Below are 114,699 nucleotides of genomic sequence, written 5' to 3' on the forward strand. Positions count from 1 at the left end.
AACGGTATTGGCGACATCGTGACCACCGGTAGCACCAAATACTTCAAGACCAACACGACAGGTGTAGATGCCAACGCGCAGGGTCAAGATAGTGTCGCGATTGGTTCCGGTTCCATTGCTGCCGCTGATAACAGCGTCGCACTGGGTACAGGCTCTGTGGCAAATGAAGAAAATACGATTTCCGTAGGTTCTTCCACTAATCAACGCCGTATTACTAACGTTGCCGCAGGTAAAAACGCGACTGACGCGGTTAACGTTGCGCAGTTGAAGTCTTCTGAAGCGGGTGGCGTGCGCTACGACACCAAATCTGACGGTTCTGTTGACTACAGCAGCATTACCCTCGGTGGTGGCAGTGGCGGTACGACTCGTATCAGCAACGTTTCCGCTGGCGTGAACAACAACGACGCGGTGAACTACGCGCAGTTGAAGCAAAGCGTGCAGGAAACGAAGCAATACACCGATCAGCGCATGGTTGAGATGGATAACAAACTGTCCAAAACTGAAAGCAAGCTGAGTGGTGGTATCGCTTCTGCAATGGCGATGACCGGTCTGCCGCAGGCTTACACGCCGGGTGCCAGCATGGCCTCTATTGGTGGCGGTACCTACAACGGTGAATCAGCTGTTGCTTTAGGTGTGTCGATGGTGAGCGCCAATGGTCGTTGGGTCTACAAATTACAAGGTAGTACCAATAGCCAGGGTGAATACTCCGCCGCACTCGGTGCCGGTATTCAGTGGTAATCATCCATTAACGAATGGGTAAACGCCAAATTGCCTGATGCGTTACGCGCATCAGGCCTACAGGAGGATGCTGCACATTCCTGTAGGCCGGATAAGGCGTTCACGCCGCATCCGGCAACAGTGCCGACTGCCTGATGCGACGCTTGCGCGTCTTATCAGGCCTACAAATTCTCGCGCCATCCGTAGGCCGGATAAGCGCTCCGGGTCAACAATCTAAGGGCAATTCTCTGATGAGGATTGCCCTTTTCTTTACCAGACATCTCCCCCCACAAAAATTGGCCCTACCAATTCTTCGCTTATCTGACCTCTGGTTCACAGTTCCCCAATTAAAACTCACATTAACATTGCCAATTAATAACATTTAATTAACTATTCATTGTCATTATCCCTACACTACAAAATTGGCAGTGCCACTTTTACACAACGTGTGACAAGGAGATGAGCAACAGACTCATTACACGATGTGCGTGGACTCCAGGAGACCTGCAATGAATCTCTGGCAACAAAACTATGATCCCGCCGGGAATATCTGGCTTTCCAGCCTGATAGCATCACTTCCCATCCTGTTTTTCTTCTTTGCGCTGATTAAGCTCAAACTGAAAGGATACGTCGCCGCCACCTGGACGGTTGCCATCGCCCTGGCCGTGGCTTTGCTGTTCTATAAAATGCCGGTCGCCAACGCGCTGGCCTCGGTGGTTTATGGCTTCTTCTACGGTTTGTGGCCAATCGCGTGGATCATTATTGCGGCGGTGTTCGTCTATAAGATCTCGGTGAAAACCGGACAGTTTGACATTATCCGCTCGTCGATTCTTTCGATAACCCCAGACCAGCGTCTGCAAATGCTGATCGTCGGTTTCTGTTTCGGCGCATTTCTCGAAGGGGCTGCGGGCTTCGGCGCACCGGTGGCAATTACCGCCGCATTGCTGGTCGGCCTGGGCTTTAAACCGCTGTACGCCGCCGGACTGTGCCTGATTGTTAACACCGCGCCAGTGGCATTTGGTGCGATGGGTATTCCAATTCTGGTTGCCGGACAGGTAACGGGCATCGACAGCTTTGAGATCGGCCAGATGGTGGGTCGTCAGCTACCGTTTATGACCATTATCGTCCTGTTCTGGATCATGGCGATTATGGACGGCTGGCGCGGTATTAAAGAGACGTGGCCTGCGGTCGTGGTTGCAGGTGGTTCATTTGCCATCGCACAGTATCTCAGCTCCAACTTCATTGGGCCGGAACTGCCGGACATTATCTCTTCGCTGGTATCGCTGCTCTGCCTGACACTGTTCCTCAAGCGCTGGCAGCCAGTACGCGTTTTCCGCTTCGGCGATCTGGGTGCATCGCAGGTTGATATGACGCTGGCTCACACAGGTTACACGGCGGGTCAGGTGCTGCGAGCCTGGACACCGTTCCTGTTCCTGACCGCCACCGTAACACTTTGGAGTATCCCGCCGTTTAAAGCACTTTTCGCTTCGGGCGGCGCACTTTATGAATGGGTGATCAACATTCCGGTGCCGTATCTCGACAAACTGGTTGCCCGTATGCCGCCAGTGGTCAGCGAGGCTACAGCCTATGCCGCCGTGTTTAAGTTTGACTGGTTCTCAGCCACCGGCACCGCCATTCTGTTTGCTGCGCTGCTCTCGGTTGTCTGGCTGAAGATGAAACCGTCTGACGCTCTCAGCACCTTCGGCAGCACGCTGAAAGAACTGGCGCTGCCCATCTACTCCATCGGTATGGTGCTGGCATTCGCCTTTATTTCGAACTATTCCGGGCTGTCGTCAACACTGGCGCTGGCACTGGCGCACACCGGTCATGCATTCACCTTCTTCTCGCCATTCCTCGGCTGGCTGGGGGTATTCCTGACCGGGTCGGATACGTCATCTAACGCTCTGTTTGCCGCTCTGCAAGCCACGGCCGCACAACAAATTGGCGTCTCTGACCTGTTGCTGGTTGCTGCCAACACCACCGGCGGTGTTACCGGGAAGATGATCTCCCCGCAATCCATCGCCATCGCCTGTGCGGCGGTAGGTCTGGTAGGCAAAGAGTCAGATCTGTTCCGCTTTACTGTCAAACACAGCCTGATATTCACCTGCATGGTCGGCGTGATCACCACGCTTCAGGCTTACGTCTTAACGTGGATGATTCCTTAATGATTGCTACACCCAGACGCCTGTCAGACGAGGTTGCCTCCCGTGTGCGGGCGCTGATTGATGAAAAACAGCTGGAGGCGGGCATGAAGTTGCCCGCTGAACGCCAACTGGCGATGCAACTCGGCGTGTCGCGTAATTCACTGCGCGAAGCGCTGGCAAAACTGGTGAGCGAAGGCGTACTTCTTAGTCGTCGCGGTGGTGGCACATTTGTGCGCTGGCGTCATGACGCGTGGTCGGAGCAAAACATCGTCCAGCCGCTAAAAACGCTGATGGCCGATGATCCGGATTACAGTTTCGATATTCTGGAAGCCCGCTACGCCATTGAAGCCAGCACCGCATGGCATGCAGCGATGCGCGCCACGCCTGGTGACAAAGAGAAAATTCAGCTTTGCTTTGAGGCAACGCTCAGCGAAGACCCGGACCTCGCTTCGCAAGCGGACGTTCGTTTTCATCTGGCGATTGCCGAAGCCTCGCATAACATCGTGCTGCTACAAACCATGCGTGGTTTCTTTGATGTTCTGCAATCCTCGGTGATGCAAAGCCGTCAACGGATGTATCTCGTGCCGCCCGTTTTTTCACAACTGACCGAGCAGCATCAGGCGGTCATTGACGCCATTTTTACCGGGGATGCCGACGGTGCGCGTAAAGCGATGATGGCGCATCTCAGTTTTGTCCACAGCACCATGAAAAGATTCGATGAAGATCAGGCGCGCCGTGCACGTATTACCCGCCTGCCCGGTGAGCATAATGAGCATTCGAGGGAGAAAAACGCATGATTATTTCTGCAGCCAGCGATTATCGCGCCGCAGCACAACGCATTCTGCCGCCGTTCCTGTTCCACTATATGGATGGCGGCGCATATTCTGAATATACCCTGCGTCGTAACATGGAAGATTTATCAGAAGTGGCGCTGCGCCAGCGTATTCTGAAAAACATGTCCGACTTAAGTCTGGAAACGACGCTGTTTAATGAGAAATTGTCGATGCCGGTAGCGCTGGCTCCAGTGGGCTTGTGCGGCATGTATGCGCGACGCGGCGAAGTTCAGGCCGCAAAAGCGGCGGATGCGCATGGCATTCCGTTTACCCTCTCGACGGTTTCCGTTTGCCCGATTGAGGAAGTCGCACCCGCCATCAAGCGCCCAATGTGGTTCCAGCTTTACGTACTGCGCGATCGCGGTTTTATGCGTAACGCACTGGAACGAGCAAAAGCCGCGGGGTGTTCGACGCTGGTTTTCACCGTGGATATGCCAACGCCGGGCGCACGCTACCGTGATGCGCATTCGGGTATGAGCGGCCCGAACGCCGCAATGCGCCGCTACTTGCAGGCGGTGACTCATCCACAATGGGCGTGGGATGTGGGCCTGAATGGTCGTCCGCATGATTTGGGTAATATCTCGGCTTACCTTGGCAAACCGACCGGGCTGGAAGATTACATCGGCTGGCTGGGGAATAACTTCGATCCGTCCATCTCCTGGAAAGACCTTGAGTGGATCCGCGATTTCTGGGATGGCCCGATGGTGATCAAAGGGATCCTCGACCCAGAAGATGCGCGTGATGCGGTACGTTTTGGCGCTGACGGGATTGTGGTTTCTAACCACGGCGGCCGCCAGTTAGATGGCGTGCTCTCTTCTGCCCGCGCGCTGCCTGCCATAGCAGATGCAGTGAAAGGTGATATCGCCATTCTGGCAGATAGCGGCATTCGTAACGGGCTTGATGTCGTGCGTATGATTGCGCTCGGTGCCGATACCGTACTGCTGGGTCGTGCTTTCCTGTATGCGCTGGCAACAGCGGGCCAGGCGGGCGTGGCTAACCTACTGAATCTGATTGAGAAAGAGATGAAAGTGGCAATGACGCTGACGGGCGCGAAATCGATCAGCGAAATTACGCAAGATTCGTTGGTGCAGGGGCTGGGTAAAGAGTTGCCTGCGGCGCTGGCCCCGATGGCGAAAGGGAATGCGGCATAGTCGCTTGAGCCCCCTAACCCTCTGGGGAGAGGACCGGGGGGAGGGGAAAAGGCCGCACGGCTCACCAATTTTCTGCTATTCTGCCCCCGCACTAAGGGGGCAGTATGCTAAACATCGTACTTTACGAACCAGAAATTCCGCCAAATACTGGCAACATCATCCGTCTTTGCGCTAACACCGGCTTTCGTCTGCATATCATCGAACCAATGGGATTTGCCTGGGACGATAAGCGCCTGCGCCGCGCAGGGCTGGACTACCACGAATTTACCGCCGTTACGCGCCATCATGACTACAGCGCGTTCCTCGAAGCAGAAAATCCCCAGCGCCTGTTTGCTCTCACTACAAAAGGTACGCCCGCACATAGCGCCGTAAGCTATCAGGATGGCGACTATCTGATGTTCGGCCCGGAAACACGCGGCCTGCCAGCGAGCATTCTTGATGCCCTGCCCGCTGAACAAAAAATTCGTATTCCAATGGTGCCGGACAGCCGCAGCATGAACCTGTCCAATGCGGTGTCGGTAGTGGTGTATGAAGCCTGGCGGCAGCTGGGGTATCCGGGAGCGGTGTTGAGAGATTAGTTACGCCAGGCCGGATAAAATGCGTTAGCATCGCATCCGGCACGATCACAGAACGTCAGATCCCATCCCCATACTCAAACGTATGGTTAATACCGTTGAAATGCTGGTCCATATCCATCGACGGCTTATCGCTGTCTGGTTTACCGACAATGCGTGCCGGAACGCCAGCGGCGGTAGTATGCGGCGGCACCGGTTGCAACACCACGGAACCTGCGCCAATCTTCGCGCCGCGCCCAACTTCAATATTGCCGAGAATTTTCGCGCCCGCGCCAATCATCACGCCTTCACGAATTTTCGGGTGACGGTCACCGCTGGTTTTCCCAGTACCGCCAAGGGTGACGGATTGCAGAATCGACACGTCGTTTTCAATCACCGCCGTTTCACCAACGACAATGCCCGTCGCATGGTCGAGCATAATGCCACGGCCAATTTTTGCTGCCGGGTGAATATCGACCTGGAACGTCACAGAAACCTGGTTTTGCAGAAAAATAGCCAGTGCGCGACGGCCCTGATTCCACAGCCAGTGACCGATGCGATACGCCTGCAAGGCATGAAAACCTTTCAGGTATAACAACGGCGTTGAGTATTTATCCACCGCCGGGTCGCGGGTACGCACCGCCTGAATATCGCAGGCCGCAGAAGCGATCATTTCCGGGTCGGCGGCATAGGCTTCTTCCACCACTTCACGGATAGCAATGGCAGGCATGATTGGCGATGACAGCTTGTTCGCCAGCATGTAGCTCAGCGCACTGCCAAGGTTTTCGTGCTTGAGTAGTGTCGCGTGGTAAAAACTGGCCAGCATTGGCTCACAGTCCGCCAGCGTTCTGGCTTCAGCTTTAATATTGTTCCAGACAATTTCCAGTTCTTCACACGACATTGCTTACTCCACACGATGAGATAATGACCGGCCCGTTCTGCGCGGGCCGGGTCATAGCGGTAACAAAGGTTCCCTGGGTTTAGTGGCTGCTGCGCTCGTCCTTGCGTGCACGACCTAGTAAAGTCAATGCTGCCTCGCGCGCGTTTTTTCCGCAATATAATACTTGATAAATTTCCTCGGTTATTGGCATTTCAACGCCGAAGCGATGCGCCAACTCGCGGACTTCTTTCGTATTGCGGTAGCCTTCCACCACCTGACCAATCTTCTCCTGCGCGCTTTGTACATCCATGCCCTGACCGAGCATCATGCCAAAACGGCGGTTACGCGACTGGTTGTCGGTACAGGTAAGCACCAGATCGCCCAGCCCCGCCATGCCCATAAAGGTGGCAGGATCGGCACCCAGCGCCGCGCCAAGACGCGACATCTCAGCCAGACCACGGGTAATTAGCGCCGTTCGTGCATTCGCGCCAAAACCGATACCGTCGGACATCCCCGCGCCAATGGCAATGACGTTTTTCACCGCGCCGCCAAGCTGCACGCCAATGAAATCCGGATTGCTGTAAACGCGGAAACTTTTGCCACAGTGCAGCAACTGCTGGAGATCATCGGCGAAGGTCTGGTCGGTAGAGGCCAGCGAAATAGCCGTCGGTAAACCTGCTGCCAGTTCTTTCGCAAATGTTGGGCCAGAGATAACCGCTAGCGGAATTTGATCGCCTAACGCCTCACGCGCCACGTCCTGTAACAGACGCCCGGTTTCCGCTTCCAGACCTTTAGTCGCCCACACCAGACGCGCATCAGAACGCATCAGCGGTTTAATCTGGCGCAGCACTTCACCAAAGACATGGCTGGGTACGACGACAAGAATATTACGGCTGGCTGCCAGCGCGGTGGCGAGATCGCTTTCAAGATGGAGCGTATCGGGAAAAGGCACATCGGGGAGAAACGCGGCGTTACAGCGGTCGCGTTCAAGCGTTGCGATATGTTCAGGGTCATGGCCCCAGAGGACAACCTCGTGGCCATTTCTTGCCAGGGTGATGGCAAGAGCGGTGCCGTACGAGCCGGCACCGATCACAGTCATTGAAGCATTACGTTGGTTCATCAGGCATCCTGATGTTCTTCAGTACCTTCGCCAGCCTGCTGCTGCAAATAGTTCATGAACAGCGCATCGAAGTTAACCGGCGCAAGGTTCAGTTGCGGGAATGTACCGCGGGATACCATGCTGGTGATGCATTCACGAGCATACGGGAACAGAATGTTCGGGCAGTATGCGCCCAGGCAATGTGCCAGCTGGGTGCCTTCGATACCCGCGATGGAGAAAATACCGCCCTGCTGAACTTCACACAGGAACGCAGTTTCTTCGCCCAGGGATGCCGTTACGGTAACACGCAGTACCACTTCGTAAACGTCATCTGCCAGTTGAGAAGATGCCGTATCCAGATCAAGTTTAACTTCTGGCTGCCAATCTTTCTGGAAAACGTGCGGCGCGTTCGGCGCTTCGAAAGAAATATCCTTGGTATAGATACGTTGGATCTGGAAAGTCATTTCGGTGTTGTTTTGTTCTGACATGTGTAGAAAACCCTTAAGTGTTGTCCTTAAATACTGCGCAATGTAATGCCAACGTTCACACGTTATTTCAGCAGGGGATCCAGTCCACCACGTGCATCCAATGCATACAAGTCATCACAGCCGCCAATGTGCTGTGCGTCAATAAAAATCTGGGGAACCGTGGTGCGACCGCTGCGTTTGATCATCTCTTCACGCTTGGCGGCGTTGCCATCGATCGGCAGCTCCTGAAAACTCACGCCCTTGCTGCTCAGCAGTGCTTTTGCACGATGGCAATACGGGCAGGTTTCTTTGGTATAGATTTCAACATTGGCCATAACTTAGCTCCTGTTTTTTACCCTGAAATTTCATGTTGCAGGGCGGCAGCAAAATAGAGTGTCCCCAGAAGCTTATAACAATAAGTCGCTGGGGGCATAATTGCAGCTAACGGCCTGCATCATGAAAGACGACAGGTAAATTATTTGCCGCGCACCAGAGGCAAGTTTTCGCCAGCCCAGCCAGCGACGCCGTCTTTCAGCACGAATACTTGCGCAAAACTAGCTTTCGTCAGCGCGTTTGCAGGCTCCTGGCACTGCATGCCAGAACCGTCTACCACGATAACCGGTTTGTCTTTGTGCTTCTCAAGCTCACCAACATTGTTGGCTTTGATTTCGCTCGGCAACAGATTGATAGAACCTGCGATATGGCCTTTACGGAAGTCATCACGCTGACGTAAATCCACAACCACAGCGTCTTCTTTGTTGATCAGACGCGTAGCTTCACCACGAGTAATCACCTTCACTTTCGAGGTCAGGCTCTTAAACGTAGTGACAAGAACCGCCACCAGTAACGCGATCCAGGCGATACTCAGTATGGGATGACGGCCAACAAATTGCATAATTTCTTGCATGGGGGGTAACAACTCCCGACGTAGTGATTAAAAAAACCAGGAAAGGAGTATACCTGCGCAGTGCGGCAAATACAGCCAGCGCGTTAACTGGAATGCAATTTTGCGGGGCGCTACGAAAAAAAATCGCAATTCTGGCATCGGCTTGCCGCGAGCGGTCGTATATTTTGATCTTCAGAGGCTATTTTATCGATTCAGCTGTAGTAAAATTACGCAAATTTTGACTCTTGAGTATGAGGTTGTCGCAATGTCGGTTTCTAAAAAACCTATGGTACTGGTGATTCTGGATGGCTATGGCTATCGCGAAGAACAGCAGGATAACGCCATTTTTAGTGCTAAAACCCCGGTAATGGATGCACTGTGGGCCAATCGTCCGCATACCCTGATCGACGCTTCCGGTCTGGAAGTCGGTCTGCCTGACCGTCAGATGGGTAACTCCGAAGTAGGCCACGTTAACCTGGGTGCCGGCCGCATCGTGTATCAGGACCTGACTCGTCTGGACGTTGAAATCAAAGATCGCGCTTTCTTCGCTAACCCGGTACTGACTGGTGCGGTAGATAAAGCGAAAAACGCAGGCAAAGCAGTACACATTATGGGTCTGCTCTCCGCAGGCGGCGTACACAGCCACGAAGATCACATCATGGCGATGGTAGAACTGGCAGCTGAACGCGGCGCAGAAAAAATCTATCTGCACGCATTCCTTGACGGTCGCGACACTCCGCCGCGCAGTGCTGAATCTTCGCTGAAAAAATTCGAAGAGAAATTTGCCGCGCTGGGTAAAGGCCGCGTAGCGTCCATCATTGGTCGTTACTACGCCATGGACCGCGACAACCGTTGGGATCGCGTTGAAAAAGCCTATGACCTGCTGACTCTGGCGCAAGGTGAGTTCCAGGCCGATACCGCCGTTGCTGGTTTGCAGGCTGCTTATGCTCGCGACGAAAACGACGAATTCGTGAAAGCGACCGTTATTCGTGCAGAAGGCCAGCCAGATGCAGCAATGGAAGACGGCGACGCGCTGATTTTCATGAACTTCCGTGCTGACCGTGCGCGTGAAATCACTCGTGCATTCGTGAACGCTGATTTCGACGGCTTCGCGCGTAAGAAAGTGGTTAACGTCGATTTCGTGATGCTGACCGAATACGCCGCTGACATCAAAACCGCAGTGGCTTACCCACCGGCTTCCCTGGTTAACACCTTCGGCGAGTGGATGGCGAAAAACGACAAAACTCAGCTGCGTATTTCCGAAACTGAAAAATATGCTCACGTCACTTTCTTCTTTAACGGTGGTGTAGAAGAGTCGTTCAAAGGCGAAGACCGCATTCTGATCAACTCGCCGAAAGTCGCTACCTACGACCTGCAGCCGGAAATGAGCTCCGCAGAGCTGACCGAAAAACTGGTTGCGGCAATCAAGAGCGGCAAATACGACACCATTATCTGTAACTATCCGAACGGCGACATGGTAGGTCACACCGGGGTGATGGAAGCGGCGGTTAAAGCGGTAGAAGCGCTGGATCACTGTGTTGAAGAAGTGACAAAAGCCGTTGAGTCCGTGGGTGGACAACTGCTGATCACCGCTGACCACGGTAACGCTGAACAGATGCGCGATCCGGCAACGGGTCAGGCACACACGGCACACACCAACCTGCCAGTTCCGCTGATTTACGTTGGTGATAAGAACGTGAAAGCGGTTGAAGGCGGTAAGCTTTCTGACATCGCACCGACCATGTTGTCGCTGATGGGGATGGAAATCCCACAAGAGATGACTGGTAAGCCGCTGTTCATCGTGGAATAATCCCTCCCCATGAGGGGAAAGGCGATTAATACCATGACACGGGCCACGAAACCGCGCAGGTTTGCAGTCAGGCCCATCATTTACGCCAGCGTTCTTAGCGCTGGCGTATTGTTGTGCACGTTTTCCGCCCACGCGGATGACCGCGACCAACTCAAGTCTATTCAGGCCGATATCGCCGCGAAAGAGCGCGCGGTACGCCAACAGCAGCAACAACGCTCAAGCCTGCTTGCTCAGCTGAAAAAGCAGGAAGAGGCGATCTCCGAAGCCACCCGCAAGCTGCGCGAAACGCAAAACACGCTCAATCAACTGAATAAACAGATTGATGAGATGAACGCGTCGATTGCCAAACTGGAGCAGCAAAAAGCCGCCCAGGAACGCAGCCTCGCCGCGCAACTGGATGCCGCGTTTCGTCAGGGTGAGCATACCGGTATTCAGCTGATTCTCAGCGGTGAAGAAAGCCAGCGCGGTCAACGATTGCAGGCTTACTTCGGCTATCTCAACCAGGCGCGACAAGAAACCATCGCCCAGTTGAAGCAAACGCGTGAAGAAGTCGCCATGCAGCGTGCTGAACTGGAAGAGAAACAAAGCGAACAACAAACGCTGTTATATGAGCAGCGCGCCCAACAGGCGAAACTGACTCAGGCGCTGAACGAGCGTAAAAAGACGCTGGCGGGGCTGGAATCTTCCATCCAGCAAGGTCAGCAGCAGCTAAGTGAACTGCGTGCCAACGAATCCCGTCTGCGTAACAGCATTGCCCGTGCAGAAGCGGCAGCGAAAGCACGTGCTGAACGTGAAGCGCGCGAAGCCCAGGCGGTTCGCGACCGTCAGAAAGAAGCGACGCGTAAAGGCACCACCTACAAACCGACTGAAAGCGAAAAATCGCTGATGTCCCGTACCGGTGGTCTAGGCGCGCCGCGCGGTCAGGCATTCTGGCCGGTTCGCGGGCCAACGCTGCATCGCTATGGCGAACAGCTACAAGGCGAACTGCGCTGGAAAGGGATGGTTATCGGTGCTTCTGAAGGTACTGAAGTTAAAGCGATTGCCGACGGTCGGGTGATTCTGGCTGACTGGCTGCAAGGCTACGGTCTGGTGGTGGTGGTTGAGCACGGTAAAGGCGACATGAGTCTTTACGGCTATAATCAGAGCGCACTGGTGAGCGTTGGTTCGCAGGTTCGCGCGGGCCAGCCAATTGCACTGGTGGGCAGCAGTGGTGGTCAGGGTCGGCCTTCACTCTATTTCGAAATTCGCCGCCAGGGTCAGGCGGTCAATCCACAGCCGTGGTTGGGAAGATAAGTTTTGTTTCCATTTCGTCGTAACGTTCTTGCATTTGCCGCGCTGTTGGCGCTCTCCTCCCCCGTAATTGCTGGCAAACTAGCCATCGTCATTGACGATTTTGGTTATCGCCCGCACAACGAAAACCAGGTGCTGGCAATGCCCTCCGCGATCTCCGTCGCTGTATTACCCGACTCACCGCACGCCAGAGAGATGGCGATCAAAGCGCATAACAGCGGTCACGAAGTGTTGATCCATCTGCCAATGGCACCGTTGAGTAAACAGCCGCTGGAGAAAAACACGCTGCGCCCGGAGATGAGCAGCGACGAAATTGAGCGCATTATTCGTAGTGCGGTCAATAACGTGCCCTATGCCGTGGGAATCAACAACCACATGGGCAGCAAAATGACCTCTAACCTGTTTGGTATGCAGAAAGTGATGCAGGCGCTGGCGCGTTACAATCTTTACTTCCTCGACAGCGTAACCATCGGTAATACCCAGGCGATGCGCGCCGCACAAGGCACTGGCGTGAAGGTTATTAAACGGAAGGTGTTCCTCGACGATTCGCAAAATGAAGCGGATATTCGTGTACAGTTTAATCGTGCAATTGACCTGGCGCGTCGCAACGGTTCGACCATCGCCATTGGTCATCCACATCCCTCAACGGTACGCGTATTGCAACAAATGGTTTATAACCTGCCGCCAGACATTACGCTGGTGAAAGCCAGCAGCTTGCTGAATGAACCACAGGTCGATACATCTACACCGCCGAAAAATACTGTGCCCGACGCACCGCGTAATCCGTTCCGTGGCGTGAAGCTGTGTAAACCGAAAAAACCGCTGGAGCCAGTTTATGCGAATCGCTTCTTTGAAGTATTAAGCGAAAGCATCAGCCAGAGCACGCTGATCGTTTACTTTCAACATCAGTGGCAAGGCTGGGGCAAACAGCCCGAAGCGGCGAAGTTTAACGCTAGCGCAAATTAAAGGCGCTACGCGTAATGCGATGGTGCGATCGTGTTTTGTCGCGCCATTGCCATAAGCGGAAAGACCACAGTAATGCCTGATAACCCACCTTTACGCTGCGGACATTAGTAATCAGGCGCTTATACATGCCGGAAGTAAATATCTCAGCAATCATCCGTTGGCGGATAATAATATCTGGCTCTTTGCGCACCGCATGGCAAACACGCAATGCTTCGTAAGTTATTTGCTGATGAAATTCCGGATAAATTGTAATTTTGTCGGCATAATTTCGATTTAATTTCTCCAGCAGGCGGGTAATTTTAATATAGTGACGTTGATAATTAAGGTTTTTATTCCCTTGTCTATTCAACCGACTCACTGACGTATTATGCAGATAATATTTATATAACGATTGCTCGGTATATCGCGCACGCAGCGCGTTAAACATAAATTCTGTTGTCCAGACAATATCCTGATGATGTAATCCGGCAATAAATTTAATGTTATTTTTTACAATAACATCGCGGCGATAAACGCCCATCCAGACAACGTGAGTCCAGCGGCGAGAAGAAAGTCCCATCCGCAGCCAGTCCGGGCCGGTTAATACGCCGGTTGAGCGTATGCGATCGGTGGGAATGGATTGCCAGGTTTCCCCCGTTTCACGAAAACACCAGTCAGCGTTGCACTGCGCCACGTCGAGATCGTCCTCTAACGCCATGGTCATCAGCGTTTCATACATGGTGGGATAGACTTCATCATCAGCATCGACAAAAGCAACATATTTGCCCGTCGCTGCCTCGATCCCGCGATTACGCGCCACCGATGCGCCAGCATTCGCCTGATGCAGCAAGCGAACATGTGGATGTTTTTCTGCGTAATGCTTTGCTATTTCAACAGAATTATCCGTTGATCCATCGTTAATAATAATAATTTCCAGAGCAGTCCAGGTTTGCGCAATTAAAGATTCCATGCAAGCGTTGAAATCATCTCCCGCATTATATAACGGGATAATAACACTTAGTTTATTGGTGCTGTTCATCATAAATTACCGACGACCTCTGAAGTTACCCTAACGTTGTACAGGCTTTGTATTAAGAAACCATTAAGCTTGTGAAATATTATTTTTACGGGTGAGAAAGTAACTTCAGGCTAGAGAGATAATGAAAGCAGCAATATAAGATAACAGCGCAATTACGATATCTTTATTACACTGACAGGATTTTACATATTTAACGGATTATCCTCAGGAGAAAGGGCTGGAATACCAGCCCTTGTTCGTGTTAATCCCAGCTCAGAATAACTTTCCCGGACTGGCCAGAACGCATAGCATCAAAGCCTTTCTGGAAATCGTCGATGGAGAAACGATGGGTAATGATTGGCGAGAGATCCAGACCAGACTGAATCAGCGCCGCCATCTTGTACCAGGTTTCAAACATCTCACGACCGTAAATACCTTTAATGAACAGGCCTTTAAAGATCACTTTTGTCCAGTCGATAGACATATCAGACGGCGGGATACCCAGCATCGCAATACGACCACCGTGATTCATGGTGTCCAGCATCGTGCGAAACGCTGACGGTGCACCAGACATCTCCAGACCAACATCAAAGCCTTCAGTCATGCCCAGCTCGGCCATCACGTCATTGAGGTTTTCTTTGGCGACGTTAACCGCACGAGTGATGCCCATTTTGCGCGCCAGCCCCAGACGGTATTCGTTAACATCAGTGATCACCACGTTGCGTGCACCAACGTGTTTCGCTACCGCCGCGGCCATAATACCAATTGGGCCTGCACCAGAAACCAGAACATCTTCGCCGACCAGATCAAACGATAGCGCCGTATGCACCGCATTTCCGAACGGGTCAAAAATTGCGGCTAAGTCATCGGAGATATTGTCGGGGATTTTGAAGGCGTTGAATGCCGGGATCACCAGATATTCGGCGAAGCAGCCCGGGCGATTAACACCAACGCCTATCGTGTTGCGGCACAAATGGGTACGACCACCACGACAGTTGCGGCAATGACCACAGGTGATATGGCCTTCGCCAGAAACGCGATCGCCGATCTTGAAGCCTTTCACTTCCTGACCGATGCCAACCACCTCACCAACATATTCATGGCCTACAACCATCGGTACTGGGATGGTTTTTTGCGACCACTCATCCCAGTTATAGATGTGAACGTCAGTCCCGCAGATGGCTGTTTTACGGATTTTAATCAGCAGATCGTTATGTCCGAGTTCCGGTTCAGGAACGTCGGTCATCCAGATGCCCTCTTCCGCTTTCAGTTTGGATAACGCTTTCATCTCACATCCTCACTCAGGCGATTACGCCCAGTTGTTTACCAATACGCGTGAACGCTTCTACCGCACGCGTAATTTGCTCAGGGGTATGCGCCGCAGACATCTGGGTACGAATACGCGCCTGACCTTTCGGAACGACCGGATAGAAGAAACCGGTGACGTAAATGCCCTCTTTTTGCAGTTCACGGGCAAATTTTTGCGCCACTACAGCATCGCCAAGCATGACCGGAATAATGGCGTGATCGGCTCCCGCCAGGGTAAAGCCCGCCGCCGACATCTGCTCACGGAACTGGCGCGCGTTCGCCCACAGACGGTCACGCAGCTCACTGCCCGCTTCGACCATCTCCAGCACTTTAATGGAAGCAGCCACAATGGCAGGTGCCAGTGAGTTGGAGAACAGGTACGGGCGAGAACGCTGACGCAGCCACTCAACCACCTCTTTACGCGCTGCGGTGTAACCACCAGAAGCCCCGCCCAGTGCTTTACCCAGCGTGCCGGTGATGATATCGACACGGCCCATCACATCGCAGTATTCATGGGAGCCACGTCCGTTTTCGCCGACAAAACCGACCGCATGGGAATCATCCACCATCACCAGCGCATCGTAAATATCTGCCAGATCGCAAATCCCTTTCAGGTTGGCAATTACGCCATCCATAGAGAACACGCCATCGGTGGCGATTAACACATGGCGCGCCCCGGATTCACGCGCTTCTTTCAGGCACGCTTCCAGCTCTTGCATATTGTTGTTGGCATAGCGATAGCGTTTGGCTTTGCACAGTCGCACGCCGTCGATGATCGAGGCATGGTTCAGAGCATCGGAGATAATGGCGTCTTCCGCGCCCAGCAGCGTTTCAAACAGACCGCCGTTGGCATCAAAACAGGAAGAGTAGAGAATCGCATCTTCCATGCCGAGAAATGCTGCCAGTTTCTGCTCAAGCTCTTTATGGCTATCCTGGGTGCCGCAGATAAATCGCACCGAAGCCATGCCGAAACCGTGAGAATCCATTCCCGCTTTTGCCGCCGCAATCAGTTCCGGATGATTCGCCAGTCCGAGATAGTTGTTGGCACAAAAGTTAATGACGTGGCTTCCATCAGCCACAGTGATATCTGCTTGCTGCGCAGACGTAATAATGCGTTCTTCTTTAAACAACCCTTCCGCCCTTGCGGTTTCCAGATCGTTAGTTAACTGCTGATAAAATTCTCCACGCATTGCGATTCTCCAGACAGGGCAATTTCCAGCACATATTACCCAAACTTATAGTTCGCGACGAGATGACGCGTTAACACTTCTGTAAAATTTAGAATAAATAACGTCCATCCCCCTCACTTTCGGCGAATGGCTGAAGCCAACGCCGTGTAGTGATATGATAGAAGTATTCGTGTCTGAGATTGTCTCTGACTCCATAATTCGAAGGTTACAGTTATGATCATCGTTACCGGCGGCGCGGGCTTTATCGGCAGCAACATCGTTAAGGCCCTGAATGATAAAGGCATCACCGATATTCTGGTGGTGGACAACCTGAAAGACGGCACCAAGTTTGTGAACCTGGTGGACCTGAACATCGCGGACTATATGGATAAGGAAGACTTCCTGATCCAGATTATGGCGGGCGAAGAGTTCGGCGATGTCGAAGCGATTTTCCACGAAGGCGCGTGCTCTTCCACTACCGAGTGGGACGGCAAGTATATGATGGATAACAACTATCAATACTCCAAAGAGCTGCTGCACTACTGTCTGGAGCGCGAAATCCCGTTCCTGTACGCCTCTTCCGCAGCCACTTACGGCGGTCGCACTTCCGACTTTATTGAATCCCGCGAATACGAAAAACCACTGAACGTCTATGGTTATTCGAAGTTCCTGTTTGATGAATATGTTCGTCAAATCCTGCCAGAAGCGAACTCGCAGATTGTTGGCTTCCGCTATTTCAACGTTTATGGACCGCGTGAAGGCCATAAAGGTAGCATGGCGAGCGTCGCTTTCCATCTCAACACCCAGCTTAACAACGGTGAATCACCGAAACTGTTCGAAGGTAGCGAGAACTTTAAACGCGACTTCGTCTACGTGGGCGACGTGGCTGATGTGAATCTGTGGTTCCTGGAAAATGGCGTTTCCGGCATCTTCAACCTCGGTACTGGTCGTGCGGAATCCTTCCAGGCAGTAGCAGATGCAACACTGGCTTATCACAAGAAAGGTCAGATCGAATACATTCCGTTCCCGGATAAACTGAAAGGCCGCTACCAAGCGTTTACTCAGGCGGATCTGACTAATCTGCGCGCTGCGGGTTACGACAAACCGTTCAAAACCGTTGCTGAAGGTGTAACGGAATACATGGCCTGGCTGAATCGCGACGCATAAGAGCTCTGCATGAAAATACTGGTGATCGGCCCGTCTTGGGTTGGCGACATGATGATGTCGCAAAGTCTCTATCGCACGCTCCAGGCGCGCTATCCCCAGGCGATAATCGACGTGATGGCACCGGCATGGTGCCGTCCATTATTATCGCGGATGCCGGAAGTTAACGAAGCTATCCCTATGCCTCTCGGTCACGGGGCGCTGGATATCGGTGAACGCCGCAAACTGGGTCATAGTCTGCGTGAAAAGCGCTACGACCGCGCCTACGTCTTACCCAACTCCTTCAAATCCGCATTAGTGCCTTTCTTCGCGGGTATTCCTCATCGCACCGGCTGGCGCGGCGAGATGCGCTACGGTTTACTCAACGATGTACGTGTGCTCGATAAAGAAGCCTGGCCGCTAATGGTGGAACGCTATGTGGCGCTGGCCTATGACAAAGGCGTGATGCGTACCGCACAAGATCTACCAAAACCGTTGTTATGGCCGCAATTGCAAGTGAGCGAAGGTGAAAAATCATATACCTGTAATCAATTTTCGCTTTCATCAGAACGTCCGATGATTGGCTTTTGTCCGGGCGCGGAGTTTGGCCCGGCGAAACGCTGGCCACACTACCACTATGCAGAGCTGGCAAAGCAGCTGATTGATGAAGGTTATCAGGTGGTTCTGTTTGGCTCGGCGAAAGATCATGAGGCGGGCAATGAGATTCTTGCCGCTTTGAATACCGAGCAGCAGGCATGGTGTCGGAACCTGGCGGGGGAAACACAGCTTGAGCAGGCAGTCATTTTGATTGCCGCCAGTAAAGCCATTGTCACTAACGATTCTGGCCTGATGCACGTTGCTGCGGCGCTCAATCGTCCACTGGTTGCTCTGTATGGGCCGAGCAGTCCGGACTTCACACCGCCGCTTTCCCATAAAGCGCGCGTGATCCGCCTGATTACCGGCTATCACAAAGTGCGTAAAGGTGACGCTGCAGAGGGTTATCACCAGAGCTTGATCGACATTACTCCCCAGCGCGTACTGGAAGAACTCAACGCGCTATTGTTACAAGAGGAAGCCTGACGGATGCGGGTTTTGATCGTTAAAACATCGTCGATGGGCGATGTTCTCCATACGCTGCCCGCACTCACCGATGCCCAGCAGGCAATCCCGGGGATTAAGTTTGATTGGGTGGTGGAAGAGGGATTCGCACAGATTCCTTCCTGGCACGCCGCCGTTGAGCGGGTTATTCCGGTGGCGATACGTCGCTGGCGCAAAGCCTGGTTCTCGGCCCCCATAAAAGCGGAACGGAAAGCGTTTCGTGAAGCCCTTCAGGCAGAAAACTATGACGCAATTATCGACGCCCAAGGGCTGGTAAAAAGCGCAGCGCTGGTGACACGTTTAGCACATGGCGTTAAGCATGGAATGGACTGGCAAACCGCTCGCGAGCCTTTAGCCAGCCTGTTTTACAATCGCAAACATCATATTGCGAAACAGCAGCATGCCGTAGAACGTACCCGTGAACTGTTCGCAAAAAGCCTTGGGTATAGCAAACCGCAGGCCCAGGGCGATTATGCTATTGCGCAGCATTTCCTGACAAATCCTCTACCGGATGCTGGGGAGTATGCTGTATTCCTTCATGCGACCACCCGCGATGATAAACACTGGCCGGAAGAGCACTGGCGAGAATTAATTGGTTTACTGGCAGGTTCAGGGATTCGAATTAAACTACCGTGGGGAGCGCCGCATGAAGAAGAGCGGGCAAAAAGGCTGGCGGAAGGCTTTGATTATGTCGACGTACTGCCGAAGATGACTCTGGAAGGCGTTGCCCACGTGCTGGCTGGAGCTAAATTTGTTGTGTCAGTCGATACAGGATTAAGCCATTTAACTGCGGCACTTGATAAACCCAATATCACAGTTTATGGGCCTACAGACCCGGGATTAATTGGCGGTTATGGGAAGAATCAGGTAGTTTGCATGGCACCGGATAAAGATCTTGCTCATCTGGCTGCAGAAGCAGTATTAAAAAAAATCAATTCCTGATTAACACGTTCTATATTATTTAAGATGGTGGAGAAGCAATGTTAACAGCCTCGCTGGCGCTGCGTAATAAAGAGAACTGGAAACCATACTGGAATAGAGTGTTGGTATTCCTCTTTATTGCAACCTTTTTCCTTGATGGTATTACCCGTTATAAACATATCATATCTGTACTAATGATTATTACGGTAATTTATCAAGTTTTCCGTGCTCCAGGGACATTTAAAGAGCTCTACAAAAATAATCTTTTTTATAGTGTCCTGGCTCTGTCACTCATTCTTTTATATGCCACTTTCATATCACCAGATCTGAAAATAAGTTTTAAAGAATTCAGTAACACAGTGCTAAAAGGATTTTTGGCATATAGTTTACTTATACCCGTATTATTAAAAGATGAAGATAATGAAAGCATCGGTAAAGTTGTACTATACTCATTAGTTACCGGGCTTGGGTTACGTTGTCTTGTTGAAATTATTTCTTATATTCAGGATTATAATAAAGGAATAATGCCATTTTCGACCTATGAACATCGTAGTATTTCCGACTCAATGGTGTTTCTATTTCCAGCATTATTAAACCTTTGGCTTATCAAGAAAACCTCTTATAAAATAATATTCATAATTTTTAGCGCAGTTTTCTTGTTTCTGCTATTAGGAACGCTCTCTCGTGGTGCATGGCTGGCAGTATTCATAGTGACTCTACTATGGTTAATCTTAAATCGTCAGTGGAAATTATTGATGCTGACCTCTATTATTATTTCTGTTGCAGCAACTTGCGTATTTACCTTTAAAGGTGATCATACCGATGAAGATAGGCTTATTTATAAACTTCAACAGACCGACAGTTCTTATCGCTATACCAATGGTACACAAGGTACAGCATGGACATTAATTATGGAGAACCCGTTTAAGGGATATGGCTATGGCGATGATATTTACCATGCAATATATAATAAGCGTGTCGTAGATTTTCCATCATGGACGTTCAGGCAATCCATTGGACCACACAACATTATTTTATCAATCTGGTTTGCAGCAGGTTTAGCTGGGCTACTCGCTTTACTTTATCTGTATGGCTCTATTATCAAAGAAACAGCTAACGCAACATTTAAAAAAGTAGTGGTCACTCCTTATAATGGTCAATTGCTGCTATTTTTAACTCTTGTTGGTTTTTATATTATCCGAGGTAATTTCGAGGAAGTTGATCTCAAACCTATTGGCTTGATTGTTGGTTTGCTGTTAGCTATGCGGAATAAATAAAAAAAAGCCTGCCTGACATTGAGTTCAGGCAGGCTCTTCAAATCAAATAATTTTTAACCAAACCAGTCTTGCATTTGTGCCTCAAAACACTGAGTTACATGTTCCCAGCTATATTTTGAAAAAACGAATTTCTGGGCATTTTCAGCAATTTGTGCTTTATTACTGTCTGCTAAGACCCGGTTAATATCAAAGAGAATGCTTTCAGATGTCATAGGCTCTGCAAGGTGATATCCTGTTATTCCTTCCAGAACAAACTCGCTTATCCCACCTTTTTGACTCGCAAGAACAGGTTTACCAGCCGCCATCGCTTCAACAGCTACCATGCAAAAAGCTTCTTCTACCTGAGAAGGAACAATAACTAAATCTGCTAAGCGGTAATATTTATGCATCTGCTCTGGTGGCTGCCCACCCGCCATAATACATTGCGCGCCAATAGCTTTCGCTTCATCCAGAACCTTTTTCTGATATTCAGCTTTTTCACCTTTTTTACTGGCAAAAGGATCGCCAACGATAACCAATTTAAGGTTATCTCGATTCTTACGCAGCTTATTGAAAGCATCCATAAGCATCAGACAGCCTTTATCTGGCGATATCCTTCCTGCAAATAATAACACCGTATCATTCGCATCTATGTTAAATTTCTTCCTTAAATCTTCAGTATTATCATGTAAATACGATTCAGAGCAAAAACCATTAGGCACAATAGCGATATCTGCATCAGGCATCTTTTCCGAATAGAAATCGAACAGAAACTGGCTAGGAACAATTATTTTTGCACTTTTGTCTAACTGCCCTGGTTCAAAAGCATTGTGAAGGTGCATGACTAGCTGCGCTTGAGGACTTCTGCTACGAATCTGTTTATACAGCTTCATACTATTGTGAATAACAATAACTGAGTCTTTCGGATCAGCATTTTTAGGTTGAGTATTTAAAATGCGCTGAGAATACGGCACAGGATCAAGTCGAGTCCACTTTTGGAAAAGTCGTTTATAGACTCGACTAAAACCAATGTAATGAATATCACAATTATCGTTTACTTTTGTGTAGGTCGGGTAACCGTCGTTTCGAATACAGGCGATAGTTGCTGGAATCGAAAGTTTTTTTGCGACCTGATAAATCCATGTTTCAACCGCTGCAGCGCCTTTTGGCGGTATAGAAAATATTGGTGTGACGGTAAATATTATCTTTTTAATCATTATTAGCCAACTCCAATATTTTGATAGCACGAGATAAAGACATAGAAAATACTAGATTATTTTTTAGCAAACCCAAGATCATAAATTTTATGACAGTTCCATAAATGGAATGATATCATATTGAATTGCTGTATCATCCGACAAATTATAAATATTAATATCATCTACATTATCACGCATAAAACGGAAAAATGGCAAGATTTTGAATAAATCCTTACTTAATTCCGAGGGCATAGGATTCTTATTTTCATCATAGAAACGCGAACAACTACCAGTTAAATCAAGACCGGAGCAAATAATTCGCGCATACTTAAGTGAATATGCTATTTGAATTGCAGCAAAAGCGATAGTATGGCATGAGCAATAACCAAGACTAATGTCCTTGCAAAATCCAACCAGACGACCTTTTTTAGACAACGGTACAGAAATCAGCAGTTCTTTGTGAATCTGGCTCAAAATATTAAATTTAATCTTCTTTATCAAACCGCCTTTTTCTCGGCGGTAAAAGGATCGTAATACGAGGCAGTTCTGGAGGATATAAAGTTTATCTTCTTTGGAAGCGTGTTCATAAACGTCAACGTTTACTATGGTATAACGACTTCTCTGGCTAAATTTATAAAAATCATCACGACGCTGATGCAAAAAGCGGACATCTGTAAGTACATATATGAAAGGAACGATATTATGACTTAACAAATATTGCGCAGAACCATTGACAGCAATAATATCCTTTGTTCGTAATGCTGATAAAGGTGTTTTTTGCGATGTAGGGCCAGAAAGAAAAATAATAACATCATCAGATGTTCTATTTTCAATCAGGTTTTCAACATCTTTTTTGTCAATGTATCTAATATTCTTCATGATAAACCTGTGAAATAAATAACTCCGCTTAAACTGTCCTGGTGAAGACATGTAATTGTGGATATTTCTATTTTAGCGAGCTGGTTTCCCTTTCAAACGCCGCATAAAATTGCGCATTTTTTTACGATATACTAAAAGATAATAGCCTAGATCTTTAATCTCATTTTTAATACCGTAATGACGCTCTAAGTCAATACGATCTTTCGCTTTACGCTGCGCTGAAGCACGTTTTCCGGAGAGATCAATAATTCGAACCTCACCATTTTTTATAATGAAGTTACCACGATGGGGGTCGCCAGAAACCATGCCATGTTGATGTAAGGAATTAATTGATTGCTGAATTTTATTTTTTAGCACATCATCAATATCAGGCATATCACACAACTCTATGCCATCAATATACTCGATGATCATGATATAAGTATGGACAAATCGTAAGGTTTTCCGTTCAGCCAATAAATAAAAATCATTGAGTGTATTTAACCCTTCATTTCTTACTTTTTGGGTTTGCTCAAAAAGGCGTTCGTAATAATCACCTTTTAACAGAGACTTAAAGAAACGTTCGTTACGCTTAACTTTCGGAGAAAAAACCTTAAGAATCAATTTACCATAATCGGTATCAATAAGCATAACTTTTGTATCATCAATAGAACGAAAAACCTTGATGATATTTATATTATAAGACAAGAAGTCATTTAATACATTGAGATACTTTGAATTGTTTTCATCGGTAAAAACAACCAAGTCTTTGATCTTGCTCTTCTGAATCATAATAAACCAGTTAAATGTTATTTACGGTAATATTTTCGGCAAAGATAACAGACTCCTGCTATAATTCCTGAGATATACTTATGCTGTACTAAAAGATGTTTATATCTTTTTTTAAATTCAATAATTGATTTTGCATCTCGTGGAGAGTCATCTTTCCACGGTGAATTTTCTAAAGCTATTTTATAGTATTTTACCGATGGATAAATTGCCCATTTGTGCCACGGTTTAGTTGCACCTGTATAATGAATAAGCAGAGTACTTTCTGTAATCAGCTTTTTATAGTTTTGATGTGTTTTGTCTTTTAATTCACTTTTAATTGTATAAATTGTATTGTACTCACGAGGCAAAAATATTGTCATCCCTTTCAGTAAGATATTCATAACATCCTGATCAGGGTATTTATAAACATTATCTTTACTCATAAGAATAGACAACGCTTTTTCTGTTAGTTTTGCGTCTGCCCATTTTTTTAAGTCTAAATAAACGACGCCGGAATTAAAGTATTGCCCAAGTAATTCAGGATCAGACAACCTGGATACCGCCTTTTCCTGCATTGGCTCAACATCTTTAACAACAGCAGCTACCGCTCCGTTTAAATCCAGATGCAATAGTTGGCTAATATCGCCTTTACAAACAACATCTGCATCAAGATAAAGCAAACGATCAAGCGTTAAACCCAATAATTGAAATGCAAATAAACGGAAGTACATTGCTCTTGACCAGACCTGTGTACAAGGCAAGCACTGGAGCTTATCAGTGTTAATTCTATATAGCGTGATTCTTAATTGGTATTGCTCTGCAAGCTTTGCGACTTTTTGAAAAAAACCATCATTATAAACATCAGCAATAATATAAAAATCAAGATTAATATGTCGATTATTTAGGACAATTGATGTGATGGAAACACCTACACCATCAAGATAATTAGCATCGACACCATAGGCAACATTTAAACATTCAGAAGTATTTATATTAGCTAGCCGAAAATCCCAAGCTTTAACTTTATCTATCTCTATGGCAGGAAATGAGTCCACAATGCTACCCTTATATCATTACTTTATAGTTTCCCAGTTTTAATGCTTTATCTTTTCAATAAAATAAAAAAGATAATTGCTAAATCCTTTTAGATATCTATGCTTTTTAAGCATATGTTTTGCGCTATATCTTAATTGATTGCTATTGTTCGGTTTCAGCAACGCCGTACTCTTCCATGGCGAAGCATTTTTTGCCTCCATAAAGGCTTGTGATACAGGATAATCCCAGGCCCAATCATGCCAGGGCTTGGTTGGACCGATATAGTGGATAAAAATAGTATCGTTGGTTACTGGGTTTGTAAAACTTTCTTTGAGTTGATAGTTTAAGCTAAACTGGGTGTTATATTTTATATCAGCAAAAATAAGTCTGTCTGCCAGCAACATATTTAATACATCCTGATCAGGATGTGTTATTTTTTTGACTATTTCTGGATCATTTAGCATTGCAATGGCTCGTGCAGAAACTTGCTGAGCAGCCCATTGGTCAGTATTAATCAATAAAAAACCGGAGTTAAAGTAACCTTTAGCAATTCCCGCAACACCTAACGAATGTGCGCGTTTTTCCCACCAGTCAGTTTGCCCTTCTGTAACAACCATTGCGACTTTATTGTCAGGAAATGAGAAATTAATTAGTGGCTCAATACTCCCCTGACAAATGATATCTGCATCCAGATAAAGGACTTTAGACGCCTTATTAATAAAGTAATCTGCAATAACAAAGCGAAAATATATTGCATGAGTCCAGTTCTTAGTGCTAGGCAATGAGCGGAGTCGATCAGCATTAATCAGATATATTTTAATTCTGGTTTTATACTGCAGCGCCAGGGCATCAAAATACTTACGATCATCATCACCAAAATAGTCAGTAAAAATATGGAAACACAATCGACTTCCTTCATTATACTTTAATATTGAAGCAATCGAAATTCCGCAACCAAATAGAAAATTTTTGTCAGTTCCATAAGCGATGTCCAGACAAAGATTTTCTGTTTCTACTTTATGATTATAATCAATAACTGAATTAAGAAACTCAGTTTCCTGGAAAAACACCTGCTGCATTATTTCCTCCGGGAAATAGCAGAAATAATTATCTTATGTAATCTATCGTAATACTTCGATTGGTAAAATTTATCGATCGACGCAGGAATTTTTTCATGTTCAATATAAATTTCACCTGCTATATATTTATTGAGAAGAGATACAAAACCAGCAATATCTCCCGGTTGATACAGATGACCATTAACATCAGGTTGAATAATGTCAGCAGGCCCGGAGACACAATCGGCGCTGATGCAAGGAATTCCCCATGACAAGGCTTCAAGTAGGGTCATTGGGAAACCTTCAAAAGATGACGTGAGCAATAATGCACTCACTTTTTTAATATCTTGCTGGACCAATTCCCAGGGATGTTGTTGCCAACCATACCAGACTATTCGATCATCAATATTTAATTCTCTACCATAAGCTTGGCATTTTTCGAAATCGGAACCATCACCCAATACATGGAGTTTCCAGTTACCTTGCGCTTGTGATAAGCCATCAAGGAGGTCTTTAACCCGCTTCTGGCCCTCGAATTTCATACGCCCAACATAAATGAACGTTGCCGTTTCGCCTTCCTCAGGCGCAGGAATGACTGTGCCTTTAGCTTCGACTGGATTAAAAATAACATTTATCGTCGATTCTGGTACACCCCGATTAATCATTTGCTGTTTAATGCCAGAGCTGATTGCTAAATGATAGTCGGCACAGGTGATATATTCAGCATGTTTTTTGTGATCTAAAGAAAAATGCGGCCATGAAAATACTGGCACATCAATTCCTGATTTTTTACGTGCTTTGGCCGCATACAAACACGAGATAACGTCAATACAAATAACAACATCTGGCTGATAATTCTGAAGCCATTTGCTTAAAGCATGAATATGTTTCGCCCGACGCAAAAAACCTAAGCGAATATTGGAAAATGAACACGAGTACTTAATACCTTCCAGCCATCCCTTATCCATTTTATCATTACGACAAAAGAAAAACATTTCACTTTGGATATGTTGTTGCCTGAAGGTAGTAATAACATCACGAATGACTGTTTCCATGCCGCCAAATCCAGAAACAGCTTCGCCGATAAATGCTATTTTCATTGAAACTCTCATTAATTGAGTAAAACTCACTGTTTTAACGGTTTTATTTTTCTATAAAATCAGAAACAATTGTTGACATCATTTTATCAGGGCTGAATTTATATAAACTATCATAATCCATTGGTTTAACAGATGAGTTAATAAAATACTCTAACTTATCCCAATCATCATGACCTATTATAAAAAAACGAGACTCACTATAGATTTCTGAGCCAAGTATATTTATGTTATTAGTAATTAATTTTTTATTGAAAAATAGTGCCTCAAGTATACGAAGAGTCCAGCCAGATTGGTTTTCTTTAGTTATATCAACAATTATATTAGCATTTAATGTTCTTCTAATATTCTCTTCGTACGGTATTTGTTTTTCAATCAAATACTTTGAAGTCGGAGATGATGTTTTATCTTTGACAACATTAAAATCCAGCTTACATCCTAGTGTTGTTAATCTATCGGCTAATTCATTAATTATTTGAAGACGTCCTTTATCACGACCAAGAAAAAAACATATTGGCTGACTGTTATTTTTGTCAGATAAACTATAATTTCTAATTTCATCCATTCCTATAGGAAAAAATTGTTCTATTGCCTTGGTCTTTTCATTCCCTATAAATCTATGCTCAAAATCATAGATAATATCAAAATAATTAGTGTTATCAAAAATAAAATCTTCGTTGACAGTATTTCTTAGAAGTAATACCTTTATTAATGACACTGTCATTAAAAATAATTATATCATCCTTTTTTACAGCATTTAGGTGATGTTTGATAAATAATCGTCCCAACCATGCATTATCCATCCCTAATTTCGAAATTTTCTTATTAACCCAGTTGTATTTTTTTGGTGTTGTTATATTTTTTATCTTGTACTTTTTTTTCAGGTACTGGATCATTTTTAATTCATAATCTGCAACCCAGTTTATAAAATAAATAGTCATAATGAAGTTAGTTCCAGTACATACTGATAAATATTTTTATAATCCTTTACGTTGTGTTCGCTCTTTAATATGCTCGGCCTTAACACTTGCCATGTTCAATAAATTCCGTTCAAGAGATAATATATTACGTAAAGGCATCCCAAAATAAACCTTCATAAATCGCCAGATATCTCTCTGCGTCAGCCCAATATTCATTGATGAGAAATACAAACCAATCAAATCTTTATCCCGCCAACGACGTGGTACTTTTGCTCGTATCTGTGCCCGATGCAGATCGATAACCGAAATTTTTAATTCATCTTCCCGGCCAGTAAATGGCAAATGAAGCAAAAAGTGGCAAATATAACAGTCGCGGTGGTTTATCCCTGCGGCGTGCATTTTACGCACCATGGTTGCCACACGCGCGATCAGCATACGTTTAACACGTATATCAGGAGGATTAACGGCCCAATCGGCACAATAATCTTCAAGGCTAATCGTGGGAGTGAGATCTTCGGTAATAATAAATGATGTACGGGTTAATGGGTTTAACCCTTTTTCACCAAACCCAATGCCCTTCATTGTATCAACGCCAACATCACTCAGGCGATGAATAGCGTGCCACTCTCTGTCTGCGCCTAAAACGGGCATCCGCAATGAGAGCAGGTTTTTTATAATTTCTTTTAAAGTCGTCCCTTTGTGCCATTTGAGGAAATAGCTTTTCCCGGCCAGTTCAAAGCGTAATGTGCGACGAGTCTCGAGTTCACGAAAGACCTCGCCATTTAGTTTTTTGACTTCTGCAAAAGCATCTTTACCACGCCAAAGTGTGGCAAGCGGCTCTTTTAATTCAACCATCTAAACCACCTGTAATGATATCTGCGGCTTTCTCTGGCAGGCTATACAAATCCTGAGTATCGGCATAATGGCGAGCATTCTCCGCCCAGGCCATTCGTAATGGAGACTGAGTTAACGCTTTACGTAAAACTTCATTTAATTGTTCCTGGGAGAAAGGTTCAGCGATGACCGTTCCACAATTGGCATCCGCAATATAATGCGCATACCCACATACCGCAGTTGTTAAAACAGGTAATCCAGCAGTGATCGCTTCAAGAAGAACGATACCCGCGGCTTCCTGATAAGCGGGATGCAGTAATAAATCAGCGGCTGCCATTAATTCTGACACATCATTGCGGCCAGAGAAGAAATGCACATTGCTCCGCACGCCGAGTTTTTCTGCCAACGCTTCAAATTTCCGCGGTTTATCCTGACCAACAACAAATAAAAGCGTATTGTGACGTAATGATTCCGGTAACGATGCCAAAGCTTCAATTGAGCGATCCACACCTTTACGGCCAAAATCTGATCCAACCTGCAGTAATAAGTTTTGTTGCTCTTTTATGCCATTTTTCTGGCGATAAATTTCACGACTGTTTGGGATTTGCTCGCTGTATTTTCTGTCCGGATAAATACCGGGAGGAAGAATTTGAAAACGTTCAGATTCAGTTTGATAATGCTTCTGAAAATCGGCGATTTGCTTATCGGTCAGCATCATAAGTTTCGTCGATTTACCCTGCTCGAAAGTCGCTCGCTCAAATGCGGCATAATGGCGATATCGTGATGTTAAACGATATAAAAAACCTTTTTCTTGCGCAACTTTCTCGGCGTAACAAACATCAGCGGCAAAATAAACATCCAACCCTGGCATCTTATTAAACCCAACAACGCGATCAGCGGGATGCGCTTTGAGATGATTTTGTACCCAGGCATAATATTCTGCATTGCGTCCATGGTTGGTATGGGACTTAACTGGCACCTGAATAAGCTCAAATGCTTTTGGGCAATCACCTTCCCATGACTGCGTATAGACTCGAACATGGTGGCCCCGTGCGGCAACTGTTGATGCAATGCGCATAAAGTCACGTTGAAGCCCACCAAATGGAAAATATTTATATAAACAAAACGCCACGATCATAATTGTGTATTCCTGTCAGCTGATGGGGCATCTTCTGGCAACAGCTTTTCCGTAGCGGCGATCACATCTTCCGCTGGAATAACAGAAAGATATTTTTTGTTGCGGTCAAGTTCATGCCGGGTCGGCATTTTCTGATAATTCCCCGCCCAGAACTGAATAATATTCTCGGTCCATGGGCGCCAGAATACATGATCAGTGGCCCCAAATAGGCTAATAACTGGCGTCTTCACCGCCGCCGCAATATGCCCCGGCGCAGAATCCACGCCAATAAAAAGCACAGCATGATCAATTAACGCGCCTAGTTCAGGAAAACGTGTTTTACCTGCAAGGCCAGTAATGGGTTTCGTTTCGCAACCTCGTGCAATCTCATCTACACAAGCGAGATCATCTGCCGAAGGCCCACAGGTCAGGACAACCTGATACCCTCGCTGTTGCAGCGCATCGATAACCTTAGAAAATTTATCGTTATCCCAGCACTTAAACATCTGACGCGCTGTCGGCTGGATGACAACATAATGATCTTTTACGCCCAGGGCATCTAACTCCTGGCGCATCTTCTTCCAGCAATCTTCGGCGTAACTCATTGTTGTGTCGGTGTAGAAATCGGTAATACCTAATGGCTCAAGGACCGATAAATTACGCTCAACAATATGTGTGCCGTGTATTGGCGCTAAGTGTGTGAAGCTTTTTTTCCAAATGCCATGCTGCCGATGACCATAAAGTTGCGATATTTTCATCCGTGCGGGTAAAAAACGTACCAGCAGCGCCACCATCCACTGATCCGTAAGATTAATGACCAGGTCATAATTATTCGCACGCAGAGTTTTTATCAACGAAAGCACATTTTTAATTTTATCGAATGTTCCCGCACCTTTATTGCTTATCCCGTAGAGCGCATTAATTTCCGGGTTTTCAGACAAAATAGGGATGGTATCCTGATAAAGCAGCATATCGATTTTTGCATCAGGATAATTCTGCTTGAGCGTACTGATGACAGGAGTAGTTAATAACATATCTCCATGATATCGCATCTTTATGACCAGGATTTTTCGAAATGGCTTTTCCACTAGCGACTCTTTTGTGTGATTGTCTGGTTAAGTTAAGCAGAAAAAAGCACGCTACCGCCCCAGGCTCAACAGCTACCTGAATACTGATAACGCACTTACTTGACGTGCTAGTGTATCATTTCTTTCGCAGCAATCCGACCCGAATGATTTTTATACACAAAATATGTTTTAATCATATAAATCAAATAGATAATAAATAGCATGTCGATAATGTCGGTACGGCCAATGTAGAGTTGAAAATGGGGCCGAGTTTCAATGATTCGCATAAAAATACAAAAAAAATGAAGATGTAGCGGCAGATCAGACCAAACTGAAGCTATTTAAGTCAAAAACGGGAAAAGTAATGGTAAAGCCACCGTTAAATACATAGAATCCCCAGCACATCCATAAGTCAGCTATTTATTATGCTCGAATTGCTTTACACCGCCCTTCTCTACCTTATTCAGCCGCTAATCTGGATACGGCTCTGGGTGCGCGGACGTAAGGCTCCGGCCTATCGAAAACGCTGGGGTGAACGTTACGGTTTTTACCGCCATCCGCTAACACCAGGCGGCATTATGCTGCACTCCGTCTCCGTCGGTGAAACCCTGGCGGCAATCCCGTTGGTGCGCGCGCTGCGTCATCGCTATCCTGATTTACCAATCACAGTCACGACTATGACGCCGACTGGTTCGGAGCGCGTACAATCGGCTTTTGGAAAAGATGTTCAGCACGTCTATCTGCCTTACGATCTGCCCGATGCGCTCAACCGTTTCCTGAATAAAGTCGACCCAAAACTGGTGTTGATTATGGAAACCGAACTATGGCCTAACCTGATTGCGGCGCTACATAAACGTAAAATCCCACTGGTTATCGCTAATGCGCGACTCTCTGCACGCTCTGCCGCAGGTTACGCCAAACTGGGTAAATTTGTTCGTCGCTTGCTCCGCCGTATTACGCTGATTGCTGCGCAAAATGAAGAAGATGCTGCGCGCTTTGTGACGCTAGGTGCAAAAAATAATCAGGTCACCGTCACCGGTAGCCTGAAATTCGATATTTCAGTGACGCCACAGTTGGCCGCTAAAGCAGTAACACTGCGCCGCCAGTGGGCGCCGCATCGTCCGGTATGGATTGCAACCAGTACTCATGATGGCGAAGAGAGCGTAGTGATTGCCGCCCATCAGGCGCTGTTACAACAGTTCCCGAATTTATTGCTCATCCTGGTACCCCGTCATCCGGAACGCTTCCCAGATGCGATTAACCTTGTCCGCCAGGCTAGACTAAGCTATATCACACGCTCTTCCGGAGAGGTCCCTTCCGCCAGTACACAAGTGGTGGTTGGCGATACGATGGGCGAACTGATGTTGCTGTACGGTATTGCCGATCTCGCGTTTGTTGGCGGTTCACTGGTTGAACGCGGTGGGCATAATCCGCTGGAGGCCGCCGCACACGCTATCCCGGTGTTGATGGGGCCGCATACCTTTAACTTTAAAGACATTTGCGCGCGGCTGGAGCAGGCAAGCGGGCTGATTACCGTCACCGATGCCACTACGCTTGCAAAAGAGGTTTCCTCTTTACTCACCGACGCCGATTACCGTAGTTTCTATGGCCGTCATGCCGTTGAAGTGCTGTATCAAAACCAGGGCGCGCTACAGCGTCTGCTTCAACTGCTGGAACCTTACCTGCCACCGAAAACGCATTGAGGTTGTTATGCAAAAACGGGCGATTTATCCGGGTACTTTCGATCCCATTACCAATGGTCATATCGATATCGTGACGCGCGCCACGCAGATGTTCGATCACGTTATTCTGGCGATTGCCGCCAGCCCCAGTAAAAAACCGATGTTTACTCTGGAAGAACGTGTGGCACTGGCACAACAGGCAACTGCGCATCTGGGAAACGTTGAAGTGGTCGGATTTAGCGATTTGATGGCAAACTTCGCCCGCAATCAACACGCCACTGTGCTGATTCGTGGTCTGCGTGCGGTGGCAGATTTTGAATATGAAATGCAGCTGGCGCATATGAATCGCCACTTAATGCCAGAACTGGAAAGTGTGTTTCTGATGCCGTCGAAAGAGTGGTCGTTTATCTCTTCATCGTTGGTGAAAGAGGTGGCGCGCCATCAGGGCGATGTCACCCATTTCCTGCCGGAGAATGTCCATCAGGCGCTGATGGCGAAGTTAGCGTAGCGTTTATGCCGGATGGTATGCCATCCGGCAAGCATCAATTATTTCTGGCAGTGCTTGCAATAAAACGTTGCCCGCTGCGCATGTTTAGACGCCACAATCGGCGTACCGCACACCCGACACGGCTCGCCTTTTCGCCCGTAAACCTGCAATTCCTGCGCGAAATAGCCCGGTTTACCGTCGCTTTGCAGAAAATCTTTCAGCGTTGTACCGCCCTGCTCAATCGAACGCAGTAACACCGCTTTAATCACCCGAGCTAACAATTCACATTCTGCCAGCGACAGTGATGACGCCAGCCGATCCGGATGGATCCCCGCCGCAAACAGTGATTCGCTGGCATAGATATTCCCTACCCCTACCACCAGCTTGTTATCCATCAGCCACGGTTTAATCGCCGTTTTTTTCTTCGCGCACTTCTGATGCAGGTACTCACCGTTGAAATCGTCGCTAAGCGGCTCCGGTCCAAGATGGGCCAGCACGTTGTGCCCTTCCAGCTCTTTGGTCCACAGCCAGGCACCAAAGCGACGCGGATCGGTGTAGCGCAGCACTTTGCCGTTGCTCATCACCAAATCAACATGGTCATGCTTTTCGGGGGGAAGTTCTTCTGGAAGGATGCGCAGGCTGCCAGACATCCCCAGATGAATGATAATCCAGCCCTCAGGCAGCTCCAGCAGCAGATATTTAGCACGGCGCTGTACACTTAGCACTGGTTGATCGCTTAAACGGTAGATTTCTTCCGAAACCGGCCAGCGCAAGCGTCCGTTGCGCACCACCGCATGAAGAATGGTTGCACCAACGAGATGCGGTTCTATGCCGCGACGGCTGGTTTCAACTTCGGGTAATTCAGGCATAGCATCTCCAGGAATGAACAGATGCAGTCAATATGGGGGCAGGCAGATAACAAAAAACCCCGCCGTAGCGAGGTTTTTCGTTACATCAAAGCGAAAATTATTTGATTTTCGCTTCTTTGTAGATCACGTGCTGGCGAACAACTGGATCGAACTTTTTCAGTTCCAGTTTTTCCGGCTTAGTACGTTTGTTCTTCGTAGTGGTATAGAAGTGACCAGTACCAGCAGAAGAAACCAGCTTGATTTTCTCACGAATACCTTTAGCCATGATTTATTTCCTCTAAGTACTTAGTACTTTTCGCCACGGGCACGCAGTTCAGCCAGAACTGTATCAATGCCTTTTTTATCGATTACACGCATACCTTTAGCAGATACGCGCAGGGTGACAAAACGCTTCTCGCTCTCAACCCAGAAACGGTGAGAGTGCAGGTTCGGCAGGAAACGGCGTTTAGTCGCGTTCAGTGCGTGGGAACGGTTGTTACCGGTCACCGGACGCTTGCCAGTAACTTGGCAGACTCGGGACATGTCTATTCTCCAAAAATCAAATTAGCTCGAGCTTCGTATGGGGTATTGGCGCCTCGTCAGGCTTTACAGCCCGGTCATCGCAGTTCTATGTGAACTCTCGATTGCCAGGCCCAAATGCCAAACCCGAGATTCTCAAAGGTGGCGTAGTATACGCTGACTCGGCGATGTGCTCAAGTCCCGAACAGACAAAGATCCCGAAGGATCGCGCATAGCGGATTAAATCCAGCCGCGTTCGGCAAAAGAAACATATTCTCCACGCCCAATCACGATATGGTCGAGCACGCGTAAATCCATGAACTGACAACTTTTTATTATCCGTTCGGTAATGAGTTTATCCGCTTTACTGGGTTCAGCACAACCAGAAGGGTGATTATGGGCAAGGATCAGCGCCGAGGCGTTTATTTTTATCGCTTCACGAATAATTTCTCGTGGATGGACTTCCACATGATTTAACGTGCCGGAAAAGAGTCGGCTGTGAGTAAGGACCCGGTGTTGGGAATCGAGAAAGATCACCATAAAGATCTCTCGTTCCTCTCCCGTAAGTTGGCTTTGTAAAAACTCCCGCGTCATCTCCGGGCTGAGCAACGGGCTTTCTTCGCGCATCCGCACGTTGTAGTAACGCCGCGCCAGTTCCGCAACTCCCTTTAACTGGGCGAATTTCGCCACACCAATTCCATGAACGCCACTAAATTGTTCATATTCAGAGGATAACAAGCCGTATAGCGACCCAAAATTCTCCAGCATCTCTTTCGCCAGGGTTAACACATCCTTACCGCGCGTACCCGTACGCAGAAATAACGCCAGCAGTTCAACATCCGTTAACGCGCCAATGCCCAACTTCAGCATTTTTTCGCGTGGCATCAACAATTCTACATTGCTTTTCACCTTCACCTCCTTTGTGGAGGGCGCATCCTGTCATAGTCGTTTGGTTAAATCGACGGCCAGTTTTCAATCCTGGAAAGCGCCTCGCAAAGTGATTCTCAGGTGAAAGCACGACAACAAAAGTATTGTGATAAAATCGCCAACTTCTGGTGTCCCCCTACAGGAAAAATCATCATGAGCCTGGCCGGTAAAAAAATCGTTCTCGGCGTCAGCGGCGGTATTGCTGCCTATAAAACCCCTGAGCTGGTGCGTCGTTTGCGCGATCGCGGAGCAGACGTCCGCGTAGCCATGACCGAAGCGGCAAAAGCCTTTATCACCCCACTTAGCTTGCAGGCGGTTTCGGGTTATCCCGTTTCCGATAGTCTGCTGGATCCAGCAGCCGAGGCGGCTATGGGTCATATTGAGCTGGGTAAATGGGCTGATTTAGTGATTCTCGCCCCAGCCACCGCTGATTTGATTGCCCGCGTAGCTGCCGGGATGGCGAATGATCTGGTATCAACGATTTGCCTGGCCACGCCTGCGCCTGTTGCCGTACTGCCAGCCATGAACCAGCAGATGTATCGTGCTGCGGCTACCCAACATAATTTAGAGGTACTTGCCTCACGTGGTTTGCTGATCTGGGGGCCAGATAGCGGCAGTCAGGCCTGTGGTGATATCGGCCCTGGGCGAATGCTCGATCCATTAACCATTGTGGATATGGCGGTAGCGCATTTTTCGCCCGTCAACGACCTGAAACATCTGAACATTATGATTACCGCCGGCCCGACGCGTGAACCGCTCGATCCCGTGCGTTATATCTCTAATCACAGCTCCGGCAAGATGGGCTTTGCTATCGCCGCAGCCGCTGCCCGTCGCGGAGCGAACGTTACACTGGTTTCCGGACCGGTTTCGCTACCGACACCGCCGTTTGTTAAACGTGTGGATGTGATGACCGCACTGGAGATGGAAGCCGCTGTGAAGGCCTCTGTACAGCAGCAAAATATTTTTATCGGTTGCGCCGCCGTGGCTGATTATCGCGCAGCCGCTGTCGCCAGTGAAAAAATCAAAAAGCAGGCGACTCAGGGGGATGAATTAACAATAAAAATGGTCAAAAACCCTGATATCGTCGCTGGAGTTGCCGCACTAAAAGACCAAAGGCCTTATGTTGTTGGATTTGCGGCCGAAACAAATAATGTGGAAGAATACGCCCGGCAAAAACGTATTCGTAAAAACCTTGATCTGATCTGCGCGAACGATGTTTCCCGGCCAACTCAAGGATTTAACAGCGACAGCAATGCATTACACCTTTTCTGGCAAGACGGAGATAAAGTCTTACCGCTTGAGCGCAAAGAGCTCCTTGGCCAATTATTACTCGACGAGATCGTGACCCGTTATGATGAAAAAAATCGACGTTAAGATTCTGGACCCGCGCGTTGGGAAGGAATTTCCGCTCCCGACTTATGCCACTTCTGGTTCTGCCGGACTTGACCTGCGCGCCTGTCTCGACGACGCCGTAGAACTGGCGCCGGGCGACACCACCCTGGTACCTACCGGGTTGGCGATTCATATTGCCGACCCTTCACTGGCGGCGATGATGCTGCCGCGCTCCGGACTGGGCCATAAGCACGGCATCGTGCTCGGTAACCTGGTGGGATTGATCGATTCTGACTATCAGGGCCAGTTGATGATTTCCGTGTGGAACCGTGGTCAGGACAGCTTCACCATTCAACCTGGCGAACGCATCGCCCAGATGATTTTTGTTCCGGTAGTACAGGCCGAATTTAATCTGGTGGAAGATTTTGACGCCACAGATCGCGGTGAAGGCGGCTTTGGTCACTCTGGTCGTCAGTAACACATACGCATCCAAATAACGTCATAACATTGCCGCAAACATTTCGTTTGCGGTCATAGCGTGGGTGCCGCCTGGCAAGTGCTTATTTTCAGGGGTATTTTGTAACATGGCAGAAAAACAAACTGCGAAAAGGAACCGTCGCGAAGAAATACTTCAGTCTCTGGCGCTGATGCTGGAATCCAGCGATGGAAGCCAACGTATCACGACAGCGAAACTGGCCGCCTCTGTCGGCGTTTCCGAAGCGGCTCTGTATCGCCACTTCCCCAGTAAAACCCGCATGTTCGATAGCCTGATTGAGTTTATCGAAGATAGCCTGATTACTCGCATCAATCTGATTCTGAAAGATGAGAAGGACACCACAACGCGCCTGCGTCTGATTGTGTTGTTGCTCCTCGGTTTTGGTGAGCGTAATCCTGGCCTGACCCGCATCCTTACCGGGCATGCGCTGATGTTTGAACAAGACCGCCTGCAAGGGCGCATCAACCAACTGTTCGAGCGTATTGAAGCGCAGTTGCGTCAGGTATTGCGTGAAAAGAGAATGCGTGAGGGTGAAGGTTACACCACCGATGAAACGCTGCTGGCAAGCCAGTTGCTGGCATTTTGTGAAGGTATGCTGTCACGCTTTGTCCGCAGCGAGTTTAAATACCGCCCGACGGATGATTTTGACGCCCGCTGGCCACTGATTGCTGCGCAGTTGCAGTAATTCTCCCCTAAACGTTCAGGCAGAAACGTCTGCCTGACGCTTTTCTTACCATGCCACCAGCATTCGCTTTACACTTTCCCTCGCCTGTTTAAAGGCCTCATCCTCAGGGTTGATTTGCAATAACCAGTTTATTCTTCCCTGCAAAGCATACAGATACGCCGTTGCCTGTGCGTGGAGATCGCCTGAAGGATCAAGTTCACCACGATGACTAAGATGCGAAATAACGCCATATTTTTGGCACAAATGCACCTCCTGACGCAGCGCCCGGCGAGCTTCACAGGCAAGCTGTGGTTTGTGATTAACAACAATCCCGGTTACCTGCTGGCGCTTACAGGCACCTATCAGGCAGCTTTTGCGTTGATTGAGGCTCAGGCCCAGTTCCGCTAACAATCCGCACACTTTATTTTTAACCTGGCGGGCATTGAAGTGACCTGAAAAGGTCATGTCATCGCAGTAGCGGGTATAGATAATTCCTCGTGTCTGGCACCATTCCCCTATGCGCTCATCAAAACAGCGCATCACAAGATTGGAAATGGCAGGCGAAGTTGGCGCCCCCTGCGGTAACGCGTCGTTATAACAACAAAGCCAGGTCAGCATGGTTACCACATTACGTGGCAACTGGGCCTGGCGAAATACACGCCAGACCTGTAACCAGCTAATGCTATCGAAAAAGTTTTCGATATCGAGTTTCAGGATCTGCGGCTGTTGGCAGTGTGGCTGCGCGTTGCTGACGATTGGGCAACCCGGTCGGTAGGCGGTAGCAAAAGAGGAAAGTGGAAATTGTGAAAGTACGTTCTTAAGAATGTTGCGCTGTACGGTTTTGAGCAAGTAATCAGGGGCTAGCACCATCCGCTGACCACCGTGGCGCTTAGAAAGAATAATGCGTCGGTAATGGCGTCCGACATGATTACTGAGCGCATACAGCCGCTGTATTTCTTTATCGGCACTCCAGCCCGGCGAGCCGAACAAATCGAGCGCCAGAAGGGTTATCCGGGTAGCATCCATTCCACTCTCCACATCACGGCGGCCAAAAGAGGCACCAACAGCGGCAATACCATCAAACCATCCCGAAGGCGCGTAACTGTACTGAGCGCGTCAGCGCGACGTACGCGAAGCGTACTTAAGTACAATGAAGCGGCTTTGGGTATATGGACATACTACTGGCGTTAAGTCGGCGACTCGCCGACCCTCCCGGCACAAAAGGCCGGAAACGCTATTGCCACTGCTGGCGAAAGCAGATTAACACGATATCTTAAAACGCATCACGCTGCGCACAGTAAAAAACCTGCGCAGCGCATATTTTTAAACGCCAAACTCTTCGCGATAGGCCTTAACCGCCGCCAGATGTTCCGCCATTTCTGGCTTCTCTTCCAGGTAGGCAATCAGGTCTTTCAGGGTGATGATAGAGATCACCTTGCAGTTGTAATCACGCTCAACTTCCTGAATCGCCGAAATCTCGCCGCGACCCCGTTCCTGACGATCGAGCGAAATCAGCACGCCAGCAAGCGTCGCGCCATTGGCCTGAATAATTTCCATCGACTCGCGAATCGCCGTCCCGGCGGTGATCACATCATCCACCAGCATCACACGCCCTTGTAACGCGCTACCAACCAGATTGCCGCCTTCACCGTGATCTTTTGCTTCTTTGCGGTTAAAGCAGTACGGCAGGTCCAGGTCATGATGCTCCGCCAGCGCCACGGCGGTTGTGGTGGCAATCGGAATCCCTTTGTAAGCAGGGCCAAACAGCAGATCGAACTCAATGCCGGAATCCACCAATGCTTCAGCGTAAAAACGGCCTAACAGTGCCAGGTCGCGCCCGGTATTAAACAGCCCGGCGTTGAAGAAATAGGGGCTTTTGCGCCCGGATTTCAGCGTAAACTCGCCAAACTTTAACACCTGCTTGCTAAGCGCAAATTCAATAAACTGGCGCTGATATGGTTTCATGCCTTCGCTCCTCATCTTACTTTTCTACAGACAAAAAAAAGGCGACTCATCAGTCGCCTTAAAAATCAGTTTTCCAACGCCGCCTTCTGCGTCGCTACAATGGATTCGATTCCCCCTCGAGCCAAGGCCAACAAGGTGAGTAGCTCTTCATGGGTGAACGGCTCGCCTTCTGCCGTCCCCTGCACTTCAATGATGCGCCCGTCTTCGGTCATCACTACGTTCATGTCCGTTTCAGCCGCTGAGTCTTCAACGTATTCCAGATCGCAAATCGCTTCGCCGTTAACAATACCGACAGAAACCGCTGCCACCATACCTTTCATCGGGTTGGTTTTCAGCTTGCCATTCTCAACCAGCTTATTCAGCGCATCGGCTAGTGCAACACAAGCACCGGTGATAGAAGCAGTGCGGGTGCCGCCATCGGCCTGAAGTACGTCGCAATCCAGCGTAATGGTGAACTCACCGAGGGCTTTCAAATCTACTGCGGCGCGCAATGCACGAGCGATCAGACGCTGGATTTCCATCGTGCGGCCGCCCTGCTTACCTTTCGCCGCTTCACGGGCATTACGGGTATGAGTAGAACGCGGCAGCATACCGTACTCTGCGGTGATCCAGCCCTGGCCCTGACCTTTCAGGAAGCGCGGCACGCCTTCTTCAATAGAGGCGGTACACAACACTTTGGTATCGCCAAATTCGACCAGCACCGAGCCTTCTGCATGTTTTGTATAGTTACGAGTCAGGGTAACGGGACGCACCTGATTATTGCTACGGCCTGCTGGACGCATATTGAAATCTCCGGCTTGAAACAAATGTGGCTGCGCATTATACGGACTTCCGGCGGTTATTCCTATCCTGACAAGGCATCGATGGCTATAATCCTTCCACATCTCCTTTTATAAACAGGAACGTCTATGATCCGCAGTATGACCGCCTACGCCCGGCGTGAAATCAAGGGTGAATGGGGGAGCGCAACCTGGGAAATGCGCTCGGTAAACCAGCGTTATCTGGAAACTTACTTTCGTCTGCCGGAGCAGTTCCGTAGCCTTGAACCTGTCGTTCGCGAGCGTATTCGTTCTCGCCTGACGCGCGGTAAAGTGGAATGTACCCTGCGCTATGAGCCAGATGTCAGCGCGCAAGGTGAGCTGATCCTCAACGAAAAACTGGCTAAACAGCTGGTAACTGCCGCGAACTGGGTAAAAATGCAGAGCGACGAAGGGGAAATCAACCCGGTTGATATTCTGCGCTGGCCAGGCGTGATGGCAGCCCAGGAGCAGGATCTCGACGCCATTGCTGCTGAAATTCTTGCGGCGTTGGATGGCACCCTGGACGACTTTATCATCGCGCGTGAAACCGAAGGTCAGGCGCTGAAAGCATTGATCGAGCAGCGTCTGGAAGGCGTCACCGCCGAAGTGGTCAAAGTCCGCGCCCATATGCCGGAAATCCTGCAATGGCAGCGTGAGCGTCTGGTCGCAAAGCTGGAAGATGCCCAGGTACAGCTGGAAAATAACCGTCTGGAGCAGGAGTTGGTTCTGCTGGCACAACGAATTGACGTTGCCGAAGAGCTGGACCGCCTCGAAGCGCATGTTAAAGAGACGTACAACATTCTGAAGAAAAAAGAAGCGGTTGGCCGTCGTCTGGACTTTATGATGCAGGAGTTCAACCGCGAGTCGAACACTCTTGCGTCGAAATCTATCAATGCCGAAGTGACAAACTCCGCCATCGAGCTGAAAGTATTGATCGAGCAAATGCGCGAGCAGATTCAGAATATCGAGTAAGCGACATATCTCCGTAGGCCGTTGTTGATTACAGCGGCGCTACGCATATAGTTTCGTCCTCATATTTATTTACTCCATACTTTTTCTAATGCATTTTACTTATCACAAAATCAGAAAAATGCATTCTTACTACAGAAAATAGCAATTTCACATAACTACAAATTATCAATCCCTTCTCTCCTTAAAAAATCTCAATCGTGACAATGCACACAAATCGCTACCCTGCCAGGCAGATTTTTAGGGAGAGAACCATGCTGTTACACATTTTGTATTTGGTTGGCATTACTGCCGAAGCAATGACAGGGGCGCTGGCGGCCGGACGGCGGCGCATGGATACATTTGGCGTAATTATCATTGCTACCGCCACCGCAATTGGCGGAGGATCAGTGCGCGATATTCTGCTGGGCCACTATCCGCTTGGCTGGGTCAAACACCCGGAGTATGTGATTATCGTCGCCACCGCCGCCGTGTTCACCACCATCGTTGCTCCCGTGATGCCTTACCTGCGTAAAGTCTTTCTGGTGCTCGATGCACTCGGACTGGTGGTTTTTTCTATCATTGGCGCACAGGTCGCGCTGGATATGGGACACGGCCCGATCATTGCCGTTGTCGCGGCTGTGACGACTGGCGTGTTTGGCGGCGTTTTGCGCGATATGTTCTGTAAACGCATCCCACTGGTATTCCAGAAAGAGTTGTACGCCGGGGTTTCTTTTGCTTCCGCCGTGCTGTACATCGCACTGCAACACTATGTTTCCAACCATGATGTGGTGATTATTTCCACCCTGGTATTCGGCTTTTTCGCTCGCTTGCTGGCGCTGCGTTTTAAACTGGGATTACCGGTTTTTTATTACAGCCACGAAGGCCACTAAGGCACAAAACCTGTGATCTGCTGGGCAGCCAGCCAGTTGCCCAGCATCTTGATTTGCGCATTATTCTTCCATTCCATAACCTGACTTGCGCGACGCAGCCCTGTCCCCGGTAGTTGCTGCCAATACTGTTCGCTTCTCTGCAAAAGTTGCGCCCAGGAGCTGAAGTCGTTGGCATTAAGCGCCGTTTGGGTTAACGGTATTCCCATAGCCATCACCCAGCGAGTAAAAGGCTGCTGACGTGCCAGGTTAAACTGATGCCACAACTGCTCACCTTTACTCTTCGCGATCCCCGGCGTGTGCTGCAATTGCTCTGGCGTTAATGAAAGCCAGGAAAAAATATGCTCAAAGCGATGCGTCTGATGTAGCGAGCGCCAGCCAGATTCACCGATGCCCTCCAGCCCCAAAACCTGTTTTGATCCCAGCCAAACTAATCGCGATATGAATTGTTCCTGACAAACATCAGAAGCGAAGTAGCATGTCAACGCGTTAAAACGGTTTTCTGGCGGCGTCGGTTTTGTGCGTTCTGCACCGCGCCAGACCACTTCATCAATGCGTGGAATACCCTGACCGGCAAGACTCACAAGGATTTGATCGCCAGGTGCAATGTCCCACTCCTGCCAACGTCTGACGGAACCAATGTTCACCCGCTGAACTTTTTTATCATCCAGCATGACAGGCGCGAGTGATGCCACCACCGAGATTTTTCCGCTCTTACCGACAGCAAACTGTATCGCGTTTACTTCAGTAACCTGGGCCACAGGCTGATATTTCCACGCTATCAGCCAGTCCGCCTGACCCGGTAGCCAATGACGGGATTCGGGTTCCTTAGCCGCTCGCACCACCACGCCATCGGTGACGAAGGGCAATTTCGCTTTCCACCACTCATTACGTGCTCGCTCAACCTCGTCTGCGCTTTTCACCGCAAGGGTATACTTCTGCGTCAAAGTAAAGCCCGCAGTAGCAAGCTGCTGTAATCGCTCGGCCATCAACTGTGGTCCATCCGGCCATGCCCAGATAAACACGCCCAGTGAATGCAGCGTGTCGCTATTGTCCTGGCGCATCAAAATGCCAGCGACCTTTGAACGGGCATTCATTCCTCCCATTTGTTGTTGGATATGCCCCTCACGCTGGAGAAATATCTCACCCTGCAGGGTGCTGTTGGCCAAAGCTCCGCTAACAGATTGCGGAACAGAAGGAATCAAGCGTATTTTCTGCGTCCAGTCCTCACCTTTAAGCCCATTGCCACGACTGATCGCTTTAATCAGTTTTCCATCACGGTAGACCAGTGTTACCGCAACGCCATCAACTTTTGGCTGCACCCAAAGATCGCTGTGCTCATGCATCCACAGACGTAACGCATTTTTATCCGCTAACTTACGTACCCCCGTATGCGCAACCGGATGGATAACCGTGCCACTCAACGGCGGCGACATAGCGTCACCCGTTGTCTCTTCGCCAAAACAGCGTTGCCACTGTGCAAGGCGGGCGCTTAACTGATCGTAAACCCCATCCTCCACGTCACTTTTCCCTTTTTTCCAGTAATCATCGTCCCACTGTTTTACTTGCTGTTGTAGGCGGGAGATTTCTTCATGCGCTCTGGCTGGAGACCAGGCCGGGCAGACCGCCTTCGCTGATGATTGCCAGCACAAAATACTCATTAACACTGCAATCCATACTTTCATCGTCACCTCCGCTGTAGTCAGGCGGGCAGATATACAACGAGATGAATGCAAAACCGAGGGGCAAAAATAAAGTGTGAGATGACGCTTCCAGAGAATCGTCTTTGTTGCAGTAAATGACCGGGAATTGCGGAAACAGGTACGCAAAACGCAACAACTTTGCGCAAAAAGTGTGAGCAAGGGCTACGTCACATGGCCGCGCCGTGTATAATAAGCCCGTATGTAGGCTTTATTTCGCTTAATCACATACGAAAGATACTCATGGCTCAAGGCACGCTTTATATTGTTTCTGCCCCCAGTGGCGCGGGTAAATCCAGCCTGATTCAGGCTTTATTAAAAACCCAACCGTTGTACGACACTCAGGTTTCTGTTTCACACACCACGCGCGCACCGCGTCCGGGTGAAGTACATGGCGAACACTACTTCTTTGTTAATCATGATGAATTTAAAGAGATGATTAGCAGAGATGCATTCCTTGAGCACGCGGAAGTGTTCGGTAATTACTATGGCACTTCACGCGAGGCCATTGAGCAAGTATTGGCGAGCGGCGTGGATGTTTTTCTGGATATTGACTGGCAGGGCGCACAGCAAATTCGCCAGAAAATGCCGCATGCGCGGAGTATCTTTATTCTACCGCCGTCAAAAATTGAGTTAGACCGCCGTTTACGGGGTCGAGGTCAGGACAGCGAAGAGGTCATTGCAAAGCGTATGGCGCAAGCAGTTGCAGAAATGAGCCATTACGCCGAATATGATTATTTAATAGTGAATGATGATTTCGACACCGCTCTGGGTGATCTAAAGACTATCATTCGCGCCGAACGCTTGCGCATGAGCCGCCAAAAGCAGCGTCATGACGCTTTAATCAGCAAATTGTTGGCAGACTGAACCTTCTTTCAGTATCATGCCCAGTCATTTCTTCACCTGTGGAGCTTTTTAAGTATGGCACGCGTAACTGTTCAGGACGCTGTAGAGAAAATTGGTAACCGTTTTGACCTGGTACTGGTCGCCGCGCGTCGCGCTCGTCAGATGCAGGTAGGCGGAAAGGATCCGCTGGTACCGGAAGAAAACGATAAAACCACTGTAATCGCGCTGCGCGAAATCGAAGAAGGTCTGATCAACAACCAGATCCTCGATGTTCGCGAACGCCAGGAACAGCAAGAGCAGGAAGCCGCTGAATTACAAGCCGTTACCGCTATTGCTGAAGGTCGTCGTTAATCACAAAGCGGGTCGCCCTTGTATCTGTTTGAAAGCCTGAATCAGCTGATTCAAAACTACCTGCCGGAAGACCAAATCAAACGTCTGCGGCAGGCGTATCTCGTTGCACGTGATGCTCACGAGGGGCAAACACGTTCAAGCGGTGAACCCTATATCACGCACCCGGTAGCGGTTGCCTGCATTCTGGCCGAGATGAAACTCGACTATGAAACGCTAATGGCAGCGCTGCTGCATGACGTGATTGAAGATACTCCCGCCACCTACCAGGACATGGAACAGCTTTTTGGTAAAAGCGTCGCCGAACTAGTAGAGGGAGTATCAAAGCTTGATAAGCTCAAGTTCCGCGATAAGAAAGAGGCGCAGGCCGAAAACTTTCGCAAGATGATTATGGCGATGGTGCAGGATATCCGCGTCATTCTCATCAAACTCGCAGACCGTACCCACAACATGCGCACGCTGGGCTCACTTCGCCCGGACAAACGTCGCCGCATCGCCCGTGAAACTCTCGAAATCTACAGCCCGCTGGCGCACCGTTTAGGTATCCACCACATTAAAACCGAACTCGAAGAGCTGGGTTTTGAAGCGCTGTATCCCAACCGTTATCGCGTAATCAAAGAAGTGGTGAAGGCCGCGCGCGGCAACCGTAAAGAGATGATCCAAAAAATCCTCTCGGAAATCGAAGGGCGTTTGCAGGAAGCGGGAATACCGTGCCGCGTCAGTGGTCGCGAAAAGCATCTTTATTCGATCTACTGCAAAATGGTGCTCAAAGAGCAGCGTTTTCACTCGATCATGGACATCTACGCCTTCCGCGTGATCGTCAATGATTCCGACACCTGTTATCGCGTGCTCGGCCAGATGCACAGCCTGTATAAGCCGCGTCCGGGTCGCGTGAAAGACTACATCGCCATTCCCAAAGCGAACGGCTATCAATCTTTGCACACCTCGATGATTGGCCCGCACGGCGTGCCGGTTGAGGTCCAGATCCGCACCGAAGATATGGATCAGATGGCGGAGATGGGTGTTGCCGCACACTGGGCTTATAAAGAGCACGGCGAAACCAGCACTACCGCGCAAATCCGCGCTCAGCGCTGGATGCAAAGCCTGCTGGAGCTGCAACAGAGCGCCGGTAGCTCGTTCGAATTTATCGAGAGCGTTAAATCCGATCTCTTCCCGGATGAGATTTACGTTTTCACACCGGAAGGGCGCATTGTCGAGCTGCCTGCCGGTGCAACGCCCGTCGACTTCGCTTATGCGGTGCATACCGATATCGGTCATGCCTGCGTGGGCGCGCGCGTCGACCGTCAGCCTTACCCGCTGTCGCAGCCGCTTACCAGTGGTCAAACCGTTGAAATCATTACCGCACCGGGCGCTCGCCCGAATGCCGCGTGGCTGAACTTTGTCGTCAGCTCGAAAGCGCGCGCCAAAATTCGTCAGTTGCTGAAAAACCTCAAGCGTGATGATTCTGTAAGCCTGGGCCGCCGTCTGCTCAACCATGCGTTGGGTGGTAGCCGTAAGCTCAATGAAATCCCGCAGGAAAATATTCAGCGCGAACTGGACCGCATGAAGCTGGCAACGCTTGACGATCTGCTGGCTGAAATCGGCCTTGGCAACGCGATGAGCGTGGTGGTCGCGAAAAATCTGCAACATGGAGACGCTTCCATTCCTCCGGCGACCCAAAGTCACGGACATCTGCCAATTAAAGGTGCCGATGGCGTTCTGATCACCTTTGCGAAATGCTGCCGTCCTATTCCTGGCGATCCAATTATCGCTCACGTCAGCCCCGGTAAAGGTCTGGTGATCCACCATGAATCCTGTCGTAACATCCGTGGCTACCAGAAAGAGCCAGAGAAATTTATGGCTGTGGAATGGGATAAAGAGACGGCGCAAGAATTCATCACCGAAATCAAGGTGGAGATGTTCAATCATCAGGGCGCATTAGCTAACCTGACGGCAGCGATCAATACGACCAACTCCAATATTCAAAGTTTGAATACAGAAGAAAAGGATGGTCGCGTCTACAGCGCCTTTATTCGTCTGACCGCCCGTGACCGTGTGCATCTGGCGAATATCATGCGCAAAATCCGCGTGATGCCAGACGTGATTAAAGTCACCCGAAACCGAAATTAATGTTTTATGAACCCAACACGTTATGCACGTATCTGCGAAATGCTCGCCAGGCGGCAGCCTGATCTGACCGTCTGCATGGAGCAGGTCCACAAACCCCATAACGTTTCTGCGATCATTCGTACCGCAGATGCCGTTGGCGTACACGAAGTCCACGCCGTCTGGCCTGGTAGCCGGATGCGCACTATGGCTTCAGCTGCGGCTGGCAGCAACAGTTGGGTACAGGTGAAAACGCACCGTACCATTGGCGATGCCGTCGCCCATCTGAAAGGCCAGGGCATGCAGATTCTGGCAACCCATCTTTCTGATAGCGCTGTCGATTTCCGCGAAATTGATTACACCCGCCCGACCTGTATTTTGATGGGTCAGGAGAAAACGGGCATCACTCAGGAAGCATTAGCCCTGGCGGATCAGGACATCATCATTCCGATGATCGGCATGGTGCAGTCGCTGAATGTTTCCGTTGCCTCAGCCCTCATTCTTTACGAAGCCCAGCGCCAGCGGCAAAACGCAGGCATGTACCTGCGTGAAAACAGTATGTTGCCGGAAGCAGAGCAACAACGTTTGTTATTTGAAGGCGGCTATCCGGTGCTGGCGAAAGTCGCAAAACGCAAAGGCCTGCCTTACCCCCACGTCAATCAGCAAGGCGAAATTGAAGCCGATGCCGACTGGTGGGCCACTATGCAGGCCGCAGGGTAAGCGCCATGAAAGGTCGCCTGTTAGATGCTGTCCCGCTCAGTTCCCTAACGGGCGTGGGCGCGGCGCAAAGTAACAAGCTGGCGAAAATCAATCTGCATACCGTGCAGGATTTACTCTTACACCTTCCCCTGCGCTACGAAGATCGCACCCATCTCTACCCCATCGGTGAGCTACTGCCGGGCGTTTATGCCACGGTGGAAGGCGAAGTGCTGAACTGCAATATCTCCTTCGGCGGTCGGCGAATGATGACCTGCCAGATTAGCGACGGTTCCGGCATTCTCACCATGCGTTTTTTCAACTTCAACGCGGCAATGAAAAATAGCCTGGCGACGGGCCGCCGCGTGCTGGCCTATGGCGAAGCAAAGCGCGGTAAATATGGTGCGGAGATGATCCACCCGGAATACCGCGTACAGGGCGATCTCAGTACGCCAGAGTTGCAGGAAACGCTCACGCCGGTTTACCCAACCACCGAAGGCGTAAAGCAGGCGACGCTGCGTAAATTAACCAACCAGGCGCTGGATCTGCTCGACACCTGCGCCATTGAAGAACTCCTGCCGCCGGAACTGTCACAAGGAATGATGACGTTACCGGAAGCGTTGCGCACTCTGCATCGCCCACCGCCAACGCTGCAACTTAGCGATCTGGAAACCGGGCAGCATCCGGCGCAACGTCGTCTGATTCTGGAAGAACTGCTGGCGCACAACCTTAGCATGCTGGCGTTACGCGCCGGAGCGCAACGTTTCCATGCCCAGCCGCTTAACGCCAATGACGCGCTGAAAAATAAACTCCTCGCCGCCTTACCGTTCAAGCCAACGGGCGCACAGGCACGCGTAGTGGCGGAGATCGAGCGCGATATGGCGCTGGATGTGCCGATGATGCGTCTGGTACAGGGCGATGTAGGTTCCGGTAAAACGCTGGTCGCCGCCCTCGCCGCGCTGCGTGCGATTGCGCACGGCAAACAGGTGGCGCTGATGGCACCAACCGAATTACTTGCCGAGCAGCACGCCAATAACTTCCGCAACTGGTTTGAACCGCTCGGTATCGAAGTGGGCTGGCTCGCCGGTAAGCAGAAAGGTAAAGCGCGACTGGCTCAGCAAGAAGCCATCGCCAGCGGTCAGGTGCAGATGATTGTTGGCACTCATGCCATTTTCCAGGAACAGGTGCAGTTTAACGGTCTGGCGCTGGTGATTATCGACGAACAGCATCGCTTTGGCGTGCATCAGCGTCTGGCATTGTGGGAGAAAGGCCAGCAACAGGGCTTCCATCCACATCAGTTGATCATGACCGCCACGCCGATCCCCCGCACGCTGGCAATGACCGCGTATGCTGATCTCGACACCTCGGTCATTGATGAACTGCCGCCAGGCCGCACACCAGTGACGACAGTGGCAATTCCTGATACGCGCCGTAACGATATTATCGACCGCGTGCGCCACGCCTGTATGACGGAAGGCCGTCAGGCATACTGGGTTTGTACGTTGATTGAAGAATCGGAATTACTGGAAGCGCAGGCGGCGGAAGCCACGTGGGAAGAGTTGAAACTGGCGCTACCAGAGTTGAATGTCGGTCTGGTGCACGGGCGGATGAAACCAGCCGAGAAACAGGCGGTGATGGCATCGTTTAAGCAAGGTGAGCTACACCTGCTGGTTGCCACTACTGTTATTGAAGTCGGCGTTGATGTGCCTAACGCTAGTCTGATGATTATCGAAAACCCGGAGCGTCTCGGTCTGGCGCAGTTACACCAGCTTCGCGGGCGTGTAGGTCGTGGCGCGGTGGCTTCTCACTGTGTCCTGCTCTACAAAACACCGCTCTCCAAAACGGCGCAAATCCGCTTGCAAGTACTGCGCGACAGCAACGACGGTTTTGTGATTGCGCAGAAAGATTTGGAGATACGTGGACCGGGTGAACTGTTAGGCACACGTCAGACGGGTAATGCCGAATTTAAAGTGGCGGATTTACTGCGCGATCAGGCGATGATCCCGGAAGTTCAGCGCCTGGCGCGACATATTCACGAACGTTACCCACAGCAGGCAAAAGCCCTGATAGAGCGCTGGATGCCAGAGACTGAACGTTACTCCAACGCATGACCAGACTCATCACAAAACAAGTCACGCAGTAAATCTTCAATCTGGATAGTGATGATATCCACTGCCTCATACGCATCTTGCGCAATTCGCGCCGCCATTGCGCCTTCCGGTTCACCACGCAGAATTTCAGCCGCTGCCTGTACGCCAGCCACAATCATTTCAGGTGTTATCATCTGGCGAAAAAAAGCGCGATTTTCAGAGGACCAGCCATCTTTATGGCCTAATGGATGCCACCAGCCTAACCATTCTTGCGACCATAACGGATTGGCTTCTATGGGATAAATAAGATGCGCGGCATATTGAATAGCACACACCGCTTTGCCGGGCGTATCCAGTGCCCACCAGCGTGACCAGAGGGGACGAATTAACGGCGCGGCCCCGCCCATTGCATTGAACGCCTCCAGCCAGTACAGAACATTATTGAAACCACGCTCGTTATCCATACGCTGCAACGCGGTTTCCAGTAAAAATTGTCGTACCTGCTGGCGTTGGGAAGCATTCATCATCTCCTGCCAGAGATAGGGCCGACGCAGTGCCTTGATGAAGGACTCTTCGAAGTGATCGCCATAACCGCCTGCCAAAACGGTTTCATGCCATTGCGCCAGGCATAGCGGAAACAGATAGCGAAACAGCTCTATTTGCATCGGTTCGTTATAAACGAGATTGAGTACATAGTAAGCACTCAAATCCCATTTGCTGATCTGTTGCCACTCTTTAGCCGCCAGCGCCTTGAGTTCGGCATCTGAGTAATCAAATTCCGTTTCCCATACATAGAGCACTGGCGGCTCATCACCAAAAATATGGCGACAGTGTTCACGTAGCGTTTCCGGTTCCCTCCGACGCTTTTTCATTTTTAACCCGCAAAAATCGGCAACATTAAATACAGCTTAATCACCAGGGCGTTAACGATATCGATAAAGAACGCACCGACCATCGGCACCACCAGGAAGGCCATATGTGAAGGGCCAAAGCGTTCAGTAATCGCCTGCATGTTGGCGATTGCCGTTGGTGTCGCGCCAAGACCAAAGCCACAGTGACCCGCAGCCAGTACCGCCGCATCGTAGTTTTTGCCCATCATGCGCCAGGTGACGAAGATGGCATACAACGCCATGAAGATGGTCTGTACCACCAGAATCGCCAGCATCGGCAGCGCCAGCGAAGCCAGCTCCCACAGCTTCAGGCCCATCAGCGCCATCGCCAGGAACAACGACAGACTTACGTTACCCAGCACGGATACCGCACGCTCAAAGACGCGATAAAAGCCCATCATTGACAGACCGTTGCTCAGAATCACGCCTACAAACAGCACACAAACGAAGGTTGGTAATTCAAAAGCAGTGCCAGCCAAAAGTTGCGCAACAATTTTCCCCACCGTCAGGCAGATAGCAATTAGCGCGATAGTTTCAATCAGCACCAGCGAGGTGATCATGCGCCCTACATCTGGCTTTTCGAACGCCGTCGGGACTTCCTGGTCATCCGGAATACCGTTCGGTGTAGTGGAGTGTTTCACCAGATAACGCGCCACCGGGCCACCAATCAGCCCGCCCAGCACCAGACCGAACGTTGCACAGGCCATTGCGACTTCCGTCGCATTAGTAAAGCCGTAACGTTCAATGAACAATTTACTCCACGCCGCGCCAGTCCCATGACCGCCAGAAAGCGTAATAGACCCTGCTAACAGCCCCATCAGCGGATCAAGACCTAACAGACTGGCCATACCAATACCGATGGCGTTTTGCATCACCAACAGACCAACAACCACAATCAGGAAAATACCCACCACACGGCCACCGGCACGTAAGCTGGCAATGTTGGCGTTCAGGCCGATGGTGGCAAAGAAAGCCAGCATCAACGGATCGCGCAGCGACATATCAAAGTTGACTTCCCAGCCCATGGTTTTTTTCAGCACCAGCAGCGCCAGCGCCACCAGCAAACCACCCGCAACAGGTTCCGGTATGGTGTATTTCTTCAAAAAGGAGACTGAGTGAACTAATTTGCGCCCGAGCAGCAACGTCAGCGTTGCTGCAACAAGCGTTGCTAAAGTGTCGAGATGAAACATAGATAGCTCCTTTGTATCCGCACCACTCTTTCATACTCGTCATACTGCATCGCACATGTACTGTAAGGTGCACTATGACGAGTTTCGAGTCATGCTTTCCCGGTTCGAATTCTTAGCTGAAAATAAAAAAATGGCATGGATTTTAAGCAGAAAACAACCAAAAGTTATATAAAAAAGTGCATTTATCGCATTTAAATATTTAGAAGAATGCATGGCAAACGTTTGCTTTTGCCCTTCGGTCAGCTAAAATGCCCGCTTTGCTACCACGGGATTGTTTTCGATGTCTGTTTCCACCCTCGAGTCAGAAAATGCGCAACCGGTTGCGCAGACTCAAAACAGCGAACTGATTTATCGTCTTGAAGATCGTCCACCGCTTGCTCAAACTCTGTTTGCCGCCTGTCAGCACCTGCTGGCGATGTTTGTCGCGGTGATCACCCCTGCGCTTCTCATCTGCCAGGCGCTAGGTTTACCGGCACAGGACACACAACACATTATTAGTATGTCGCTGTTTGCCTCCGGTGTGGCATCGATTATTCAGATTAAAGCCTGGGGGCCGGTAGGTTCCGGGTTGTTGTCGATTCAGGGGACCAGTTTCAACTTCGTTGCCCCGCTGATTATGGGCGGCACGGCGCTGAAGACCGGTGGTGCTGATGTTCCCACCATGATGGCGGCACTGTTTGGTACGCTGATGTTAGCAAGCTGCACGGAGATGGTGATCTCCCGCGTTCTGCATCTGGCGCGCCGCATTATTACGCCGCTGGTTTCTGGCGTCGTGGTGATGATTATCGGCCTGTCACTAATTCAGGTTGGGTTAACGTCCATTGGTGGCGGCTATGCGGCCATGAGCGACAACACCTTTGGCGCACCGAAAAACCTGCTGCTGGCGGGTGTGGTCTTAGCCTTAATTATCCTGCTTAACCGCCAACGTAACCCTTACTTACGCGTGGCCTCGCTGGTGATTGCGATGGCGGCCGGATATGCGCTGGCGTGGTTTATGGGTATGTTGCCAGAAAGCAACGAACCGATGACGCAAGAACTGATTATGGTACCAACGCCGCTCTATTACGGTCTTGGTATTGAATGGAGCCTACTGCTGCCGCTGATGCTGGTCTTTATGATCACCTCACTGGAAACCATTGGCGATATCACCGCGACCTCTGACGTTTCCGAACAGCCGGTTTCCGGCCCGCTGTACATGAAACGTCTGAAAGGCGGCGTGCTGGCAAACGGCCTGAACTCGTTTGTCTCGGCAGTATTTAACACCTTCCCGAACTCCTGCTTCGGACAGAACAACGGTGTAATTCAGTTAACGGGTGTTGCCAGCCGTTATGTCGGTTTTGTGGTGGCGCTGATGTTGATCGTGCTGGGCCTGTTCCCGGCAGTGAGTGGTTTCGTGCAACACATCCCAGAGCCAGTTCTGGGCGGCGCTACGCTTGTGATGTTTGGCACCATCGCCGCATCCGGTGTACGCATCGTTTCCCGCGAGCCGCTGAACCGTCGGGCAATTCTGATTATTGCACTGTCGCTGGCCGTCGGTCTGGGCGTTTCTCAGCAGCCGCTGATTTTGCAATTTGCCCCTGACTGGCTGAAAAACCTGCTCTCTTCAGGTATTGCCGCTGGCGGTATTACTGCCATTGTGCTGAACCTGATTTTCCCGCCGGAAAAACCGTAATTCACTTAGCGGCGGTAAGTTTCTTTACCGCCGCAGCGCCCCTCTTTCACCATTCCCGCCTTGAGGAATGCGCGTAAATCGTGCATAACTCCCTTATGTGTATTTCGCGGGATGGAAGACTATGAAATTTATTGGGAAGCTGCTTCTCTACATTTTCGTCGCGCTACTCGTAGTGATAACTGGCCTCTATTTTCTTCTGCAAACCCGTTGGGGTGCGGAGCATATCAGCGCATGGATTTCCGAAAATAGCGACTACCATTTGGTCTTCGGGGCAATGGATCACCGCTTTTCCGCGCCGTCTCATATCATACTGGAGAACGTCACGTTTGGTCGTGATGGACAGCCCGCTACCCTGGTGGCAAAAAGTGTTGATATCGCCTTGAGTAGTCGGCAACTGACCGAACCGCGCCATGTCGATTCCATTCTGCTGGAAAACGGGACGCTGAATCTCACCGACCAGACCGCCCCGCTACCGTTCAAAGCCGATCGCCTGCAACTGCGCGATATGGCATTTAATAGCCCAAATAGCGAGTGGAAATTAAGTGCTCAGCGGGTAAATGGCGGTGTCATTCCGTGGTCGCCAGAAGCCGGTAAAGTGTTGGGAACGAAAGCGCAGATTCAGTTCAGTGCTGGCTCCCTGTCGCTCAATGATGTTCCTGCCACCAATGTGTTGGTTGAAGGCAGTATTGATAACGATCGCGTTACGCTGACCAATCTGGGTGCCGATATCGCGCGCGGTACATTAACCGGAAACGCGCAGCGTAACGCCGACGGTAGCTGGCAGGTGGAAAACCTGCGCATGGCGGATATCCGTCTGCAAAGCGAAAAATCGCTGACTGATTTCTTTGCGCCATTGCGCTCTGTGCCTTCGTTACAGATTGGTCGCCTGGAAGTGATAGATGCTCGCCTGCAAGGCCCGGACTGGGCGGTGACCGATCTCGATCTCAGCTTACGCAACATGACCTTCAGTAAAGATGACTGGCAGACACAGGAAGGAAAGCTGTCGATGAATGCCAGCGAGTTTATTTATGGTTCGCTGCATTTGTTTGACCCGATTATGAACGCAGAATTTTCCCCGCAGGGCGTGGCGCTGCGCCAGTTTACCAGCCGTTGGGAAGGTGGCATGGTGAGAACGTCAGGAAACTGGCAACGCGACGGGAAAACGCTGATCCTCGATGATGCAGCAATTGTCGGGCTGGAATATACCCTGCCAAAAAACTGGCAACAGTTATGGATGGAAACAACACCCGGCTGGTTAAACAGTCTTCAACTGAAGAGATTTAGCGCCAGCCGCAACCTGATCATTGATATCGACCCTGACTTTCCATGGCAACTCACCGCGCTCGATGGCTATGGCGCGAATCTGACACTGGTTGCCAATCACCAATGGGGCGTCTGGAGTGGCACAGCGAATCTGAATGCCGCCGCCGCGACGTTCAATCGTGTTGATGTTCGCCGTCCGTCGCTGGCACTGGCCGCCAACAGCAGCACGGTGAATATCAGCGAACTTAGCGCGTTTACCGAGAAAGGCATTCTGGAAGCCACTGCCAGTGTTTCACAAACGCCGCAGCGCCAGACTCATATCAGCCTGAATGGACGCGGTGTGCCGGTGAATATTTTGCAACAGTGGGGATGGCCTGAATTACCGTTGACTGGCGACGGCAATATTCAGCTTACCGCCAGCGGCGATATTCAGGCCGATGCACCGCTAAAACCCACGGTTAGCGGGCAACTCCATGCTGTGAACGCTGAAAAGCAGCAGGTAACCCAAACCATGAATGCTGGCGTAGTTTCCAGTGGCGAAGTTACGTCAACGGAGCCAGTGCAGTAAAAATCAATCTCACCGGGTACGACACAGCCGTACCCGGCATTTTTTCAATAAATAACAAACAGTAGAGTATCCAATTACCATGTTCGTTCCCGCTCATTGCACGGCGTAAACCATCCTTAAGAATACGGATAGTGCTATTTTTTGTTATCAACTTACGTTTCTTTTTTCTGGGAGCGCGGTTGTGCCAAAGTGTAACTTATGGATTTGCCGAGAGTTTCTGTGAATAGGATCATGGCAAGGCGAAACGAAGCGGAAAAAAGTGTGATGGGGGATGTGATAAGGCGAGGAAGTAGCTATAATGCGCCCCGCCTCCATGTAGCAATCGAGGCGCGGAAGATCGTCGTCTCCGGTGAGGCGGCTGGACTTCAAATCCAGTTGGGGCCGCCAGCGGTCCCGGGCAGGTTCGACTCCTGTGATCTTCCGCCAATTAGCCTCTACTGAACTGTCCAGACGTCAACAAAACCCCTTCTAATCCCTTATATATCAGGCTTTCTTTATATCCTGAGGTCAACCGACTTCAACCCACATCAAGTTGTTTTTGGGGGTGCATTCGGGGGTGCCATTTCCCTCTTAAAATATCAGCACCCCCATAATGGTAAAAATGTGAGATATAACAAAGGGTTTTAAATACATCTTTGCTATACAAGGGGGCATTGGGGGTATCAGGTTGGTTACTGGCGGAAATCCCCCCAGGAGGATGGATTCATCAAAAGCCGGAGGATGTCATGGCGCTAACCGATGTTAAAGTGAAAACCGCGAAGCCAAAAGAAAAGCCCTATAAGCTGGCTGATGGCGGTGGTATGTATCTGCTGATTAACGCTAATGGTTCCAAATACTGGCGAATGAAGTACCGCTTCGCCAATAAAGAAAAGATGCTGTCTATTGGCGTTTACCCCGATGTAACGCTTGCCGACGCACGTGAGAAACGCAGTGAAGCCAGGAAAATACTTGCGGCTGGTGGCGATCCGGGTGAGGCAAAAAAAGAAGAAAAAATCGCGCTGCAAATGAGTTTGAAAAACACTTTCGAGGCCGTTGCTCGCGAGTGGCATCAGTCGAAAGCCGATCGCTGGTCATTACGCTATCGTGATGAAATCATCGACACCTTTGAAAAAGATATCTTCCCTCATACGGGAAGACGCCCTATCGTCGATATTAAGCCGATGGACTGGCTTGAGATTCTTCGTCGCCTTGAAAAGCGCGGCGCTTTAGAAAAAATGCGCAAAGTCCGCCAGCGTTGTAATGAAGTCTACCGTTACGCCATCGTTACCGGGAGAGCTGAATATAACCCCGTGTCGGATCTTGCTACAGCTCTGGCAACGCCAAAGAAAACGCATTTCCCATTCCTAACAGTCGAAGAGCTACCATACTTCCTTAAAGATCTGGCCGGATACACTGGCAGTGTTATCACCAAAACAGCCACGCAGATCATTATGTTAACCGGAGTGCGCACGCAAGAATTGCGTTTTGCACGTTGGGAGGATATCGATTTTGAGAAGAAATTGTGGGAGATCCCGGCAGAAGTGATGAAGATGAAGCGGCCACACATCGTGCCGCTGTCGGACCAAGTTATTGCACTATTTAAACAACTGGAACCGATCTCAAAACATCATCTTTTGGTCTTTATCGGCAGGAACGATCCCCGTAAACCTATCAGTAAGGAAAGCGTTAATCAGGTTATTGAGTTGCTGGGATATAAAGGCAGGCTAACAGGGCATGGTTTCCGCCACACGATGAGTACTATTCTGCATGAAGAAGGCTTTAACTCTGCGTGGATTGAGACGCAACTTGCGCACGTCGATAAGAACGCGATTCGCGGGACGTATAACCATGCGCAGTATCTTGATGGGCGTAGGGAGATGATGCAGTGGTATGCGGATTATATTGGCTCCCTGACAAGAAATAATGTTATTCACGGGGATTTTAAGAACACAATCTAGCAGTCAAAGATACTGCAACCTATGGCTAATGAACTGGCTAAAAATCTCAAAACCCCTGAGGATCTCAGCCAGTTCGATCGCCTGCTGTAAAATTAGCGTTGAGGCTGATCTCAACTGAAATGACTGTAATGCTCCAGTGAGAGCGCATTACCCATGACGACCAAAAATCGCCTTCCCGTTCTAGGCCTCTACGTCCTGCTACTTTATGAAATGGTCGTAAGCCGCTTTAACTCCACTAGGGATACTAGCTGGATCAATTAAAGCAAGTGTAGCTTTAAATCTCGCACGGCAGGACGGTAATGCGTTTACACGGCGCCCAAGACTGTTGTCATTGTTGCTTGCCAAACGAATCATTGTTGCAATTTCCCTTGGAGAAAAGTTACGAATTAATTGTTCGTAGCTTGTAGCTGCAGCCCAACAAACACCGTAACCATTGCCAATATTGCAGCAGACAACTACCTGAACGAATTGCTCTTGTGCAGTTTCCGGTACCGCTCCGTGTAGCGACAGTTCTAATAACCGTTCTGCAAATGGCGGCTCGTTGTAGAAATTATTTGTTCCGTTATGCACATTCCAAAGTCGCTCAATCGCTCGGTAGAAGACAGCATGTTGCTCAGACTCGTTTAGCAGCGTCAAAAGACCAAGTTTCTCGAAGAATTGGAGAGATGCTGCATGACGTGGCTCGTCTCCTTTTGCTGCATACTCGCTATGTTTGTTGACAAGATCTGAGCGAAGAGATGCAGTAAAAATTTCTTTTAGTGAGCTGCCTATATCCAATGCGTTCAAACGCGACGGTTCTGATGTATTTGGATCGCAATAGATACCATGCACCATTCCAACCAGCATCTGACGCTGAGCATCGTGTGTATCTACAAGTCTTTGTACCCACACGTCATGTTGATTCGCGTTAAATCTAGGACCTTTGACTGCCGAGATAAATGCCCCAATGTCTACCCCTTTCGGAGAGGATGCATCAGCTAGAGCATAACGAACGCATCGGTTTAAGAACGTTGTAAATTCTCGATCGTTTACGCTGCCCATTGTCGGATGGGCAGCCGAAAAGTTATTGCGAACTTCACGACATTGATCAAGAAAAAAGAACCCATCTTCGTTAACTAGGTTTAGCTTGAGTGCAAGTTCAAGAAGTCGGCTATCTTGAAGTTCCAAAAGATGCTTTTCTTCAAAATCCGATTGCAGAATCTGCGCGACAATGGGTAGGCCAAAATTCCGTATTTTTGTTCTTAGCTGAAGGATGGCGGCATTCCATGCGTAGTTCATTGCCCCATCAAATAGGCCAGTGCTGACAGCAACACACATTCTGGCGACCAGTTCGCCACGAAGATCTGGTGGAATTTCACGCAATTCACGAGGAAGGTCGCGCCATGCATACTGAATTTCCTCGTCTCTTGCCAAAACATGACGGGGGATACCTAATGATGCAGTAAGTTCGGAAATGGCTGGCAGAATAGTTGTAGGTAATGCAGGAAGAACTGGCTCTGGCAATTTTGGAACGAGATCTGACAATTTTAGACTCCTTTCACTTAGGTTGTGATACTTAATTTAGATCAAAGAAATCACAGAATAAGATATAAGGTACGTAATTATCTGTGGTTTGACTACCCCTTTGCATTTTACTTGTCAGTGCCAGCCGCTTTCAAAGTAATCTACCATAGCCAACAAAATCTGGCCGTAACCGTTTAGGGAGCCTCATCTGAACAGTGACTCTATGGTATGTTTCGAATCCGTTGGTTGAACTCGTAGATCTAACCTAATTGTATTCTGTCCGATAAAATTAGAGCTAATACATATCAAATATAGCCGTCATAATTGACGGCCTATTTTTATTCAGATAAAGGATCTACTTTGTTTTCTCTAATAAGGTTTCGTAAAGCAGTGCGTGCAGCAGCGGCCTCTGTCATTCCGTTAAGATCTACGCTGGATTGCCCACCTCTTATTCCAAAAACTGTAACCATACCATCTTCATAGAAATATTCGGCCTCATACAGAAGACCATCTTTCTCTACTTGTATATATGGCATAACTCCCTCCTTTGTAAGGAATTAAAACATAAAATTATCTATAGTAACCCCTGACGACCAATTTTAGGGTTGTTAGTAAAAATTGTCGTAGTAATCTTTTCGCTCATGTTTTCAGGAGGATGAGGATTCTCAATCACTATTATTTGACTATTATTAGTATGATACTTAGAAAGATATTCATAGAATTTTTCTTTAAGATCAGTTCCTTGTAAAGCAGCATCATCTTCACCTTCAGGTTTATAATAGGCGAGGAGAGGTGAATCTAAAACAAGGAAACCGGGGTGAGATAACCCCTCCTCCTGACAAAACTCTAGTAATGCGACACTAACTGCTGCATGTGTAATAGCTCGTAGTCCCTTTCCTCGACTTCCTCTTGGCTTACCATCTATCACAAAGTCTGAAGCAACTTTGTCGTAAAATACGTTGCATTCACCAGGGAAATTCCATGCTTTTAGTATGGAGGAAATTTTCAATGAAAGGTTATGCATTACAGAATCAGAGGGACCAATTTCCAACTGAGTTTTCTCATGTACAATACAACTTTTATTCAATAAATCGGCTTTTCTTTTTTCCAGTCGATCTCTTCTTATAAATAAATCAACAGACCTTTGAATTTCAGATTTTTTATCAACTAATGCTGTATAAGCATGACTAAAATTATCAACTTTTGGAGCAACTATATCTCGAATTGTTTTATCTAAATGCTGATAAGTTTCCTCACATTTTGAATATTCTTTTTTTAGATGTTGCTCTTCACCACGAAGATCCGATACTGTATTATTTAGCTCACCCAACAACTTTTCAATTTTAACTATCTCAGCTGTAGCTGAGTTGATAATAGAATTAACGTCCCCATCACATATTTTTTCCAGATCTTGATGATCTGGACTAGCTCCACAATGAGGACAAGGTACTGCTTCAACATGCATAAAAATCAACCCACTTTCCTGAATTGATTTGAGACGATCAATGTCTACTACATAATGCTCATATAGTAGAGTGAACCTAGCTAATAGTTCAGAGATTTCATCTAACCGCTTCTGGATGTTATTTTTAGCTTCATAATATTTCCCCCTTTCCAATAACAGATTATTAAGTTCCTCTTGTTGAGAAGCAAGATAATTACGCTGTAGCATAATTATCTGTTCAAGACGGCTAAACTGCGATAATATATCGCTGCGAACTATACCTAAATCATCAATTTCATTATTTAGCTCAATAATAAATTCATCTATTAATACGATCTGTGCTGAAGTATCAGTATTAGTATCTTTAATGTTTTTTATTGATGCATCATCTACACCTGTAAGCAAAAGCTTTAAGGTTGCTAACTCAGAGGTTTTATTTGTGGGATTATCGGATAAAAAAGGCGAGCCTTTCTTTTGTATTTCATCTTCCTGAATCAGTGCTAATCTGGCTAAATCTCGAAAACTTAACCCTCGAGTTGTTGCCTTATCACGACTTTTTAATATCTTTTTATTAAATAACCCAAGCTGCTCAAGTATAAAGCCTGATAGATTATCTATTTTTCCTTGTATGTGCTTTTGTTTAAGAGGTACGTCTTTTAAATTATGGTCATCCAAATCAGTTAGAGTAAAATTTCCACCAGCAACTGCACGATGAAGACACCAACGTTTTCCAGCATTACTAACTAAATAGAGTTCAATCTCCGTGTAGGCGGATAGTTCTACAATTTCCCGGAGCTTCTTTCCCCCCAACATGAAATCAAGAGATTCCGCAATAAAAGACTTGCCTGTATCTGAAGCACCGCAAATCGAGTTGACCCCTTCAGAAAAAGACAAAACTGATTCTTTATTTGGCCCCCGAAATACAAGCTTGCGAATTTGCAAATAATTATCAGCCATAATTATCCTCCAGATAACTGAATATTTTGGAACTGACTCGACCATTGTTGAAAGAATCGATGTGTAATGTTCCGTATTTCCTGAATTGTTAAATCATTAAATTGTACAACCGCCCACTCTGCACATCTTTTTAATCTACATGAATATTCAGTTGTAAGAGATGCCATAAAAGGAGCTGCAACCTCCCCCGCCTGATATCTAAATCCATCCCTTGCTGCAACTCTTTGCACTAATCCCCTGCTAATCATGAGCAGTAATCCTTTTTCAATCAAACCATGCCTTACTAGTAATTCACCTGCACGCATAGGTAGAGGTGCATGTAGGCTTGCCGGGCCGTTAACATCGCCTGAATGAACAACGAGGTAATCCATTTCAACGAGCCGTTGTAAGTCATAGGCTTCAGGAAATGCCGCAACTAAAATCGCAAGTGAACGTACACCAGCTTCAAAAGGACTATTGAATGGCTCTGTATATAAATTATGTTTCATTATTAGGAACCCAATTCAAACGATCATCGTTAGCCAATTGGTGACAAATACCTTGACGATCTTGAGTTTTAAAAGACGATACTAAAGGGTTAGATGTTACCGCGATGATGGTTGCTTGCTTGATTGTTGCTTTCATCCTTTCGAATCCACTGTCATGGAAATCTTCACATACATCAATAACTCCATGAAAAATTTCATCCTGTAATTGATCAAATGTTCCCGCAGGAACTGTATCTCGCGCAAAATTTTTCAGTGACTCGGCATGGTAAAAACGCTCACGCTGACGTAGGTAGTCTCTTTTAAACTGGTTATGTGAATCTAAGAAAGTAGAATCAGGAAAATGGGTACCCAAATGATCTCCATAAGCATCAAGGAGTTGACGAAGGTAGCGACTCTCATTATCGGCTGGTTTATCTGGCGGCAAATCTGGATTCGGACGACACGGCAATCCACCACCAAATCGGACTGAGTGAAAAACTGTTTTTGAGTGTACTTCAATAAGTTCAACTAATGATTTTGAAGAGAATATAGTGAAATCAAACATATCAAAGTAGGTTTTTAACTCACCAGTCAATGGGACATCTTTGACAGATGAAATTTTGTCTTGGCAATTTTTACCCCAATTTTCAGCTAATTTTTCTTTTAATTCAGTGGGCTTATTTAGCAACTGCTCAAGACTTGTTCCGATTCCCTGAGAACAGACAAAAAAATGTTTACGTGGCGGCAAATATTCTCCTAGAAATGAATAGTAAATGATCTTACCCATCTCAACCCAAACCTCCCCGGGCCTGAGAGGATGATCATACCGTTTGCATTGATAATTGTCCCATACCGCTTCAAAACCGTTTTTTGAACAAAAACCAGCGATATCAATACCAAGATCCCCTGAACCACCAAAACGTCTAACGGTTATATATTCATTTTTAAGATAATTGGCCCATTCTTCAGTGAACTCCTCCCATTCAGCAGGGCTGAAAGATTGAACTCGTACTGACTTAGGAATGGGTAGCCCATCCTGTATATGCATAGTTGATGGAACCCCACCGGCCCATTTAGGGTGTATATCTCTTAGATCACTTTCTAAAATCATCTGACATCCCTCATAGGTACTACCATATCGCTTTATTTGCTGATCATTTTTCAACCAATTGATTAATTAGAGATTTATGATTATACCGTGCTTTTTGTCGCTACCCTAGCTGAAAGAAAATCTCATCATAGCTGATCGTTTTTAGGTTGTTTAACCAGCCTAATCACAAATTATACGTTCATTGCTCGATAAAAATTTTCATAACTATGAAACAGATCTCCTCTGTTCGGCATTAGGGAATCTGACAGGACGTGTCGTGATGTTGAAGATGGCACTCTCAAACAAGAAATAATATTATTAACTTCAATTAGTTAAATGTATTTAATTATTTCATCATTTTTCCATTCATCTCAATTTAGTACGACATAACATGTCGTACCTGTACGGCATAATCTCCCGTATCAATACCATGATATTTTGGGAGAACAGGACTGTCCCCACCATGAAAACACAGCATGATCATCATGACCGCCTGTCTGTCAGGCTATCAGTCATTATCAGCCGCTTACTGGCTGGTGAATCTCTGGAACTTAAAGTATTAGCTGATGAATTTGGTGTCTCAGAACGCACCCTACAGCGGGATTTTCAGCAACGCCTGATCCATCTGGATCTTGAGCATCGCAGCGGAAGTTACCGACTTATCCGCCAAACAGGCCGGGAGCACTTACCCAATACATTTGCGTTTATACGTAATTCAGGAATTTCAGGAATCATTCCGGCTCAGAACCGCAAGTTGATCCGGTTGATTGCCAGCAATTCCGGCGTATCGCCGTGTCTTATTGGGCATGGGGCATTATCTTCTCCCGTCACGCAGACTGCCTGTTTTCTGGAACTGGCGGAAGCTATCCGCGACTACCGCGCCGTTACATTATTAGTTAACGGTAAAAGCTACGAAGCAGTAGCTCCCCGCCGTCTGATATTTCAGTCCAAAAACTGGTTTCTTGTTGCTACCCACACCAGAAATTTACAGGTGTTTCGGATGGAAGACGTTAACGCCGTAACCGTTCTGGATACCTCTTTTCGCAGAAAGCCTGAACTTGACGCTCTGACTGCCAGTGAAGAGTTTATTTCAGCCCTCCCTCACTTTCGTTTCATAAGTGACGTAATTCAGACCTTCAGAGAGTAACAGACAACGTTTATTTCAAATTAAAAAGGAGACCTCGTATGGATGACCCGGTAAAGGGCGAAGGCCGGATGATTACTGATGCCAGTGGCGTCACCAGAAGGGAAGGCGGGATTTTGGGAATGTGGGGCAATATATTTCCAGAACGTAATGGTAGCAACGAGCAAAAAGGTGATAGCACACCGCACATACCCGACATCAGGGACATTCTTGATATTTTCCCTCAGCCACTGCGGGAAAAGCTGTTGAACAAAATCAGTGAAGCCATCGACTATGAACCCGTGATTGGTGTCATGGGAAAAACTGGCGCGGGGAAAAGCAGCGTATGTAATGCGCTGTTTAAAGGGGAGGTTTGTGCAGTTAGCGACGTTGAGGCATGTACTCGCGAAGTTCAGGAATTGCGTATACGCTTCGGCAAACATTCGCTAAAGATCATTGATATACCTGGTGTCGGTGAGAATGCCCGGCGGGATAAGGAGTATGAAGATTTATACCGCAATTTGCTTCCCTCCCTGGATCTTATCCTGTGGGTAATAAAAGGAGACGATCGGGCCTTTTCTGCGGATGAGCATTTCTACAACAATGTTCTGCTCCCTGCTGGTGGGGGGGAGCGCGTTTTATTCGTCCTTAACCAGGTTGATAAAATTGAGCCATTCCGCGAGTGGGATACTCATCTGCATCAGCCATCTCCTGCACAGCGCATCAACATCGAAAAGAAAGAAGCTTACATTACTGAACGATTTGGTTTTACGCACTATCCGGTGACACCTGTCTCCGCCGATGAGGGCTACAACATTCTTCGTCTGGTAGAGACTATTATTCGGGCTTTGCCTGATCGGGCTAAAAGTAGCACGGCTTCGCAGTTTAAGGATGAGTTCAAAACCGAAGAGGTCAAGACGGAAGCAAAAAACGGCTTCGGTAGCGTAATCTCCGGGATACTCGACGACGTTATTGATTCTTTTCCGTTACCAAAGCCTGTCAAAGAGCTTACCCGTAAGGGTAAAGACAAACTTATCGAGTGGGCTGGTAATGCCTGGGACCATTTTTTTGGATAGGGAAGTGCTTAATGAAACCAATTATTATATCTGCATTGTTTGTATCTTTATTTGCATTCCACCCTGCTTATGCAGTCGGGGCCTATGACCTGCAATGTCTGCTGGATAACGGTGAGCAAATGACACTCAGCCACGTCAGCAATACCGTTTATATCAGTTTTGAAAATCCTAGCGGTGACTCTGAAGAGAGCGGCTCTGTTATTAAACTGGATATTCCTTCCGGCGAAGCGAAACAGACTCTGGCGGCTAATCCGGGAGCAGGAACCGCTTCTTTCACATTACGTGGAGAAAATGAAGATATCGAAGGCGCGGTTGCAGTCAATTACTCAGAATATGATGGTACAGGTGATGCTTATTACACTGTCATGAATGCAATGGGGCAGGAAACCAGCACCGTATCATGCAAGCCGGGTACCATTAAGGTTTCCAGAAGCCTCCTTCAGAATGGCATTAATAGCGTTGGTAGCCAGCAGGCTAATAAACCTGCTCCCTCTCAACAACAGCAGGCACAGCAATCTACGACACCACCATTTAAAGTTCAGTTCGGCAGCTCCGTCAGTAATGAAGGCTGGAATACCAAATATGGTGTTATTCAGCTCACTATCACTGATGACAATGTGGTGCTGAAATCCATTCGGGTAAACAGAGGGAACTGTAAAATGGAGAGCGCCGGTAACAGAACCCTGCCAGCTAAATATAAATTCGGTGATGTGGCTACGTTCAAATATATGAAGTGTGACCGTATCATTGAAGCTGACATTGTGACCGATACGGGTAGCTGGACATTTAATTCCTAATTTTACCTGTAGCAGCATCCGGGGAATTCCTGCTAAATAATCAGGCTATTCCCCGGTTAATTATTTTTCGACAACGTTAAACGAAACGTATTTCATCCGGGCATAATGAAGTTACACGTCGATAGATGCACAGCAACGGCCCTGTCAGGCGCTCACTGATATAGCGTTACGGGTAAAGCGTGTAGAGATAGTGTCAGGGGGATTAATAGCGGGATTCTGCAATACGTTCCGTCAGCCAGCGTTTAACTTCACTTTCCCGCCAGCGGGAACTACGCCCCAGTTTGATAGGCTTTGGAAACTTGCCTTCACTAATCAGTTTATAAAACCATTTGTCGGTCAGGCCAGTAAACGTGGTAATAAATGCCATCGTCACCAGTTTGTCATTCATCAGGTCAGTATCGGTATTCGGTTGATTGTTCATGACGATTGTCCTTCTGTCTTTACGTTGATAAAAGACAGGAGCAGCAACACTAACCCGTTGATTTAAGATCATGTTGCATACTCCGCCATTACAATCACTTCTCCGGTAATAAATTACTTATCCCTGACTACAACCAAAGTTACGTTCACCGTCATCGTGGTTTTTGGTGTACTCCTTCGCCTGATAACTGATGTGGTATATGTAGCTGCGGAAAAAGTCCGTATTTGTGCCATTTCTGCGGTCCAGTTCATAAGAGACGCCCGGTAAATGAAAGGGGGCTTTATTTGCCATATCTCCGGTACGTCTAAGCGCCACAGCCCATGCACGCGCCACCATTCCCACCAGCAATCCGCGAGGTTGCGCTGAATTCTCCGTATTCAGCATGGTGTTTCTGAATACTTCCCGATTAACCAGCAACAACATGTGATAATGCTTGTTGCCATTCAGTTCGCCAAATTCTCTTACCCATGCATATCGCAGCTTACAGGGGTAAACACGTTTACCGTCTCTCCTGCGCCGTTGTAAATATGCTGCTATCTGTGCTTTCAGTGAGGCTATAAAACGGGTAATAACCGCTGAATCATACCCTTTATGGCTATTACCCACTGGCAGTAATAAATCCACTCTGAAAGCCAGTATTCTGGCGTAATCATCCATCGCATAGCGAGTAATCTCTTCCAGACGTTTCATATAGTGTGCATTAGGCTTGCCATATCGTTCATTCAGTTTCATGCTTCAGTTCCTTGTGGTTGGTTACATATCCATAAGTGCTGTAGTAACTTTTCACTGAGCTATGCCGATCTGGATTACTTTTCCCTGTCTCTGGTGTCATCCCTCTATATGCTGAATCTAATGAATGAGTGATAAACATAATATTAATACCGGCAATATTGATTCATAAAGAAAGGGTGATAAAAAGAGTAGAAGCCCGGTATTTACTGGTGTTCGTAGTTAATTATCTGTTCTTGAAGACAAAGAGTTTTACTCTTAAGTTATAATTAATACATTGATCTAATTTATGAGTTGCGGTCATGAATGACATCTTCCAGATGTCAACTCGTTATCCTGGGAGGTTTCACCCGTAAAGCCACCAGGGCTATACGTGGAAAAATTTAAGACTATCCAGCCGTTTTCTACGGGCGGAAGCTGTGAGTATGGTGATAAATAAAAAACTACGTTAATGGTACTCTATTACTATGGAATAACACGATATTACTACTTGTTTTCCACTTTTATTGATTTATTGCTACGGTTTTACTTCGAAAACACGTCATAATTACGCTATTGCTTTTTGCTGATTTAACAAGGATGACGAGGTAGAACAATGGCCGTTAATGTGCGCTCATCAATAGCAGCGAAGGACATCCGAACCAGCAGGTTTCTTTTCTGGTACATCAGGAAAAACATTCAGGGAGCAAATCAATTTGCGTTTGACGGGAACAATCCAGATACATCTCTTTCGGAGAGAATTATTAATACAGCCCTCGAGGTCGGGTATCCCGATCCCATTCAGCGAAGTAATTTTATTCGCTCACTGGAGCTGTCGATTAATACGATGCTTCTGCCGGAGAAATATTTTAGTTGGTTAAAAGAAAATGAAAGAGCGACGTTCTGGCTATGGGGCGTGATGTGTCTTGATTACCGCTGTATGGAGTCAATTAACGAAAAGCTGGGCACAAATTTAAACATTAACTGGTATCAGAAAGCCGGAATAACAGATTCTCCTGCAAGCCATAGCGAAAGATACTCAATCATCGTTGCATTACTGGACTATATTAATATTGAGACTAATCAGGCACCGTTGATGAGACAGTGGCTATATGAGAGGCTTGTATTCTGGAGGGCAAATGAACATCAGAGAATAAAATTACGCTGGCTTAATGAGGATAATGACGAAGTCTGTATATGGGCTTATAATTACATTAATAAATTCCAGAAAGAGCACGGTAGTAATATAGGAAGCCAGTTGGACCCCGTTCAGATCCCGGAACCACTTAATAGTGTAGAAACCTATCACGCCGTTTATGCCATGCTGGATTTATGGTCAGCGGATGATGATCTCCAGCAGAAAGCGGTAAAGAAAATAAATAAAGCGTTTTACCAAAAAAACTTCAGACGTAAACTTTCTGAAAAACGGGAACGGGAGTCTATCAGTGATACGCATAAAGAGCGTCTGGATTTTCTGGTTAAATTTTACAAGTCAGATAAAATATCTGTTATTGAAAGGTTAATAGACGAAAGAGTTCAGGGAATAGAAACAAGATTATCCCGTGGTTGAGGTGTCATTTCAAACTTAAATTCTCCCGGTGACTATCACCGGGAGAATTCAGATATGTATTATTTCAGCACTATATCACTTTCATATATGCACTACCGGAATGTAATTTAATATCTGCACGTACCTGTTATTTTATCCCACCTATACTACCGTCCGTTTTAATCACGCATTAAATTAGCCGCAATTTTTCAGAAGATGCGGCCTGTTTTTTATATTCTTTATTAAGGAATTCACCATGAAATTAGCCAGCCGCTTTGGTCACGTAAATCAAATCCGTCGCGATCGCCCATTAACGCATGACGAACTGATGCAGTATGTCCCCAGCGTATTTGGGGAAAATAAGCACGAATCACGCAGCGAACGCTATACCTATATTCCCACCATTACTCTGCTCGATAACCTCCAGCGTGAAGGATTTCATCCTTTCTTTGCCTGCCAGACCCGCGTTCGTGATGTGGGTAAACGTGAGCATACAAAACACATGCTGCGTCTGCGCCGGGAAGACCAGATCACTCGCAACCAGGTGCCGGAAATTATTCTGCTCAACAGCCATGACGGTTCCAGTTCTTATCAGATGCTGCCAGGGCTGTTCCGTTCTGTTTGTTGTAACGGGCTGGTCTGTGGCGAGTCGTTTGGTGAAGTACGGGTACCGCATAAAGGCAATGTGGTGGAGAAAGTGATTGAAGGCGCTTATGAAGTCCTCAGTGTTTTTGACCAGGTTGAAGAGAAACGCGATGCCATGCAGTCGCTGATGCTGCCACCCCCTGCGCAACAGGCGCTGGCAAAGGCGGCGCTGACTTACCGCTTTGGCGAAGAGCACCAGCCAGTGACGGAATCCCAGTTGCTGGCTCCGCGCCGCTGGCAGGATGAATCCGGCGATCTGTGGACGACCTACCAGCGTATTCAGGAGAACCTGATCAAAGGTGGTTTAAACGGGCGGACGGCAAAAGGTGGTCGCACGCACACCCGCGCCATTAAAGGCATCGACGGCGATGTCAGGCTCAACCGCGCCCTGTGGGTGATGGCTGAAAACATGTTGCAACTGGCCTCATAAACAACGCTATTAATAGTAAAGGAAACACAATGTCTGAACTGATGCTGACACCGGTATTTTCGGTGAGTGAACAACGCGTTATCCGCCGTGCGATGCGTCTGCTGGAGAAATATCAACGCAATCCTGGCGAATCTTTTCTTTCCTCTGACGCCACAAAAACCTGGCTGCAACTGCATCTGGCACGACAGGAGCGGGAAATGTTTGTTGTGCTCTATCTCGATAACCAGAACCGACTGCTGGAACACGAAACGCTATTTCTCGGCACGATTAACAGCACAGAAGTACATCCCCGTGAGATTGTGAAATCTGCGCTACGGCACAATGCCGCAGCAGTGATCCTTGCGCATAACCATCCCTCCGGCGTGACGGAACCCAGTCGGGCCGACAGACTTATTACAACGAATATTGTTAAGACACTGGATTTGGTGAATGTGAGGGTGCTGGATCATTTCATTATTGGGGCGGGTGACGTCTTCTCTTTTGCCGAACGGGGCTGGCTGTAATGCTGCAAAAGGACAAGGTCATGCAACAAGAATGGGGGCTTCCCTGTACCGTTACACCACGCTTCACTGCACGACTGGTACAGGAAAGACATAACCTGAATTACCTGGCTGATCGGGCCGCAATCACCGGGAAATTCAGCTCCCCGGATCTGCTGCATATCGACCAGGCTTTCCCGGTGCTGATGAAACAACGGGAGCTGAAACTGGCTGACGGTGAACTCTCCCCCTGCCAACAACGTACCGTCACGCTACACGCCAAAGGGCTGACCTGCGAAGCCGATACGCTGGGTTCCTGTGGTTACGTCTATATCGCTATTTATCCCATTCAACGCTGAGTTTTAACCTCCTTAATACGGAACATTGTTATGAAAATTATACCTGCAACGACGCTGCGGGCGACGACGTCATATCTGTCGCCTGTCGTGGTCTGGCAAACATTACTGGCCCGCCTGCTGGAGCAGCACTACGGGCTGAATCTTAATGACACACCATTCAACAATGAAAAGGTGATTCAGGAACACATAGATGCCGGAATCACTTTGGTTGATGCCATCAATTTTTTGGTGGAGAAGTACCAATTGATCCGTATCGACAGGAAAGGATTTAGCTGGCAGGAACAGACGCCTTATCTTCGTGCGGTCGATATTTTACGGGCGCGGCAGGCTACAGGTCTGCTGCGCCGCTGCCATAACACGGCGACACGGTGAATCTGCGAGCCGTCTTCCCGATTTACATCGCCAAAATTACTTCTCTCATATCTCCCTGCATAATGCGCCTACAGTTCATGGCTGGCGCATTTGCTTTAATACGGACAAAAGATTATGCAAACAGAAGCTGAAGTCTTAACCGATCATAACGAACTAATATGCTCGACCAGTATTGAGCGTATTGTGACGGGGCGTGATAGTGCACTGAACCAGATAACGACGTTAATCCAAAAACTTGATGATATCTCCAGCCTGACATCCAGTATTGGCGGTGATGTGGCTGGAACCTGGGCAATGTGTAATGGATACCGCAGCCAGTGGGTATATCACATTCAAGCAACTGGCTCTGGTGGATAAGATGAATGACATTGTAGCGAAGTACTATCCGTCAGCGTTATCATCAAAATAACACTGTTCACATACAGTTCTCTGGCATACTACGTGAGTTATAGCATTACGGATTTGATTTTAACGGAGGCGACATGTCAGACAAAGACTTAACCCAGCCCCCAGCAGGCGAATTTATTATGTTTGCCAGTGGTGACGGAAGAGTGCGTGTTGAATGTCGCTTTGAGTCAGACACAATCTGGTTATCCCAGGCGGCAATGGCTGAACTGTACGATAAAGATGTTCGCACCATTAACGAACATTTAATCAATATATTTTCCGAAGGTGAACTTGGTCAAAACTCAACCATCCGGAAATTCCGGATAGTTCGCCAGGAAGGAAAACGTCAGGTTTCCAGAGAGATAGACCATTACAACCTCGAAGCCATTCTCGCTGTCGGCTATCGCGTTCGCTCGCCTCGAGGCACGCAATTCCGCCAGTGGGCAACGCAGACGCTTCAGGAATACCTGATCAAAGGTTTTGTGATGGACGATGAGCGGCTGAAGAATCCGCCTGTCGGTTCATCGGTTGTGCCCGACTATTTTGATGAGATGCTCGAACGCATCCGCGATATTCGCGCCAGCGAGCGTCGGGTATATTTGCGGGTGCGGGAGATCTTTGCTTTAGCTGCCGACTATCAACTATCACTAAAAGAAACCACGCAATTTTTTCAAACCATCCAGAATAAACTGCATTTTGCCTGTACCGGGCATACGGCTGCGGAACTCATCCACAAACGAGCAGATGCCAGCCAGCCGCACATGGGTTTGACCAGTTATAAAGGTGAAGAGGTACGTAAGGGCGACGTGACGGTGGCAAAAAATTATCTCACCCAGGATGAGGTCAGCGAACTTAATCGTGTGGTTAATATGTGGCTGGACTTTGCCGAGGATCAGGCCCGTCGTCGTCAGCAGGTCTTTTTGCGCGACTGGCAGGATAAGCTGGATCAGTTCCTGCAATTTAACGACCGAGAGGTTCTACAAGGCGCGGGTAAAATCAGCAAGAAAATGGCCGATGAAAAAGCGCAGGCGGAGTATGTTCAGTTTGCCGAACAACAACGGCGCTTAAAAGAAGCCGAAGGCGAGAAGGATATCGCCAGTTTGCTACAGTGGAATAAAGAGTCGAAAAAGTAGCCCGGAATCCCCCCAAACTCCACACGCAAAACCATTTGGGGGTACTTATGGGGGTTACTCATTTATCCAATTCAAAATATAAACATTAGATCAATAAGTTAACCATCAAATGCGACTCCTGTGATCGCCAAAATGCCTCTTCTGACGTTTACCAATCCCTTGTAATACCGTTTAAAGCAGATAATTTCTTCTGTTCATGATTCAACCTGCTTTACTGAAGTTGTTCTTAATATTTATTACAGCGGAAGCGACATGCCAGACAAACGCTTAACCCAGTCCCCGACAGGCGAATTTAACGAATCAACAGCAGGCAGGAGAGATCGTCCCCGGCATTGATCATGTCGATCGCTTCATTCATTCGCTGGTTTATCGTTGACGAATGCAAGGTTGACTCGGCAAGGCTCGCCACAATTTTCAGTACCGTTGCCTCATCCAGAGTTGCTTCCAGCGATGTCAGACTCAACAAATGCTTAATATAGAAATAGTCGAGAATTAAACGGTAAACCTGGCGCATGACCGTTGAGAAATCAGCATCCGGAAAATGGCAGTGGTATATTTTGTAGGTCAGTAAATTGCGCAATACATGCGGAGCACTGAGGATAGAATCCTGGCAAAGCTGCTGCCACTGTTTATTCAGGACAGCAAACTTGTCAGCCAGAGCCTGCTTATCCGGGCTGTTTGCTACGTCTAAATACACCGCCATCTTTCGATGCGCGTCAGCAATAATACGATCCCTGCTGCTCTTATTCGCGACAAGCGACCCCAATACCGTCAGCGCACGCACCTTCAATCCCACCGACTCCGTAGGCGTTGATTGGCTCATCAGGCTAATACCTGCCGCCAGCTCGCTTAATAGCTCCTGATGGTACTGTTCAGCCTGCGCAAAATGGTTGTGCAGATCGAACTCAATGCGCTGCAGGTAAACCATAAACTGTGCCAACGCCATCAGGTTTTCTTCAACGTTCAACGATGGCGCCTGCAGGAGGTGCCAGGCAAAGAGATGCACAATCTGGTGGATCTGATTAACCGGCTGCCTGGCGGTGAAGGTGTTTTTCGCCTTCGCCAACAGATCATCCTGTTCGTGCACTAACATGCTGTCGGCATCAAACAATACCAGTCGGGCTACTTCTGGACATGAGAGCACCATCGAATGGCGAGTTGTATCCGCGTAGTACTTTTTGCTACGTGGATAAGTAGAACAGGTTTCTGAAAGTGCTTTTTCTCCCAGATCGCGATGGACCAGGCAGAATTTATTTTCATCGAGAAACGGACACTGACCCTGCGCGTCCAGTTTGATTATCGAATAGCGGCTTTTACCATTTCTCACCCGTAATAAATTCTCTTTCGCCAACAGGGCAATTTTCGGGTGTTGTTCGTTGAGGTAAGTATGATGGGTTTTCTTGTCGATGTGTATCTGCCATCCCTGACAGCAGGAAATCAGGCAGCTGGGGCCGACGCAGGCAAACTTCTTCACAAACTCGGGGGTTACTACTTTATGGATTTGCATAACATTCATCGCGTTTAAAAAGCGAACAGTAGCACGCTGTCAGAACAAAATGATAACGTCATAACCTGACGGTTTAACAAGTATTTCACTCGTTTCATAAATGCTCGCCCCATCAAATGAATGGTTTACCTGAAGGGGTCATTCTCACCATTTTTGCTATCATGCCTGCATACATAAACGACAAAATAGTATGCAGAGGGAAAAATGGGTTCCACCAGAAAGGGGATGATGAACGTTCTGATTGCCGCCGTATTATGGGGAAGTTCAGGCGTTTGCGCGCAATACATCATGGAACAAAGTCAGATGTCATCGCAGTTTCTGACCATGACGCGACTGATATTTGCCGGATTTATTCTGCTGACGCTCTCTTTTGTCCACGGCGATAAAGTCTTCTCAATCGTTAAAAATCATAAAGATGCCATCAGCCTGCTTATTTTTTCCATTGTTGGCGCCCTGACCGTCCAGCTAACTTTCTTACTGACGATTGAAAAATCCAATGCAGCTACAGCAACGGTGCTGCAATTTTTATCACCAACGATTATCGTGGCCTGGTTCTCACTGGTACGAAAATCGCGCCCCGGTATTCTGGTATTTACCGCGATTTTGACCTCCCTGATAGGCACATTTTTGCTGGTCACCCACGGTAATCCAACATCGTTGTCGATCTCTCCTGCTGCGCTGTTCTGGGGAGTTGCTTCAGCCTTTGCTGCCGCATTCTATACGACATACCCCTCAACGCTCATTGCCCGTTACGGCACGCTGCCCGTCGTCGGCTGGAGTATGCTCATTGGTGGGCTGGTCCTGCTGCCCTTTTATGCCGGGCAAGGAACAAATTTCGTGGTTAATGGCAGCCTGATCCTGGCTTTTTTCTATCTGGTGGTAATTGGAACTTCGCTGACCTTTAGTCTGTATCTGAAAGGTGCACAGTTAATTGGCGGGCCGAAAGCCAGTATTTTGAGTTGCGCAGAACCATTAAGTAGCGCGCTGCTCTCTTTGCTGTTGCTGGGGATCACCTTCACATTACCAGATTGGCTGGGAACGCTACTGATTCTGTCATCGGTGATTTTGATTTCAATGGATTCCCGCCGCCGCGCCAGAAAAATGTAATCGTCCGGCGCGGCACGGTTGATCATTACCAGCCAGGCACCGCGCCACCGTTAAAGAGGGTTTCTGCCGCTTTAGCAACTTCTGGTGACTGATAAGATTGCAGAAACTCCTTCACGTTTTCTGCATCCTTATTATCTTCCCGCGCCACCAGAATGTTCACATACGGTGAATTTTTATCTTCAATAAATACGCTGTCGTGCACCGGAGAAAGTCCTGTTTGCTGGATGTAAGTGGTGCTGATAATCGCTACATCCACTTTCGGGTCGTCCAGTACACGTGGCAACTGTGCCCCTTCCAGCTCCATTATCTGCAAATGGCGTGGATTCTCAGTAATATCCAACGCCGTTGGCAGTAAACCTTTCCCCTCTTTTAAGGTAATAAGTTTCTCTTTTTGCAACAGTAACAGCGCACGCCCCAGATTGGTCGGATCATTCGGAATCGCTACTGTCGCTCCTTCTTTTAGCTGATCGACTGTTTTAATTTTTTTCGAATAGCCAGCCATGGGGAAGACAAAGGTATTTCCTACCGCCACCAGTTTGTAACCGTGCGCCTGATTATCCTGTTCAAGGAAAGGACGATGCTGGAAGACATTGGCATCCAGTTCACCCTGATTAGTTGCATCGTTCGGCAACAACGAACCACTAAATCCAACCAATTCAACTTCAAGGCCATACTTCTCTTTGGCCACTTTTTTAGCGACTTCTGCCACATCCTGTTCGGCACCGTTAATGACGCCAACTTTAATGTGTTTTGCATCGCTATTTTGCTGGTCGCAGCCTGCCAGCAGGATCCCCGCCAGAAATAATGCTGCCCCTGTCCGTAGATGATGTGTTGTCAGTTTCATTTTTTTATCCTTTTATTAATGATTACCTGACTATAGCGGTAAGGTCGCTGCGGTTTAAAAAACGAAACGCTATCGATAAGAATAAAAAGGAATAAAAGTGGAATATAAGGTCTGGCACTTCTTACTGACCACGCAAGCGCGTTTCGTACAGCATGATGAGAGCGATGAAAGCAAACTACACTTATGCTTCATTCGATACACATTTGTAAAAGGTTGAATCCATGAAACCAACGACACTACTGCTTATTTTCACTTTTTTCGCTATGCCAGGCATCGTATACGCCGAGTCGCCTTTTAGCTCACTGCAGTCCGCAAAAGAGAAAAATACGGTATTAGAGGATTTGCGGAAAATTTGCACCCCGAAGGCATCGTTGTCAGATGAAGCGTGGGAAAAGTTAATGTTGTCAGATGAAAACAATAAACAACATATACGCGAGGCCATCGTGGCGATGGAACGTAATAATCAGAGCAATTATTGGGAAGCGTTGGGTAAGGTAGAATGCCCGGATATGTAAGAACGGCAACAACCACTGACCAACGCTTCTTTACCTGATATCAGGATTTCTTCATTTTCACCTTTGCAGTAACTAACAATGCAGTCAGCAACATCAATGTGCCGGACAACATCAGCGGCGAAGTCAGACCAATGTTATCCAACGCATAACCGCCGATTGCCGCACCGCAGGTATTGGCAAGCTGAATAACGGCCACCTGAATAGACCCAGCCTTTTCTGCCTGATCGGCCAATGAGCGAGTGATCCACGTTGACCAGCCAACAGGAATTAAAGCAAAGGTCAGCCCCCAGATAATCGCCACACCGGTAGCAACAATTTTATCGCTTCCCCACAGCGTCAGTACCAGCGCGCTCAGGGCGAGCACAAACGGTGCGCCCGCTAAGGCCAGTTTCACCGAACGTTTGAGAATGAACGACGAAAGCGATGTACCAACAAAACTGGCGATACCAAAACTCAACAGCACCAGCGTTAAGCCATCAACGCCGAATCCCGCCAGATTCATATACACTGGGCGAATATAAGTGAAAAAAGCAAACTGTCCGGCGAAGGACATAAAGATGGCGATCATCCCGGCCATCACCCCCGGACGCTGCAACAGGCGAAAGGCATTTTGTTTCTGATGTGACGGTTCGCCAGGCAGCGAAGGCAATGATTTGATAATCCAGATAATACACAGCACGCCCATCACCGCCGCCGCATTAAAGACATTGCGCCAACCGATAAGCTCGCCTAAAAAACTGCCCAATGGCGCGGCAATTACCAGCGCAATGGACACCGCACCGAAAATCACCGACAGCGCCTTCGGCACTGTACGAGGCGGTACCAGGCGCATGGTCAGCGACGCCGACATCGCCCAGAATCCACCCAGCGCCAGCCCCAGACAGGCGCGACCGATTAACAGCAGACTGAATGAGTTGGCAAAGGAAACCAGCAAGCAGGAAAGCGTCAGCAAAACGGCGAACAGAATGACAACGTAGCGGCGGTCAGTGGCCTGAATGGTCTGGGTAATAAACAAACTGGCAAACATCGCCACAAAAGCGGTTACGGTCACCGATTGCCCGGCAACCCCTTCCGAAATGCCTAAATCGTGCGCCATCGGCGTCAACAAACTGACGGGCAAAAACTCAACGATAATCAGACAGGCGACGCAAAACGCCACCGAGAAAACGGCTGACCAGTTCGGTCGGGTAATGGCGTCCGCGCCGCGGTTTTCTTCGATATATTCACTCATGGTGTTACCCGTGGCATGTTTCAGGGGGAAAAGCCGACCAGTCTAACATTGAAATGTGTGATGCATTTAACGTTTTTGCAACTTTTACAGTGTTGCATGAGGTAGGGGTAAGATCGAAACGGAACAAGACAAAGATTGCCGGATGCGGCGTGAACGCCTTATCCGTACTCGGTCTGTAGGCCTGATAAGACGCGCCAGCGTCGCATCAGGCAAAGCGGTTTTAATGCAGCCAGTAAACGCCCTCAGCAGGCTGAAAAAATGCGTTGTAGCGCATCTGGAATGCATTAATCTCCTGCATTTCAGGCTCTATTTCGCGCAGAAAACCCAGCGCCAGCCTGACCTGAGCATCGGTAATCGGCGCGGCAAGGCGGGCTTTTTGTAAAATCCGATGCCATTGCAGCAGGTTCTGCTCGCTACCATCGACAATGACAACCTGCCAGATAAGCAACACCTGCGCGGCATTTTGCAGGTGCGACTCATCCGGGCGATGCAGATAACGTAAAAATTCGTCACCGGCTGACTTTCCCATTTGATCAACCATTGACTCAACGGGTACAACATCAATATTCAACCGATCGCTGAGGCGGCGAATCGCTTTTCTGGCCCCGGATGTCAGCACCCGAAAACCAACCACAAACACCACCGCCAGCGTAGCGAGCATTATCCAGATCATGAGTTCTCCTGCGTAACCGGCACTCATGATATCTGGAAACACTTATCAGATACTAATCCACCAGGATGATTTTCAGCGCAAACAATGTCGCTACAACCACCACACACAGATTCAGATCGCGCCAGCGCCCGGTGCACACTTTCATGATGCAGTAAGACATAAAGCCGAGCGCAATCCCTTCAGTGATCGAGAACGTAAAGGGCATCATCACCGTGGTGATAAATGCGGGTACCGATTCGGTAAAATCATCCCAGTTAACGCGTGCAAGGCTCGATGTCATCAACACGCCAACAAAGATTAACGCCCCGGCGGTGGCGTAAGGTGGAACCATCGCCACCAGCGGCGAGAAGAACATAACTAACAGGAACATAACGCCAACAACAACCGCAGTCAGCCCCGTGCGACCGCCGACCGCCACGCCAGAAGTACTTTCAATATAGGCGGTAACAGAGGAAGTTCCGATAAACGCGCCAGCCACCGAACTCACGCTATCAACATATAGCGCCTTATTCATGTTAGGGAATTTACCGTTACTATCTATTAAGCCAGCTTTATCAGTTACACCAATTAATGTTCCTGATGAATCAAATAGGTTGATCAACATAAAGGAGAAAATGATACCGGCAAGCTCAAGCGATAATGCCCCGCTCAAATCAACCTCGCCAATAACACCGCTAATATCAGGTGGAATAGAATAGATTCCGCTGAAATGAACATCTCCGAAAAATAATCCACAGCAGGAAGTGACGACGATAGAAACCAACACCGCCGCATGAAAATTACGCGATGACAACACGGTTATAATAAAAAAACCTAAAATACCTAACAACACGCCGTGGGAACTTAAATCACCAATCATCACCAGCGTGTCTTTATTGGCGACAATAACACCGGTATTTTTTAATCCCATTAAGGCAATAAATAGCCCGATACCACTGGTGATACCAATACGTAAACTTAACGGAATGTTGGAGATCATCCAGTAACGGATACGAAAAAGAGTCAGCAAAAATAGCCCAATTGCGCCCCAGAAAATAGCGCCCATTCCCGTCTGCCAGGTGATACCCATCGCCCCCACCACCACGAAGGCGAAAAACGCATTCAGCCCCATCGCAGGCGCCAGCGCGACGGGAAGATTAGCAAAAACTCCCATCGCAATACTGCCAATGCCCGCAATCAAACAGGTAGTAACAAACACCACCTTTGGGTCCATTTGCGCTGCGCCAAGAATTTGTGGGTTAACAAAAACGATGTACACCATAGTTAAAAAAGTGGTCATACCCGCAATCAATTCTGTGCGAACGGTTGTCCCGTGTTGCGGTAGTTTAAATAATCGCGAAAGCGTCCCTGATTCATTACTCACGTAATCGGTATTGTCATTATTCATTTTTTTGTCCATTGGAGGAGATTTAATCCCTTGCTTTTGTAAAACAAATGACAACAACGGTTCAGTGATAATTATCACATTTCAATTGCACATTAATGGATATTCTTTAATAATCTCGCGACGTTTCTTTATGATAAATAATAATCAAATTGATAAAATCAAAATGAGAAAAAATATGAACAATTCTATTAGCCATAAATTTCATCACATTAGTCGGGTAGAATACCAGGAATTGTTAGCCGTTTCCCGTGGCGAAGCCGCTGCCGATTATATTATTGATAATGTCTCTATTCTGGATCTGATCAATGGCGGAGAAATTCCCGGCCCAATCGTGATTAAAGGACGTTACATTGCCGGTGTCGGCGCAGAATACGTTGATGCTCCGGCTTCGCGCCGAATTGACGCCCACGGCGCAACGGCAGTACCGGGGTTTATTGATGCTCACCTGCATATTGAATCCAGCATGATGACCCCAGTCACCTTTGAAACCGCCACTCTGCCACGCGGCCTGACGACTGTTATTTGCGATCCTCATGAAATCGTCAACGTGATGGGCGAAGCCGGGTTTGCCTGGTTTGCTCGCTGTGCCGAACAGGCAAAGCAAAACCAGTATTTGCAGGTCAGCTCTTGCGTACCCGCCCTGGAAGGCTGCGATGTTAACGGTGCCAGTTTTACCCTCGAACAGATGCTCGCCTGGCGCGACCATCCTCAGGTTACTGGTCTGGCCGAAATGATGGACTACCCTGGCGTAATTAGCGGACAAAATGCGCTGCTCGATAAACTGGACGCCTTTCGCCATCTGACACTGGATGGTCACTGCCCCGGTCTAAGCGGTAAAGAACTTAACGCCTATATTGCCGCGGGTATTGAAAACTGCCACGAAAGTTATCAGCTGGAAGAAGGACGCCGAAAATTACAACTCGGCATGTCGTTGATGATCCGCGAAGGGTCCGCTGCCCGCAATCTCAACGCGCTGGCTCCGTTGATCAACGAATTTAACAGCCCACAATGCATGCTTTGTACTGATGACCGTAACCCGTGGGAAATCGCTCACGAAGGGCATATCGACGCCTTAATTCGCCGCCTGATTGAACAACACAATGTGCCGTTGCATGTGGCATATCGCGTAGCCAGCTGGTCGACGGCGCGCCATTTTGGTCTGAATCATCTCGGTTTACTGGCTCCCGGCAAGCAGGCCGACATTGTCCTATTAAGTGACGCGCGTAAAGTCACAGTGCAACAGGTACTGGTGAAAGGCGAACCGATTGACGCACAAACCTTGCAGGCAGAAGAGTCGGCGAGACTGGCACAATCCGCCCCGCCATATGGCAATACCATTGATCGCCAGCCAGTTTCCGCCAGCGACTTTGCCCTGCAATTTACCCCCGGAAAACGCTATCGCGTCATTGATGTCATCCATAACGAACTGATCACGCACTCCCGCTCCAGCGTCTACAGCGAAAATGGTTTTGATCGCGATGATGTGTGCTTTATTGCCGTACTTGAGCGTTACGGGCAACGTCTGGCTCCGGCCTGTGGTTTGCTCGGCGGCTTTGGCCTGAATGAAGGCGCGCTGGCAGCGACAGTCAGCCATGACAGCCATAATATTGTGGTGATCGGTCGTAGCGCAGAAGAGATGGCGCTGGCGGTCAATCAGGTAATTCAGGATGGCGGCGGGCTGTGCGTGGTCCGTAACGGCCAGGTACAGAGTCATCTACCGTTGCCCATTGCCGGGCTGATGAGCACCGACACGGCGCAGTCGCTGGCAGAGCAAATTGACGCGTTAAAAGTCGCTGCCCGTGAATGTGGTCCGTTACCCGATGAACCGTTTATTCAGATGGCGTTTCTTTCCCTGCCGGTGATCCCCGCATTGAAACTGACCAGTCAGGGGCTGTTTGATGGCGAGAAGTTTGCCTTCACCGCGCTGGAAATCTCTGAATAATAAAAAAAAGCCCGGCGTCATGCCGGGCAAAAGTCACCAGTTACGTTTATGCCACTGTCAACTGCTGAATTTTTTTCTCGCGGCGGATTTTTCGTTCTTCCATCACCGCGACTATCGCCATCAGGCAGATACAGCCAATAGCGGCGATATCCAGTGCGGCGAAGGTGCCTGCCCAGCCGGTGAGGCCGAACACTGGCGTACCATCGGCAATCATTCCCAGACCTAATTTGGCAAAGCTGTCACCAATCAGGTAGGCGAAAGTGCCTTTAATCCCATCGGCAGCGCCGATCGCTTTTTTCGGTACGAAGCCAACAGCCGCCACGCCAATCAACAGTTGCGGACCAAATACCAGGAAACCTAATGCAAAGAGAGAAGCCAGATAGATATATTGGTTGCTGGCGTGTTGATACACACCAAGCGTGGCGATAATCAGCGCCAGTGCAACACACGCCACCAGGCCACGGCGCCCGTTCGCCAGGTCAGAGAGCCAGCCCCACAGCAGCGTGCCAACCAGAGCACCGGCTTCAAACAGCGTAAAGCCCTGAATCGCCACCGATTTAGAAAGTTTCAGTTCCTGAAAAGCGTACACGGTTGACCACTGGTCGATACCAATGCGTACCACGTACAGGAAGATGTTGGCGAAGCACAGCAGCCAGATCACTTTGTTTTTCAAAACATATTCGACAAAGATCTGCCACTTGGTCATGTCGGTGGATTCCGTCTCTTTGTCCTCTTCGCTAATCTCTTCACCGAATAGTTCTTCAGCTTTGCCAAGACCATACGCTTCAGGGGAGTCGCTGCCATAACGCAGACCGATGAAACCGACAATTAACGCGATAATCGACGGGAAGATAAACATGCCGATCACGTGACCGTCGAACAGGTAATTTGCGCCGAATAGCGCCACACCCGCCGCCCCCGCGCCGCCGAGGTTGTGGGAAATGTTCCAGAAACCGAGGAAGGTCCCGCGCTTACGACGCGGCGTCCATTTGGTAATCGTGGAGTAACTGCACGAACCGCCGGTACTCTGGAAAAAGCCGCTTAAGGCGTAGAAGGCAATCATCAGGAACAGGCTAACCGAGCCGCTGCCCATGCTGGCGCTGAAGCCCAGCATACAAATAGCAGACAGGATCAGCATGAACGGCAGGAATTGTTTGGTATTTTTGCCGTCGGCGTAGTAGGAAACCAGCGTTTTACCCACGCCGTAAGTGATGGAGAAGCCCAGGCCAATCATCCCCAGCTGCGTCATGCTCAACCCGTAGGTCGAGATCATGTCGTTCTGTGCGATGTTAAAGTTCTTGCGAATCAGGTACATCGTCAGGTAGCCAATAAAGACCACTAGATAGGATTGCATGAACGGTTTGAACCACATTTTGCGCCGCACTTCGAGCGGAAGATCCAGGGTCGGCTTGCGAACCTGGTTTAAGAAAGCCAGCATGGGTTACTCCTGATTTCCCTTCATACTTCAGGCCGCAGGTGCCTTAGCTGCTCGCGCTCCTGCAACTTGAATTATTTTGGGAAAGAATTAACGAATGATGGCATTGTAAAAACCTGCAGCAAATCAGGCTTGAGATAGCGTCCAGGCAAAACCAGGAAAATTTCTTAGTTTTGCCGGATATGAGGTAGAAAAGTGAGATGCATCACGCTTCGCGTGGAGCCTGGGCGTTCAAAAAGGGCAGTAACAACAGTGCCGAGACCCCGGCGGCAATGGCGATAACCACGAAAAAACCACTCCAGTGCCAGGTATCCAGCACTTTCGCCAGCGGCCAACCGGCAAGCGACGCCCCCAGATAAGCAAACAAGCCGACAAACCCCGTCGCCGCACCTGCCGCCTCTTTGTGGGAACACTCTGCCGCTGCCATACCGATTAACATCTGCGGGCCAAAGACAAAAAAACCAATGGTGAAAAAGCAGGTTGCCTGCATCACGTAGCTGGCAAATGGCATCAACCACAGCGAGCCGACGGAAAGCAAAATCCCCGCAGCAAAAATCAAATTCATCGGCCCGCGGTTGCCGTTAAACAGTTTGTCCGAGCCCCAACCGGCTACCAGCGCACCGATAAACCCGCCCAGTTCAAACATCGTTACTGCCGTATTCGCCGTGACCAGATCGACGCCCAGCGTCTCGGACATATACAGGTTGCCCCAGTCGTTGATCGCCGCACGAACCACATAGACCAGCACATAACAGAACGAAAGCAGCCAGATATACGGATTCAGCAACACATATTTGGTGAGGATCTCTTTACGCGTCAGCCCCGCCCCTTCTTGTTGTTGAGCAATCTCCAGTGCGTCGTGCCGCCATTCACCAACCGCTGGTAAACCTAACGCCTGCGGGCGATCGCGCAGCCGCCAGCAGAGAAAAATCCCCACGACTATCGCCATACAACCCGCAATCATCATCCCGGCACGCCAGCCGTAATGCAGCGCGCTCGCTGCCATCACAATGGGAATGAGTGCGCCGCCGACGTTATGCGCCGTATTCCATAGCGCCCACCAACCGCCGCGCTCGGTACGAGAATACCAGGCAGTCAACAGACGCGCACAAACCGGCGAACCCCAGCCCTGGAAAAAGGCGTTCAGCACCCACAGCACGGCAAACGCCCACAACGAGGTGGAGAAGCCAAACAGAATGTTGATGATGCCAGTGGCGATAAGCCCAATCCCCATAAAATAGCGGGCATTAGAGCGGTCACTGACAATGCCGGAGACAAATTTCGATACGCCGTAGGTAATGTAAAACAGCGTTGCTAACAGGCCGATATCGCTACGGCTGAGCACGCCGTTGGCAAGGATTTCTGGTACGGCGGCGTTAAAACTTTTACGCGTGAAGTAAAACAGCGCATAGCCCAGCCAGATGGTCAGCAAAATATGCCGACGCCAATAGCGGTAGCGAGCATCAATTTCACTTTTATCGCTGATCAGCGGTGCGTCGGCAGGCGCTTTCAGAAACGGCAACATCATCAAGCCTTAAACATAACGTTGAGGTAGAGAAACGCTGACACGCGTGCCGTGCAGGCAGGAGATGGTCAAGGTGCCGCCCAGCGCGGTGACGCGCTCGCGCATTCCGGTGAGGCCAAAACCTTGCTGCCCGGAACCTGGCGGCAGACCACTACCATCGTCTTCAATCACCAGCATTAAACGCTCATCCTGCTGCCAGCCTTGCAGGATAACCGCACTGGCATCTGCATGTTTCACAATGTTGTTCAGCCCCTCCTGACAGATACGAAATAGGGTTACGCGCTGGTTTTCACTTAGCGCTGATTCATCTATCCGCCATTCGAGATGACTGACAATGCCGCGCCCTTCCAACTCCATTTCCCGCATCAATGAACGGATGGCCTGCTCCAGGGTCAGATCATCCAACTGGCGCGGACGTAACCGCCCTAACAAGCGGCGCACCGCGTCGTAAACGCCCAGCGACAACTGTTCAATTAACTGCCCGCTCTGTTTCACACTGGCGTTATCCGCCGCCAGCCGCTGGACAATACCAGCCTGAGTACGAATGGCGGTGATGGTCTGGCCGATATCATCGTGCAGTTCACGCGCTACGTCGCGACGCACACTCTCTTCGGTTTCAAGCAACCGCTCGGCAAGATGTTGATTACGCGCCAGTTCCTTTTGCAGCGACTGGTTAAGTTCACGCAACCGCTGGATGCCTGCGCCCAGTAACAGGCCAGTGAGGCTTTGCACCAGCAGTGAAAGCAATAAATCGACCGGATGATCGCGCCAGGTTTGACTGGCGATCAGCGCGATGGCGTTCATCAACGTCGCAATCAGCGCCCCTTGCCAGCCATAGTGCCAGGCCAGGGCGATAATCGGCAGCGCCAGACAAAACGGGGTAAAGCGCGAAAGTTCGTTCGGCAGCCCCAGTTGCAACCACAGGCTGATAACAAACAACAGCAAATACCAGACCAGATGCCGCCCACGCCAGTTGATCGGCTGGGAAACCAGCGATGGCCCCAGCGGCAGCCAGGTGTTATTCGCCAGATAGTGCCAGAACACCAGGCAAATGGGGGCCAGCGTCAGGCCGCCGGTTAAGGTCATCAGTAGGGCGTTCCAGGGCTCGTTTCCGTACCCATGCCAAAGCCAGGGGGATGACTGTAATAACGCCGCCGCCGTCAGTGCCGCGCCCTGTAACAGCAACGTGCGCCAGTCGCGCTGGTGGCGATAGCGAGAAATCAACGCCACAGGAAGTAACGTCAGCAAACTACCGATCATCAATAACGGTTCATGCGTTAACCCAACCGCCTGCGTCAGCCAGTAAATCAGCAGCCATTCTGCGCCCATCAGCACCAGCCAGTATCTGCGCGGGCATTGCAACATCAGCCCCAGTCGCAGACCGAACGGAAACAGCAATACTGCCAGATCCGGTCGTTCAACCAGGTGCAGGCTGATACTCCACAGGCAAAACCATGCGGCAGAGAAGATAAAAAAGCAGGAAACTACAGTATTTAAGCGGGAGAAAAATGTCTTCATCACCAGCCATCAAACATGCGCCGCGCCAGTTCAACGTCGTTGCTGACGCCCAGTTTTTCCATCAGATTGGCACGATGTACATGCACAGTTTTTGGCGACAACCCCAGTTCGGCGGCAATCTCTTTCACCGCCATCCCTTGCGCCAGTTTTTCTGCCACCTGGCGTTCGCGTTTGGTTAGCGGGTCCTGACGGCCCGATGCCAGTTTAATAGCGATATCCGGCGTCAGATAACAGCCGCCAGTTGCAACCGTATGCACGGCAGCGATCAGCTCGTCCGGGCTACAGCGTTTAGAGAGAAAGCCGCGCGCCCCCGCGTTAAGCGCCTGTTCAACCAGCGCCGGACTGTCGTGAACGGAGAGCATAATTGTCGCCATACCTTTCGGTAGCTGGCTTAACAGCTCCAGCCCAGAAATATCCGGCATTGAGATATCGCAAATACACACCTGCACACCGCGCCCCGGCAGCCCCGCCAGCGCCTCGCGCCCGGAACCAAACTCGGCAACTACCTGCAAATCAGGTTCCAGCCCCAGCAGCTGCGCAAAGCCGGAGCGGACGATAAGGTGATCGTCTATAAGAGCAACGGTTATCATGGTCTTGTCCTGGCGGGTAAAAAAACGCGCTTACCTTAACGATAAGCGCGCCACTGTTCAAGCCTTGAGCGGTTACTGAAAAAATACGGCTATCTTGTTAAACATTGCCGGGTCGGACTGATTACGCTGCACTTTCACCACATCCTCCAGTTTGTCTATCTGGCTTATCATTTGTTCCAGTCGCTGATCGTCATTGACCAGTAACCAGATGTGGCTTTTATCACTGTTCTGAATCGGCAGACAAAGAATGCCTTCGACGTTAAAAGCACGACGGGCAAAAAGCCCACACACGTGGGTCATTACACCGGGATGGTTGCGAACGGTGAGTTCCAGAATCACGTTGTCATGAGTTGTGTTTTGCATGGCTTATTCCCCCACCATTTCAGTATTTGCCGCGCCTGGCGGCACCATTGGGTACACTTTTTCTTCGGCATCAATGCGTACGTGGATCAGCGCCGGACCAGGGCGATTGATAATTTCCTGTAATGCCGCCTGAGGATCGGTTTCATTATTCAAATCGCAGGTTTCGAGGCCGAACCCGGCCGCAATTTGCATAAAGTTGATTTTTCCCGGATAGGTGGCCGCAAAAACTCCCTGCTTGTAGAACAGACTCTGTTGCTGATGCACCAGTCCCAGTGCTTCGTTATTCATCAGGATGATTTTGACATCCAGCTGGTTTTCACTGGCGGTCGCCATCTCCTGAATATTCATCATCAGGCTGCCGTCGCCGGAGAAACACAACACTTTGCGATCCGGGTTAGCCAGCGCCGCACCTATCGCTGCGGGTAAACCGAAGCCCATCGTTCCCAGCCCACCAGAAGTCAGCCACTGACGTGGTCGATTGAGCGGATAGGCCTGCGCTGTCCACATCTGATGCTGACCCACGTCGGTGGTGATAATCGCATTGTCATCGACACAGGCGGCAACGGCATTAATCAGCCCGTAATGTGTTAATGGATCGCACGCTTTCGGAATAGGACACGGGAATTCATGTTGTAAATCAGCCACCAGTTGGTGCCACTCTGTACGCGGCTGGGCTTCCACCTGCGGGATCAGCTGCGCCAGCACATCATCAACATCCGCCTGAATCGCCACGTGCGGTTGCTTAACTTTACCCAGCTCCGCGCGGTCGATATCCACATGAATAATTTTGGCATTCGGGCAGAACTCTTCAGTTTTGCCAATTGCCCGGTCATCAAAACGCGCACCGAGAACAATCAGCAGGTCCGCCTCCTGCAAGATATAGTTGGTGCTGCGCACGCCGTGCATCCCCAGCATGCCCAGCGACAGCGGATGTGCTTTTGGCAACATGCCCAGCGCCATTAAGGTCATGGTGGTGGGCAGCTGCGCTTTCTCAGCCAGTTCACGCACCCGCGCGGGCGCGTTAATGACACCGCCCCCCAGATAAAGCACCGGGCGTTTGGCGGCGTTAATCATTGTCGCAGCGTCACGAATGCTTTCTTCGCTAAAGGCGGGCGCAGCGGCTTTTTCTGCCGCCGCGGGCTGTTCTTCAATTTCAAAAACCGCCGTTTGTACATCCTTAGGAATGTCTATCCACACCGGGCCAGGGCGGCCTGATTGCGCAATGCGGAAGGCATCGCTCATGACCTGTGGGAGTTCTTCGATATGTCTGACCAGATAGTTGTGTTTGGTGATGGGGATAGAGATGCCGTAGGTGTCCACTTCCTGGAAGGCGTCGGTGCCGATCATCGAGGCGGGAACCTGGCCGGTGATGCAAATCAGCGGAATGGAGTCCAGCCGCGCATCGGCAATGGCAGTCACCAGGTTAGTCGCACCCGGCCCGCTACAGGCCATACAGACCGCCGGTTTGCCGTCGGTGCGCGCCATTCCCTGGGCGATAAAGCCCGCGCCCTGTTCATGACGGGCCAGAATATGGCGGATTTGCGTGCTTTGGCTTAAGGCGTCGTAAACAGGGAGAATCGAACCGCCCGGAATCCCCGTCACAATCTTAATGCCCTGCTGTTCCAGGAAATGAACGATAAATTCTGCGCCAGTAAAACGCTTACGTGTCGATGTTGTGCCCGAACTTGCCATGCTCCAGTCCTTTTCTTCTGGGCCGACTTTCCGGGAGGTGTTTAAACGAAAAACCCCGCCCGGTTTGCGCCGGCGGGGTTTTGGAATCGTGTGTTGTTCCAGTCCCTACGGCGCATTGCCGACGACCACCACCACACGCACGACGACCACTGCGGCGGATGGCGCAGTTGGTAGTAGTTTCGCGTTGAGCATGGAAGTAGTCATTGGGGACCTTGTTGGTTTTGTGTTTAACAATATTTATACAAGCACAGCTTTACAGGGGAGACAATGGAAAATTTTTCATCAAGGAATAATTGGGGAGTCGATCACGTTTTGTACTGAAACGCAGGTAACAAAAAACCCCGCCGGAGCGAGGTTTTGTCAGCCGCCCGCGGCTGGTATCCGCAAAGCACACTGTGTTATGTCAACACTGAAAGTATACGTGTTCCGCGCAGAACGCGCAATTTCGGCACGAATTTTGACTTATTTAGCGCATAATTGAGTATCGATCACAGTTTTGATTTTGTCTAATTTTTACTGTTTATTTATACAGTATAATTCTATAATATCACTGTACGCAATGTGTTATGCGGGGCCGCATCGTTACCCGGCGCACTAAGTCCTGGCTGAAACGGGTGGTGCCGTCAGCGCCTTAACCCCGCGTGAGCACACTGTGTTATGTCAACAAGCACAACGTTTCTTCTGAAGAAGCTGCGTGCGCAACAGCTGGCAACAGGCAGCGGAAAGGTACGTCAGCTGGCAGTGCTCCTGAACCACAGGAGACGCGTATGAGCCTGGTGGATATTGCCATTCTTATCCTCAAACTCATTGTTGCTGCACTGCAACTGCTTGATGCTGTTCTGAAATACCTGAAGTGATTCAGATTCAAGCCGCACTAAAGGGGAGCGGGAAACCGCTCCCCTTTCATATTCTGCTGGCAGATTGGTGTCGTATGTGATGCTGACGCATCTTATCCGGCCCACAGTATTTATTTAAGCCAAAGTCCTTCCGGCAACATTTATTGCCGCTGTTGTTTATATTTTCTGCCGTTTTGTTATTCATCATTCCGTATATATATCTGGCTAACATTTATCAATGTGATAGATTCCTCTCCTGCATTTATTCGAATGCGTAGTAACTTATTCTAAATATATTTTTAAAAGCGTCCGTGATAATGAAAAGGCATAGAAACGTCAATTTATTATTGATGTTGGTATTACTCGTGGCCGTCGGTCAGATGGCACAAACTATTTATATTCCTGCTATTGCCGATATGGCACAAGATCTCAACGTCCGTGAAGGGGCGGTGCAGAGCGTAATGGGCGCTTATCTGCTGACCTACGGTATCTCACAACTATTTTATGGCCCAATTTCCGACAGAGTGGGACGCCGCCCGGTAATCCTCGTCGGAATGTCCATTTTTATGTTGGCGACACTGGTGGCAGTCACCACTTCCAGCCTGACGGTGTTAATTGCCGCCAGTGCGATTCAGGGGATGGGGACCGGGGTCGGCGGCGTAATGGCGCGTACATTGCCGCGTGATTTATATGAACGGACACAGCTTCGTCACGCTAATAGCATGTTAAATATGGGGATTCTCGTAAGTCCGTTGCTCGCACCACTCATTGGCGGCCTGCTGAATACCCTGTGGAGCTGGCGGGCCTGTTATCTGTTTTTACTGGTGCTTTGTGCCAGTGTGACGTTCAGCATGGCGCGCTGGATGCCGGAAACACGCCCTGTCGATGCGCCGCGTACGCGCCTGCTCACCAGTTATAAAACACTCTTTGGCAATGGCAGCTTTAACTGCTATTTGCTGATGTTAATTGGTGGTCTGGCAGGGATTGCCGCTTTCGAAGCCTGTTCCGGTGTGTTGATGGGTGCAGTGTTAGGGTTAAGCAGTATGACAGTCAGTATTTTGTTTATTCTGCCAATTCCAGCGGCATTCTTCGGCGCATGGTTTGCTGGTCGACCGAATAAACGCTTCTCTACGTTAATGTGGCAGTCGGTTATCTGCTGCCTGTTGGCAGGAGTGATGATGTGGATCCCCGGCTGGTTTAGCGTGATGAATGTCTGGACGTTGCTCGTTCCCGCCGCGCTGTTCTTTTTCGGTGCCGGGATGCTGTTTCCGCTGGCAACCAGCGGCGCAATGGAGCCATTCCCCTTCCTGGCTGGCACGGCTGGTGCGCTGGTCGGCGGCCTGCAAAACATTGGTTCCGGCGTGCTGGCGTCGCTCTCCGCGATGCTGCCGCAAACCGGTCAGGGCAGCCTGGGGTTGTTGATGACCTTAATGGGATTGTTGATCGTGCTGTGCTGGCTACCGCTGGCGACGCGGATGTCGCATCAGGGGCAGCCTGTTTAAGCTCACGTCACCGCAGCATCGTCATCAACTCCATGGGAGAACGATGCTGCTTTATCAGGTCACGCATCACCCGCATGTGCGGCGCAGAGTGGGAATAAAAAGCTTGATAGCCAACACAAAGCACGTTGCCAGGAGAATCCTCCTGGGAATGCCGGCACAAGCGATGCCAGTCGCACTCCTGACACTCCCGCCGAAGTTGTACGTTTTCGCTCCCGCACCATTTTTGCAGCGTGGCGTCAAAAAGTTCGACTGATATACGACCAATATCTGCACGCACCCAATGCTCGAACAGTGCGATTAAAAATTGTCCCCACAGTTCAGCCGTCACCGAAGAAGCTGTCAGCTCGCCCCGGTCATCAAATTCTATATGGGGAATAATTTGCACGGAGCGAAGACCCCGCTGTTTGAAATTCTGATAAAAATCGGCAGGTTGTAGCGCGTCTTTATACTCTACAACCAATTTATGCCTGTCCTCTTCAGCATTTACAACCTGACTTCCTGTCATGCGACTCTCTCAATCAATACGATTAGTTGATGTATATGCGTTACAGCAAACAGTATTGCAAGAGATAACACCGCGAGGGAGATCATAAATTTGTCACGGATTACGTTAAATTGAGAAAAATCACTATTAGTCACATCCATTAAATTACGATTACGGGTATAGCGCCAAAGTATTAATGCCACAATGGCGAGGATGCCAATAGAAATCCAGAACAACGCGCCGGCCTGATGCCAGTTGTGTTTAATTGCCAGCGCCATCAGCGCGCCATAGCCCAGCATGGTGCGAAACCACGCCAACGATGTCCGTTCTGGCTGAAGTCCGGGATCAGCAATGCGTCTGGCTTTGCGATTATCCGGCATACAGCACCAGCCCCATGACTATTACCGCTACGATCATCAATATTAAACTGATGATTAATAAGCTGTTGGTATAGGGTAAATCCTCTTTCAGACGCATCGCTTTTTCATTGCGTAACCAGCGCAGATAGCCATACATCGCTAACCCGCCGGAAAACAGGCATAACAATAACGCCAGCAGCTCACGAATGACGGGCGTGGCGAAGTCTGGCGCAAGTTGATCCAGCCCGACGCCCGCCGCCAGAAATCCCAACGCGGTACGGATCCATGCCAGAAATGTACGTTCATTAGCCAACGAAAAGCGGTAATCAGGCGCTTCTCCGAGGCGGGATATTTTCATTGTTGCTCCTTTGCACTTTCACTAACGCTCTGCCTTTAGCGGTTATTTTTAAGAATTTCGTCCGCCCGTTTCCTGATATGCTTTTGCCATCCATTACAAGGAGGTCAGATGGGTATCATAGCGCAAAATAAAAGCAGTTCACTGGGCATGCTGTTCGGTGCCATCGCTTTATTGATGGGTATTATCCACTTTTCATTCGGCCCTTTTGCCGCGCCACCACCAACGCTGGAAAGCATCGTGGCGGACAAAACGGCTGAAATTAAAAGAGGTCTCCTCGCCGGAATAAAAGGTGAAAAAATTACTACGGTGGAGAAAAAAGAGACGGTTGATGTCGATAAAATCCTCGATCAAAGCGGTATCGCACTGGCCATTGCTGCGCTACTTTGTGCATTTATTGGCGGTATGCGTAAGGAAAATCGCTGGGGCATTCGCGGCGCATTGGTATTTGGCGGCGGGACGCTGGCTTTCCATACCTTGCTTTTTGGTATCGGCATCGTGTGCAGTATTTTGCTGATATTCCTTATCTTTTCCTTCCTGACCGGCGGTTCACTGGTTTAAGCAACGCGGTAATGTTCAGAAATGCATTGTGAATACCAGGTGGAGTACCATTGACGGTAACTCCACCCAAAAAGGAGTTAGCCGATACTCCAGAAAAGCACCGCCAGTAACTGTGGTGTGATAATGCGCAGGAACATGACTAACGGATACACCGTGGCGTAAGAGAGCGCTGCCGCGCCACTGGTAGGATGAAGATTATTGGCAAACGCCAGCGCCGGAGGATCGGTCATTGAACCCGCGAGCATCCCGCACATCGTGAGATAATTCATTTTGACTAACATCCGCGCCAGAATGCCAGCCGTGATCAGCGGAATTGCAGTAATCAATGCGCCATAGCCTATCCAGCTTAACCCTTCGCCATCCACCAGTGTATGGATAAAATCGCCGCCGGATTTCAGGCCAACTACCGAGAGAAACAGTACGATACCCAGTTCGCGCAGCGCCAGGTTGGCACTTGGCGGCATAAACCAGTAAAGCTTACCAATGCTGCCGATACGCCCGAGGATCAGCGCCATAATCAGCGGACCACCCGCCAGCCCCAACTTCAACGCAGCCGGGAATCCAGGCACAAACACCGGAATGGAGCCCAACAATACGCCAAGCCCAATACCAATAAACACCGGTAACATTTGTACCTGTTGCAATTTTTGCTGCGCATTACCTAATACATTAGCAACGGCATCAATCGCGGACGGGCGTCCAACCAGGTTGAGAATATCGCCAAATTGCAGGCTAATATCGCTACTTGCAACTAATTCAACGCCAGCACGATTCAGGCGCGAAATAACGACGTCATAGCGCTCCTTAAAATGCAGGTCGCGAATACGTTTGCCAAGCACATTCTCATTGGTGACCACCACGCGTTCGACGCGCAGATCGGTGCCTTTCGTCGACAGCGAGGTATCCACTTCCTGACCAATCACCAATTGCGCATTATGTAAATCCGCAGGCTGCCCCACCAGATGAAGCAAATCGCCCAACTGAATAATGGTTTCCGGAGAAGGTACTTTGAGGGTTTCCTCTCGTTTCAATCGCGAGCAGATAACTTTATCGCCATTGAGAATCGGTACATCTTTAATCGCTAAATTATGTAAGTTAGGGTTATCAACACGGATGTTAATGGTCCTGATCAGCACGCTACCGTTAGTCCGCGTGGACTCGTGTTGCAACGCCTCAGTCTCAACATTGACGCGGAAAATAACCCGCAGCATCCACATAGTGAACAAAATGCCGCAAATCCCAAATGGATACGCCATCGCATAGCTCATCCCCATTTGATCGACCATCTCCATCGGTGTCCCCAGGTCGCGTAAGATCTGCTGACCTGCACCCAGCGCTGGTGTATTGGTGACCGCGCCGGAGAAAATCCCCAGTACCACGGGAAGTGGAATATCGAAAAGTTTATGCAGGATGGCGGTGACCAGACCACCGAGGATGACAACCAAAACAGCAAACAAATTGAGGCGTAATCCGGAGACACGCAACGAGGCAAAGAAGCCCGGCCCCACCTGAATACCGATAGTATAAACGAACAGGATCAGACCAAATTCCTGGATAACATGCAGCATGTCGCTGCTTAATGTCATCCCCGCCTGTGAAACAAAATGGCCGACGATGATCCCACCGAACAGCACGCCGCCAATGCCCAATCCAACACCGCGAAACTTGACGTTGCCGATAAACAACCCGACGACCGCCACCAAAGCCAGAATACTGACCGTTAATGCTATATCACTCATCGTCCATTTCTCTTGAAATAACATTTTAATTGCTACGGATTATGGCTGAATCGGTGAAGCAGATTTGCCTTATGGCGCACATTATCACGGTAAAGAAAGTGCCGGAACATCTTAAATTGGCGAAAATTAAAACATTGTTGAAGATTGCAGGCAAAAAAAAGCCCCACCAAACTGGCGGGGCAAAGAGAATAGCTAATTAGCTATTTAACGCGGGACGTTCGCTGATAGCGATACGCTGCGCTGCGATGGGTTCAGGCTCATTACGAATTAAATCAATATGCAGTAAACCATTAACGAAGGTTGCGCCAGAGACTTCCATATTTTCAGCCAGCGTAAAGCTCAGGCTAAACGGCTGATTCATAAGCCCTTGATGCAGCCATTTCTTCTCTTCTTTTGGCTGCTCCGGCGTGCCTTTTACGCTCAGGCGCGTTCCTTCCAGTTGAATCTCTAAATCTTCCTGACGAAAACCTGCCAGCGCAAGGGTAATGCGGTAGTGGTTATCGTCGCTTTTCTCAATGTTGTACGGCGGGAAGCTCTGGCTTTCACCGGCGTTTTGCAGTGCGTTGGCCAGTTTGTCAAAACCGATCCATTGACGCATCAGTGGGGATAAATCGAAGTTACGCATAGTCATTTCTCCTTCTAAGAAGCGAGTAAGTACCTGCAAATCCGAAGATTCGCATATGCTCCCTGACGGCGAGCATCAAATGTCAGGCCGCGCACTGCGGCCTTAGGGAATTAGTTGATTTCGATACGGCGCGGTTTTTTCGCTTCCGGAATCACGCGTTCGAGATCGATATACAGCAAACCATTTACCAGGTTAGCGCCACGAACATGAATGTTCTCAGCTAACTGGAATTTGCGTTCAAAGTTGCGTTCAGCGATGCCCTGGTACAGATAGGTGCGCTCTTTTTGTTCGTCGGCGTGAGCACCTTTCACCACCAGCAGATTGTCCTGGGCGGTAATTTCCAGTTCACTTTCGGCAAAGCCAGCCACCGCGATAGCAATGCGGTAATGGTTTTCGTCTACCAGTTCAACATTGTACGGAGGGTAGCCGCCATTACTCTGGCTCTGGTTGTTTTCTAAGTGGTTAAACAAACGATCAAATCCAATAGCAGAACGGTAAAGCGGGGATAAATCAAAGTTACGCATAATTAATAGCTCCTGAAATCAGCGAGAATGTAAGACCTTCCACAATGGACAGGTCGGATAGCCAGAACACCCATCAGGCGTGTTCTCATTGGCTACGCTATAAAAATGGGTCTGGATATGCACTTTTCAAGTCTTTTCGACGGACTTTTTTTTGCAGTTTGTGGTCTATTGCATAGACTGGGGGGCAGCACGAAACGTTAAAGTGCGATAGCCGCCACAGTGCGACATGATGATGATGTTATTTTCAGCAAGGGATCGCTATAACACATCATGCCAACACCCACGATCAACAGATGAATTTATTATGATAAGAAATGTGTTGTTAGCGTTCATGATATGCAGCGGAATGGCATTACTCGGAGGATGCTCCAGCGTAATGTCCCATACCGGGGGGAAGGAGGGAACGTATCCCGGCACCCGCGCCAGTGCCACCATGATTGGTGATGACACAACAAACTGGGGAACCAAATCGCTGGCAATTCTCGATATGCCATTTACCGCAGTCATGGATACGCTACTTCTGCCATGGGATGCGTTCCGCAAAGACAGTTCAGTTCGCTCGCGCGTGGAAAAAAGCGAAGCCGACGCGCAAGCCATCAATGCCGTCATTCCACCAGCCAGAATGCCCGTGAACTGATTTAGCGGCCAGTTTTGGTTATCCACAACTGGCCGGCTTCCATCCACGCCAGCCATTGACCATCCGGCGAGAAGACCACCGCGTCCGCCGAAGGTGGGTTGGCGTGGTTTTCGGTTAAATACTCAACCGTACCGCTTTGCGCGTGTACGCAGGCAATACGGTTATCCAGCACAACGCCCAGCCATTCTCCCGATGGATGCCAGTTGAATGCTGACTGAATATCCGTTTTGTTATGGGTTAACTGGCGCGGTTCGCCGCCCTGTGGCGAGATAAGCCACAGTTGCACAATACCGTGATCATCACGCATTAAAAACGCGATTTGCGTTCCTTGCGGGTTACACCGCACCCAGTGGCGCGGGACGTTGACTAACCCCGGATAAGCCCGATGGTGGGTAAAGGTTAAACGTCGCTGCACGACGCCACGCGGTGGCGCGGGCAGAGTTGATTCCGTTCCGCTTAACGGCGCGTCGCCCGGCAATTTCCAGCCGTTTTCATCTTGCGGCAATTCAACAATATACAGCTCCGGCACTTTCTCGCCCTTTTGCGAAAGCGTATCGCCAATAAACGCCAGAGCGTGGTTTCCTACCCATCCTTCTTCATAAGCACGATTGATTTCATCGCTGCCAGGCTGCGGCGTGGGCGTTGTTTTACTCACCAGCACGCACCAGTGGCTACCGCTGTATTCACGCGGATGCTGCTTTTGCACATTGACCGGACCAAACGGCGCTGCCACCCCGACGTTTCGCAAATCCAGCGCTGGATCGCGTTCATGCAGCACGTGGTCGTTATAGGTAAAACTCACCATTTCACCGTTCGGGCTAAAGACATGTACATGACTGCCACCGCGTAACGCCCCTGGAGTGTACGGAACGGTAATATCCATTGCATCGAGATTGCTCATCTTGCCGCCTTCAACAACCACGCCGCGACGGTGATGGAAATCGTAATGCCATGTTTCATCAGGATTTTCAGGGCCGTGGATGAAGACATACTTCTCTGACTTCGGATGAACGGTCACCACGCCGACGTGCGCGCCCTGTGACGCGCGGTAGATAACCTCGACCTCGCCGGTATGGATATTCACACGCTCAATGGTCTCACCGGTAAACGACGCGCCAGAAGGACGCACGTCAAACACCAGCCACTGGCTGTCGGGCGTCCAGGTATTGGTATTGGTGAGCAGGTGATTACGGGGAGCAAAGGTTATCTGTTTCATGGCGCGGTCCTGATACAAAACGGTTCCCGCCATCATACTTCACAAGGACTTCACTTTCAGACATTAGTCTTTTGCCATCGTGATGAATGTGAGTGAAAAGATGGAACATTTTGACGTGGCGATTATTGGCCTCGGCCCGGCAGGGTCGGCGTTGGCGCGAAAGTTAGCAGGCAAAATGCAGGTGATCGCGCTGGATAAAAAGCACCAGCATGGTACTGAAGGTTTCAGCAAGCCTTGCGGTGGTCTGCTGGCACCGGACGCACAGCGTTCTTTTATTCGCGATGGACTGACGCTTCCTGTCGATGTGATCGCCAACCCGCAGATTTTCAGCGTCAAAACCGTCGACGTCGCCGCATCGCTCACGCGTAACTACCAGCGAAGCTATATCAATATTAATCGCCATGCTTTCGACTTGTGGATGAAATCGCTGATCCCCGCCAGCGTTGAGGTTTACCACGATAGCCTGTGCCGAAAAATCTGGCGTGAGGATGATAAATGGCATGTCATTTATCGCGCAGACGGCTGGGAGCAGCATATTACCGCCCGCTATCTGGTCGGTGCCGATGGTGCCAACTCGATGGTGCGGCGACATCTCTACCCGGATCATCAGATTCGTAAATATGTCGCCATCCAGCAGTGGTTCGCAGAGAAACATCCGGTGCCGTTCTACTCCTGCATCTTTGATAATGCGATAACTGACTGTTATTCATGGAGTATCAGCAAAGACGGTTATTTTATCTTTGGCGGCGCCTATCCGATGAAAGATGGCCAGGCGCGTTTCACAGCACTGAAAGAGAAAATGAGCGCCTTTCAGTTCCAGTTTGGTAAGGCGGTGAAAAGCGAAAAATGCACGGTGCTGTTTCCCTCACGCTGGCAGGATTTTGTCTGCGCTAAGGACAATGCCTTTCTGATTGGTGAAGCGGCGGGATTTATCAGCGCCAGCTCGCTGGAGGGGATAAGCTATGCGCTGGATAGCGCAGAGATTCTGCGTTCGGTGTTACTGAAGCAGCCGGAGAAGAGCAACGCCGCCTACTGGCGCGCCACCCGCAAACTGCGTTTAAAACTCTTCGGCAAGATAGTAAAAAGCCGATGCCTGACCGCACCGGCTTTAAGAAAGTGGATTATGCGCAGTGGTGTGGCGCATATTCCACAGTTGAAAGATTATCCAACGCGCTTCACATCGCCCACCAGCAGGATGTAAGAGAGTGCGCCAATCAACGCGACGGCGGAAATATAAACCAGTGCAGGTGCGAAACCGTAACCCTGCGCCAGGTACCCCACCACCAGCGGAACGGTGATGCCGCCCAGACCACCGGCAAAGTTAAACACGCCGCCGGTTAAACCAATCAGGCGCATCGGTGCCAGAGAAGAAACCAGCGACCAGGTAATCGAAGCAAAACCGTTGCCAAAGAATGCCAGCGCCATCAGGCACATAATCATCATCGGATCGTTGGTGTAGTTAGCGCCCATAATGCAGGTGGAGATCAGCAAGCCGCAGATAATCGGCGTTTTACGCGCAAAGCCCAGTGAAAAGCCCTTACGTACCAGCAGATCCGCGACCCAGCCAGAGAGCAGGACGCCGACAAACGCCGCGAGGAATGGCACTGTGGTCATAAAGCCTGCTTTCAGCGCGGTGATCCCTTTTTCCTGGGTTAAATAGTTCGGGAACCAGGTTAAGAAAAACCACAGTGTAGAAGCCACCGCAAATTGCCCAAGATAGACGCCAATCAGTTTACGATGGAACACCAGTTTCCAGTCTTTGGCTGTTAACGGCTGACGTGCCTCTTTTTTCACCGGCGCATCGCCATCCACCAAACCGCCGCCATCACGAATGTAATCCAGTTCAGCTTTGCTGATGCCTTTGGTCAGGCGCGGCGGCTGATAAACCTTAAACCAAATCAGCGACCAGATAATGCCGATACCACCAGTGACAATGAACACCCAGTGCCAGCTCAACATTTCCTGAATCCAGATCAGCAGCGGAGTCAAAAACGCCAGACCGACAAACTGACCAGACGTATAAAAACCAACGGCGGAAGCGCGTTCATGTTCCGGGAACCAGCTGGTCACCATCCGGTTATTGGTCGGAAAAGCGGGCGCTTCGAAAATACCGGTTATCGCGCGCAGACCAATTAATGACATTAATCCCGTGGCAAAGCCCTGGAATAAAGTCGCCACTGACCAGCCAAATATCGCAATAAAGTAAGTCACGCGTGAACCTACGCGATCTAAAAACCAACCGCCGGGGATCTGACATAGCGTATAAAGCCAGGCAAAGGCCGAAAATACATAGCCCATTTGCGCTTTCGTAATACCGAACTCTTCCTGAATATGGGCGGAAGCCACGGCCAGGTTAGCGCGGTCAACATAACAAATGACCACCGTAATAAAGATCATCACCAGCGTCAGATAACGCCGACGCCCCGGCTTTGCTGCATTAACGGGAATATCCATAGCGAGCTTTCTCCAGATTTTGGGCATAGCGAAGCCGCTCACCTGCCCTGTAATGTACAGAGGGTTATATTTTTGTATTGCTGTTTTAGTGCCCGATAAGGGGCTTACGTGGCAGGAATTACCACTCTGCTACGCTGTTATCTTCATGACGCCAGAGCGGATTACGCCAGTCCGGGGCATTTTTACTGAACTCAATAACTTTAGCTTCGTCGATTTCCACGCCTAAGCCCGGTTTCGTTAGCGGTTTAAAGAAGCCGCCGACCATGCTGAAGTCTTCTTTGTTTTTCACAAAGTCGAGTAACTCCGCGCCTTTGTTGTAATGAATGCCCATACTTTGTTCCTGAAGTACCGCGTTATAGGAAACAAAGTCGATATGCAGGCAAGCGGCCAGTGCAATCGGTCCGAGCGGACAGTGCGGCGCAAGGGTCACATCATAGGCTTCTGCCATTGCGGCAATTTTGTAGCATTCGGTAATACCGCCTGCATGGGAGAGATCCGGTTGCAGAATCGAAATACCGCCCGCCTCCAGCACGCGTTTAAAATCGAAGCGTGAGAACATGCGCTCACCCGCCGCCAGTGGGATATGCGTCTGTGCCGCCAGTTTCGGGTAGTATTCGGCTTGTTCCGCCAGCACCGGCTCTTCAATAAACAGCGGGCGATACGGTTCCAGTTCTTTAATCAGCACTTTCGCCATCGGCGCGCTGACGCGACCGTGGAAATCAAGACCAAACTCAATCTGATTGCCAAAAGCTTCACGAATTTGTGCCACGGTGTTGACTGCCGCATCTATCGCGCGGGAGTTATCAATTAGCCCCAGTTCTTCACAACCGTTCAGTTTGAAGGTATCGAAGCCGATTTCACGCAGAGTTTTAATGCCGTCGATAACATCCGCCGGACGATCGCCACCGACCCAACTGTAGGCTTTAATTTTGTCGCGAACCAGGCCGCCCATCAGTTGCCAGACTGGCGCATTCAGCACTTTGCCTTTGATATCCCATAACGCCTGGTCAATCCCGGCAATGGCGCTCATCAGGATCGGACCGCCACGATAAAATCCGGCGCGATACATCACTTGCCATAAATCATTGATGCGCGATGGATCCTGACCAATCAAATAGTCACCCAGCTCGTGAACTGCCGCTTCAACCGTGCGGGCGCGGCCTTCGATCACGGGCTCGCCCCAACCGACCACGCCTTCATCGGTTTCAATTTTCAGGAACATCCAACGGGGAGGTAAACGATACGTGGTAATTTTGGTGATTTTCATTGCACTGCCTCTCGATACGCCTTAACAAATGCTGCTGCCTGCTACGTGGTACGTTCTACGGATTGCCCGGTGCCTGCGCGCCGTGCAATTGGGTTTCTTCACCACGCATATCATTGTGGTTATCGTCATGAGAGAGGCACACGCTGGGGATTATAGAGATATTCCCCAGTCAATTGCGATGTTGCACACTGTCATGTGATTTCCTTTAACCTTCGTGTCGAGCTGGCGATCATGGTAAGCGCCGCCTGCTCTGCCGCATCGCCGTCCTGATGCCGTATCGCATCGAACAGCGCCTTATGTTCCTGGAGCGTTTGCGGCATGTTGGCCTCATCGCCCATCCAGGTTCGTTCAAAAACCGCCCGCTGCAGCGAACTGATCGCGATGCTAAGTTGCTGTAACACCGGGTTATGCACCGATTGCAGTACCGCCTCGTGATAGCGAATATCCGCTTCGTTAAACGCCTCTCGATCCTGATTGTTGGCAATCATCTCGTTCAGCGCGGACTCAATCTGCGCCAGATCGCTGGAGGTCGCGCGCTCCGCCGCCCAGCGGGCAATCGCAGGTTCCACCAGATTTCGTACTTCGCTCATTGCACTGATAAGCCGTGGATCGTAGTCGTTTTCCAGCACCCATTGCAGTACGTCAGTGTCGAGGTAATTCCACTGGTTACGCGCTGCCACAAACGCGCCGCGATAACGTTTCATTTCAATCAGCCGCTTCGCCATCAGTGAACGGAACACTTCACGGATGATGTTGCGCGAGGTTGCAAACTCCTCACAGAGTTCCGCCTCGGCCGGAAGCGGCGAGCCTGGCACGTATTTGCCGTGAACGATCTGTTTACCCAGCGTAATGACGATGCGATCGGTTTTATTGAGAGTCATGGAGAGTCCTTGTGCTCTGTATGTTCTTCCCTACTTTACCCCGATCGATGCATAACGCGGCAACTTTGTAGTACCAGCGTGATGACATTCGCGTTTGCCGTGCGCGTAATGTAGTACAAATTTATATTGTTGTACTACAATTTAGATCACAAAAAGAACAATGCATAAAAAATGACATGCGCCGGGCAGAAATCTGAAAAGGGATGTCGGGCGCTAATCAGGAGGGAAATAAGAGTATGCTTTCAACGGCTTAGCACTCTTGTTTAAAGGATTAATCATGAAGTTGAATTTTAAAGGATTTTTTAAGGCTGCCGGTTTGTGTTCTTTGGCATTCGCGTTGACCGGATGTCTAACCGCAGGACTGGTTTTTAATACCGCAAGCCGTCCACATGCCCAGCAATGGCGGTCAGACACGATTACGGGTTTATCACTGGCAGAGGATAGTAACGGTACGAAAGGCTATGTTTTTGTTGGCGAATCGCTGGACTACCTGCTGACCACGGGTGGCGGTGATGTGGTTAAAATGCTGAACGATCCGGCAATTCATGGCGAAAGAATCACCGTCCATGATAATGCGAAATTTATTTTAAGCAGCAGTAATAAGAAATTCTCTGGTGCTATTACGCTCTATTACGACTGGAACAACGAAGAAGATAAGGCACTGGCAACACAATATGGTTTTATTTGTGATACCCGGCGTTGTACTTGGGCACTTGACGGCTTGAAAGGCTCTATCCACCAGAAAAATAAAAAAGCGGATTACTCAAACGTGATGGTTTTCCATCAACCCTTTACGGTGGGATTTTATGAGTACAAAGCAACAGATGGCGTCCCGCGCGGCCTCGTTAATGCGCTGCTACCAGTCACTCTTACGCTGGATATAGTAACGTCACCACTCCAGTTCCTGATTTTATGCACGACCAGAAATTGTTAATCGCTGCGGGCAAACGCATTCATGCTGTTTGCCCGCCCACAGATTAATTCAGCACATACTTCTCAATAGCAAACGCCACGCCATCTTCAAGGTTGGATTTGGTGACAAAGTTCGCCACTTCTTTCACCGAAGGAATAGCGTTATCCATCGCCACACCAACACCTGCATATTCAATCATTGCGATGTCGTTTTCCTGATCGCCAATCGCCATAATTTCTTCCGGTTTAATGCCCAACACGTCGGCCAATGATTTCACACCAGTGCCTTTGTTAACGCGTTTATCGAGGATTTCGAGGAAGTACGGCGCACTTTTCAGCACGGTGTATTTCTCTTTCACTTCCTGCGGAATACGCGCGATAGCCTGGTCGAGGATGGCGGGTTCATCAATCATCATCACTTTCAGGAGCTGTATATTGGGGTCCATTCTTTCCGCTTCGCAGAATACCAGCGGAATGGTGGCAACGAAGGATTCATGCACCGTGTAGTAGCTGATATCGCGGTTGGCGGTGTACAGCGTGGTGCGGTCCAGGGCGTGAAAATGAGAACCGACTTCGCGAGAAAGTTTTTCCAGGAAACGATAGTCGTCATAGCTCAATGCTGTTTGCGCCACGGTGCTGCCATCAGCAGCCTTCTGTACCAGCGCGCCGTTGTAAGTAATGCAGTAGTCGCCGGGCTGTTCCATGTGCAGTTCTTTCAGGTAGTTGTGAACGCCTGCATAAGGGCGCCCCGTCGTTAGCACGACATTCACGCCACGGGCGCGAGCTGCGGCAATCGCATTTTTAACGGCGGGTGAAATGGTGTGATCGGGCAGCAGAAGGGTGCCATCCATATCGATAGCAATGAGTTTGATAGCCATGAGTTCCCCAGGTAGATTGTTTCCTGACCCATGCTAACGCGATTGCGCTCAAAAATCAGTACAACACCTGAGGGAAAACGGGGATGCAACGCGCGTTGCGTGCTCCCCTTTTGCTTAGCGGAAAAGTTTTCCTTTCAGCAGTTCCATCCCTGCGGAAAGCAAATCGTTATTGGCTTGCGGCGAAACTTCGCCCTGCGGCGATAGAGCATCAATAATCTTCGGCAATTGTTCCGCCAGCATGTTGGAAGCAGCACTGGTATCAACACCGAGTTTTTGTCCAAGATCGGACACCGCATTTGTGCCGAGCGCCGACTCCAGTTGTTCGCCGCTCACCGGTTGATTACTTTGTTGGTTACTCAACCAGGATGTGAGAATGGCACCTAAGCCGCCACTTTGCAGTTTTTCCAGCAGCACCTGAATGCCGCCCTGCTCCTCAACCCAACTTAAAATCGCCTGATATTTCCCCGCATCGCCTTTCAGAAAGGCACCGACAACTTCATCAAAAAGCCCCATGATAATCACCTGTAAAGCGTTACGTGTTGACTCAAAAAGTATAGTTCTGCGGGATGATAATTGCGGATTGCAGAAATAAAAAGGGCGGAGATAATTTCCGCCCTTTTCTTATAGCTTCTTGCCGGATGCGGCGTTAACGCCTTCTCCGGCCTACAAAATCATGAAAATTCAATACATTGCATGAGTCTTGTAGGCCTGATAAGCGTAGCGCATCAGGCACGCTCGCATTGTTAACGCCATTAAATATCGATATTCGCCGCTTTCAGGGCGTTCTCTTCGATAAATGCACGACGCGGTTCAACGGCGTCGCCCATCAGCGTGGTGAACAGCTGGTCGGCGGCAATCGCATCTTTAACGGTAACGCGCAGCATACGACGGCTTTCCGGGTCCATCGTGGTTTCCCACAACTGTTCCGGGTTCATCTCGCCCAGACCTTTATAACGCTGGATGGAAAGACCACGACGGGACTCTTTCACCAGCCAGTCCAGCGCCTGCTCGAAGCTGGCTACCGGCTGACGACGCTCGCCACGTTCGATAAACGCATCTTCTTCCAGCAAGCCACGCAGTTTCTCGCCCAGAGTGCAGATACGACGATATTCGCCACCGGTGATGAACTCGTGATCCAGCGGGTAGTCAGTATCCACGCCGTGGGTACGCACGCGAACAATCGGCTCGAACAGGTTTTTCTCGGCATTGGTGTGGACATCAAACTTCCACTGGCTGCCGTGCTGCTCTTTGTCGTTCAGTTCGCTGACCAGCGCGTTCACCCAGCGGGTAACGGTCTGCTCATCAGAGAGGTCGGCTTCCGTCAGCGTCGGCTGATAGATAAGCTCTTTCAGCATTGCTTTCGGATAACGACGCTCCATACGCACGATCATTTTCTGCGCCGCATTGTACTCAGACACCAGTTTTTCTAACGCTTCACCCGCTAAAGCTGGTGCGCTGGCGTTGGTATGTAAGGAAGCACCATCCAGTGCGATGGAGATTTGGTACTGATCCATCGCTTCATCGTCTTTAATGTACTGTTCCTGCTTACCTTTCTTCACTTTGTACAGCGGCGGCTGGGCAATGTAAACGTGACCACGTTCGATGATTTCTGGCATCTGACGATAGAAGAAGGTCAATAGCAGCGTACGAATGTGCGAGCCGTCGACGTCCGCATCGGTCATGATGATGATGCTGTGATAACGCAGTTTGTCTGGGTTGTACTCGTCACGACCAATCCCGCAGCCAAGCGCGGTGATCAGCGTCGCCACTTCCTGGGAAGCCAGCATCTTATCGAAGCGGGCTTTCTCGACGTTGAGGATTTTACCTTTCAACGGCAGAATCGCCTGGTTCTTGCGGTTACGCCCCTGTTTTGCAGAGCCGCCCGCAGAGTCCCCTTCCACCAGGTACAGTTCAGAGAGCGCCGGATCGCGTTCCTGACAGTCCGCCAGTTTGCCCGGCAGGCCTGCTAAGTCCAGCGCACCTTTACGACGGGTCATTTCACGAGCGCGGCGCGCAGCTTCACGGGCGCGGGCAGCATCGATAATTTTGCCAACCACGATTTTCGCGTCGGTCGGATTTTCCAGCAGGTATTCTGCCAGCAGTTCGTTCATCTGCTGTTCAACCGCCGATTTCACCTCAGAAGAAACCAGTTTGTCTTTGGTCTGAGAGGAGAATTTCGGGTCCGGCACTTTCACGGAGACAACGGCAATCAGGCCTTCACGCGCATCATCGCCAGTGGCGCTGACTTTCGCTTTTTTGCTGTAGCCTTCTTTGTCCATGTAGGCGTTCAGGGTACGGGTCATCGCCGCACGGAAGCCTGCCAGGTGAGTACCGCCGTCACGCTGCGGAATGTTGTTGGTAAAGCAGTAGATGTTTTCCTGGAAGCCATCGTTCCACTGCAGCGCCACTTCAACGCCGATACCGTCTTTTTCGGTGGAGAAGTAGAAAATATTCGGGTGGATCGGCGTTTTGTTCTTGTTCAGATACTCAACGAACGCCTTGATACCGCCTTCATAGTGGAAGTGGTCTTCTTTACCATCACGCTTGTCTTTCAGACGAATGGAAACGCCGGAGTTGAGGAACGACAACTCACGCAGACGTTTCGCCAGAATTTCATATTCGAACTCGGTCACATTGGTGAAGGTTTCGAGGCTGGGCCAGAAACGCACCATCGTGCCGGTTTTATCGGTGTCGCCGGTAACCGCCAGCGGAGCCTGTGGTACACCGTGTTCGTAGATCTGACGGTGAATTTTACCCTCGCGCTGGATAACCAGCTCCAGTTTTTGCGACAGGGCGTTTACTACCGAAACACCAACGCCGTGCAGACCGCCGGACACTTTATAGGAGTTATCGTCAAATTTACCGCCTGCGTGCAGGACGGTCATGATCACTTCCGCCGCCGATACGCCCTCTTCCGGGTGAATACCGGTCGGAATACCGCGCCCGTCGTCCTGTACAGAGACAGAGTTATCGGCGTGAATGGTGACGATAATTTCTTTACAGTGACCCGCGAGCGCTTCGTCGATAGCGTTATCTACCACCTCGAATACCATGTGGTGCAGACCGGTGCCGTCATCCGTGTCGCCGATATACATACCCGGGCGCTTACGCACCGCATCCAGCCCTTTCAGGACTTTGATACTGGAGGAGTCATAAGAATTCGACATCAACGTTTCTCGCTCATTTATACTTGGGTTAATCCGTTATTTTACCCTTTTCCACGGTAAACATCTTCGAATTTTCGTCCGACATGTCTATAACGTGTTCAGCACTGATCGCGCTGACAAAGACCTGTGATTGCGTCGCTTTTAAGCGGCTGGCAAGCAACCCGCGACGCTCATCATCAAGCTCAGAGGCAAAATCATCTATCAGGTAGAGACACCGCCGCCCGCTTTCACGGGTGAGGAACTCTCCTTGCGCCAGACGTAAGGCGCACATCAGCAGTTTAAGCTGCCCACGCGATAAGGTATCTTCCACCGGCGCACCGTCGGCGCGAATGCGTAAGTCCGCTTTATGCGGGCCGTGCGCGGTGTAGGTTAGCTGGCGATCGCGTTCAAAATTACGTTCCAGCACCTCAGCGTACTCTGTCTCTTTCTCCCAGCCGCGCTGGAAAGAGAAAGTCAGAGAAAACTCAGGGAGAAATTGCTTACAGGTATCGGCCATATCAGCCGCGATACCGGCGCTATACTCCGCGCGCCAGGTGCTGATTTGCTCCGCCAACGGGATCAATTCTTTATCCCACGGGCGTAGCTGTTCGTAACGTGTCACCTGGCGCAGCGCCGCATTGCGCTGCTTGAGCAATCGCTTGAGATTGCTCCAGGCGGTGAAAAATCCGGGTTCGTTGTGAAAGCATCCCCAGTCGAGGAATGCTCTTCTGTATTTGGGGCCGCCGTTGAGTAAAGTAAACCCTTCTGGCGTTATCAGTTGCATCGGCATCAGATGCGCCAGCTCCGCGACTTTATGCCCGTCAGTACCGTCGATGCGGACTTTGCTGTCGCCCTGTTTGTCTTTGGTTAAACCAATTGCCGTCTCGCGCTCTTCGCCCTGCAAACGCCCGTGGAGCACAAACGCTTCCTGCTCATGGCGAATAACGCGACCAATCTGCAAACTGCGAAACGCCCGACCGTGGCCGAGCGTATAGATGGCTTCCAGCACGCTGGTTTTGCCGCTGCCGTTGGCACCTACCAGAAAGTTAAAGCCGGGAGATAAAGCGAGATCCGCGGTTTCGATATTGCGGAAATCGCGGATCAACAAGCGGGTGAGGGACATTACAGTCTCATTGGCATGACAACATAGGCAGCCGACTGTGATGCGGCATCTTCAATCTGCACGCTGGAAACCGAATCGGTCAGCATCATGCGCACGTTTTCGCATTTCAGCGCGTTCAGGACATCCAGCACATAGCTGACGTTGAAGCCGATTTCCATCTCCGCACCGCTATAGGTAACGTCGAGGATCTCTTCCGCTTCTTCCTGTTCTGGGTTATTGGCGGTGATTTTCAGCTGGTTTTCGCTGACATACAGACGCACACCGCGGAATTTCTCGTTAGAGAGAATTGCCGCACGAGCAAACGCCTGCTTGAGAAGATCGCAGCCAGCTTCCAGATGCTTGTCTGGGTTCTTCGGCAGAACGCGGCGGTAATCCGGGAAGCGACCATCCACCAGTTTCGAGGTGAAGATAAAGTCGCCAACGTGAGCGCGAATGTTGTTGCTGCCAATCTGTACACGCAGCGGATTGTCGCCGCCGTCGAGCATACGCATCAGTTCAATCACGCCTTTACGCGGCACGATCACCGAATGGCTTGGCAAAGATTGACCAATTGGCATTGAACAGACCGCCAGACGGTGACCGTCGGTCGCCACAGTGCGCAGTTCTTCACCTTCGGTTTCAAACAGCATACCGTTTAAGTAATAACGAACGTCCTGATGCGCCATAGAAAACTGGGTCGCTTCAATCAGACGCTTCATCGTCGCCTGTGGCAGGGTAAATTCGACTTCGCTCTGCCAGTCATCGAGGTTCGGGAAATCCGCCGCTGGCAGGGTTGACAGCGAAAAACGGCTGCGCCCGGAGCGCACCAGCATCCGCTCACCTTCCAGCTGCACGGCAATTTCCGCGCCTTCAGGCAGACCACGGCAGATATCAAAGAATTTGCGCGCCGGAACGGTCGTCGCCCCTGGTTCGTGCGGCTGAACCAGCGCAACGCGTGCCACCATTTCCATCTCGAGATCAGTACCGGTCAGCGACAACGTACCGTCAGCAACCTGTAACAGCAGATTACCGAGAATCGGTAGCGTAGGACGACCACCTAACGGACCGCTCACCTGTTGTAGCGGTTTTAATAAATGCTCACGTTCTACGGTAAATTTCATAGGTTTACGATGACAATGTTCTGATTAAATTAGAGAAATCTTCTTTGATATCGTGGCTCTCTTCACGCAATTGCTCGATCTTACGGCAGGCATGAAGCACCGTCGTGTGGTCACGACCACCAAACGCATCGCCAATCTCCGGCAGACTGTGGTTAGTCAGTTCTTTCGCCAGCGCCATCGCCATCTGACGTGGACGCGCTACCGAGCGGGATCGACGTTTGGAAAGGAGATCCGCGACTTTGATCTTGTAGTACTCTGCCACCGTCTTCTGAATATTGTCGATAGTGACCAGTTTTTCCTGCAAAGCCAGTAAGTCGCGCAGCGCCTCACGTACGAAGTCAATCGTGATCGCCCGTCCGGTAAAGTTGGCGTTAGCAATGACGCGGTTAAGCGCCCCTTCCAGCTCACGTACGTTAGATCGTAGACGCTTGGCGATAAAGAACGCCACTTCGCCCGGCAAACGAATGTCGTTTTCGTCGGCCTTTTTCATCAGGATCGCCACGCGGGTTTCCAGCTCTGGCGGTTCGATCGCCACAGTCAGCCCCCAGCCGAAGCGAGATTTCAAACGATCCTCAACACCGTTGATCTCTTTCGGATAGCGATCCGACGTGAGGATGATCTGCTGATTACCTTCCAGCAGGGCGTTAAAGGTATGGAAAAACTCTTCCTGGGATCGTTCTTTATTGGCGAAAAACTGAATATCGTCGATCAGCAGCGCATCAACGGAACGGTAGTAGCGTTTAAACTCTTCGATCGCATTGTTTTGCAGGGCTTTTACCATGTCCTGAACAAAGCGTTCGGAGTGCATATAAACCACTTTGGCATTCGGCTTGCGCGCCATAATGCCATTACCCACCGCATGCAGCAGGTGAGTTTTACCCAGCCCCGTGCCGCCATAAAGGAACAGCGGGTTATAGGCGCCGCCCGGGTTGTCTGCCACCTGGCGAGCCGCCGCGCGCGCCAGTTGGTTAGATTTACCTTCGACGAAGTTATCAAACGTATGTTTAACGTTGACGTTGGAACGATAGGTCGGTTCTGCCGGAGCCGGAACGTTATCCCAGCCTGAGCGCGTAGAAGGCGCAGCGCGTTGCGGCTGCACCTGCGCTGCCTGAGCGGGTGCAACTGTATTGCTGGCAGGGACTTTCAGCGTTTGTGTCACGGGCTTTGTGCCCACTTCAAAACGCAGCTGTGGGGCATCCGCTCCACAGAAACTGGTTAGCAGTCCATTGATATTATTGAGGTACTTGTCCCTTACCCAATCGAGGACAAAACGGTTTGGCGCGTACAAGGCCAGCGTGTTATCGCTCAGTTCCGCCTGCAATGGGCGTATCCACATACTGAATTCTGTGGCTGGTAACTCATCCTGCAATCGGGCAAGACACTGCTGCCAAAGCGAAAGTGACACGGCGGACTCCACTCGAACAAAAGTCGATTATGACTAAGGCTGAAACATTCATGATTGTTGACGCACGTCGAAAAGACCCTGCATGAGGGTGACGCACGAACCGCTGTCTGCGGTTATATGCCCGATCAAGATCCTGCAAAACGATCGGGACCGCGGATCATAGCCTAAACTGCGCAAGAGATCTTCTGTTTCTCACAGATTTTCCCGATTTATCCACAGGGCTTTCCAGAACTCGCTAAGTGTAAACGATCCTGCCGCAAGGCGGGCACGATTTACGCCGCATATTGGAAAATTTAATGACCTTAGACAAAATTAGGCTTAATCGATCTAATAAAGATCCTGGACGATCCTTGCGCTTTACCCGGTAGCCCGTATAATCCTCGCCCCGGCGCGCCATGCTGGTTTTCACTGGTGTGAAGCCGTACATTTTCCCAGCGAAAAGGTGCGGAAAAGCGCGGTAAATAAGGAAAGAGAATTGACTCCGGAGTGTACAATTATTACAATCCGGCCTCTTTAATCACCCATGGCTTCGGTGTCCATCGTTTCATTTTTCGGCGGATATCCAATAAAGCCATTGAATTTATTCAAGTTTAGGTAGAAATCGCCATGAAACGCACTTTTCAACCGTCTGTACTGAAGCGCAACCGTTCTCACGGCTTCCGTGCTCGTATGGCTACTAAAAATGGTCGTCAGGTTCTGGCACGTCGTCGTGCTAAAGGCCGCGCTCGTCTGACCGTTTCTAAGTAATATAGCTAACCCCTGCGTGGTTAAGCTCGCATTTCCCAGGGAGTTACGTTTGTTAACTCCCAGTCAATTCACATTCGTCTTCCAGCAGCCACAACGGGCTGGCACGCCGCAAATTACCATTCTCGGCCGCCTGAATTCGCTGGGGCATCCCCGTATCGGTCTTACTGTCGCCAAGAAAAACGTTCGACGCGCGCATGAACGCAATCGGATTAAACGTCTGACGCGTGAAAGCTTCCGTCTGCGCCAACATGAACTCCCGGCTATGGATTTCGTGGTGGTGGCGAAAAAAGGGGTTGCCGACCTCGATAACCGTGCTCTCTCGGAAGCGTTGGAAAAATTATGGCGCCGCCACTGTCGCCTGGCTCGCGGGTCCTGATAGCCCTCATTCGGGTCTATCAACGCCTGATTAGTCCGCTACTCGGGCCGCATTGTCGTTTCACTCCAACCTGTTCAAGCTACGGAATTGAGGCATTGCGCAGGTTTGGAGTGATAAAAGGCAGTTGGTTGACGGTGAAACGCGTATTAAAATGCCACCCTTTACACCCTGGTGGTGACGATCCCGTCCCGCCCGGACCATTTGATACCAGAGAACACTAACGATGGATTCGCAACGCAATCTTTTAGTCATCGCTTTGCTGTTCGTGTCTTTCATGATCTGGCAAGCCTGGGAGCAGGATAAAAACCCGCAACCTCAGGCCCAACAGACCACGCAGACAACGACCACCGCAGCGGGTAGCGCCGCCGACCAGGGCGTACCGGCCAGTGGCCAGGGGAAACTGATTTCGGTTAAGACCGACGTGCTTGATCTGACCATCAACACCCGTGGTGGTGATGTTGAACAGGCTCTGCTCCCGGCTTACCCGAAAGAGCTGAACTCTACCCAGCCGTTCCAGCTGCTGGAAACTTCACCGCAGTTTATTTATCAGGCACAGAGCGGTCTGACCGGTCGTGATGGCCCGGATAACCCGGCTAACGGCCCGCGTCCGCTGTATAACGTTGAAAAAGACGCTTATGTGTTGGCTGAAGGTCAAAACGAACTGCAGGTGCCGATGACGTATACCGACGCGGCAGGCAACACGTTTACCAAAACGTTTGTCCTGAAACGTGGTGATTACGCTGTCAACGTCAACTACAACGTGCAGAACGCTGGCGAAAAACCGCTGGAGATCTCCACCTTTGGTCAGTTGAAGCAATCCATCAATCTGCCACCGCATCTCGACACTGGAAGCAGCAACTTCGCACTGCATACTTTCCGTGGCGCGGCGTACTCCACGCCTGACGAGAAGTACGAGAAATACAAGTTCGATACCATTGCCGATAACGAAAACCTGAACATCTCTTCGAAAGGTGGTTGGGTGGCGATGCTGCAACAGTATTTCGCGACTGCGTGGATCCCGCATAACGACGGCACCAACAACTTCTACACCGCTAATCTGGGTAACGGCATCGCCGCTATCGGCTATAAATCTCAGCCGGTACTGGTTCAACCAGGTCAGACTGGCGCGATGAACAGCACCCTGTGGGTTGGCCCTGAAATTCAGGACAAAATGGCAGCTGTTGCTCCGCACCTGGACCTGACCGTTGATTACGGTTGGTTGTGGTTCATTTCTCAGCCGCTGTTCAAACTGCTGAAATGGATCCATAGCTTTGTGGGTAACTGGGGCTTCTCCATTATCATCATCACCTTTATCGTTCGTGGCATCATGTACCCGCTGACCAAAGCGCAGTACACCTCCATGGCGAAGATGCGTATGCTGCAGCCGAAGATTCAGGCTATGCGTGAGCGTCTGGGCGATGACAAACAGCGTATCAGCCAGGAAATGATGGCGCTGTACAAAGCTGAGAAGGTTAACCCGCTGGGCGGCTGCTTCCCGCTGATTATCCAGATGCCAATCTTCCTGGCGTTGTACTACATGCTGATGGGTTCCGTTGAACTGCGTCAGGCACCGTTTGCACTGTGGATCCACGACCTGTCGGCACAGGACCCGTACTACATCCTGCCGATCCTGATGGGCGTAACGATGTTCTTCATTCAGAAGATGTCGCCGACCACTGTGACCGACCCGATGCAGCAGAAGATCATGACCTTTATGCCGGTCATCTTCACCGTGTTCTTCCTGTGGTTCCCGTCAGGTCTGGTGCTGTACTATATCGTCAGCAACCTGGTAACCATTATTCAGCAGCAGCTGATTTACCGCGGTCTGGAAAAACGTGGCCTGCATAGCCGCGAGAAGAAAAAATCCTGATTCGGTGAGTTTTCGCTAAAATAAGGGCGGTCAGTTGACCGCCTTTTTTCTTTTCGTAGGGCGGATAAGCACCGCGCATCCGCCACACAAAGCAACAGGAACATCATGAGCGATAATGACACTATCGTAGCCCAGGCCACGCCTCCGGGACGTGGCGGCGTTGGCCTCCTGCGCATCTCCGGCTTCAAAGCCCGTGAAGTTGCCGAAACCGTGCTGGGTAAACTGCCTAAGCCGCGCTACGCCGATTATCTTCCGTTTAAAGACGCCGACGGCAGCGTGCTCGATCAGGGGATTGCGCTATGGTTCCCTGGCCCGAACTCGTTCACCGGCGAAGATGTGCTGGAACTGCAAGGTCATGGCGGTCCGGTGATCCTCGACCTGCTGTTAAAACGCATTCTGACCATTCCCGGCCTGCGGATTGCTCGCCCTGGTGAGTTTTCCGAACGCGCGTTTCTTAACGATAAACTCGACTTAGCCCAGGCCGAGGCGATTGCCGATCTTATCGATGCCAGTTCGGAACAGGCAGCCCGTTCGGCACTTAACTCGCTGCAAGGCGCATTCTCCGCACGGGTCAACCATCTGGTGGAAGCCCTCACCCACTTGCGCATTTACGTCGAAGCGGCAATTGATTTCCCCGATGAAGAGATCGATTTCCTCTCCGACGGCAAAATTGAAGCCCAGCTCAATGACGTGATTGCTGATCTTGATGCAGTGCGTGCCGAGGCTCGTCAGGGCAGCTTGTTGCGCGAAGGGATGAAAGTGGTGATTGCCGGACGTCCTAACGCCGGTAAATCGAGCCTGTTAAACGCGCTGGCTGGCCGTGAAGCAGCAATCGTGACTGATATCGCCGGAACCACGCGTGACGTGCTGCGTGAGCATATCCACATTGACGGAATGCCGCTGCATATCATCGACACTGCCGGG

At 49.6% G+C, this 114,699-nt stretch carries 112 protein-coding genes, 1 tRNA gene, 5 pseudogenes and 1 other annotated feature (2 of these 119 running past the window's edge); of the genes and pseudogenes, 53 read left to right on the top strand and 65 right to left on the bottom strand.

What is annotated here, in order from left to right; all coding sequences use genetic code 11:
• From D9597_RS10765 to trmL, 5 genes are all read left to right on the top strand, one after another.
• On the top strand, window positions 1-738 hold the end of the coding sequence (locus D9597_RS10765) for a YadA-like family protein (RefSeq protein WP_130222406.1). 3,129 nt of this gene lie to the left of the window's left edge; only the last 738 of its 3,867 coding nucleotides appear in the window; its start codon lies beyond the left edge, outside the window; it ends in the stop codon at window positions 736-738.
• A 488-nt stretch (window positions 739-1,226) separates the two neighbouring features.
• A complete protein-coding gene (gene lldP / locus D9597_RS10770) occupies window positions 1,227-2,882 on the top strand; it encodes an L-lactate permease (protein ID WP_130215198.1) in 1,656 nt (551 codons plus the stop codon).
• Window positions 2,882-3,658, top strand: a complete 777-nt coding sequence (gene lldR / locus D9597_RS10775) for a transcriptional regulator LldR (RefSeq protein ID WP_130222408.1) — start codon at window positions 2,882-2,884, stop codon at window positions 3,656-3,658. Before lldP ends, lldR begins: the two co-directional genes overlap by 1 nt.
• Entirely contained in the window at window positions 3,655-4,845 is a 1,191-nt protein-coding gene (gene lldD / locus D9597_RS10780) for a quinone-dependent L-lactate dehydrogenase (RefSeq protein WP_130206682.1), read from the top strand. The genes lldR and lldD overlap by 4 nt, the downstream gene beginning before the upstream one ends.
• Before the next feature lie 104 nt (window positions 4,846-4,949).
• Window positions 4,950-5,423, top strand: a complete 474-nt coding sequence (gene trmL, locus D9597_RS10785; RefSeq protein WP_000932351.1) for a tRNA (uridine(34)/cytosine(34)/5-carboxymethylaminomethyluridine(34)-2'-O)-methyltransferase TrmL — start codon at window positions 4,950-4,952, stop codon at window positions 5,421-5,423.
• 55 nt (window positions 5,424-5,478) lie between these two features.
• On the opposite strand, the gene cysE is transcribed toward trmL, so the two are convergent.
• The 5 genes from cysE to D9597_RS10810 form a co-directional block, all read right to left on the bottom strand.
• Window positions 5,479-6,300, bottom strand: coding sequence for a serine O-acetyltransferase (gene cysE / locus D9597_RS10790; protein ID WP_001277565.1), 822 nt, complete (start codon window positions 6,298-6,300; stop codon window positions 5,479-5,481).
• Between the two features lie 79 nt (window positions 6,301-6,379).
• On the bottom strand, window positions 6,380-7,399 hold the full coding sequence (gpsA, locus tag D9597_RS10795) for an NAD(P)H-dependent glycerol-3-phosphate dehydrogenase (RefSeq protein WP_112914747.1): 1,020 nt from the start codon (window positions 7,397-7,399) through the stop codon (window positions 6,380-6,382).
• Window positions 7,399-7,866 (bottom strand): protein-export chaperone SecB, encoded by a 468-nt coding sequence (gene secB / locus D9597_RS10800; RefSeq protein ID WP_130206686.1) that lies wholly within the window; start codon window positions 7,864-7,866, stop codon window positions 7,399-7,401. The genes gpsA and secB overlap by 1 nt, the downstream gene beginning before the upstream one ends.
• A gap of 62 nt (window positions 7,867-7,928) precedes the next feature.
• Window positions 7,929-8,180 carry a glutaredoxin 3 gene (gene grxC, locus D9597_RS10805; protein WP_000024392.1) on the bottom strand — a complete coding sequence of 84 codons (252 nt, stop codon included), beginning with the start codon at window positions 8,178-8,180 and terminating at the stop codon, window positions 7,929-7,931.
• Window positions 8,181-8,320: 140 nt separating this feature from the next.
• On the bottom strand, window positions 8,321-8,752 hold the full coding sequence (locus D9597_RS10810; RefSeq protein WP_130222410.1) for a rhodanese-like domain-containing protein: 432 nt from the start codon (window positions 8,750-8,752) through the stop codon (window positions 8,321-8,323).
• Window positions 8,753-8,996: 244 nt separating this feature from the next.
• Between D9597_RS10810 and gpmM the strand changes: the two genes are divergently transcribed.
• From gpmM to D9597_RS10830, 3 genes are read left to right on the top strand one after another with little or no spacing between them, the layout of a single operon-like run.
• Window positions 8,997-10,541 carry a 2,3-bisphosphoglycerate-independent phosphoglycerate mutase gene (gpmM, locus tag D9597_RS10820; protein WP_064526112.1) on the top strand — a complete coding sequence of 515 codons (1,545 nt, stop codon included), beginning with the start codon at window positions 8,997-8,999 and terminating at the stop codon, window positions 10,539-10,541.
• 33 nt (window positions 10,542-10,574) lie between these two features.
• Window positions 10,575-11,834, top strand: a complete 1,260-nt coding sequence (envC, locus tag D9597_RS10825) for a murein hydrolase activator EnvC (protein WP_001626259.1) — start codon at window positions 10,575-10,577, stop codon at window positions 11,832-11,834.
• A gap of 3 nt (window positions 11,835-11,837) precedes the next feature.
• Complete coding sequence (locus D9597_RS10830) at window positions 11,838-12,797, top strand: divergent polysaccharide deacetylase family protein (RefSeq protein WP_130222414.1); 960 nt, start codon at window positions 11,838-11,840, stop codon at window positions 12,795-12,797.
• Here the strand turns inward: D9597_RS10830 and waaH are convergent.
• The 3 genes from waaH to kbl all read right to left on the bottom strand — a co-directional run bounded on the left by waaH (window position 12,784) and on the right by kbl (window position 16,292).
• Entirely contained in the window at window positions 12,784-13,818 is a 1,035-nt protein-coding gene (waaH, locus tag D9597_RS10835; RefSeq protein ID WP_130215188.1) for a UDP-glucuronate:LPS(HepIII) glycosyltransferase, read from the bottom strand. The two genes, D9597_RS10830 and waaH, sit on opposite strands and share 14 nt — an antisense overlap.
• A 238-nt stretch (window positions 13,819-14,056) precedes the next feature.
• Window positions 14,057-15,082: an L-threonine 3-dehydrogenase gene (gene tdh / locus D9597_RS10840; RefSeq protein ID WP_130206693.1), complete on the bottom strand. Its 1,026-nt coding sequence runs from the start codon at window positions 15,080-15,082 to the stop codon at window positions 14,057-14,059.
• 13 nt (window positions 15,083-15,095) lie between these two features.
• Window positions 15,096-16,292: a glycine C-acetyltransferase gene (kbl, locus tag D9597_RS10845; protein WP_130222416.1), complete on the bottom strand. Its 1,197-nt coding sequence runs from the start codon at window positions 16,290-16,292 to the stop codon at window positions 15,096-15,098.
• A 213-nt stretch (window positions 16,293-16,505) separates the two neighbouring features.
• Between kbl and rfaD the strand changes: the two genes are divergently transcribed.
• From rfaD to rfaL, 4 genes are read left to right on the top strand one after another with little or no spacing between them, the layout of a single operon-like run.
• On the top strand, window positions 16,506-17,438 hold the full coding sequence (gene rfaD / locus D9597_RS10850) for an ADP-glyceromanno-heptose 6-epimerase (protein ID WP_000587764.1): 933 nt from the start codon (window positions 16,506-16,508) through the stop codon (window positions 17,436-17,438).
• Between the two features lie 9 nt (window positions 17,439-17,447).
• Window positions 17,448-18,494: an ADP-heptose--LPS heptosyltransferase RfaF gene (gene rfaF, locus D9597_RS10855; protein ID WP_130222418.1), complete on the top strand. Its 1,047-nt coding sequence runs from the start codon at window positions 17,448-17,450 to the stop codon at window positions 18,492-18,494.
• 3 nt (window positions 18,495-18,497) lie between these two features.
• Complete coding sequence (gene rfaC, locus D9597_RS10860) at window positions 18,498-19,454, top strand: lipopolysaccharide heptosyltransferase RfaC (protein WP_130222420.1); 957 nt, start codon at window positions 18,498-18,500, stop codon at window positions 19,452-19,454.
• Window positions 19,455-19,492: 38 nt separating this feature from the next.
• Complete coding sequence (gene rfaL, locus D9597_RS10865; RefSeq protein ID WP_130222422.1) at window positions 19,493-20,710, top strand: O-antigen ligase RfaL; 1,218 nt, start codon at window positions 19,493-19,495, stop codon at window positions 20,708-20,710.
• 53 nt (window positions 20,711-20,763) lie between these two features.
• Here rfaL and D9597_RS10870 read toward each other — a convergent pair whose 3' ends face one another.
• The 10 genes and pseudogenes from D9597_RS10870 to rfaQ form a co-directional block, all read right to left on the bottom strand.
• On the bottom strand, window positions 20,764-21,906 hold the full coding sequence (locus tag D9597_RS10870) for a lipopolysaccharide N-acetylglucosaminyltransferase (protein ID WP_130222424.1): 1,143 nt from the start codon (window positions 21,904-21,906) through the stop codon (window positions 20,764-20,766).
• A gap of 87 nt (window positions 21,907-21,993) precedes the next feature.
• A complete protein-coding gene (gene waaZ, locus D9597_RS10875) occupies window positions 21,994-22,767 on the bottom strand; it encodes a 3-deoxy-D-manno-oct-2-ulosonate III transferase WaaZ (protein ID WP_130222426.1) in 774 nt (257 codons plus the stop codon).
• A gap of 72 nt (window positions 22,768-22,839) precedes the next feature.
• On the bottom strand, window positions 22,840-23,538 hold the full coding sequence (gene rfaY, locus D9597_RS10880) for a lipopolysaccharide core heptose(II) kinase RfaY (RefSeq protein ID WP_130206705.1): 699 nt from the start codon (window positions 23,536-23,538) through the stop codon (window positions 22,840-22,842).
• A 17-nt stretch (window positions 23,539-23,555) separates the two neighbouring features.
• Entirely contained in the window at window positions 23,556-24,572 is a 1,017-nt protein-coding gene (rfaJ, locus tag D9597_RS10885) for a lipopolysaccharide 1,2-glucosyltransferase RfaJ (protein WP_130222428.1), read from the bottom strand.
• A gap of 39 nt (window positions 24,573-24,611) precedes the next feature.
• Window positions 24,612-25,631: a lipopolysaccharide 3-alpha-galactosyltransferase gene (waaO, locus tag D9597_RS10890; RefSeq protein WP_130222430.1), complete on the bottom strand. Its 1,020-nt coding sequence runs from the start codon at window positions 25,629-25,631 to the stop codon at window positions 24,612-24,614.
• Window positions 25,631-26,710: a lipopolysaccharide 1,6-galactosyltransferase gene (gene waaB / locus D9597_RS10895; protein ID WP_130222432.1), complete on the bottom strand. Its 1,080-nt coding sequence runs from the start codon at window positions 26,708-26,710 to the stop codon at window positions 25,631-25,633. The genes waaO and waaB overlap by 1 nt, the downstream gene beginning before the upstream one ends.
• A gap of 43 nt (window positions 26,711-26,753) precedes the next feature.
• A pseudogene (rfaS, locus tag D9597_RS23315) lies at window positions 26,754-27,648 on the bottom strand (LPS core biosynthesis protein RfaS).
• 36 nt (window positions 27,649-27,684) lie between these two features.
• Window positions 27,685-28,482, bottom strand: coding sequence for a lipopolysaccharide core heptose(I) kinase RfaP (rfaP, locus tag D9597_RS10905; protein ID WP_130222434.1), 798 nt, complete (start codon window positions 28,480-28,482; stop codon window positions 27,685-27,687).
• Window positions 28,475-29,599, bottom strand: coding sequence for a lipopolysaccharide glucosyltransferase I (gene rfaG, locus D9597_RS10910; RefSeq protein ID WP_130215164.1), 1,125 nt, complete (start codon window positions 29,597-29,599; stop codon window positions 28,475-28,477). Before rfaG ends, rfaP begins: the two co-directional genes overlap by 8 nt.
• Window positions 29,596-30,666, bottom strand: a complete 1,071-nt coding sequence (gene rfaQ / locus D9597_RS10915; protein ID WP_130222436.1) for a lipopolysaccharide core heptosyltransferase RfaQ — start codon at window positions 30,664-30,666, stop codon at window positions 29,596-29,598. Before rfaQ ends, rfaG begins: the two co-directional genes overlap by 4 nt.
• 404 nt (window positions 30,667-31,070) lie before the next feature.
• On the opposite strand from rfaQ, the gene waaA reads away from it, so the two are divergent.
• Both waaA and coaD read left to right on the top strand, forming a co-directional pair.
• On the top strand, window positions 31,071-32,348 hold the full coding sequence (gene waaA, locus D9597_RS10920) for a lipid IV(A) 3-deoxy-D-manno-octulosonic acid transferase (protein WP_130222438.1): 1,278 nt from the start codon (window positions 31,071-31,073) through the stop codon (window positions 32,346-32,348).
• Between the two features lie 7 nt (window positions 32,349-32,355).
• Window positions 32,356-32,835, top strand: coding sequence for a pantetheine-phosphate adenylyltransferase (coaD, locus tag D9597_RS10925; RefSeq protein ID WP_001171866.1), 480 nt, complete (start codon window positions 32,356-32,358; stop codon window positions 32,833-32,835).
• Between the two features lie 38 nt (window positions 32,836-32,873).
• Here coaD and mutM read toward each other — a convergent pair whose 3' ends face one another.
• The 4 genes from mutM to radC (D9597_RS10945) form a co-directional block, all read right to left on the bottom strand.
• Window positions 32,874-33,683: a bifunctional DNA-formamidopyrimidine glycosylase/DNA-(apurinic or apyrimidinic site) lyase gene (gene mutM / locus D9597_RS10930; protein ID WP_130222440.1), complete on the bottom strand. Its 810-nt coding sequence runs from the start codon at window positions 33,681-33,683 to the stop codon at window positions 32,874-32,876.
• 97 nt (window positions 33,684-33,780) lie between these two features.
• Entirely contained in the window at window positions 33,781-33,948 is a 168-nt protein-coding gene (rpmG, locus tag D9597_RS10935) for a 50S ribosomal protein L33 (protein WP_001051798.1), read from the bottom strand.
• A 20-nt stretch (window positions 33,949-33,968) separates the two neighbouring features.
• A complete protein-coding gene (rpmB, locus tag D9597_RS10940) occupies window positions 33,969-34,205 on the bottom strand; it encodes a 50S ribosomal protein L28 (RefSeq protein ID WP_000091955.1) in 237 nt (78 codons plus the stop codon).
• Window positions 34,206-34,421: 216 nt separating this feature from the next.
• Window positions 34,422-35,090: a DNA repair protein RadC gene (radC, locus tag D9597_RS10945; RefSeq protein WP_130215158.1), complete on the bottom strand. Its 669-nt coding sequence runs from the start codon at window positions 35,088-35,090 to the stop codon at window positions 34,422-34,424.
• Between the two features lie 171 nt (window positions 35,091-35,261).
• Between radC (D9597_RS10945) and coaBC the strand changes: the two genes are divergently transcribed.
• From coaBC to slmA, 3 genes are all read left to right on the top strand, one after another.
• Window positions 35,262-36,482: a bifunctional phosphopantothenoylcysteine decarboxylase/phosphopantothenate--cysteine ligase CoaBC gene (gene coaBC / locus D9597_RS10950; RefSeq protein WP_130215156.1), complete on the top strand. Its 1,221-nt coding sequence runs from the start codon at window positions 35,262-35,264 to the stop codon at window positions 36,480-36,482.
• Window positions 36,460-36,918, top strand: a complete 459-nt coding sequence (dut, locus tag D9597_RS10955; RefSeq protein WP_000976070.1) for a dUTP diphosphatase — start codon at window positions 36,460-36,462, stop codon at window positions 36,916-36,918. Before coaBC ends, dut begins: the two co-directional genes overlap by 23 nt.
• A 106-nt stretch (window positions 36,919-37,024) precedes the next feature.
• Window positions 37,025-37,621 carry a nucleoid occlusion factor SlmA gene (slmA, locus tag D9597_RS10960; RefSeq protein ID WP_130206731.1) on the top strand — a complete coding sequence of 199 codons (597 nt, stop codon included), beginning with the start codon at window positions 37,025-37,027 and terminating at the stop codon, window positions 37,619-37,621.
• Window positions 37,622-37,666: 45 nt separating this feature from the next.
• On the opposite strand, the gene D9597_RS10965 is transcribed toward slmA, so the two are convergent.
• The 3 genes from D9597_RS10965 to rph all read right to left on the bottom strand — a co-directional run bounded on the left by D9597_RS10965 (window position 37,667) and on the right by rph (window position 40,347).
• Complete coding sequence (locus D9597_RS10965; RefSeq protein WP_130222442.1) at window positions 37,667-38,626, bottom strand: reverse transcriptase family protein; 960 nt, start codon at window positions 38,624-38,626, stop codon at window positions 37,667-37,669.
• Between the two features lie 297 nt (window positions 38,627-38,923).
• Window positions 38,924-39,565 carry an orotate phosphoribosyltransferase gene (pyrE, locus tag D9597_RS10970; RefSeq protein ID WP_000806177.1) on the bottom strand — a complete coding sequence of 214 codons (642 nt, stop codon included), beginning with the start codon at window positions 39,563-39,565 and terminating at the stop codon, window positions 38,924-38,926.
• Between the two features lie 65 nt (window positions 39,566-39,630).
• A complete protein-coding gene (rph, locus tag D9597_RS10975) occupies window positions 39,631-40,347 on the bottom strand; it encodes a ribonuclease PH (RefSeq protein ID WP_130206735.1) in 717 nt (238 codons plus the stop codon).
• Between the two features lie 126 nt (window positions 40,348-40,473).
• Here rph and D9597_RS10980 point away from each other — a divergent pair, with 126 nt between their 5' ends.
• Window positions 40,474-41,337, top strand: coding sequence for a YicC/YloC family endoribonuclease (locus D9597_RS10980; protein WP_000621326.1), 864 nt, complete (start codon window positions 40,474-40,476; stop codon window positions 41,335-41,337).
• A gap of 251 nt (window positions 41,338-41,588) precedes the next feature.
• On the top strand, window positions 41,589-42,206 hold the full coding sequence (locus D9597_RS10985) for a trimeric intracellular cation channel family protein (RefSeq protein ID WP_130222444.1): 618 nt from the start codon (window positions 41,589-41,591) through the stop codon (window positions 42,204-42,206).
• On the opposite strand, the gene ligB is transcribed toward D9597_RS10985, so the two are convergent.
• A complete protein-coding gene (ligB, locus tag D9597_RS10990) occupies window positions 42,203-43,888 on the bottom strand; it encodes an NAD-dependent DNA ligase LigB (RefSeq protein ID WP_130222446.1) in 1,686 nt (561 codons plus the stop codon). The two genes, D9597_RS10985 and ligB, sit on opposite strands and share 4 nt — an antisense overlap.
• A 258-nt stretch (window positions 43,889-44,146) precedes the next feature.
• Between ligB and gmk the strand changes: the two genes are divergently transcribed.
• The 5 genes from gmk to recG are packed head-to-tail and all read left to right on the top strand — an operon-like array spanning window position 44,147 to window position 50,010.
• On the top strand, window positions 44,147-44,770 hold the full coding sequence (gmk, locus tag D9597_RS10995) for a guanylate kinase (RefSeq protein ID WP_010344504.1): 624 nt from the start codon (window positions 44,147-44,149) through the stop codon (window positions 44,768-44,770).
• A gap of 54 nt (window positions 44,771-44,824) precedes the next feature.
• Window positions 44,825-45,100 (top strand): DNA-directed RNA polymerase subunit omega, encoded by a 276-nt coding sequence (rpoZ, locus tag D9597_RS11000; RefSeq protein ID WP_000135058.1) that lies wholly within the window; start codon window positions 44,825-44,827, stop codon window positions 45,098-45,100.
• Window positions 45,101-45,118: 18 nt separating this feature from the next.
• On the top strand, window positions 45,119-47,227 hold the full coding sequence (spoT, locus tag D9597_RS11005) for a bifunctional GTP diphosphokinase/guanosine-3',5'-bis pyrophosphate 3'-pyrophosphohydrolase (protein ID WP_130215150.1): 2,109 nt from the start codon (window positions 45,119-45,121) through the stop codon (window positions 47,225-47,227).
• A 6-nt stretch (window positions 47,228-47,233) separates the two neighbouring features.
• Window positions 47,234-47,923, top strand: a complete 690-nt coding sequence (gene trmH / locus D9597_RS11010) for a tRNA (guanosine(18)-2'-O)-methyltransferase TrmH (RefSeq protein ID WP_130215148.1) — start codon at window positions 47,234-47,236, stop codon at window positions 47,921-47,923.
• Window positions 47,924-47,928: 5 nt separating this feature from the next.
• Window positions 47,929-50,010, top strand: coding sequence for an ATP-dependent DNA helicase RecG (recG, locus tag D9597_RS11015; protein WP_130222448.1), 2,082 nt, complete (start codon window positions 47,929-47,931; stop codon window positions 50,008-50,010).
• Here recG and D9597_RS11020 read toward each other — a convergent pair.
• Window positions 49,995-50,861: a hypothetical protein gene (locus D9597_RS11020; protein ID WP_130222450.1), complete on the bottom strand. Its 867-nt coding sequence runs from the start codon at window positions 50,859-50,861 to the stop codon at window positions 49,995-49,997. The two genes, recG and D9597_RS11020, sit on opposite strands and share 16 nt — an antisense overlap.
• 2 nt (window positions 50,862-50,863) lie before the next feature.
• Entirely contained in the window at window positions 50,864-52,069 is a 1,206-nt protein-coding gene (gene gltS / locus D9597_RS11025; RefSeq protein WP_064526038.1) for a sodium/glutamate symporter, read from the bottom strand.
• Window positions 52,070-52,349: 280 nt separating this feature from the next.
• On the opposite strand from gltS, the gene xanP reads away from it, so the two are divergent.
• From xanP to D9597_RS11045, 4 genes are all read left to right on the top strand, one after another.
• Window positions 52,350-53,741 (top strand): xanthine/proton symporter XanP, encoded by a 1,392-nt coding sequence (gene xanP, locus D9597_RS11030; RefSeq protein WP_130222452.1) that lies wholly within the window; start codon window positions 52,350-52,352, stop codon window positions 53,739-53,741.
• A gap of 121 nt (window positions 53,742-53,862) precedes the next feature.
• A complete protein-coding gene (locus D9597_RS11035; RefSeq protein ID WP_130215142.1) occupies window positions 53,863-55,572 on the top strand; it encodes an AsmA family protein in 1,710 nt (569 codons plus the stop codon).
• A gap of 331 nt (window positions 55,573-55,903) precedes the next feature.
• Window positions 55,904-55,998, top strand: a tRNA-Sec gene (locus tag D9597_RS11040).
• 299 nt (window positions 55,999-56,297) lie between these two features.
• The gene (locus D9597_RS11045) at window positions 56,298-57,509 is read left to right on the top strand and encodes an integrase arm-type DNA-binding domain-containing protein (protein ID WP_130222454.1); all 1,212 of its coding nucleotides are present in this window, start codon (window positions 56,298-56,300) and stop codon (window positions 57,507-57,509) included.
• A 198-nt stretch (window positions 57,510-57,707) separates the two neighbouring features.
• Here the strand turns inward: D9597_RS11045 and D9597_RS11050 are convergent, their stop codons facing one another.
• From D9597_RS11050 to D9597_RS11070, 5 genes are all read right to left on the bottom strand, one after another.
• Window positions 57,708-59,033 (bottom strand): hypothetical protein, encoded by a 1,326-nt coding sequence (locus D9597_RS11050; protein ID WP_001281818.1) that lies wholly within the window; start codon window positions 59,031-59,033, stop codon window positions 57,708-57,710.
• 317 nt (window positions 59,034-59,350) lie between these two features.
• A complete protein-coding gene (locus D9597_RS11055; protein WP_130222456.1) occupies window positions 59,351-59,548 on the bottom strand; it encodes a hypothetical protein in 198 nt (65 codons plus the stop codon).
• A 38-nt stretch (window positions 59,549-59,586) separates the two neighbouring features.
• Complete coding sequence (locus D9597_RS11060) at window positions 59,587-61,413, bottom strand: hypothetical protein (RefSeq protein WP_130222458.1); 1,827 nt, start codon at window positions 61,411-61,413, stop codon at window positions 59,587-59,589.
• 2 nt (window positions 61,414-61,415) lie between these two features.
• Complete coding sequence (locus D9597_RS11065; protein WP_130222460.1) at window positions 61,416-61,901, bottom strand: ABC-three component system middle component 2; 486 nt, start codon at window positions 61,899-61,901, stop codon at window positions 61,416-61,418.
• Window positions 61,891-62,991: an ABC-three component system protein gene (locus tag D9597_RS11070; RefSeq protein WP_130222462.1), complete on the bottom strand. Its 1,101-nt coding sequence runs from the start codon at window positions 62,989-62,991 to the stop codon at window positions 61,891-61,893. The genes D9597_RS11065 and D9597_RS11070 overlap by 11 nt, the downstream gene beginning before the upstream one ends.
• A 442-nt stretch (window positions 62,992-63,433) precedes the next feature.
• Here D9597_RS11070 and D9597_RS11075 point away from each other — a divergent pair, with 442 nt between their 5' ends.
• Genes D9597_RS11075 through D9597_RS11085 form a run of 3 tightly spaced genes read left to right on the top strand, consistent with a single transcriptional unit; the run spans window position 63,434 to window position 65,966 of the window.
• Complete coding sequence (locus tag D9597_RS11075; RefSeq protein ID WP_205712909.1) at window positions 63,434-64,117, top strand: WYL domain-containing protein; 684 nt, start codon at window positions 63,434-63,436, stop codon at window positions 64,115-64,117.
• Between the two features lie 38 nt (window positions 64,118-64,155).
• Complete coding sequence (locus D9597_RS11080) at window positions 64,156-65,169, top strand: GTPase (RefSeq protein ID WP_130222464.1); 1,014 nt, start codon at window positions 64,156-64,158, stop codon at window positions 65,167-65,169.
• A gap of 11 nt (window positions 65,170-65,180) precedes the next feature.
• Entirely contained in the window at window positions 65,181-65,966 is a 786-nt protein-coding gene (locus D9597_RS11085) for a hypothetical protein (protein WP_130222466.1), read from the top strand.
• Window positions 65,967-66,168: 202 nt separating this feature from the next.
• Here D9597_RS11085 and D9597_RS11090 read toward each other — a convergent pair whose 3' ends face one another.
• Window positions 66,169-66,387, bottom strand: coding sequence for an AlpA family phage regulatory protein (locus D9597_RS11090; protein ID WP_001064742.1), 219 nt, complete (start codon window positions 66,385-66,387; stop codon window positions 66,169-66,171).
• Window positions 66,388-66,504: 117 nt separating this feature from the next.
• A complete protein-coding gene (locus tag D9597_RS11095; protein WP_130222468.1) occupies window positions 66,505-67,119 on the bottom strand; it encodes an inovirus Gp2 family protein in 615 nt (204 codons plus the stop codon).
• 592 nt (window positions 67,120-67,711) lie between these two features.
• On the opposite strand from D9597_RS11095, the gene D9597_RS11100 reads away from it, so the two are divergent.
• From D9597_RS11100 to rhuM, 7 genes and pseudogenes are all read left to right on the top strand, one after another.
• Window positions 67,712-68,665: a hypothetical protein gene (locus tag D9597_RS11100; protein WP_130222470.1), complete on the top strand. Its 954-nt coding sequence runs from the start codon at window positions 67,712-67,714 to the stop codon at window positions 68,663-68,665.
• 235 nt (window positions 68,666-68,900) lie between these two features.
• Complete coding sequence (locus D9597_RS11105) at window positions 68,901-69,719, top strand: DUF932 domain-containing protein (protein WP_063119768.1); 819 nt, start codon at window positions 68,901-68,903, stop codon at window positions 69,717-69,719.
• Window positions 69,720-69,748: 29 nt separating this feature from the next.
• Window positions 69,749-70,222 carry a DNA repair protein RadC gene (radC, locus tag D9597_RS11110; protein WP_130222472.1) on the top strand — a complete coding sequence of 158 codons (474 nt, stop codon included), beginning with the start codon at window positions 69,749-69,751 and terminating at the stop codon, window positions 70,220-70,222.
• Entirely contained in the window at window positions 70,222-70,557 is a 336-nt protein-coding gene (locus D9597_RS11115; RefSeq protein ID WP_130222474.1) for a type IV toxin-antitoxin system YeeU family antitoxin, read from the top strand. Before radC (D9597_RS11110) ends, D9597_RS11115 begins: the two co-directional genes overlap by 1 nt.
• A 30-nt stretch (window positions 70,558-70,587) precedes the next feature.
• The gene (locus D9597_RS11120; RefSeq protein WP_130222476.1) at window positions 70,588-70,929 is read left to right on the top strand and encodes a TA system toxin CbtA family protein; all 342 of its coding nucleotides are present in this window, start codon (window positions 70,588-70,590) and stop codon (window positions 70,927-70,929) included.
• A gap of 114 nt (window positions 70,930-71,043) precedes the next feature.
• Window positions 71,044-71,238: pseudogene (locus D9597_RS11125) on the top strand (restriction endonuclease subunit M); the annotation flags it as partial.
• Window positions 71,239-71,411: 173 nt separating this feature from the next.
• Window positions 71,412-72,449 carry a RhuM family protein gene (rhuM, locus tag D9597_RS11130; protein ID WP_130222478.1) on the top strand — a complete coding sequence of 346 codons (1,038 nt, stop codon included), beginning with the start codon at window positions 71,412-71,414 and terminating at the stop codon, window positions 72,447-72,449.
• A gap of 292 nt (window positions 72,450-72,741) precedes the next feature.
• On the opposite strand, the gene fliB is transcribed toward rhuM, so the two are convergent.
• Entirely contained in the window at window positions 72,742-73,956 is a 1,215-nt protein-coding gene (fliB, locus tag D9597_RS11135) for a flagellin lysine-N-methylase (protein WP_130222480.1), read from the bottom strand.
• 204 nt (window positions 73,957-74,160) lie between these two features.
• Between fliB and D9597_RS11140 the strand changes: the two are divergent.
• Window positions 74,161-75,085 (top strand): annotated as a pseudogene (locus tag D9597_RS11140) (carboxylate/amino acid/amine transporter).
• Window positions 75,086-75,088: 3 nt separating this feature from the next.
• Here D9597_RS11140 and nlpA read toward each other — a convergent pair.
• Window positions 75,089-75,907: a lipoprotein NlpA gene (gene nlpA / locus D9597_RS11145; RefSeq protein WP_130222484.1), complete on the bottom strand. Its 819-nt coding sequence runs from the start codon at window positions 75,905-75,907 to the stop codon at window positions 75,089-75,091.
• A gap of 221 nt (window positions 75,908-76,128) precedes the next feature.
• Here nlpA and yicS point away from each other — a divergent pair, with 221 nt between their 5' ends.
• Window positions 76,129-76,422 carry a protein YicS gene (gene yicS / locus D9597_RS11150; protein ID WP_064526021.1) on the top strand — a complete coding sequence of 98 codons (294 nt, stop codon included), beginning with the start codon at window positions 76,129-76,131 and terminating at the stop codon, window positions 76,420-76,422.
• Between the two features lie 40 nt (window positions 76,423-76,462).
• Here yicS and nepI read toward each other — a convergent pair whose 3' ends face one another.
• The 3 genes from nepI to adeQ all read right to left on the bottom strand — a co-directional run bounded on the left by nepI (window position 76,463) and on the right by adeQ (window position 79,713).
• Window positions 76,463-77,653 (bottom strand): purine ribonucleoside efflux pump NepI, encoded by a 1,191-nt coding sequence (nepI, locus tag D9597_RS11155; RefSeq protein ID WP_130215134.1) that lies wholly within the window; start codon window positions 77,651-77,653, stop codon window positions 76,463-76,465.
• A gap of 220 nt (window positions 77,654-77,873) precedes the next feature.
• The gene (locus D9597_RS11160; protein WP_130222486.1) at window positions 77,874-78,326 is read right to left on the bottom strand and encodes a DUF1198 domain-containing protein; all 453 of its coding nucleotides are present in this window, start codon (window positions 78,324-78,326) and stop codon (window positions 77,874-77,876) included.
• Between the two features lie 52 nt (window positions 78,327-78,378).
• A complete protein-coding gene (gene adeQ / locus D9597_RS11165) occupies window positions 78,379-79,713 on the bottom strand; it encodes an adenine permease AdeQ (RefSeq protein ID WP_130215132.1) in 1,335 nt (444 codons plus the stop codon).
• Between the two features lie 175 nt (window positions 79,714-79,888).
• On the opposite strand from adeQ, the gene adeD reads away from it, so the two are divergent.
• The gene (gene adeD / locus D9597_RS11170) at window positions 79,889-81,655 is read left to right on the top strand and encodes an adenine deaminase (protein ID WP_130222488.1); all 1,767 of its coding nucleotides are present in this window, start codon (window positions 79,889-79,891) and stop codon (window positions 81,653-81,655) included.
• A gap of 46 nt (window positions 81,656-81,701) precedes the next feature.
• Here adeD and uhpT read toward each other — a convergent pair whose 3' ends face one another.
• From uhpT to ivbL, 7 genes are all read right to left on the bottom strand, one after another.
• The gene (gene uhpT / locus D9597_RS11175) at window positions 81,702-83,093 is read right to left on the bottom strand and encodes a hexose-6-phosphate:phosphate antiporter (RefSeq protein ID WP_130206773.1); all 1,392 of its coding nucleotides are present in this window, start codon (window positions 83,091-83,093) and stop codon (window positions 81,702-81,704) included.
• Window positions 83,094-83,295: 202 nt separating this feature from the next.
• A complete protein-coding gene (gene uhpC, locus D9597_RS11180; RefSeq protein WP_130206854.1) occupies window positions 83,296-84,615 on the bottom strand; it encodes an MFS transporter family glucose-6-phosphate receptor UhpC in 1,320 nt (439 codons plus the stop codon).
• A gap of 9 nt (window positions 84,616-84,624) precedes the next feature.
• Window positions 84,625-86,133, bottom strand: a complete 1,509-nt coding sequence (gene uhpB / locus D9597_RS11185; RefSeq protein ID WP_130222490.1) for a signal transduction histidine-protein kinase/phosphatase UhpB — start codon at window positions 86,131-86,133, stop codon at window positions 84,625-84,627.
• Window positions 86,133-86,723, bottom strand: coding sequence for a transcriptional regulator UhpA (gene uhpA / locus D9597_RS11190; RefSeq protein ID WP_000633668.1), 591 nt, complete (start codon window positions 86,721-86,723; stop codon window positions 86,133-86,135). The genes uhpB and uhpA overlap by 1 nt, the downstream gene beginning before the upstream one ends.
• 72 nt (window positions 86,724-86,795) lie before the next feature.
• The gene (gene ilvN / locus D9597_RS11195) at window positions 86,796-87,086 is read right to left on the bottom strand and encodes an acetolactate synthase small subunit (protein ID WP_130222492.1); all 291 of its coding nucleotides are present in this window, start codon (window positions 87,084-87,086) and stop codon (window positions 86,796-86,798) included.
• Window positions 87,087-87,089: 3 nt separating this feature from the next.
• Window positions 87,090-88,778: an acetolactate synthase large subunit gene (gene ilvB / locus D9597_RS11200; RefSeq protein WP_130222494.1), complete on the bottom strand. Its 1,689-nt coding sequence runs from the start codon at window positions 88,776-88,778 to the stop codon at window positions 87,090-87,092.
• Between the two features lie 105 nt (window positions 88,779-88,883).
• Window positions 88,884-88,982, bottom strand: coding sequence for an ilvB operon leader peptide IvbL (gene ivbL, locus D9597_RS11205; protein ID WP_001300753.1), 99 nt, complete (start codon window positions 88,980-88,982; stop codon window positions 88,884-88,886).
• Window positions 88,983-89,545: 563 nt separating this feature from the next.
• On the opposite strand from ivbL, the gene tisB reads away from it, so the two are divergent.
• Together tisB and emrD are read left to right on the top strand one after the other, a co-directional pair.
• Window positions 89,546-89,635 (top strand): type I toxin-antitoxin system toxin TisB, encoded by a 90-nt coding sequence (gene tisB / locus D9597_RS11210; protein ID WP_000060506.1) that lies wholly within the window; start codon window positions 89,546-89,548, stop codon window positions 89,633-89,635.
• A gap of 296 nt (window positions 89,636-89,931) precedes the next feature.
• Window positions 89,932-91,116, top strand: a complete 1,185-nt coding sequence (emrD, locus tag D9597_RS11215) for a multidrug efflux MFS transporter EmrD (RefSeq protein WP_130222495.1) — start codon at window positions 89,932-89,934, stop codon at window positions 91,114-91,116.
• 7 nt (window positions 91,117-91,123) lie between these two features.
• Here emrD and D9597_RS11220 read toward each other — a convergent pair whose 3' ends face one another.
• Genes D9597_RS11220 through D9597_RS11230 form a run of 3 tightly spaced genes read right to left on the bottom strand, consistent with a single transcriptional unit; the run spans window position 91,124 to window position 92,317 of the window.
• Window positions 91,124-91,621 (bottom strand): radical SAM protein, encoded by a 498-nt coding sequence (locus tag D9597_RS11220; protein WP_130215118.1) that lies wholly within the window; start codon window positions 91,619-91,621, stop codon window positions 91,124-91,126.
• Complete coding sequence (locus D9597_RS11225; RefSeq protein WP_130222497.1) at window positions 91,618-91,980, bottom strand: DUF202 domain-containing protein; 363 nt, start codon at window positions 91,978-91,980, stop codon at window positions 91,618-91,620. The genes D9597_RS11220 and D9597_RS11225 overlap by 4 nt, the downstream gene beginning before the upstream one ends.
• Window positions 91,970-92,317 (bottom strand): YidH family protein, encoded by a 348-nt coding sequence (locus D9597_RS11230; protein ID WP_000703955.1) that lies wholly within the window; start codon window positions 92,315-92,317, stop codon window positions 91,970-91,972. Before D9597_RS11230 ends, D9597_RS11225 begins: the two co-directional genes overlap by 11 nt.
• A 108-nt stretch (window positions 92,318-92,425) precedes the next feature.
• Here D9597_RS11230 and yidI point away from each other — a divergent pair, with 108 nt between their 5' ends.
• Entirely contained in the window at window positions 92,426-92,875 is a 450-nt protein-coding gene (gene yidI / locus D9597_RS11235) for a protein YidI (protein ID WP_130222499.1), read from the top strand.
• A 77-nt stretch (window positions 92,876-92,952) separates the two neighbouring features.
• Here yidI and D9597_RS11240 read toward each other — a convergent pair whose 3' ends face one another.
• The 3 genes from D9597_RS11240 to ibpA all read right to left on the bottom strand — a co-directional run bounded on the left by D9597_RS11240 (window position 92,953) and on the right by ibpA (window position 95,763).
• Window positions 92,953-94,614: a putative transporter gene (locus tag D9597_RS11240; protein ID WP_130206782.1), complete on the bottom strand. Its 1,662-nt coding sequence runs from the start codon at window positions 94,612-94,614 to the stop codon at window positions 92,953-92,955.
• Between the two features lie 196 nt (window positions 94,615-94,810).
• Window positions 94,811-95,239, bottom strand: a complete 429-nt coding sequence (gene ibpB / locus D9597_RS11245) for a small heat shock chaperone IbpB (RefSeq protein WP_001243431.1) — start codon at window positions 95,237-95,239, stop codon at window positions 94,811-94,813.
• 110 nt (window positions 95,240-95,349) lie between these two features.
• Window positions 95,350-95,763, bottom strand: coding sequence for a small heat shock chaperone IbpA (gene ibpA / locus D9597_RS11250; protein WP_001243437.1), 414 nt, complete (start codon window positions 95,761-95,763; stop codon window positions 95,350-95,352).
• Window positions 95,757-95,829: a sequence feature (ROSE (Repression Of Heat Shock gene Expression) occurs in the 5'-region of heat shock genes and acts as an RNA thermometer to modulate expression.), on the bottom strand. Its footprint overlaps the gene before it by 7 nt.
• Window positions 95,830-96,067: 238 nt before the next feature.
• On the opposite strand from ibpA, the gene D9597_RS11255 reads away from it, so the two are divergent.
• On the top strand, window positions 96,068-96,400 hold the full coding sequence (locus D9597_RS11255; protein WP_130215114.1) for a YceK/YidQ family lipoprotein: 333 nt from the start codon (window positions 96,068-96,070) through the stop codon (window positions 96,398-96,400).
• A gap of 1 nt (window position 96,401) precedes the next feature.
• Here the strand turns inward: D9597_RS11255 and D9597_RS11260 are convergent, their stop codons facing one another.
• A complete protein-coding gene (locus tag D9597_RS11260; RefSeq protein ID WP_205712910.1) occupies window positions 96,402-97,616 on the bottom strand; it encodes a DUF3748 domain-containing protein in 1,215 nt (404 codons plus the stop codon).
• Between the two features lie 100 nt (window positions 97,617-97,716).
• On the opposite strand from D9597_RS11260, the gene cbrA reads away from it, so the two are divergent.
• Window positions 97,717-98,817 carry a colicin M resistance lipid reductase CbrA gene (cbrA, locus tag D9597_RS11265; protein WP_130222501.1) on the top strand — a complete coding sequence of 367 codons (1,101 nt, stop codon included), beginning with the start codon at window positions 97,717-97,719 and terminating at the stop codon, window positions 98,815-98,817.
• Here cbrA and D9597_RS11270 read toward each other — a convergent pair.
• The 5 genes and pseudogenes from D9597_RS11270 to dgoR all read right to left on the bottom strand — a co-directional run bounded on the left by D9597_RS11270 (window position 98,778) and on the right by dgoR (window position 102,218).
• Entirely contained in the window at window positions 98,778-100,070 is a 1,293-nt protein-coding gene (locus D9597_RS11270) for an MFS transporter (protein ID WP_001306718.1), read from the bottom strand. The two genes, cbrA and D9597_RS11270, sit on opposite strands and share 40 nt — an antisense overlap.
• A gap of 118 nt (window positions 100,071-100,188) precedes the next feature.
• Window positions 100,189-101,337: a galactonate dehydratase gene (gene dgoD / locus D9597_RS11275; protein WP_130222503.1), complete on the bottom strand. Its 1,149-nt coding sequence runs from the start codon at window positions 101,335-101,337 to the stop codon at window positions 100,189-100,191.
• Window positions 101,334-101,405 (bottom strand): annotated as a pseudogene (locus D9597_RS11280) (2-dehydro-3-deoxy-6-phosphogalactonate aldolase); the annotation flags it as partial. The pseudogene D9597_RS11280 and the gene dgoD, both read right to left, overlap by 4 nt.
• Window positions 101,399-101,500, bottom strand: a pseudogene (locus D9597_RS11285) (2-oxo-3-deoxygalactonate kinase); the annotation flags it as partial. The pseudogenes D9597_RS11280 and D9597_RS11285, both read right to left, overlap by 7 nt.
• 28 nt (window positions 101,501-101,528) lie before the next feature.
• Complete coding sequence (gene dgoR, locus D9597_RS11290) at window positions 101,529-102,218, bottom strand: D-galactonate utilization transcriptional regulator DgoR (protein ID WP_000174297.1); 690 nt, start codon at window positions 102,216-102,218, stop codon at window positions 101,529-101,531.
• A gap of 277 nt (window positions 102,219-102,495) precedes the next feature.
• Between dgoR and D9597_RS11295 the strand changes: the two genes are divergently transcribed.
• The gene (locus D9597_RS11295; protein WP_130222505.1) at window positions 102,496-103,152 is read left to right on the top strand and encodes a hypothetical protein; all 657 of its coding nucleotides are present in this window, start codon (window positions 102,496-102,498) and stop codon (window positions 103,150-103,152) included.
• A gap of 43 nt (window positions 103,153-103,195) precedes the next feature.
• Here the strand turns inward: D9597_RS11295 and yidA are convergent, their stop codons facing one another.
• The 6 genes from yidA to dnaA form a co-directional block, all read right to left on the bottom strand.
• Complete coding sequence (yidA, locus tag D9597_RS11300) at window positions 103,196-104,008, bottom strand: sugar-phosphatase (RefSeq protein ID WP_130215106.1); 813 nt, start codon at window positions 104,006-104,008, stop codon at window positions 103,196-103,198.
• 114 nt (window positions 104,009-104,122) lie between these two features.
• Window positions 104,123-104,521: a YidB family protein gene (locus D9597_RS11305; RefSeq protein WP_205712847.1), complete on the bottom strand. Its 399-nt coding sequence runs from the start codon at window positions 104,519-104,521 to the stop codon at window positions 104,123-104,125.
• Between the two features lie 239 nt (window positions 104,522-104,760).
• Window positions 104,761-107,175: a DNA topoisomerase (ATP-hydrolyzing) subunit B gene (gene gyrB, locus D9597_RS11310; protein WP_130206798.1), complete on the bottom strand. Its 2,415-nt coding sequence runs from the start codon at window positions 107,173-107,175 to the stop codon at window positions 104,761-104,763.
• 28 nt (window positions 107,176-107,203) lie between these two features.
• A complete protein-coding gene (gene recF / locus D9597_RS11315; protein ID WP_000060112.1) occupies window positions 107,204-108,277 on the bottom strand; it encodes a DNA replication/repair protein RecF in 1,074 nt (357 codons plus the stop codon).
• A complete protein-coding gene (gene dnaN, locus D9597_RS11320) occupies window positions 108,277-109,377 on the bottom strand; it encodes a DNA polymerase III subunit beta (RefSeq protein ID WP_000673464.1) in 1,101 nt (366 codons plus the stop codon). The genes recF and dnaN overlap by 1 nt, the downstream gene beginning before the upstream one ends.
• Window positions 109,378-109,381: 4 nt before the next feature.
• Window positions 109,382-110,782 (bottom strand): chromosomal replication initiator protein DnaA, encoded by a 1,401-nt coding sequence (gene dnaA, locus D9597_RS11325; protein WP_000059100.1) that lies wholly within the window; start codon window positions 110,780-110,782, stop codon window positions 109,382-109,384.
• Between the two features lie 296 nt (window positions 110,783-111,078).
• On the opposite strand from dnaA, the gene D9597_RS11330 reads away from it, so the two are divergent.
• From D9597_RS11330 to mnmE, 6 genes are all read left to right on the top strand, one after another.
• Complete coding sequence (locus D9597_RS11330; protein WP_123057980.1) at window positions 111,079-111,150, top strand: hypothetical protein; 72 nt, start codon at window positions 111,079-111,081, stop codon at window positions 111,148-111,150.
• Window positions 111,151-111,388: 238 nt separating this feature from the next.
• Window positions 111,389-111,529: a 50S ribosomal protein L34 gene (gene rpmH, locus D9597_RS11335; protein WP_000831330.1), complete on the top strand. Its 141-nt coding sequence runs from the start codon at window positions 111,389-111,391 to the stop codon at window positions 111,527-111,529.
• Between the two features lie 16 nt (window positions 111,530-111,545).
• On the top strand, window positions 111,546-111,905 hold the full coding sequence (gene rnpA, locus D9597_RS11340) for a ribonuclease P protein component (RefSeq protein ID WP_000239730.1): 360 nt from the start codon (window positions 111,546-111,548) through the stop codon (window positions 111,903-111,905).
• Entirely contained in the window at window positions 111,869-112,126 is a 258-nt protein-coding gene (yidD, locus tag D9597_RS11345; RefSeq protein WP_001307474.1) for a membrane protein insertion efficiency factor YidD, read from the top strand. Before rnpA ends, yidD begins: the two co-directional genes overlap by 37 nt.
• A 2-nt stretch (window positions 112,127-112,128) precedes the next feature.
• Entirely contained in the window at window positions 112,129-113,775 is a 1,647-nt protein-coding gene (gene yidC / locus D9597_RS11350) for a membrane protein insertase YidC (RefSeq protein WP_064525945.1), read from the top strand.
• Between the two features lie 105 nt (window positions 113,776-113,880).
• Window positions 113,881-114,699: the 5' portion of a tRNA uridine-5-carboxymethylaminomethyl(34) synthesis GTPase MnmE gene (mnmE, locus tag D9597_RS11355; RefSeq protein WP_130222507.1), read on the top strand. 546 nt of this gene lie beyond the right edge of the window; 819 of the gene's 1,365 nt are visible here — the first part of the coding sequence; it begins with the start codon at window positions 113,881-113,883; the stop codon falls past the right edge of the window.

The sequence above is a fragment of the Escherichia sp. E13S3 genome (assembly GCF_004212325.1).
Lineage (GTDB): Bacteria > Pseudomonadota > Gammaproteobacteria > Enterobacterales > Enterobacteriaceae > Escherichia.

What these genes read in the sequence shown, in the direction of transcription:
- D9597_RS11070 (WP_130222462.1), bottom strand. Translation starts at nt 62,991, where the DNA reads ATGATTTTAGAAAGTGATCTAAGAGATATACACCCTAAATGGGCCGGT.
- xanP (WP_130222452.1), top strand. Translation starts at nt 52,350, where the DNA reads ATGTCTGTTTCCACCCTCGAGTCAGAAAATGCGCAACCGGTTGCGCAG.
- D9597_RS11120 (WP_130222476.1), top strand. Translation starts at nt 70,588, where the DNA reads ATGAAAATTATACCTGCAACGACGCTGCGGGCGACGACGTCATATCTG.
- D9597_RS11270 (WP_001306718.1), bottom strand. Translation starts at nt 100,070, where the DNA reads ATGGATATTCCCGTTAATGCAGCAAAGCCGGGGCGTCGGCGTTATCTG.
- gyrB (WP_130206798.1), bottom strand. Translation starts at nt 107,175, where the DNA reads ATGTCGAATTCTTATGACTCCTCCAGTATCAAAGTCCTGAAAGGGCTG.
- D9597_RS11060 (WP_130222458.1), bottom strand. Translation starts at nt 61,413, where the DNA reads ATGGCTGATAATTATTTGCAAATTCGCAAGCTTGTATTTCGGGGGCCA.
- D9597_RS11295 (WP_130222505.1), top strand. Translation starts at nt 102,496, where the DNA reads ATGAAGTTGAATTTTAAAGGATTTTTTAAGGCTGCCGGTTTGTGTTCT.
- rfaG (WP_130215164.1), bottom strand. Translation starts at nt 29,599, where the DNA reads ATGATCGTGGCGTTTTGTTTATATAAATATTTTCCATTTGGTGGGCTT.
- lldR (WP_130222408.1), top strand. Translation starts at nt 2,882, where the DNA reads ATGATTGCTACACCCAGACGCCTGTCAGACGAGGTTGCCTCCCGTGTG.
- rfaF (WP_130222418.1), top strand. Translation starts at nt 17,448, where the DNA reads ATGAAAATACTGGTGATCGGCCCGTCTTGGGTTGGCGACATGATGATG.
- ibpA (WP_001243437.1), bottom strand. Translation starts at nt 95,763, where the DNA reads ATGCGTAACTTTGATTTATCCCCGCTTTACCGTTCTGCTATTGGATTT.
- rfaD (WP_000587764.1), top strand. Translation starts at nt 16,506, where the DNA reads ATGATCATCGTTACCGGCGGCGCGGGCTTTATCGGCAGCAACATCGTT.
- uhpC (WP_130206854.1), bottom strand. Translation starts at nt 84,615, where the DNA reads ATGTTGCCGTTTCTGAAAGCGCCTGCCGACGCACCGCTGATCAGCGAT.
- D9597_RS11090 (WP_001064742.1), bottom strand. Translation starts at nt 66,387, where the DNA reads ATGAACAATCAACCGAATACCGATACTGACCTGATGAATGACAAACTG.
- dut (WP_000976070.1), top strand. Translation starts at nt 36,460, where the DNA reads ATGATGAAAAAAATCGACGTTAAGATTCTGGACCCGCGCGTTGGGAAG.
- ibpB (WP_001243431.1), bottom strand. Translation starts at nt 95,239, where the DNA reads ATGCGTAACTTCGATTTATCCCCACTGATGCGTCAATGGATCGGTTTT.
- waaH (WP_130215188.1), bottom strand. Translation starts at nt 13,818, where the DNA reads ATGATGAACAGCACCAATAAACTAAGTGTTATTATCCCGTTATATAAT.
- D9597_RS11255 (WP_130215114.1), top strand. Translation starts at nt 96,068, where the DNA reads ATGATAAGAAATGTGTTGTTAGCGTTCATGATATGCAGCGGAATGGCA.
- ilvN (WP_130222492.1), bottom strand. Translation starts at nt 87,086, where the DNA reads ATGCAAAACACAACTCATGACAACGTGATTCTGGAACTCACCGTTCGC.
- yidC (WP_064525945.1), top strand. Translation starts at nt 112,129, where the DNA reads ATGGATTCGCAACGCAATCTTTTAGTCATCGCTTTGCTGTTCGTGTCT.
- cbrA (WP_130222501.1), top strand. Translation starts at nt 97,717, where the DNA reads ATGGAACATTTTGACGTGGCGATTATTGGCCTCGGCCCGGCAGGGTCG.
- cysE (WP_001277565.1), bottom strand. Translation starts at nt 6,300, where the DNA reads ATGTCGTGTGAAGAACTGGAAATTGTCTGGAACAATATTAAAGCTGAA.
- rpmH (WP_000831330.1), top strand. Translation starts at nt 111,389, where the DNA reads ATGAAACGCACTTTTCAACCGTCTGTACTGAAGCGCAACCGTTCTCAC.
- D9597_RS11100 (WP_130222470.1), top strand. Translation starts at nt 67,712, where the DNA reads ATGGCCGTTAATGTGCGCTCATCAATAGCAGCGAAGGACATCCGAACC.
- ilvB (WP_130222494.1), bottom strand. Translation starts at nt 88,778, where the DNA reads ATGGCAAGTTCGGGCACAACATCGACACGTAAGCGTTTTACTGGCGCA.
- rph (WP_130206735.1), bottom strand. Translation starts at nt 40,347, where the DNA reads ATGCGTCCAGCAGGCCGTAGCAATAATCAGGTGCGTCCCGTTACCCTG.
- rfaP (WP_130222434.1), bottom strand. Translation starts at nt 28,482, where the DNA reads ATGGTTGAATTAAAAGAGCCGCTTGCCACACTTTGGCGTGGTAAAGAT.
- recG (WP_130222448.1), top strand. Translation starts at nt 47,929, where the DNA reads ATGAAAGGTCGCCTGTTAGATGCTGTCCCGCTCAGTTCCCTAACGGGC.
- tdh (WP_130206693.1), bottom strand. Translation starts at nt 15,082, where the DNA reads ATGAAAGCGTTATCCAAACTGAAAGCGGAAGAGGGCATCTGGATGACC.
- gltS (WP_064526038.1), bottom strand. Translation starts at nt 52,069, where the DNA reads ATGTTTCATCTCGACACTTTAGCAACGCTTGTTGCAGCAACGCTGACG.
- nepI (WP_130215134.1), bottom strand. Translation starts at nt 77,653, where the DNA reads ATGAGTGAATATATCGAAGAAAACCGCGGCGCGGACGCCATTACCCGA.
- uhpA (WP_000633668.1), bottom strand. Translation starts at nt 86,723, where the DNA reads ATGATAACCGTTGCTCTTATAGACGATCACCTTATCGTCCGCTCCGGC.
- fliB (WP_130222480.1), bottom strand. Translation starts at nt 73,956, where the DNA reads ATGCAAATCCATAAAGTAGTAACCCCCGAGTTTGTGAAGAAGTTTGCC.
- adeD (WP_130222488.1), top strand. Translation starts at nt 79,889, where the DNA reads ATGAACAATTCTATTAGCCATAAATTTCATCACATTAGTCGGGTAGAA.
- lldD (WP_130206682.1), top strand. Translation starts at nt 3,655, where the DNA reads ATGATTATTTCTGCAGCCAGCGATTATCGCGCCGCAGCACAACGCATT.
- yidD (WP_001307474.1), top strand. Translation starts at nt 111,869, where the DNA reads ATGGCGCCGCCACTGTCGCCTGGCTCGCGGGTCCTGATAGCCCTCATT.
- emrD (WP_130222495.1), top strand. Translation starts at nt 89,932, where the DNA reads ATGAAAAGGCATAGAAACGTCAATTTATTATTGATGTTGGTATTACTC.
- D9597_RS11045 (WP_130222454.1), top strand. Translation starts at nt 56,298, where the DNA reads ATGGCGCTAACCGATGTTAAAGTGAAAACCGCGAAGCCAAAAGAAAAG.
- tisB (WP_000060506.1), top strand. Translation starts at nt 89,546, where the DNA reads ATGAGCCTGGTGGATATTGCCATTCTTATCCTCAAACTCATTGTTGCT.
- D9597_RS11085 (WP_130222466.1), top strand. Translation starts at nt 65,181, where the DNA reads ATGAAACCAATTATTATATCTGCATTGTTTGTATCTTTATTTGCATTC.
- D9597_RS11160 (WP_130222486.1), bottom strand. Translation starts at nt 78,326, where the DNA reads ATGATCTGGATAATGCTCGCTACGCTGGCGGTGGTGTTTGTGGTTGGT.
- waaB (WP_130222432.1), bottom strand. Translation starts at nt 26,710, where the DNA reads ATGAAAATAGCATTTATCGGCGAAGCTGTTTCTGGATTTGGCGGCATG.
- D9597_RS10870 (WP_130222424.1), bottom strand. Translation starts at nt 21,906, where the DNA reads ATGATTAAAAAGATAATATTTACCGTCACACCAATATTTTCTATACCG.
- gpmM (WP_064526112.1), top strand. Translation starts at nt 8,997, where the DNA reads ATGTCGGTTTCTAAAAAACCTATGGTACTGGTGATTCTGGATGGCTAT.
- yidI (WP_130222499.1), top strand. Translation starts at nt 92,426, where the DNA reads ATGGGTATCATAGCGCAAAATAAAAGCAGTTCACTGGGCATGCTGTTC.
- dgoD (WP_130222503.1), bottom strand. Translation starts at nt 101,337, where the DNA reads ATGAAAATCACCAAAATTACCACGTATCGTTTACCTCCCCGTTGGATG.
- D9597_RS11220 (WP_130215118.1), bottom strand. Translation starts at nt 91,621, where the DNA reads ATGACAGGAAGTCAGGTTGTAAATGCTGAAGAGGACAGGCATAAATTG.
- D9597_RS11115 (WP_130222474.1), top strand. Translation starts at nt 70,222, where the DNA reads ATGCTGCAAAAGGACAAGGTCATGCAACAAGAATGGGGGCTTCCCTGT.
- D9597_RS11225 (WP_130222497.1), bottom strand. Translation starts at nt 91,980, where the DNA reads ATGCCGGATAATCGCAAAGCCAGACGCATTGCTGATCCCGGACTTCAG.
- rfaL (WP_130222422.1), top strand. Translation starts at nt 19,493, where the DNA reads ATGTTAACAGCCTCGCTGGCGCTGCGTAATAAAGAGAACTGGAAACCA.
- ligB (WP_130222446.1), bottom strand. Translation starts at nt 43,888, where the DNA reads ATGAAAGTATGGATTGCAGTGTTAATGAGTATTTTGTGCTGGCAATCA.
- kbl (WP_130222416.1), bottom strand. Translation starts at nt 16,292, where the DNA reads ATGCGTGGAGAATTTTATCAGCAGTTAACTAACGATCTGGAAACCGCA.
- slmA (WP_130206731.1), top strand. Translation starts at nt 37,025, where the DNA reads ATGGCAGAAAAACAAACTGCGAAAAGGAACCGTCGCGAAGAAATACTT.
- D9597_RS11305 (WP_205712847.1), bottom strand. Translation starts at nt 104,521, where the DNA reads ATGGGGCTTTTTGATGAAGTTGTCGGTGCCTTTCTGAAAGGCGATGCG.
- D9597_RS11020 (WP_130222450.1), bottom strand. Translation starts at nt 50,861, where the DNA reads ATGAAAAAGCGTCGGAGGGAACCGGAAACGCTACGTGAACACTGTCGC.
- D9597_RS11240 (WP_130206782.1), bottom strand. Translation starts at nt 94,614, where the DNA reads ATGAGTGATATAGCATTAACGGTCAGTATTCTGGCTTTGGTGGCGGTC.
- rhuM (WP_130222478.1), top strand. Translation starts at nt 71,412, where the DNA reads ATGTCAGACAAAGACTTAACCCAGCCCCCAGCAGGCGAATTTATTATG.
- uhpB (WP_130222490.1), bottom strand. Translation starts at nt 86,133, where the DNA reads ATGAAGACATTTTTCTCCCGCTTAAATACTGTAGTTTCCTGCTTTTTT.
- nlpA (WP_130222484.1), bottom strand. Translation starts at nt 75,907, where the DNA reads ATGAAACTGACAACACATCATCTACGGACAGGGGCAGCATTATTTCTG.
- D9597_RS11065 (WP_130222460.1), bottom strand. Translation starts at nt 61,901, where the DNA reads ATGAAACATAATTTATATACAGAGCCATTCAATAGTCCTTTTGAAGCT.
- uhpT (WP_130206773.1), bottom strand. Translation starts at nt 83,093, where the DNA reads ATGCTGGCTTTCTTAAACCAGGTTCGCAAGCCGACCCTGGATCTTCCG.
- D9597_RS10980 (WP_000621326.1), top strand. Translation starts at nt 40,474, where the DNA reads ATGATCCGCAGTATGACCGCCTACGCCCGGCGTGAAATCAAGGGTGAA.
- dgoR (WP_000174297.1), bottom strand. Translation starts at nt 102,218, where the DNA reads ATGACTCTCAATAAAACCGATCGCATCGTCATTACGCTGGGTAAACAG.
- waaO (WP_130222430.1), bottom strand. Translation starts at nt 25,631, where the DNA reads ATGCAGCAGGTGTTTTTCCAGGAAACTGAGTTTCTTAATTCAGTTATT.
- trmH (WP_130215148.1), top strand. Translation starts at nt 47,234, where the DNA reads ATGAACCCAACACGTTATGCACGTATCTGCGAAATGCTCGCCAGGCGG.
- D9597_RS11035 (WP_130215142.1), top strand. Translation starts at nt 53,863, where the DNA reads ATGAAATTTATTGGGAAGCTGCTTCTCTACATTTTCGTCGCGCTACTC.
- grxC (WP_000024392.1), bottom strand. Translation starts at nt 8,180, where the DNA reads ATGGCCAATGTTGAAATCTATACCAAAGAAACCTGCCCGTATTGCCAT.
- radC (WP_130222472.1), top strand. Translation starts at nt 69,749, where the DNA reads ATGTCTGAACTGATGCTGACACCGGTATTTTCGGTGAGTGAACAACGC.
- envC (WP_001626259.1), top strand. Translation starts at nt 10,575, where the DNA reads ATGACACGGGCCACGAAACCGCGCAGGTTTGCAGTCAGGCCCATCATT.
- yidA (WP_130215106.1), bottom strand. Translation starts at nt 104,008, where the DNA reads ATGGCTATCAAACTCATTGCTATCGATATGGATGGCACCCTTCTGCTG.
- gmk (WP_010344504.1), top strand. Translation starts at nt 44,147, where the DNA reads ATGGCTCAAGGCACGCTTTATATTGTTTCTGCCCCCAGTGGCGCGGGT.
- D9597_RS10965 (WP_130222442.1), bottom strand. Translation starts at nt 38,626, where the DNA reads ATGGATGCTACCCGGATAACCCTTCTGGCGCTCGATTTGTTCGGCTCG.
- mutM (WP_130222440.1), bottom strand. Translation starts at nt 33,683, where the DNA reads ATGCCTGAATTACCCGAAGTTGAAACCAGCCGTCGCGGCATAGAACCG.
- adeQ (WP_130215132.1), bottom strand. Translation starts at nt 79,713, where the DNA reads ATGAATAATGACAATACCGATTACGTGAGTAATGAATCAGGGACGCTT.
- D9597_RS11260 (WP_205712910.1), bottom strand. Translation starts at nt 97,616, where the DNA reads ATGAAACAGATAACCTTTGCTCCCCGTAATCACCTGCTCACCAATACC.
- coaBC (WP_130215156.1), top strand. Translation starts at nt 35,262, where the DNA reads ATGAGCCTGGCCGGTAAAAAAATCGTTCTCGGCGTCAGCGGCGGTATT.
- D9597_RS11230 (WP_000703955.1), bottom strand. Translation starts at nt 92,317, where the DNA reads ATGAAAATATCCCGCCTCGGAGAAGCGCCTGATTACCGCTTTTCGTTG.
- rfaY (WP_130206705.1), bottom strand. Translation starts at nt 23,538, where the DNA reads ATGATTCAGAAGAGCAAGATCAAAGACTTGGTTGTTTTTACCGATGAA.
- lldP (WP_130215198.1), top strand. Translation starts at nt 1,227, where the DNA reads ATGAATCTCTGGCAACAAAACTATGATCCCGCCGGGAATATCTGGCTT.
- secB (WP_130206686.1), bottom strand. Translation starts at nt 7,866, where the DNA reads ATGTCAGAACAAAACAACACCGAAATGACTTTCCAGATCCAACGTATC.
- trmL (WP_000932351.1), top strand. Translation starts at nt 4,950, where the DNA reads ATGCTAAACATCGTACTTTACGAACCAGAAATTCCGCCAAATACTGGC.
- rpoZ (WP_000135058.1), top strand. Translation starts at nt 44,825, where the DNA reads ATGGCACGCGTAACTGTTCAGGACGCTGTAGAGAAAATTGGTAACCGT.
- rpmB (WP_000091955.1), bottom strand. Translation starts at nt 34,205, where the DNA reads ATGTCCCGAGTCTGCCAAGTTACTGGCAAGCGTCCGGTGACCGGTAAC.
- waaZ (WP_130222426.1), bottom strand. Translation starts at nt 22,767, where the DNA reads ATGAAGAATATTAGATACATTGACAAAAAAGATGTTGAAAACCTGATT.
- D9597_RS11105 (WP_063119768.1), top strand. Translation starts at nt 68,901, where the DNA reads ATGAAATTAGCCAGCCGCTTTGGTCACGTAAATCAAATCCGTCGCGAT.
- waaA (WP_130222438.1), top strand. Translation starts at nt 31,071, where the DNA reads ATGCTCGAATTGCTTTACACCGCCCTTCTCTACCTTATTCAGCCGCTA.
- ivbL (WP_001300753.1), bottom strand. Translation starts at nt 88,982, where the DNA reads ATGACTACTTCCATGCTCAACGCGAAACTACTACCAACTGCGCCATCC.
- rpmG (WP_001051798.1), bottom strand. Translation starts at nt 33,948, where the DNA reads ATGGCTAAAGGTATTCGTGAGAAAATCAAGCTGGTTTCTTCTGCTGGT.
- dnaN (WP_000673464.1), bottom strand. Translation starts at nt 109,377, where the DNA reads ATGAAATTTACCGTAGAACGTGAGCATTTATTAAAACCGCTACAACAG.
- gpsA (WP_112914747.1), bottom strand. Translation starts at nt 7,399, where the DNA reads ATGAACCAACGTAATGCTTCAATGACTGTGATCGGTGCCGGCTCGTAC.
- pyrE (WP_000806177.1), bottom strand. Translation starts at nt 39,565, where the DNA reads ATGAAACCATATCAGCGCCAGTTTATTGAATTTGCGCTTAGCAAGCAG.
- rfaC (WP_130222420.1), top strand. Translation starts at nt 18,498, where the DNA reads ATGCGGGTTTTGATCGTTAAAACATCGTCGATGGGCGATGTTCTCCAT.
- D9597_RS10810 (WP_130222410.1), bottom strand. Translation starts at nt 8,752, where the DNA reads ATGCAAGAAATTATGCAATTTGTTGGCCGTCATCCCATACTGAGTATC.
- D9597_RS11055 (WP_130222456.1), bottom strand. Translation starts at nt 59,548, where the DNA reads ATGCCATATATACAAGTAGAGAAAGATGGTCTTCTGTATGAGGCCGAA.
- D9597_RS11095 (WP_130222468.1), bottom strand. Translation starts at nt 67,119, where the DNA reads ATGAAACTGAATGAACGATATGGCAAGCCTAATGCACACTATATGAAA.
- D9597_RS11075 (WP_205712909.1), top strand. Translation starts at nt 63,434, where the DNA reads ATGAAAACACAGCATGATCATCATGACCGCCTGTCTGTCAGGCTATCA.
- coaD (WP_001171866.1), top strand. Translation starts at nt 32,356, where the DNA reads ATGCAAAAACGGGCGATTTATCCGGGTACTTTCGATCCCATTACCAAT.
- yicS (WP_064526021.1), top strand. Translation starts at nt 76,129, where the DNA reads ATGAAACCAACGACACTACTGCTTATTTTCACTTTTTTCGCTATGCCA.
- recF (WP_000060112.1), bottom strand. Translation starts at nt 108,277, where the DNA reads ATGTCCCTCACCCGCTTGTTGATCCGCGATTTCCGCAATATCGAAACC.
- D9597_RS11080 (WP_130222464.1), top strand. Translation starts at nt 64,156, where the DNA reads ATGGATGACCCGGTAAAGGGCGAAGGCCGGATGATTACTGATGCCAGT.
- D9597_RS10985 (WP_130222444.1), top strand. Translation starts at nt 41,589, where the DNA reads ATGCTGTTACACATTTTGTATTTGGTTGGCATTACTGCCGAAGCAATG.